General features: G+C 60.6%; 100 protein-coding genes and 1 tRNA gene (2 of these 101 cut by a window edge). 62 read left to right on the top strand and 39 right to left on the bottom strand.

Annotated elements, in window-relative coordinates; genetic code table 11:
- Positions 1-500: the 5' portion of a ribulose-phosphate 3-epimerase gene (gene rpe, locus BN1079_RS14415; RefSeq protein ID WP_037026991.1), read on the bottom strand. It extends 175 nt beyond the left edge of the window; the window shows 500 of its 675 coding nt (coding positions 1-500); it begins with the start codon at positions 498-500; the stop codon falls past the left edge of the window.
- Between the two features lie 107 nt (positions 501-607).
- Entirely contained in the window at positions 608-1,888 is a 1,281-nt protein-coding gene (gene gabT, locus BN1079_RS14410; protein WP_037025657.1) for a 4-aminobutyrate--2-oxoglutarate transaminase, read from the bottom strand.
- A gap of 170 nt (positions 1,889-2,058) precedes the next feature.
- On the opposite strand from gabT, the gene BN1079_RS14405 reads away from it, so the two are divergent.
- The gene (locus tag BN1079_RS14405; protein WP_331709047.1) at positions 2,059-3,084 is read left to right on the top strand and encodes an alpha/beta hydrolase family protein; all 1,026 of its coding nucleotides are present in this window, start codon (positions 2,059-2,061) and stop codon (positions 3,082-3,084) included.
- A 168-nt stretch (positions 3,085-3,252) separates the two neighbouring features.
- Here BN1079_RS14405 and BN1079_RS14400 read toward each other — a convergent pair whose 3' ends face one another.
- Genes BN1079_RS14400 through BN1079_RS14390 form a run of 3 tightly spaced genes read right to left on the bottom strand, consistent with a single transcriptional unit; the run spans position 3,253 to position 5,720 of the window.
- Positions 3,253-4,026: a DnaJ domain-containing protein gene (locus BN1079_RS14400; protein WP_037025653.1), complete on the bottom strand. Its 774-nt coding sequence runs from the start codon at positions 4,024-4,026 to the stop codon at positions 3,253-3,255.
- Entirely contained in the window at positions 4,027-4,701 is a 675-nt protein-coding gene (gene murU / locus BN1079_RS14395; protein ID WP_037025650.1) for an N-acetylmuramate alpha-1-phosphate uridylyltransferase MurU, read from the bottom strand. It lies immediately after the preceding gene.
- On the bottom strand, positions 4,698-5,720 hold the full coding sequence (locus BN1079_RS14390; RefSeq protein ID WP_037025640.1) for an aminoglycoside phosphotransferase family protein: 1,023 nt from the start codon (positions 5,718-5,720) through the stop codon (positions 4,698-4,700). Before BN1079_RS14390 ends, murU begins: the two co-directional genes overlap by 4 nt.
- Before the next feature lie 130 nt (positions 5,721-5,850).
- On the opposite strand from BN1079_RS14390, the gene BN1079_RS14385 reads away from it, so the two are divergent.
- The 11 genes from BN1079_RS14385 (at position 5,851) to BN1079_RS14335 (ending at position 20,098) form a co-directional block, all read left to right on the top strand.
- Positions 5,851-8,655 (top strand): LPS-assembly protein LptD, encoded by a 2,805-nt coding sequence (locus BN1079_RS14385; protein ID WP_037026990.1) that lies wholly within the window; start codon positions 5,851-5,853, stop codon positions 8,653-8,655.
- On the top strand, positions 8,636-9,943 hold the full coding sequence (locus tag BN1079_RS14380) for a peptidylprolyl isomerase (RefSeq protein ID WP_037026989.1): 1,308 nt from the start codon (positions 8,636-8,638) through the stop codon (positions 9,941-9,943). The genes BN1079_RS14385 and BN1079_RS14380 overlap by 20 nt, the downstream gene beginning before the upstream one ends.
- A 147-nt stretch (positions 9,944-10,090) precedes the next feature.
- Positions 10,091-11,071: a 4-hydroxythreonine-4-phosphate dehydrogenase PdxA gene (gene pdxA / locus BN1079_RS14375; RefSeq protein ID WP_037025636.1), complete on the top strand. Its 981-nt coding sequence runs from the start codon at positions 10,091-10,093 to the stop codon at positions 11,069-11,071.
- 152 nt (positions 11,072-11,223) lie between these two features.
- Positions 11,224-12,045 (top strand): 16S rRNA (adenine(1518)-N(6)/adenine(1519)-N(6))-dimethyltransferase RsmA, encoded by an 822-nt coding sequence (gene rsmA, locus BN1079_RS14370; protein ID WP_037025633.1) that lies wholly within the window; start codon positions 11,224-11,226, stop codon positions 12,043-12,045.
- Entirely contained in the window at positions 12,038-12,421 is a 384-nt protein-coding gene (gene apaG / locus BN1079_RS14365; RefSeq protein WP_037025632.1) for a Co2+/Mg2+ efflux protein ApaG, read from the top strand. The genes rsmA and apaG overlap by 8 nt, the downstream gene beginning before the upstream one ends.
- On the top strand, positions 12,418-13,245 hold the full coding sequence (locus BN1079_RS14360) for a symmetrical bis(5'-nucleosyl)-tetraphosphatase (protein WP_037025630.1): 828 nt from the start codon (positions 12,418-12,420) through the stop codon (positions 13,243-13,245). The genes apaG and BN1079_RS14360 overlap by 4 nt, the downstream gene beginning before the upstream one ends.
- On the top strand, positions 13,242-13,571 hold the full coding sequence (gene glpE, locus BN1079_RS14355) for a thiosulfate sulfurtransferase GlpE (RefSeq protein ID WP_037025627.1): 330 nt from the start codon (positions 13,242-13,244) through the stop codon (positions 13,569-13,571). The genes BN1079_RS14360 and glpE overlap by 4 nt, the downstream gene beginning before the upstream one ends.
- A 275-nt stretch (positions 13,572-13,846) precedes the next feature.
- Positions 13,847-15,769: a PrkA family serine protein kinase gene (locus tag BN1079_RS14350; RefSeq protein WP_037025626.1), complete on the top strand. Its 1,923-nt coding sequence runs from the start codon at positions 13,847-13,849 to the stop codon at positions 15,767-15,769.
- Between the two features lie 90 nt (positions 15,770-15,859).
- Positions 15,860-17,131, top strand: a complete 1,272-nt coding sequence (locus tag BN1079_RS14345; protein ID WP_037025623.1) for a YeaH/YhbH family protein — start codon at positions 15,860-15,862, stop codon at positions 17,129-17,131.
- A 10-nt stretch (positions 17,132-17,141) separates the two neighbouring features.
- Positions 17,142-18,692, top strand: coding sequence for a SpoVR family protein (locus BN1079_RS14340; RefSeq protein ID WP_037025619.1), 1,551 nt, complete (start codon positions 17,142-17,144; stop codon positions 18,690-18,692).
- A 242-nt stretch (positions 18,693-18,934) separates the two neighbouring features.
- Positions 18,935-20,098: a multifunctional CCA addition/repair protein gene (locus BN1079_RS14335; protein WP_037025617.1), complete on the top strand. Its 1,164-nt coding sequence runs from the start codon at positions 18,935-18,937 to the stop codon at positions 20,096-20,098.
- A 304-nt stretch (positions 20,099-20,402) separates the two neighbouring features.
- Here BN1079_RS14335 and folK read toward each other — a convergent pair whose 3' ends face one another.
- Positions 20,403-20,942: a 2-amino-4-hydroxy-6-hydroxymethyldihydropteridine diphosphokinase gene (gene folK / locus BN1079_RS14330; RefSeq protein WP_037025613.1), complete on the bottom strand. Its 540-nt coding sequence runs from the start codon at positions 20,940-20,942 to the stop codon at positions 20,403-20,405.
- Positions 20,933-21,286 carry a dihydroneopterin aldolase gene (gene folB, locus BN1079_RS14325; protein ID WP_037025610.1) on the bottom strand — a complete coding sequence of 118 codons (354 nt, stop codon included), beginning with the start codon at positions 21,284-21,286 and terminating at the stop codon, positions 20,933-20,935. Before folB ends, folK begins: the two co-directional genes overlap by 10 nt.
- A 147-nt stretch (positions 21,287-21,433) precedes the next feature.
- Between folB and plsY the strand changes: the two genes are divergently transcribed.
- Positions 21,434-22,003 carry a glycerol-3-phosphate 1-O-acyltransferase PlsY gene (plsY, locus tag BN1079_RS14320; RefSeq protein WP_037025608.1) on the top strand — a complete coding sequence of 190 codons (570 nt, stop codon included), beginning with the start codon at positions 21,434-21,436 and terminating at the stop codon, positions 22,001-22,003.
- A 19-nt stretch (positions 22,004-22,022) separates the two neighbouring features.
- Here plsY and tsaD read toward each other — a convergent pair whose 3' ends face one another.
- Positions 22,023-23,054 carry a tRNA (adenosine(37)-N6)-threonylcarbamoyltransferase complex transferase subunit TsaD gene (tsaD, locus tag BN1079_RS14315; protein WP_037025605.1) on the bottom strand — a complete coding sequence of 344 codons (1,032 nt, stop codon included), beginning with the start codon at positions 23,052-23,054 and terminating at the stop codon, positions 22,023-22,025.
- 207 nt (positions 23,055-23,261) lie between these two features.
- Here tsaD and rpsU point away from each other — a divergent pair, with 207 nt between their 5' ends.
- The 3 genes from rpsU (at position 23,262) to rpoD (ending at position 27,661) form a co-directional block, all read left to right on the top strand.
- Entirely contained in the window at positions 23,262-23,477 is a 216-nt protein-coding gene (gene rpsU / locus BN1079_RS14310; RefSeq protein ID WP_003283508.1) for a 30S ribosomal protein S21, read from the top strand.
- A 143-nt stretch (positions 23,478-23,620) separates the two neighbouring features.
- Positions 23,621-25,543: a DNA primase gene (gene dnaG, locus BN1079_RS14305; RefSeq protein ID WP_037025601.1), complete on the top strand. Its 1,923-nt coding sequence runs from the start codon at positions 23,621-23,623 to the stop codon at positions 25,541-25,543.
- A gap of 261 nt (positions 25,544-25,804) precedes the next feature.
- A complete protein-coding gene (rpoD, locus tag BN1079_RS14300; RefSeq protein ID WP_037025593.1) occupies positions 25,805-27,661 on the top strand; it encodes an RNA polymerase sigma factor RpoD in 1,857 nt (618 codons plus the stop codon).
- A 76-nt stretch (positions 27,662-27,737) separates the two neighbouring features.
- Here rpoD and blaDIM read toward each other — a convergent pair whose 3' ends face one another.
- Positions 27,738-28,466 (bottom strand): DIM/SIM/IMP family subclass B1 metallo-beta-lactamase, encoded by a 729-nt coding sequence (gene blaDIM, locus BN1079_RS14295; RefSeq protein WP_037025591.1) that lies wholly within the window; start codon positions 28,464-28,466, stop codon positions 27,738-27,740.
- 180 nt (positions 28,467-28,646) lie between these two features.
- On the opposite strand from blaDIM, the gene BN1079_RS14290 reads away from it, so the two are divergent.
- The 16 genes from BN1079_RS14290 to BN1079_RS14220 all read left to right on the top strand — a co-directional run bounded on the left by BN1079_RS14290 (position 28,647) and on the right by BN1079_RS14220 (position 46,805).
- Positions 28,647-28,723 (top strand) — tRNA-Ile (locus BN1079_RS14290).
- Between the two features lie 127 nt (positions 28,724-28,850).
- Entirely contained in the window at positions 28,851-29,921 is a 1,071-nt protein-coding gene (locus tag BN1079_RS14285; protein WP_037025589.1) for a tyrosine-type recombinase/integrase, read from the top strand.
- Between the two features lie 386 nt (positions 29,922-30,307).
- Positions 30,308-30,532 (top strand): plasmid-related protein, encoded by a 225-nt coding sequence (locus tag BN1079_RS17455; RefSeq protein WP_074436846.1) that lies wholly within the window; start codon positions 30,308-30,310, stop codon positions 30,530-30,532.
- Positions 30,529-31,362, top strand: a complete 834-nt coding sequence (locus tag BN1079_RS14280) for a hypothetical protein (protein ID WP_052114490.1) — start codon at positions 30,529-30,531, stop codon at positions 31,360-31,362. Before BN1079_RS17455 ends, BN1079_RS14280 begins: the two co-directional genes overlap by 4 nt.
- A 569-nt stretch (positions 31,363-31,931) precedes the next feature.
- On the top strand, positions 31,932-32,270 hold the full coding sequence (locus BN1079_RS14275; RefSeq protein ID WP_037025588.1) for a hypothetical protein: 339 nt from the start codon (positions 31,932-31,934) through the stop codon (positions 32,268-32,270).
- 164 nt (positions 32,271-32,434) lie between these two features.
- The gene (gene hsdR, locus BN1079_RS14270; protein WP_037025586.1) at positions 32,435-35,911 is read left to right on the top strand and encodes a type I restriction-modification system endonuclease; all 3,477 of its coding nucleotides are present in this window, start codon (positions 32,435-32,437) and stop codon (positions 35,909-35,911) included.
- Positions 35,912-36,185: 274 nt separating this feature from the next.
- On the top strand, positions 36,186-37,184 hold the full coding sequence (locus BN1079_RS14265) for an Abi family protein (RefSeq protein WP_037025584.1): 999 nt from the start codon (positions 36,186-36,188) through the stop codon (positions 37,182-37,184).
- Between the two features lie 73 nt (positions 37,185-37,257).
- On the top strand, positions 37,258-38,799 hold the full coding sequence (locus BN1079_RS14260) for a class I SAM-dependent DNA methyltransferase (protein WP_037025583.1): 1,542 nt from the start codon (positions 37,258-37,260) through the stop codon (positions 38,797-38,799).
- Complete coding sequence (locus tag BN1079_RS17640) at positions 38,796-40,196, top strand: restriction endonuclease subunit S (protein WP_139053065.1); 1,401 nt, start codon at positions 38,796-38,798, stop codon at positions 40,194-40,196. The genes BN1079_RS14260 and BN1079_RS17640 overlap by 4 nt, the downstream gene beginning before the upstream one ends.
- Complete coding sequence (locus BN1079_RS17740; protein ID WP_231850788.1) at positions 40,193-40,567, top strand: hypothetical protein; 375 nt, start codon at positions 40,193-40,195, stop codon at positions 40,565-40,567. The genes BN1079_RS17640 and BN1079_RS17740 overlap by 4 nt, the downstream gene beginning before the upstream one ends.
- Before the next feature lie 35 nt (positions 40,568-40,602).
- The gene (locus BN1079_RS14245; RefSeq protein WP_037025582.1) at positions 40,603-41,469 is read left to right on the top strand and encodes a hypothetical protein; all 867 of its coding nucleotides are present in this window, start codon (positions 40,603-40,605) and stop codon (positions 41,467-41,469) included.
- Positions 41,470-41,558: 89 nt separating this feature from the next.
- On the top strand, positions 41,559-42,329 hold the full coding sequence (locus tag BN1079_RS14240; RefSeq protein ID WP_037025581.1) for a nuclease-related domain-containing protein: 771 nt from the start codon (positions 41,559-41,561) through the stop codon (positions 42,327-42,329).
- 106 nt (positions 42,330-42,435) lie between these two features.
- A complete protein-coding gene (locus tag BN1079_RS14235; protein WP_037025580.1) occupies positions 42,436-43,344 on the top strand; it encodes a hypothetical protein in 909 nt (302 codons plus the stop codon).
- Complete coding sequence (locus tag BN1079_RS14230; RefSeq protein WP_037025574.1) at positions 43,345-43,824, top strand: hypothetical protein; 480 nt, start codon at positions 43,345-43,347, stop codon at positions 43,822-43,824.
- Positions 43,811-45,862, top strand: a complete 2,052-nt coding sequence (locus BN1079_RS14225; RefSeq protein WP_037025554.1) for a coiled-coil domain-containing protein — start codon at positions 43,811-43,813, stop codon at positions 45,860-45,862. Before BN1079_RS14230 ends, BN1079_RS14225 begins: the two co-directional genes overlap by 14 nt.
- A gap of 541 nt (positions 45,863-46,403) precedes the next feature.
- Positions 46,404-46,805, top strand: a complete 402-nt coding sequence (locus BN1079_RS14220) for a lysozyme inhibitor LprI family protein (protein ID WP_037026986.1) — start codon at positions 46,404-46,406, stop codon at positions 46,803-46,805.
- A gap of 177 nt (positions 46,806-46,982) precedes the next feature.
- On the opposite strand, the gene BN1079_RS14215 is transcribed toward BN1079_RS14220, so the two are convergent.
- Complete coding sequence (locus BN1079_RS14215; RefSeq protein WP_037025552.1) at positions 46,983-47,843, bottom strand: phosphate/phosphite/phosphonate ABC transporter substrate-binding protein; 861 nt, start codon at positions 47,841-47,843, stop codon at positions 46,983-46,985.
- Positions 47,831-50,152 carry a putative bifunctional diguanylate cyclase/phosphodiesterase gene (locus BN1079_RS14210; protein WP_037025548.1) on the bottom strand — a complete coding sequence of 774 codons (2,322 nt, stop codon included), beginning with the start codon at positions 50,150-50,152 and terminating at the stop codon, positions 47,831-47,833. Before BN1079_RS14210 ends, BN1079_RS14215 begins: the two co-directional genes overlap by 13 nt.
- A 270-nt stretch (positions 50,153-50,422) precedes the next feature.
- On the opposite strand from BN1079_RS14210, the gene BN1079_RS14205 reads away from it, so the two are divergent.
- The 23 genes from BN1079_RS14205 (at position 50,423) to BN1079_RS14095 (ending at position 71,880) form a co-directional block, all read left to right on the top strand.
- Positions 50,423-52,213: an SLC13 family permease gene (locus tag BN1079_RS14205; RefSeq protein WP_037025546.1), complete on the top strand. Its 1,791-nt coding sequence runs from the start codon at positions 50,423-50,425 to the stop codon at positions 52,211-52,213.
- Between the two features lie 83 nt (positions 52,214-52,296).
- Complete coding sequence (locus BN1079_RS14200) at positions 52,297-53,574, top strand: bifunctional O-acetylhomoserine aminocarboxypropyltransferase/cysteine synthase (protein ID WP_037025543.1); 1,278 nt, start codon at positions 52,297-52,299, stop codon at positions 53,572-53,574.
- Positions 53,575-53,707: 133 nt separating this feature from the next.
- Positions 53,708-54,142, top strand: coding sequence for a thioredoxin TrxC (gene trxC / locus BN1079_RS14195; RefSeq protein WP_037025539.1), 435 nt, complete (start codon positions 53,708-53,710; stop codon positions 54,140-54,142).
- 254 nt (positions 54,143-54,396) lie between these two features.
- Positions 54,397-55,113 (top strand): beta-ketoacyl synthase chain length factor, encoded by a 717-nt coding sequence (locus tag BN1079_RS14190; RefSeq protein ID WP_037025537.1) that lies wholly within the window; start codon positions 54,397-54,399, stop codon positions 55,111-55,113.
- Entirely contained in the window at positions 55,089-55,898 is an 810-nt protein-coding gene (locus tag BN1079_RS14185; RefSeq protein WP_037025535.1) for a lysophospholipid acyltransferase family protein, read from the top strand. The genes BN1079_RS14190 and BN1079_RS14185 overlap by 25 nt, the downstream gene beginning before the upstream one ends.
- Complete coding sequence (locus BN1079_RS14180; RefSeq protein ID WP_037025533.1) at positions 55,879-56,142, top strand: phosphopantetheine-binding protein; 264 nt, start codon at positions 55,879-55,881, stop codon at positions 56,140-56,142. Before BN1079_RS14185 ends, BN1079_RS14180 begins: the two co-directional genes overlap by 20 nt.
- A gap of 12 nt (positions 56,143-56,154) precedes the next feature.
- Entirely contained in the window at positions 56,155-56,412 is a 258-nt protein-coding gene (locus tag BN1079_RS14175; protein ID WP_037025531.1) for an acyl carrier protein, read from the top strand.
- 35 nt (positions 56,413-56,447) lie between these two features.
- Positions 56,448-57,026 carry a COG4648 family protein gene (locus BN1079_RS14170; protein WP_037025529.1) on the top strand — a complete coding sequence of 193 codons (579 nt, stop codon included), beginning with the start codon at positions 56,448-56,450 and terminating at the stop codon, positions 57,024-57,026.
- Complete coding sequence (locus BN1079_RS14165; RefSeq protein WP_037025525.1) at positions 57,023-58,702, top strand: acyl-CoA synthetase family protein; 1,680 nt, start codon at positions 57,023-57,025, stop codon at positions 58,700-58,702. The genes BN1079_RS14170 and BN1079_RS14165 overlap by 4 nt, the downstream gene beginning before the upstream one ends.
- On the top strand, positions 58,699-59,502 hold the full coding sequence (locus BN1079_RS14160; protein WP_081950836.1) for a glycosyltransferase family 2 protein: 804 nt from the start codon (positions 58,699-58,701) through the stop codon (positions 59,500-59,502). The genes BN1079_RS14165 and BN1079_RS14160 overlap by 4 nt, the downstream gene beginning before the upstream one ends.
- Positions 59,499-60,452: an LpxL/LpxP family acyltransferase gene (locus BN1079_RS14155; RefSeq protein WP_037025524.1), complete on the top strand. Its 954-nt coding sequence runs from the start codon at positions 59,499-59,501 to the stop codon at positions 60,450-60,452. The genes BN1079_RS14160 and BN1079_RS14155 overlap by 4 nt, the downstream gene beginning before the upstream one ends.
- Positions 60,433-61,977, top strand: coding sequence for an HAL/PAL/TAL family ammonia-lyase (locus BN1079_RS14150; RefSeq protein ID WP_037025521.1), 1,545 nt, complete (start codon positions 60,433-60,435; stop codon positions 61,975-61,977). The genes BN1079_RS14155 and BN1079_RS14150 overlap by 20 nt, the downstream gene beginning before the upstream one ends.
- A gap of 86 nt (positions 61,978-62,063) precedes the next feature.
- Positions 62,064-62,489: an acyl-CoA thioesterase gene (locus BN1079_RS14145; RefSeq protein ID WP_037025518.1), complete on the top strand. Its 426-nt coding sequence runs from the start codon at positions 62,064-62,066 to the stop codon at positions 62,487-62,489.
- A complete protein-coding gene (locus BN1079_RS14140; protein ID WP_037025515.1) occupies positions 62,486-63,094 on the top strand; it encodes an outer membrane lipoprotein carrier protein LolA in 609 nt (202 codons plus the stop codon). The genes BN1079_RS14145 and BN1079_RS14140 overlap by 4 nt, the downstream gene beginning before the upstream one ends.
- On the top strand, positions 63,078-65,417 hold the full coding sequence (locus BN1079_RS14135) for an MMPL family transporter (RefSeq protein ID WP_037025512.1): 2,340 nt from the start codon (positions 63,078-63,080) through the stop codon (positions 65,415-65,417). Before BN1079_RS14140 ends, BN1079_RS14135 begins: the two co-directional genes overlap by 17 nt.
- A 135-nt stretch (positions 65,418-65,552) precedes the next feature.
- A complete protein-coding gene (locus BN1079_RS14130) occupies positions 65,553-66,797 on the top strand; it encodes an NAD(P)/FAD-dependent oxidoreductase (RefSeq protein WP_037025508.1) in 1,245 nt (414 codons plus the stop codon).
- Entirely contained in the window at positions 66,790-67,305 is a 516-nt protein-coding gene (locus tag BN1079_RS14125; RefSeq protein ID WP_037025506.1) for a hypothetical protein, read from the top strand. Before BN1079_RS14130 ends, BN1079_RS14125 begins: the two co-directional genes overlap by 8 nt.
- Positions 67,302-68,489, top strand: coding sequence for a beta-ketoacyl-[acyl-carrier-protein] synthase family protein (locus tag BN1079_RS14120; RefSeq protein ID WP_037025504.1), 1,188 nt, complete (start codon positions 67,302-67,304; stop codon positions 68,487-68,489). The genes BN1079_RS14125 and BN1079_RS14120 overlap by 4 nt, the downstream gene beginning before the upstream one ends.
- Positions 68,486-68,935 (top strand): hotdog family protein, encoded by a 450-nt coding sequence (locus BN1079_RS14115; protein ID WP_037025500.1) that lies wholly within the window; start codon positions 68,486-68,488, stop codon positions 68,933-68,935. The genes BN1079_RS14120 and BN1079_RS14115 overlap by 4 nt, the downstream gene beginning before the upstream one ends.
- Positions 68,932-69,660: a 3-oxoacyl-ACP reductase FabG gene (fabG, locus tag BN1079_RS14110; protein ID WP_037025497.1), complete on the top strand. Its 729-nt coding sequence runs from the start codon at positions 68,932-68,934 to the stop codon at positions 69,658-69,660. The genes BN1079_RS14115 and fabG overlap by 4 nt, the downstream gene beginning before the upstream one ends.
- A complete protein-coding gene (locus BN1079_RS14105) occupies positions 69,660-70,886 on the top strand; it encodes a beta-ketoacyl-ACP synthase (protein ID WP_037025495.1) in 1,227 nt (408 codons plus the stop codon). Before fabG ends, BN1079_RS14105 begins: the two co-directional genes overlap by 1 nt.
- A gap of 79 nt (positions 70,887-70,965) precedes the next feature.
- A complete protein-coding gene (locus BN1079_RS14100; protein WP_037025494.1) occupies positions 70,966-71,403 on the top strand; it encodes a hypothetical protein in 438 nt (145 codons plus the stop codon).
- 180 nt (positions 71,404-71,583) lie between these two features.
- Positions 71,584-71,880 carry a hypothetical protein gene (locus tag BN1079_RS14095; RefSeq protein ID WP_037025492.1) on the top strand — a complete coding sequence of 99 codons (297 nt, stop codon included), beginning with the start codon at positions 71,584-71,586 and terminating at the stop codon, positions 71,878-71,880.
- Positions 71,881-72,182: 302 nt separating this feature from the next.
- Here the strand turns inward: BN1079_RS14095 and hemE are convergent, their stop codons facing one another.
- The 11 genes from hemE to BN1079_RS14035 form a co-directional block, all read right to left on the bottom strand.
- Positions 72,183-73,250 (bottom strand): uroporphyrinogen decarboxylase, encoded by a 1,068-nt coding sequence (hemE, locus tag BN1079_RS14090; RefSeq protein WP_037025490.1) that lies wholly within the window; start codon positions 73,248-73,250, stop codon positions 72,183-72,185.
- Between the two features lie 209 nt (positions 73,251-73,459).
- Positions 73,460-74,878 (bottom strand): FAD-dependent oxidoreductase, encoded by a 1,419-nt coding sequence (locus BN1079_RS14080; RefSeq protein WP_037025486.1) that lies wholly within the window; start codon positions 74,876-74,878, stop codon positions 73,460-73,462.
- Between the two features lie 98 nt (positions 74,879-74,976).
- Entirely contained in the window at positions 74,977-79,425 is a 4,449-nt protein-coding gene (gltB, locus tag BN1079_RS14075) for a glutamate synthase large subunit (protein WP_037025484.1), read from the bottom strand.
- A gap of 170 nt (positions 79,426-79,595) precedes the next feature.
- Positions 79,596-81,173 (bottom strand): AAA family ATPase, encoded by a 1,578-nt coding sequence (locus tag BN1079_RS14070; RefSeq protein WP_037025482.1) that lies wholly within the window; start codon positions 81,171-81,173, stop codon positions 79,596-79,598.
- Positions 81,174-81,183: 10 nt separating this feature from the next.
- Complete coding sequence (gene aroB, locus BN1079_RS14065; protein ID WP_037025480.1) at positions 81,184-82,287, bottom strand: 3-dehydroquinate synthase; 1,104 nt, start codon at positions 82,285-82,287, stop codon at positions 81,184-81,186.
- Between the two features lie 26 nt (positions 82,288-82,313).
- Positions 82,314-82,859 carry a shikimate kinase AroK gene (gene aroK / locus BN1079_RS14060; protein ID WP_074436845.1) on the bottom strand — a complete coding sequence of 182 codons (546 nt, stop codon included), beginning with the start codon at positions 82,857-82,859 and terminating at the stop codon, positions 82,314-82,316.
- 5 nt (positions 82,860-82,864) lie between these two features.
- Positions 82,865-84,976, bottom strand: coding sequence for a type IV pilus secretin PilQ (gene pilQ / locus BN1079_RS14055; RefSeq protein ID WP_037025477.1), 2,112 nt, complete (start codon positions 84,974-84,976; stop codon positions 82,865-82,867).
- A gap of 53 nt (positions 84,977-85,029) precedes the next feature.
- Positions 85,030-85,557, bottom strand: coding sequence for a type 4a pilus biogenesis lipoprotein PilP (pilP, locus tag BN1079_RS14050; protein WP_037025474.1), 528 nt, complete (start codon positions 85,555-85,557; stop codon positions 85,030-85,032).
- On the bottom strand, positions 85,554-86,177 hold the full coding sequence (pilO, locus tag BN1079_RS14045) for a type 4a pilus biogenesis protein PilO (RefSeq protein ID WP_037025471.1): 624 nt from the start codon (positions 86,175-86,177) through the stop codon (positions 85,554-85,556). Before pilO ends, pilP begins: the two co-directional genes overlap by 4 nt.
- Entirely contained in the window at positions 86,174-86,746 is a 573-nt protein-coding gene (pilN, locus tag BN1079_RS14040; RefSeq protein WP_037025468.1) for a type 4a pilus biogenesis protein PilN, read from the bottom strand. The genes pilO and pilN overlap by 4 nt, the downstream gene beginning before the upstream one ends.
- Positions 86,746-87,810 carry a pilus assembly protein PilM gene (locus BN1079_RS14035; protein WP_037025465.1) on the bottom strand — a complete coding sequence of 355 codons (1,065 nt, stop codon included), beginning with the start codon at positions 87,808-87,810 and terminating at the stop codon, positions 86,746-86,748. Before BN1079_RS14035 ends, pilN begins: the two co-directional genes overlap by 1 nt.
- Before the next feature lie 183 nt (positions 87,811-87,993).
- Between BN1079_RS14035 and BN1079_RS14030 the strand changes: the two genes are divergently transcribed.
- On the top strand, positions 87,994-90,429 hold the full coding sequence (locus BN1079_RS14030) for a penicillin-binding protein 1A (protein ID WP_037025463.1): 2,436 nt from the start codon (positions 87,994-87,996) through the stop codon (positions 90,427-90,429).
- Positions 90,430-90,548: 119 nt separating this feature from the next.
- Here BN1079_RS14030 and BN1079_RS14025 read toward each other — a convergent pair whose 3' ends face one another.
- From BN1079_RS14025 to rpmE, 3 genes are all read right to left on the bottom strand, one after another.
- Entirely contained in the window at positions 90,549-91,817 is a 1,269-nt protein-coding gene (locus BN1079_RS14025) for a malic enzyme-like NAD(P)-binding protein (RefSeq protein ID WP_037025460.1), read from the bottom strand.
- Between the two features lie 162 nt (positions 91,818-91,979).
- Positions 91,980-92,777 carry a thermonuclease family protein gene (locus BN1079_RS14020; protein WP_037025457.1) on the bottom strand — a complete coding sequence of 266 codons (798 nt, stop codon included), beginning with the start codon at positions 92,775-92,777 and terminating at the stop codon, positions 91,980-91,982.
- 23 nt (positions 92,778-92,800) lie between these two features.
- Positions 92,801-93,013 (bottom strand): 50S ribosomal protein L31, encoded by a 213-nt coding sequence (rpmE, locus tag BN1079_RS14015; RefSeq protein ID WP_037025455.1) that lies wholly within the window; start codon positions 93,011-93,013, stop codon positions 92,801-92,803.
- 300 nt (positions 93,014-93,313) lie between these two features.
- On the opposite strand from rpmE, the gene BN1079_RS14010 reads away from it, so the two are divergent.
- From BN1079_RS14010 to BN1079_RS14000, 3 genes are all read left to right on the top strand, one after another.
- The gene (locus tag BN1079_RS14010; RefSeq protein ID WP_037025454.1) at positions 93,314-95,533 is read left to right on the top strand and encodes a primosomal protein N'; all 2,220 of its coding nucleotides are present in this window, start codon (positions 93,314-93,316) and stop codon (positions 95,531-95,533) included.
- Positions 95,534-95,625: 92 nt separating this feature from the next.
- Positions 95,626-97,365, top strand: a complete 1,740-nt coding sequence (argS, locus tag BN1079_RS14005; RefSeq protein WP_037025452.1) for an arginine--tRNA ligase — start codon at positions 95,626-95,628, stop codon at positions 97,363-97,365.
- Positions 97,366-98,031 carry an SPOR domain-containing protein gene (locus BN1079_RS14000; RefSeq protein ID WP_037025450.1) on the top strand — a complete coding sequence of 222 codons (666 nt, stop codon included), beginning with the start codon at positions 97,366-97,368 and terminating at the stop codon, positions 98,029-98,031.
- A 134-nt stretch (positions 98,032-98,165) separates the two neighbouring features.
- Here BN1079_RS14000 and BN1079_RS13995 read toward each other — a convergent pair whose 3' ends face one another.
- The 4 genes from BN1079_RS13995 to trxA form a co-directional block, all read right to left on the bottom strand.
- A complete protein-coding gene (locus tag BN1079_RS13995; RefSeq protein WP_037025448.1) occupies positions 98,166-99,137 on the bottom strand; it encodes a CDP-6-deoxy-delta-3,4-glucoseen reductase in 972 nt (323 codons plus the stop codon).
- A 117-nt stretch (positions 99,138-99,254) separates the two neighbouring features.
- Positions 99,255-100,721: a 4-hydroxy-3-polyprenylbenzoate decarboxylase gene (ubiD, locus tag BN1079_RS13990; protein WP_037025446.1), complete on the bottom strand. Its 1,467-nt coding sequence runs from the start codon at positions 100,719-100,721 to the stop codon at positions 99,255-99,257.
- A gap of 123 nt (positions 100,722-100,844) precedes the next feature.
- Entirely contained in the window at positions 100,845-102,104 is a 1,260-nt protein-coding gene (gene rho, locus BN1079_RS13985; RefSeq protein ID WP_037025445.1) for a transcription termination factor Rho, read from the bottom strand.
- A gap of 223 nt (positions 102,105-102,327) precedes the next feature.
- Positions 102,328-102,654 (bottom strand): thioredoxin TrxA, encoded by a 327-nt coding sequence (gene trxA / locus BN1079_RS13980; protein ID WP_037025444.1) that lies wholly within the window; start codon positions 102,652-102,654, stop codon positions 102,328-102,330.
- A gap of 211 nt (positions 102,655-102,865) precedes the next feature.
- Between trxA and ppx the strand changes: the two genes are divergently transcribed.
- Positions 102,866-104,365, top strand: coding sequence for an exopolyphosphatase (ppx, locus tag BN1079_RS13975; RefSeq protein WP_037025443.1), 1,500 nt, complete (start codon positions 102,866-102,868; stop codon positions 104,363-104,365).
- A 35-nt stretch (positions 104,366-104,400) separates the two neighbouring features.
- On the opposite strand, the gene ppk1 is transcribed toward ppx, so the two are convergent.
- Both ppk1 and hemB read right to left on the bottom strand, forming a co-directional pair.
- On the bottom strand, positions 104,401-106,611 hold the full coding sequence (ppk1, locus tag BN1079_RS13970) for a polyphosphate kinase 1 (RefSeq protein ID WP_037025440.1): 2,211 nt from the start codon (positions 106,609-106,611) through the stop codon (positions 104,401-104,403).
- Between the two features lie 18 nt (positions 106,612-106,629).
- The gene (gene hemB / locus BN1079_RS13965; protein ID WP_037025437.1) at positions 106,630-107,643 is read right to left on the bottom strand and encodes a porphobilinogen synthase; all 1,014 of its coding nucleotides are present in this window, start codon (positions 107,641-107,643) and stop codon (positions 106,630-106,632) included.
- Between the two features lie 311 nt (positions 107,644-107,954).
- Between hemB and elbB the strand changes: the two genes are divergently transcribed.
- Positions 107,955-108,620: an isoprenoid biosynthesis glyoxalase ElbB gene (gene elbB / locus BN1079_RS13960; RefSeq protein ID WP_037025435.1), complete on the top strand. Its 666-nt coding sequence runs from the start codon at positions 107,955-107,957 to the stop codon at positions 108,618-108,620.
- Between the two features lie 117 nt (positions 108,621-108,737).
- Here the strand turns inward: elbB and BN1079_RS13955 are convergent, their stop codons facing one another.
- Genes BN1079_RS13955 through BN1079_RS13940 form a run of 4 tightly spaced genes read right to left on the bottom strand, consistent with a single transcriptional unit; the run spans position 108,738 to position 112,644 of the window.
- Positions 108,738-109,370 (bottom strand): LysE family transporter, encoded by a 633-nt coding sequence (locus tag BN1079_RS13955; RefSeq protein ID WP_037025432.1) that lies wholly within the window; start codon positions 109,368-109,370, stop codon positions 108,738-108,740.
- An 8-nt stretch (positions 109,371-109,378) separates the two neighbouring features.
- On the bottom strand, positions 109,379-110,149 hold the full coding sequence (locus BN1079_RS13950; protein ID WP_037025431.1) for a TerC family protein: 771 nt from the start codon (positions 110,147-110,149) through the stop codon (positions 109,379-109,381).
- A 6-nt stretch (positions 110,150-110,155) separates the two neighbouring features.
- Positions 110,156-110,737, bottom strand: coding sequence for a mechanosensitive ion channel family protein (locus tag BN1079_RS13945; RefSeq protein WP_037025425.1), 582 nt, complete (start codon positions 110,735-110,737; stop codon positions 110,156-110,158).
- Entirely contained in the window at positions 110,734-112,644 is a 1,911-nt protein-coding gene (locus tag BN1079_RS13940; protein WP_037025422.1) for an ATP-binding cassette domain-containing protein, read from the bottom strand. The genes BN1079_RS13945 and BN1079_RS13940 overlap by 4 nt, the downstream gene beginning before the upstream one ends.
- Before the next feature lie 64 nt (positions 112,645-112,708).
- On the opposite strand from BN1079_RS13940, the gene BN1079_RS13935 reads away from it, so the two are divergent.
- On the top strand, positions 112,709-113,188 hold the full coding sequence (locus BN1079_RS13935; protein ID WP_037026983.1) for a TIGR02444 family protein: 480 nt from the start codon (positions 112,709-112,711) through the stop codon (positions 113,186-113,188).
- Positions 113,189-113,190: 2 nt separating this feature from the next.
- Here BN1079_RS13935 and BN1079_RS13930 read toward each other — a convergent pair whose 3' ends face one another.
- The 4 genes from BN1079_RS13930 to BN1079_RS13915 all read right to left on the bottom strand — a co-directional run.
- The gene (locus tag BN1079_RS13930; RefSeq protein ID WP_037025419.1) at positions 113,191-113,892 is read right to left on the bottom strand and encodes an AlgP family protein; all 702 of its coding nucleotides are present in this window, start codon (positions 113,890-113,892) and stop codon (positions 113,191-113,193) included.
- A 112-nt stretch (positions 113,893-114,004) separates the two neighbouring features.
- A complete protein-coding gene (locus tag BN1079_RS13925) occupies positions 114,005-114,469 on the bottom strand; it encodes an Rsd/AlgQ family anti-sigma factor (protein ID WP_037025414.1) in 465 nt (154 codons plus the stop codon).
- Between the two features lie 248 nt (positions 114,470-114,717).
- Entirely contained in the window at positions 114,718-115,209 is a 492-nt protein-coding gene (locus tag BN1079_RS13920) for a disulfide bond formation protein B (protein ID WP_037025412.1), read from the bottom strand.
- 104 nt (positions 115,210-115,313) lie between these two features.
- Positions 115,314-115,343: the 3' end of a heme biosynthesis HemY N-terminal domain-containing protein gene (locus BN1079_RS13915; RefSeq protein ID WP_037025410.1), read on the bottom strand. Its footprint extends 1,209 nt past the window's final position; the window shows 30 of its 1,239 coding nt (coding positions 1,210-1,239); its start codon lies off the right edge, out of view; the stop codon is at positions 115,314-115,316.

Here is a 115,343-nt window from a genome sequence, read left to right as displayed (position 1 = left end):
GCGTCGATCAATGCCCGCGCCTCTCGCAGCTTGTCGAGGGTGCCGGGAATGAATTTCTGCCCGCCGAAGCCCGGGTTGACGCTCATCAGCAGCACCATGTCGACCTTGTCCATCACGTACTTGAGCACGTCCAGCGGCGTGGCCGGGTTGAACACCAGGCCAGCCTTGGCGCCGCCGTCCTTGATCAGCTGCAGCGAGCGGTCGATGTGGTCGGAGGCTTCCGGGTGGAAGGTGATGTAACTGGCACCGGCTTCGAGGAAGTCGCCGATCATGCGGTCCACCGGACGAACCATCAGGTGCACGTCGATGGGTGCGGTAATGCCATGCTTGCGCAGCGCCGAGCAGACCATCGGGCCGATGGTCAGGTTGGGCACGTAGTGGTTGTCCATCACGTCGAAGTGGACGATGTCCGCACCGGCGGCGAGAACGTTGTCCACTTCCTCGCCCAGACGGGCGAAGTTTGCGGAAAGGATCGAAGGGGCGATGGCGAACGGCTGCATGACGACCTCGAGGTAGCGCGGGCGGAATGCCGCGTATTGTACCCGAGGGGCCAGCATTGCGGCGCGCCTGACGTCTACCTACTGCTCGTCCGGCGCGCCGACTCGGATCAGCTCAGCTCATCGAAACACTCATCGATGATCGCCAGGCCACGCTCAAGCACTTCATCCTCTACCGTCAGCGGCACCAGCACCCGCAGCACGTTGTAGTAGGTGCCGCATGAGAGCAGGATCAGCCCCTTTTCGCGGGCCAGCGCGACTATTTTACCGGTGAGCTCAGCCGCGGGGCGGGTACGCTCGGCGTCTTCAAACAGCTCTATGGCAACCATCGCGCCCGATCCACGCACCTCGGCGATTTGCCGATGGCGCGACTGGATGGCCTTGAGCCCGTCGACCAGCTTTTGCCCTACCACCTGACTGCGCTCCACCAGCCGCTCCTCTTCGAACACCTCCATTACTGCCAGCGCCGCCGCACACGACAGCGGGTTGCCCGCGTAGGTACCACCCAGACCACCCGGCGCAATGGCGTCCATGAGCTCGGCCCGGCCACACACACCGGCGATGGGGAAACCGCCGCCCACAGACTTGGCAAAGGTGGTGAGGTCGGCCACCACACCCATCTGCTCCATGGCAAAGAAGGTGCCGGTACGGCCAGCGCCGGTCTGCACTTCGTCGGCGATCAGGACGATGCCGTGCTGATCGCAAAGGGCACGCAAACGAGCCATGAAGTCCTTCGGCGCGACGTTGAAGCCACCCTCGCCCTGCACCGGCTCGATGATGATGGCGGCGATGTCACGCGGCTCGGCGTCGTTCTTGAAAATGCGCTCGATGCTCTCGATCGCGTCATCGACGCTGACGCCATGCAGCTCACAGGGATAAAGCGCACGGAAGATGCCACCCGGCATCAGGCCCATGCCCGCCGAGTAGGGTGCGACCTTGCCGGTCAGGCCGAGGGTCATCATGGTGCGGCCGTGATAGGCACCAGTGAAGGCAATTACTCCTGCACGGCCAGTAGCGGCACGAGCAATCTTCACAGCGTTTTCCACCGCCTCGGAGCCGGTGGTGACCAACAGGGTCTTCTTGGCGAAATCGCCGGGCACCCGCGCATTGATTTTCTCGCACAGTTCGACGTAGGGCTCGTAGGCCAGAACTTGAAAGCAGGTGTGCGTCAGCTTGTGCAGTTGTTCCTCAACCGCCTTGAGAATCTTCGGATGCAGGTGTCCGGTATTCAGCACAGCGATGCCACCGGCAAAGTCGATGAATTCGCGCCCTTCGACGTCCACTACCATGCTGTTACGGGCACGCTCGGCAAAGATCGGATGGATCTGCCCCACACCACGCGGAACGGCGGCGATACGGCGCTGCATCAGGGATTGGTTGGTCTGGCTCATGGGTTCCTCGGGTGGCCGCTAAACAGGGCCGGTGATCGATATGGGTGCAAGGGACAGGCGCAGCGCCACCGCCGCGAACCGTTCGGATTACTCTATGCTGCCGTTCGGGATATTGCACGCCTTGTCGAAGGTGGATTCCGTACAGCTCGGCTTGCCGTTAGGCTTACCCGATGACGCAGTTGCGCGCCTGGGGGAATTCGATGTTTTGCCTTTACCGTTTGAGAGTCGGTCTTTGTGCTCTTGCGCTGGCTACCAGTGCAGGCGCAAGCGCAAACGAGCCCGCGCCTGCGTCCGAAACGCCCGCCCCCATCGAGCGCCCAGCGCTTTCTTCTCGCAGCGCCAGCATGGCCGCCGACCTGGCGCGCCAGTTGCCGCCCGCCGAAGTACTGAGCCTCCAGGCCGGCGACGAGGCTTTTATGGCGCTCTGGCAACCGGCGAATGTCGCCGAACCCAAAGGACTGGTGATTCTGCTGCCCAGTACCGGCGAAAGCGCCGATTGGCCGCGTGGCATCGGCCCGCTACGACGCAGCCTGCCCGATCACGGCTGGCACACCCTGAGCCTCAGCCTGCCGGACTCTGCACATTACATTGCGCCAGCCGAGCCAGAACCACAGCCAGAACCGGAAGAACCCGCAAGCGAAGATAGCGAGCCACCAGCCGAACCCGAAGAAGCAGGCTACCTGCCCGAGGAAACCGCAGCATTGCCAGGAGAATTGTCTGGCGAGCAGGACGACGAGACCTTCGAAACAGCCGAACCGGCCAAGGCGGCTGCCGGGTTGCCCGAGCGCATCGACGAGCGAATTGCCGCCGCCCTGGATCACGCTCGCGGGCTGCAAGCAAAAACCATCATTCTGCTAGGCCAGGGCACTGGAGCCTACTGGGCCGCTCGCTATCTGCAGCAGTGGGCGCCAGATGATGTCGAGCGCCTGGCGCTGATTCACCCTCGCCAGCCCGACAGCCAGCAGGAGGCCCTGGCGCAGCTGGTCCCGTCACTTGGGCTGCCGACCGGCGACTTCTATTACCGCGAGAGCGACAGCGCGCGGAAACAGGCCCGTGAGCGCTTGAATGTCAGCCGCCGCATAGACCATCCCGCCTATCACCAGATCGGCCTGACCGAGCTGACGGGCGAACACAAGGTCAGGGACGAGCAGTTGATACGCCGGGTACGCGGCTGGCTGGACAGACCTACTGACTAATCATTCGGCAAAACCGCACGTTGCGCGCCGTTGCCTGTGCCGTCCTTCGTGCGCAAACCTTGGACCTTGCCGGCTGGCTGGCGCATTCGCCGCAAAGAGCGCAGCTCCCCCGTGCGGACTTTGCTTCGTGCAGCGCCGCCCCGGCACGAAGCTTTAGCTTTTCAACTCTCAGCGAAAGCCCCGTCGCTGCCGAACCAGCGCATAGGCATTCTGCAGCTCTCGGGTACGCTCGGTCGCCTCGCGAACCTGGGACGGCGTGGCGCCAGCGCCGGCCTGTTTATCGGGGTGATGCTTGCTGAGCAGGCGTCGGTAGGCGCGCTTGATCACCTGCGGATCGGTGTCGGCGCGTACGCCCAGTAGCCGCAACGCCTGCTCGTAAGCACCGCCGAGATTGCTTGGGCTACCCTGGCGCGAACCGCCGCCCTGATCCAGCGCAGCAACTGCGGCGGGCTCCCAGCCCATCCACTTTCCCCACAGCAGGACCAGTTCATGGGCACGGGGATCGACCCGTCCCGATGCTCGCGCCATGCGCCAGCAGGCCTGCAAGATAGCCCTCGCCTCGTCGCGACGCCCCTGCAGACGCTGCAATGGCTCGCGCAGCCCCTCGCCACTGGCCTTGCCACGGTAAAAGGCCTCAATGGCCATACGCTGCGCCATCTGGTTCATCTGCAGCCGGCGCATCTCTCCGCGCGCCGCCTGGATATGTTCCTCGCTGACCCGCCCGCCACTCTTGGCCAGTCGCCCGAGCAGGAAGAACAACAGCTCATTGCCTTCCATCAGCGGTTTGCCTTGGCCCTTAAAGCGCCGGCGCAGATCGGCCCAGGAATTCAATCCCAATCGCCGGTCGAGCATCTGGCCAATGAGCGCCCCAAGCAAAGCGCCTGGAATACTTGCCAGCAAGCCACCAACCAATGCCCCAAACAGCGTGATGGGCCAGAACATTCAGCAGCTCCCTCCCAGGATTCGTTCAACCTCGGCCAGCCGCTCATGGGTGCCGACGTCGATCCAGCGACCCTGATAATGCTCGCCGCTGACATCACCTGTCGCCATTGCCTGGCGCAGCAGCGGCGCAAGCTTGAAGGCACCAGCGCTACAGCTCTCGAACAGGCGTGGGCTGAGTACTGCGATGCCGCTGTAGGTCAACAAGCATTTACCCTGCAAGCCAGCCTCGCTTACCCGGCCCTGCGCAAGCGCGAAATCGCCGGCCGGGTGATGGGCAGGGTTATCCACAAGCACCAGATGCGCCAAGCCGTCCAAAGGCCTTTTCAAGGCGGCGAAATCATAGTCGGTCCAGATATCGCCATTGATCACGGCAAAGGGCTCTTCGCCCAGCAGCGGCACTGCGCGATGGATCCCCCCGCCGGTTTCCAGCGGCTCGCCCTCGGGCGAATAGCGGATGTGCACGCCAAACCTGTCGCCGCTCCCCAGGTGCGCCTCAATCTGCTCGCCAAGCCAGGCATGGTTGATCACCAGTTCGCTGAAGCCGGCCCTGGCCAGCGCACGGATGTGATACTCGATCAGCGGGACGCCGGCAGCTCTTACCAGCGGCTTGGGCGTATGCAGTGTCAGCGGTCGCAGACGCTCGCCCTTGCCTGCCGCCAGAATCATCGCCTTCATGGGGACACCTGCGGGCTCGGTAGTTCGCGCAGCAACTGCGCCAGTTCCGCCAACTCTGGACGACGTGCCAGCACCATCTCGATATAGGTAAAGAAGCGCGGCACGTCCGCCAGATAACGCGGCTTGCCGTCACGATGACAGATGCGGGCAAAGATACCGATGACTTTCAGGTGGCGCTGCAGTCCCATCAAATCGCTGGCGCGATGAAACTCGGCAAAGCTGCCCTGGACGGGAATACCCGCAGCCAGCGCTGCATCCCAGTAGCCTTGGAGCCAGCCCTGCACCCGCTGTTCCGGCCAGCTAAGGAAGGCATCCTTGAACAGCGAGGTGATGTCGTAGGTTACCGGGCCGATCACCGCATCCTGGAAGTCCAGCACGCCGGGATTGGGTTCGCTGATCATCAGATTGCGCGGCATGTAATCGCGATGCACCAACACTGTCGGCTGCGCCAAAGCAGCATCGACCAACAGCTGACAGCTGCGCTCCCAGAGCTGTTGCTGAGCCGGACTGAAGCTGCACCCAAGATGCCGCTGCACATACCACTCGGGGAACAGCTGCAATTCCCGCCGCAGCAGGGCCTCGTCATAACGCGGCAGCTGCGCCGAGACAGGCAGCGCCTGGAATGCCAGCAGCGCCTGGATAGCATCGGCATACAGCGCATCGGCGTTGTCTTCGTTGATGACGTCCAGATAGGTCTGCCGGCCTAGATCATCGAGCAGGAGAAACCCACGTTCCAGGTCCTGGGCCAGCACCTCCGGCACATGGATACCCGCCTGCGCCAGCAATGCCGCCACCTCGACGAATGGCCTGCAGTTTTCTTGCGGGGGCGGTGCATCCATCAGAATCAGGCTGCGATCTGCCGCCTGCCAGCGAAAATAGCGCCGAAAGCTCGCGTCGCTGCTGGCCGGAATCAGTGAAGCTTCAGGTACCGCCCCCCAGCCCCGGCGCGCAAAAACATCCTCCAGACGGGGTTCCAGCCAGGCGCATAGGGCGTGCAGACGTTGATCGTGTTGCGGCATATCAGCTCTCTCCACGGCGCTAGCCGATAGACGGGTCATGCTTTATTATCCCGGATCTTTCTCAGCCCATCGAGAGGCCTGCGGCCCAGCCCGGCCGATGGCTCGCCGCAAGCACGGACCAAAAAACAAGATGGCAGTCAAAATCCCCGCGTTTCGCAAAAAATTTCCTCTACTGGTTACTGGCAGTTTGCTAGCACTGCAACCTGTAGCGATGCCCGTGGCCATTGCAGCCGAACAGTTCGCCTGCCAGCCGGGTGCTGGCGGTGGCTGGGACTGCGCTAGCAGTGCCGCCAGCCCGACACTGCCTCCACGCCCGGCTAACCGCGGCACAGCGGCCGAAAGCAGCACAGGTGCCGTTGCCCAGGCCGGCACCAGCAAAGCCCAGCGCCAGGCAGCCACGACCACCGATGTCACCAAAAGCAAGGGCCGCGCCCTGGCTTCGCGTAGCGCCGACTACAGCCATCTGGACTGGGTTCCGCGCGAGCAGCTAACCAATGCGCAGCTGGCCGAAACCGGCCCCTATTGCGCCGGTGCCTATATCGAACCGAGCCGCCCCGGTCAGTTCGACGATACGCCCATGAGCGAAGCGCCGACCTATGTTTCGGCCAAGGCGACCCGCCACGAACAGGAGCAGGAAGTCTCCACCCTGGCCGGCGAGGTCGTATTACGCCAAGGCAGCATGCAGGCCGAGGCCGATGAGGCGAGCCTCTATCAGCTGGAGAATCGCGGCGAGCTGAAGGGCAATGTCCGTCTGCGTGACCGCAACGCGCTGTTGGTGGGCGACCGCGCCGAGATTTTCCTCGACACGGGTGAAGCCAAGGTAGAGAACGCGGAATACGTCATCCATGACAGTCGCACGCGCGGCAGCGCCCAGTACGCCAAGCGCGAGGAAACTGCCATCATCCGTCTCAAGGACGGCACCTACACCAGCTGCGCACCGAGCGAAAACACCTGGCATCTGAGAGGCAACAACGTCACGCTGAACCCGGCCACCGGTTTCGGCTCGGCCACCAACGTCACGCTGCGGGTCAAGGATATTCCGGTGTTCTACACCCCCTATATCCACTTCCCCATCGATGACCGCCGCCAGTCCGGCTTCCTGATGCCGACCATCGGCAGCTCCAGCGACACCGGCCTGGCGCTGTTGACGCCCTACTACTTCAACCTGGCGCCGAACTTCGACGCCACCTTGTACCCCCACTTCATGAGCGACCGCGGCCTGCTGATGGAAGGCGAGTTCCGCTATCTGACCCGCAGCAGCGAAGGCCAATTCGGCGCCGCCTGGCTGGACGACGACAACGACGACCGCAAGCTGCAATCCGAATACGAAGACCAGCGCTGGATGTACAGCTGGCAGAACCGCAGCGGCCTGGATTCGCGCCTGCTGGCTGAGATCGATTACACCGATATCAGCGACCCCTACTATTTTCAGGATCTGGATACCCAGCTGGGCATCAGCCAGCCGGATTTCCTCGACCAGCGCGGCACTTTGACTTGGCGTGGCGATAGCTACACAGCCCGGCTCAATGTGCATGCCTATGAACGCGCTACTGTCACCGACATCACCCCCTATGAGCGGCTTCCGCAATTAACGCTAGATGGACGCCTGCCATACCAGCCAGGCGGCCTATCATTTACGTACAAGACTGAGTTCGTCTCCTTCCAACGCAGCTTGCGCGACGGAAACTTCTTTAACGAGGACGGTAATCCGGAGCGTTGGTATGACGATCGCCTTCGCGGCCTCAGTCGGGCCGAGGGCGAGCGTGTTCATGTTGAACCAGGCGTAAGCTTGCCACTTAACTGGAGTTGGGGTTTCGTTAAACCCTCGCTCAAATTCCTGTACACCCACTACGACCTAGATATCGATCAGCGCGGCGAGGACTCGCTGTTTATGGAACAGCAGTTCAAGAGTTCTCAAGATCGTCAGGTACCGGTATTCAGCGTAGACAGCGGCCTATACTTCGATCGCGACACCCAGTTGTTCGGCAGCGACTATCGGCAAACACTTGAACCACGTCTGTTTTACTTATATGTCCCTGAAGAAGATCAAACGGACATCCCGATCTTCGACTCTGGCGAGAGCTCCTTTAGCTACTCGTCGCTTTGGCGAGAAAATCGCTTTTCGGGCAAAGACCGTATCGGAGACGCCAATCAGGTATCTCTCGGCGTAACCAGCCGCTGGGTGGAGCCCAACGGGCTTGAGCGTCAGCGTTTCAGTATTGGTCAGGCCTTCTATTTTGAAGACCGCAAGGTGACGATGCCGGACAGCTACAACGGTCAGCCAGACAGAACGCCGTTGGACAAACGAAGTGACTACACCTCAGACGTGTCGCCCTACGCCCTTGAGTATATGTATCGCTACAATCGCGATTGGCATTTCACCTCTACTTTCAACTGGGATCCGGACAGCCACAGAACCCGCTCAGGCAGCGCGATGTGGCATTACCAGCCGGCCGACAACCCAGGCAAGATCGTCAATATCGGCTATCGCTACCGCAATGACACCATGCGTTTCAATCAAGTAACAGGCGAGTGGCAGTATGGCGGTGACTATGGAAACTGCGACACCAATCCAGACGAGTGCATCAAGGACTACTACAAAATCGACCAGCATGACTTCTCGTTCATCTGGCCGGTGGTCCCGCAATGGAGCGTGATCGGGCGCTGGCAGCATGACTACAGCCGCAGTCGCACCCTGGAAGCCTTCGGCGGCTTCGAGTACGACAGCTGCTGCTGGAAAATGCGTTTGATCAGCCGCTACTGGATCGACTACGACGAAACCAGCCTCAACCCCGACCGCAACGACGAGCCGGATACCGGCCTCTTCCTGCAAATCGTGTTCAAAGGCCTCGGCAACGTTATCGGCGGCGCTACTGAGACATTCCTCGACGAAGGCATACAAGGTTATCGTGAACGTGAAAATCAAGCTTTCTGACACCCTGCGCCCACTGACGCTGGGCGCCTTGCTGCTGGGCAGCGCGCTCATTGCCACTTCCGTCTCGGCCCAGGTGCGTCCGCTGGACCGCATCGTTGCCATCGTCGATAACGACGTAGTCATGCAGAGCCAGCTGGATCAGCGCCTGCGCGAAGTGCAGCAGACCATCGAAAAGCGCGGCGCAGAAATGCCACCGCTCGACGTCATGCAGCAACAGGTACTGGAGCGCCTGATCACCGAGAACCTGCAATTGCAGATCGGCGAACGCTCGGGCATCCGCATTGCCGACGAAGAGCTCAACCAGGCCCTGGCCACTATTGCCCAACGCAACAACATGACGCTGGAGCAGTTCCGCGACGCGCTGGAGCGTGACGGCCTGAGCCTGGAAACCGCTCGCGAGCAGATTCGCCGCGAAATGGTCATCAACCGTGTGCGCCAACGGCGCATTGCCGAGCGCATTCAGATATCCAATCAGGAAGTGGAGAATTTCCTCGCCTCGGATCTGGGCAAGCTGCAGCTTGCCGAGGAATACCGCCTGGCCAATATCCTGATTCCGATACCCGAATCCTCCGACTCAGCTGCCATTCAGGCTGCCGAGAAAGTTGCAGCGGATACCTACCAACAGTTGCAACAAGGGACGGATTTCGCGCGCTTGGCGGTCTCGCGCTCGGCCAGCGAAAACGCACTGGAAGGCGGCGACATGGGCTGGCGCAAGGCGGCGCAGCTACCGCCGCCGTTCGATACACAGGTGCGTGAGCTCTCGGTAGGTGAAGTCACTCAGCCGGTACGCACGCCTCCAGGCTTTATCATCCTCAAGCTTTTGGATAAGCGTGGTGGCGATACCCAGGTGCGTGACGAAGTGCATGTTCGTCATATCCTGATCAAGCCAAGCCAGATTCGCAGCGAAGCTGAAAGCCGTCGCCTCATCGAGCGTCTGCGTAGCCGCATTGAGGCGGGCGAGGACTTCGCCGAGCTGGCACGCAACTTCTCCGAAGACCCAGGCTCCGCCCTCAACGGTGGCGACCTGAACTGGATCGACCCCAACTCGCTGGTGCCGGAGTTCCGCGAAGTCATGGCCAACAGCGCCACCGGCCAGCTGTCCGAACCCTTCCAGTCCCAGTTTGGCTGGCACATCCTGGAAGTACTCGGACGCCGCGCCACGGACGCCAGCGCAGAGTTTCGTGAACAACAGGCCATGAACCTGCTGCGCAATCGCAAATACGACGAAGAGCTGCAAGCCTGGCTACGTCAGATTCGCGACGAAGCCTACGTAGAAGTGAAGCTGTAAGGCGAATCACACTTATCGCTCCACCGAGCCGAGCCTTGGTGGAGCGATGAAACCATATCCGCCTCCTTCCAGATCGAATCAGCCGAAGACGTAATCAACGATCAGAAGGCCTAAGCCGATGATCAGAGGCCACAGATCGGAGCCCACATGTCCCTTCCCTTCGTTGTTACATCCGGCGAACCGGCTGGCATCGGCCCCGATCTTTGCCTGCTAATGGCTCGCGAGGCCCAACCTCACACGCTAATCGCCATCGCCAGCCTTGAGCTGCTCAAATCGCGCGCAGAACTGCTCGGGCTGGATATCCAGCTGTTACCGGTTCAGCCGGACGCTTGGCCGCAAACACCGGCCCCGGCAGGCAGCCTTTACGTCTGGGACACAGCATTGAAAGCGCCGGCCGAGGCCGGCCGGCTTGATCCCGACAATGGACCATACGTGCTGGAGACCCTGACCCGCGCCGGTCAGGGCTGCCTGAACGGTACCTTCGCCGGGATGATCACCGCGCCGGTGCACAAGGGCGTAATCAACGAGGCCGGCATCCCCTTCTCCGGCCACACCGAATTTCTCGCCGAGCTGACTCACACCGAGCAAGTGGTGATGATGCTCGCGACCCATGGCCTTCGCGTAGCGCTGGTCACCACCCACCTACCGCTCAAGGATGTCGCCTCGGCTATTACGGCAGAGCGGCTGGAGCGGGTCACGCGCATCCTTCACGCCGACCTGGTTGGCAAGTTCGGCATCGCCCGACCGCGCATTCTGGTCTGCGGCCTCAACCCTCACGCGGGCGAAGGCGGCCACCTTGGGCGTGAAGAAATCGAGATCATCGAGCCCGCACTGGCCCGCCTTCGCGACGAAGGCATCGAGCTGATCGGCCCGCTCCCAGCCGACACACTGTTCACACCGAAGAACCTCGAGCACTGCGACGCAGTGCTGGCCATGTATCACGACCAGGGCCTGCCGGTGCTCAAGTACAAGGGCTTTGGCGCGGCGGTCAACGTCACCCTGGGACTGCCCATCGTGCGCACCTCGGTTGACCATGGCACTGCGCTGGATCTGGCCGGCTCCGGACGGATCGATACCGGCAGCCTGCAGGTCGCACTTGAAACGGCTTATCAGATGAGCGGCGCATAACTGCCTGAGCCGCACCTGCGCCCCAGCTACCGCTTCCGTTCAGTCCAGCCCCCGGCGCTTTTTTCGTCTCTATTCCCTCACCCTGTTAAAATGCGCCTCTTAACCGCTTTCAGCTTCAAGCTTCAGGCTTCAAGCTGCTCCCTGGAGCCTGCATGTCCGACTACCAACACCGCGCACGTAAGCGCTTTGGCCAGAACTTTCTGCATGATGCCGGAGTGATTCACCGCATTCTGCGGGCGATACACGCCAGGCCTGGCGAGCGACTGGTCGAGATCGGCCCGGGCCAGGGTGCGTTGACCGAAGGCCTGCTGGACAGCGGCGCGCATCTGGATGTGGTGGAGCTGGATCTGGACCTGATCCCCATTCTTCAGGGCCAGTTCGCCGAGCGCGACAACTTCACCCTGCACCAGGGCGATGCACTCAAATTCGACTTTAGCCGGCTGAGCGAAGCGCCCAGCAGCCTGCGTATCGTCGGCAACCTGCCCTACAACATCTCCACGCCGCTGATCTTCCACCTGCTCGATCACGCCCACCTGATCCGCGACATGCACTTCATGCTGCAGAAGGAGGTGGTCGAACGCCTAGCCGCGCAACCCGGCGGCGGCGACTGGGGCCGGTTGTCGATCATGGTGCAGTACCATTGCCGCGTGGAGCATCTGTTCAATGTCGGGCCGGGCGCCTTCAACCCCGCCCCCAAGGTCGATTCGGCCATCGTCCGGCTGGTGCCACACGCAGAGTTGCCGCACCCCGCACGTGATCATCGCCAACTCGAAGCCGTCGTTCGCCAGGCCTTCAACCAGCGTCGCAAGACCCTGCGCAATACGCTCAAGGGCCTGCTCGATGCAGATGCCATCGCCGCGGCAGATGTTGACGGCGGCCTGCGCCCCGAGCAGCTGGACCTGGCCGCATTCGTCCGCCTGTCCGACCAGTTACCGCCCTTGCATAACGGCACACCGAGCGAAAACCATGTCTGAAGATCTTCGTTACCAGATCGACGTCAGCGTCACGCCGCAGTACCTGCCCGAGCAATCGCAGCCGGAACAAAACCGCTACGCCTTTGCCTACAAGGTGGTGATCGAAAATAACGGCCAGCTGCCAGCCCAGCTGCTATCGCGCCACTGGATCATCACCGATGGCGACGGCCAGGTGCAGGAAGTGCGTGGCGCCGGCGTGGTCGGCGAGCAGCCGCTGATCGCCCCGGGTCAAAAGCATGTCTACACCAGCGGCACGCTGATGAGTTCAAGCGTCGGGATCATGCAGGGCAGCTACCAGATGCTCGCTGCAGATGGCCATACATTCGATGCAATCATTGCCCCCTTTCGCTTGGCTGTTCCCGGAGTATTGCATTGACCACTTATGCCGTTGGCGATCTGCAAGGCTGCCTGGAACCCCTCCAATGCCTGCTGCAGCAGGTCGATTTTAGCCCGTCTCGCGACTGTCTATGGCTGGCTGGCGATCTGGTCAACCGTGGCCCGCAATCGCTGGAAGCATTGCGTTTTGTGCGCGACCTGGGCAGCTCCGGCGTAGCCGTGCTGGGCAATCATGATCTGCACCTGGTCGCGACGGCGTACAACATTGACCGGCTGAAGCGTTCCGATACGCTCAGGCCCGTTCTCGACGCCCCGGACCGTACCGACCTGATCGACTGGCTCCGCCAGCAGAAGCTGGTACACCATGACAGCGAACGGGAAACCACCATGGTTCACGCCGGCATCCCGCCGCAGTGGACGGTGGAAAAAGCCCTCAGGCGCGCCGCGGAAGTGGAGGAAGTGCTGCGCGACGATGCCCGCCTCCTGCCGTTTCTCGACGGCATGTACGGCAACCAGCCGGCCAAGTGGGACAAAAAGCTGCACGGCGTGCCACGGCTGCGCCTGATCACCAACTATTTCACCCGCATGCGTTTCTGCAAGGCGGACGGCACGCTGAATCTGGAAGCCAAGGAAGGGGCCGATCACGCACCTACCGGCTACGCGCCCTGGTTCAGCCATCCCAATCGCAAGACCCGTGGCTGCAAGATCATCTTCGGTCACTGGGCTGCGCTGGAAGGTCACTGCGAAGAGCCCAACGTATTCGCCTTGGACACCGGCTGCGTTTGGGGCAATGTCATGACCTTGATGAACCTCGACAGCGGCGAAATGCTTCGCTGCGATTGCGACCACAAGGACCCAGCATGACCGACTTCAAGCGCATCTCCCCCCAACAGGCCCAGGCTCTGCGCGAACAGGGCGGCGTTGTGGTAGATATCCGCGACGCGCACAGCTACGCCAACGGGCATATTCGCGGCTCGACTCACCTGGACAATCACTCGCTGCCGGACTTCATCGCCGCAGCCGACCTTGATAAGCCCCTGATCGTTACCTGCTACCACGGCCACTCCAGCCAGAGCGCCGCAGCCTACTTGATCAATCAGGGCTTTTCCGACGTCTACAGCCTCGACGGCGGTTTTGAAATCTGGCGGCACACCTATCCGCAAGAAGTCGAGCAGGGCGAGCCGACATAAAAAGTTATGCACCCAGAGGCCGCATATGACGCGGTCTTGAGCCTCTCGGCCGATAAAATACAGCGCCGAACCCCTCTCTCCCCCTTGAGTTCGCCGAATCCGAACTATCCTTGAGTTAAGGCCATCCAATCAGGTGAAAGTCGGCAAAACGACTACTGGGCCTAAGACCAACCATCGGCTGTTCGGGGGGACGCCAACACCAGGTCGCTGCACAACAGCTGGCCGCCCCTGAATGCCTGATGACAACACCGGCTCCGAGCATCGAGGTGAAGTCAATGAGCATATTCAGCCATTACCAACAACGATTCGAGACGACCCGCCAGGAGGAGTATTCACTTCAGGAATACCTGGATCTGTGCAAGGAAGACCCCACCACTTACGCCACCGCCGCCGAACGCCTGCTGATGGCCATCGGCGAGCCCGAGCTGATCGACACGTCGACCGACTCGCGTCTGTCGCGAATCTTCTCCAACAAGGTGATCCGCCGCTATCCGGCGTTCAGTGACTTCCATGGAATGGAGGAGTGCATCGATCAGATCGTCTCCTACTTCCGCCACGCCGCGCAGGGGTTGGAGGAGAAGAAACAGATCCTCTACCTGCTTGGCCCGGTGGGTGGCGGCAAGTCCTCCCTGGCCGAGAAACTGAAGCACCTGATGGAGAAGGTGCCCTTTTACGCCATCAAGGGCTCGCCGGTATTCGAGTCGCCGCTGGGGCTGTTCAACCCTGCCGAAGATGCGCAGATCCTCGAAGAGGACTATGGCATTCCGCCGCGCTACCTCACCTCGATCATGTCGCCCTGGGCCACCAAGCGTTTGCAGGAATTCGGCGGCGACATCAGCCAGTTCCGCGTGGTCAAACTCTACCCATCCATCCTTAACCAGATTGCCGTGGCCAAGACCGAGCCGGGTGACGAGAACAACCAGGACATCTCTGCCCTGGTGGGCAAGGTGGATATCCGCAAACTCGAGGAGTTTCCCCAAAACGACGCCGACGCTTACAGCTACTCGGGCGCGCTGTGCCGGGCCAACCAGGGCCTGATGGAATTCGTCGAGATGTTCAAGGCGCCGATCAAGGTGCTGCACCCGTTGCTGACCGCCACCCAGGAAGGCAACTACAACAGCACCGAAGGCCTCGGCGCCATTCCTTACAGCGGCATTCTGCTGGCCCACTCCAACGAATCGGAATGGCACAGCTTTCGCAACAACAAGAACAACGAGGCCTTCATCGACCGTATCTACATCGTCAAGGTGCCCTACTGCCTACGCGTCACGGACGAAATCAAGATCTACGACAAGCTGCTGTACAACAGCTCGCTGTCCAAGGCCCACTGCGCACCGGACACGCTGAAGATGTTGGCACAGTTCAGCGTATTGAGCCGCCTGAAGGAGCCGGAAAACTCCAACATCTACTCCAAAATGCGTGTCTACGATGGCGAAAACCTCAAGGACACCGACCCCAAGGCCAAGTCGATCCAGGAATACCGTGACGCCGCCGGCGTCGATGAAGGCATGAACGGCCTCTCGACCCGCTTTGCCTTCAAGATCCTGTCCAAGGTATTCAACTTCGACCCGCACGAGATCGCCGCCAACCCGGTGCACCTGCTCTACGTGCTGGAACAGCAGATCGAGCAGGAGCAGTTTCCGGCTGAAGTCAGGGAAAAGTACCTGCGCTTCATCAAGGAATACCTGGCGCCGCGCTATGTGGAGTTCATCGGCAAGGAAATCCAGACCGCCTACCTGGAAAGCTACAGCGAGTACGGCCAGAACATTTTCGACCGCTACGTGCTCTATGCCGACTTCTGGATTCAGGATCAGGAATACCGCGACCCCGAGACCGGCGAAATCCTAAACCGCATGGCGCTCAACGAGGAACTGGAGAAGATCGAGAAACCTGCCGGCATCAGCAACCCGAAGGATTTCCGCAACGAAATCGTCAACTTCGTGCTGCGCGCACGGGCCAACAACAACGGCAAGAACCCGTCCTGGCTCAGCTATGAAAAGCTGCGCGTGGTGATCGAGAAGAAAATGTTCTCCAACACCGAGGACCTGCTGCCGGTCATCAGTTTCAACGCCAAGGCCAGCAAGGAAGACCAGAAGAAGCACAGCGACTTCGTGGTGCGCATGGTCGAACGCGGCTACACGGAGAAACAGGTTCGCCTGCTCTCGGAATGGTATCTGCGGGTACGTAAATCGCAGTAGAGAGCAGCTTGAAGCTGGAAGCCTGATATTTGAAGGCAAGCACAAGCTTCGAATATCTCGCTTCCAGCTTCCGGCTGCCCCGGAGGGGCTATGAGCTATGTGATCGACCGCCGCCTGAACGGCAAGAACAAGAGCACGGTGAACCGTCAGCGGTTCCTGCAGCGTTATCGTGGGCATATCAAGAAGGCGGTGGAGGAAGCCGTCGGACGCCGCTCCATCACCGATATGGAGCATGGCGAGCAGATCAGCATTCCCGGACGCGATATCGACGAGCCGGTGCTTCACCACGGCCGCGGCGGGAGGCAGACCATCGTTCATCCCGGCAACAAGGAGTTCGTTGCCGGTGAGCGCATACCCCGACCCCAGGGAGGCGGCGGCGGAGGTGGTGCCGGGCAGGCCAGCAACACTGGCGAAGGCATGGACGACTTCGTCTTCCAGATCACCCAGGAGGAATTCCTCGATTTCATGTTCGAGGATCTGGAACTGCCGAACCTGGTCAAGCGTCACCTCACCGGCAGCGACACCTTCAAGACGGTACGCGCCGGCATCAGCAACGAAGGCAATCCATCGCGGATCAACATCGTGCGCACCCTGCGTTCGGCCCACGCGCGGCGTATCGCCCTGTCGGGCAGCAGCCGCAGCAAGTTGCGCGAGGCCAAGGCCGAGCTGGCACGACTGCGCCTGGAGGAGCCGGACAATTTCGGCGACATCCAGGCCATCGAGGAAGAAATCGAGCGCCTCAGCGCACGGATCAACCGCGTGCCCTTCCTCGACACCTTCGACCTCAAATACAACCTGCTGGTCAAGCACCCCAACCCCAGCTCAAAGGCGGTGATGTTCTGCCTGATGGACGTTTCCGGCTCCATGACCCAGTCCACCAAAGACATCGCCAAGCGCTTCTTCATCCTGTTGTACCTGTTTCTCAAGCGCAGCTACGACAAGATCGAGGTGGTCTTCATCCGCCACCATACGAGTGCAAAAGAGGTGGACGAGGAGGAGTTCTTCTACTCGCGCGAAACCGGCGGCACCATCGTCTCCAGCGCCCTGAAGCTGATGCAGGAAATCATGGCCGAGCGTTATCCCGTCAACGAGTGGAACATCTACGCGGCCCAGGCCTCGGACGGCGACAACTGGAACGACGACTCACCGGTCTGCCGCGACATTCTGATCAACCAGATCATGCCGTTCGTCCAATACTTCTCCTACGTCGAGATTACCCCGCGCGAACATCAGGCTCTGTGGTACGAATACAACCAGGTGGCCGAAGCCTTTGCCGACTCTTTCGCCCAGCAGCAATTGGTGAGTGCCGGGGATATCTATCCGGTGTTCCGCGAGCTCTTTCAGCGACGCATGGCCAGCTGAGGAACGCAGTATGAAACGACATCCCATCTCCACCGGTTCGGAATGGACCTTCGAGCTGATCCGTGCCTACGACCGCGAAATCGGGCGGATCGCCGAAGGCTATGCGCTCGACACCTACCCCAACCAGATCGAGGTGATCACCGCCGAGCAGATGATGGACGCCTACGCCTCGGTGGGCATGCCGCTGGGTTATCACCACTGGTCCTACGGCAAGCATTTTCTCAGCACGGAAAAGTCCTACAGCCGTGGCCAAATGGGCCTGGCCTACGAAATCGTGATCAATTCCGACCCCTGCATCGCCTACCTGATGGAAGAGAACACCATCACCATGCAGGCCTTGGTCATCGCCCACGCCTGCTACGGCCACAACAGCTTTTTCAAGGGCAACTACCTGTTCCGCACCTGGACCGACGCCGGTTCGATCATCGACTACCTGGTCTTTGCCCGGCAGTACATCACCCAGTGCGAGGAGCGCCACGGCATCAATGCCGTGGAAGACCTGCTCGACTCCTGCCATGCGCTGATGAACTACGGCGTGGATCGCTATAAGCGCCCCTACCCCATTTCCGCCGAGGAAGAACGCCGCCGCCAGAAGGAGCGTGAAGAGCACCTGCAAAAGCAGATCAACGACCTCTGGCGCACCATTCCCCGCGCGCCCGGCAAGGATGATGACGGGAGCGACGACCAGCGCTTCCCTGCCGAGCCGCAGGAAAACATTCTCTACTTCATCGAAAAACACGCACCGCTGCTCGAACCCTGGCAGCGCGAGATCGTGCGCATCGTGCGCAAGATTGCGCAGTACTTCTACCCCCAGCGCCAAACTCAGGTGATGAACGAAGGCTGGGCCACCTTCTGGCACTACACCCTGCTTAACGACCTCTACGACGAGGGGCTGGTCACCGACGGCTTCATGTTCGAGTTCCTTCAGTCGCACACCAGCGTGATCTTCCAGCCGGGCTTCGACAGCCCGTACTACAGCGGCATCAACCCATACACCCTGGGCTTTGCCATGTACCAGGACATCCGCCGCATCTGCGAGAACCCCACCGAGGAAGATCGCCGCTGGTTCCCGGACATCGCCGGCAGCGACTGGCTGACCACGGTCAAATTCGCCATGCAGAACTTCAAGGACGAGAGCTTCATCCTGCAATTTCTTTCGCCCAAGGTGATCCGCGACCTCAAGCTGTTCAGCATTCTTGACGACGACCACAAGGAAGAACTGCTGGTGCCGGCGATCCATGACGAAAGCGGCTACCACACCATCCGCGAACTGCTGGCCGCGCAATACAACCTCGGCAATCGCGAACCCAACATTCAGGTCTGGAGCGTGGACCGCCGCGGCGATCGTTCGCTGACCCTGCGCCACCAGCAACACGACCGCAAACCCCTCGGCGGGTCTACCGAGGAAGTGCTCAAGCACCTGCATCGTCTCTGGGGCTTCGATGTCCACCTGCACTCCATGCAGGACGACATCCGGGTAGCGACCCACCATATGCCGCCGAGAACCGAAGCAGAGCCGGAGGCCAAGTTTCCCGGGGTAAATCTGGCGGGCAGGCATTGAGGCTAGAGTTAAGCGGGGCGGCAGGCTTTGCAGGAGTGGATTTATCCGCGGATGGTCTTCAGTTTCGCAAATCACTTCGCTCCCGCAGGAACAGAGCTAACGCATAGCGCTGAAAATTTGGCCCTACGGCGAAGCCACAGGTGTACTACCCGGAGCTCCGATTAGCCGGAGCCCAAAGCAGATAATGTCGGGTCGGTTTCCCTGCGGTAATCCTTTATCCTCCGCTCCGAACGGAGGGTGGCATGCAAATCTATAAAGTCGGCGGAGCGGTGCGGGATCGTTTGCTGGGTCGTCCCGTAACCGAGGTGGATTGGGTAGTGGTCGGCGCCAGCGCCGAGCAGATGCAGGCGCTAGGCTATCGCCCGGTGGGCGCGGACTTCCCGGTTTTCCTGCATCCCAAGACTGGCGAGGAGTATGCACTGGCCCGTACCGAGCGCAAAAGCGGGCGCGGCTACGGCGGCTTCACCTTCTATGCCAGTCCCGACGTCACCCTCGAAGACGACCTAATCCGCCGCGACCTGACCATCAATGCCATGGCCGAGGATGAACAGGGCCGCCTGGTCGACCCCTACAACGGCCAGGCCGACCTCGCCGCTCGCACGCTCAGACACGTCTCCCCCGCCTTCGCCGAAGACCCGCTGCGGGTACTGCGCGTGGCGCGTTTCGCGGCACGTTATGCCCATCTGGGGTTCAGCGTGGCAGACGAAACCCTGGTACTGATGCGCCAGCTGGCCGAGTCTGGCGAGCTGCAAGCACTCACCCCGGAACGCTGCTGGAAGGAAATCTCCCGCGCACTGATGGAGCCGCGGCCCGACGTTTTTATCCAGGTTCTGCGCGACTGCGGCGCGCTCGCCGTGCTGCTTCCCGAAGTCGATACCCTGTTCGTCAGCAGCCAGCATGAGCGACTGTTCAGGGTGCTGCGCCACTGCGCCGAGCAGGCCCAGCCGCTGCCTATTCGCTGGGCCTGCCTGCTGCATGTCTCGGCCCACGGCGCTGTGCCAAGCGAAACCGGCGATCGCCTGCGTCTGATCGAAGCCGTGAATGCACGTTATAAGGTGCCTCGCGAATGCCAGGAGCTGGCGCTGCTGGTCGGCGAATTCCAGGACCAGGCACAACGGGCACAGGAGCTGAATGCGGCAGCGTTGTTCGAGCTGTTGCAACACTTCGATATCCATCGCCGCCCCGAGCGCTTCGAGCAATTTATCGCTGCATGCGAAATGATCACTCTTCACGAAGGCCCCGCGCTTTCGGCTCAAAGCGCCCACCTGCGCGAGGCCGCAGATGCCGTCCGCGCGGTGGAAGTGAAAACGCTGATCGCGCAAGGCTACCAGGGCGCCGAGCTTGGCGAAGCCCTGAAACGCGAACGCCGCAAGGCCGTCGAGCACTTTGCGGCCAGCCGGCGCTAGGCTCTGTACGAAAAGTGCCTGCGCTCGGTGATGCTTCGTTAAAAACGGGTTCGGAATGCTCATTTACAGCTCGTAAACTCCGCTTCCTCACCCGTTTTTGCCTCGCCTGACCTTCGCTCGACGACTTTTCGTACACATCCTAAGGCCAGTCGATCGAATTCATCGGCATCCCGGCAGAGGCAGAGGCAGAGGCAGAGGCAGAGTCACGTAGGGTGGATCACCCTTACCGATCCACCGGGTGGCGGACCACCGGGTGGCGATCCACCGATCAGAGTTTGCGGCGGATGTAAAAGCGACACTGACCCTACGATCTGCCCGGATACTCGCGCAGCAATTGCGATGGCGTCAGCTCGGTCTCTCTCCAGCGAAAACTGGTAGGCCAAAGTTTCTGGTCGATCTGCGCCGCCTGCCACAGCTCAGCGAACCTTCGGCCATCCAGCGGGTGGCGAACATCGGGCGCTAGCAACGAAAGCGGCCAGAGAACGAAGGCGTTTTTCAGCACCTCCGGACGAGGCAGCTCCAGGCCGTGGAAGTTGCCGACCCTATCGCCATACATCAGCACGTCGATATCCAGGGGCAGGCCCTTGCGATCTGGCGCGTAGCGACCATTGTCCGCTTCGATGAACTTGAGCCGGCGATCCAGCTCCATCAGGGACAATGAGGTGTCGCCGGCCACCACCAGGTTGAAGAAGTTGTCGCCCTTGTAGCCCACGGCATGGCTTTCGAATACCGGCGAGCAACGCATGTCCCGCAGCATTAGGCTCAGTGCGTCGAGCCCGGCATTGAGGTTGCGCTCGCGCCCGACATTGCTGCCAAGCCCAAGCAAGACGGGTTTTAGCGACATCCGCGCTCGATCTCCACGCCCAGCGCCGAAGCGCGGGCGTTGACGCCCGGTTTGGTTACCCGCAGGCGCAGCCAGGGAATGCCGAAGCGCTCCATCAGGCAGGCCGCGAGGCGCTCGGCAAAGGTTTCCACCAGCTCGAAGCGAGCTGTCTGTGCGAACTGCTCGATCACCTTGCCAACCTCGGCGTAATCCAACGCCTTGTCCAGCTGGTCATTCTGCGCGGCCGGACGAATGTCCCAGCCCAGGGTCAGATCCAGCCGCAGACACTGACGAATACCGCGCTCCCAGTCATAGGCGCCAATCAATGTATCTACTTCCAGCCCTTCGATGAAAACTTTGTCCACGCCATACGCTCCCACGTCAGGCTCACATGCGCTGCCAATAAAATCATCGAAAAACAGGCGAGGCCGTTTTTTAACGAAGTATTGCCAAGGCAGGTAGTTTTATAGCGTCCTGTTAGACTCAGGAATCACTGCCCCGGATGTCATTTCATGTTCTGGCAACTGACACTGCTCGCTTATCTGATCGGATCACTGTCATTCGCCATTCTACTCAGTCGCCTGGCCGGGGCGCCTGACCCACGTGCAGGCGGATCGGGCAATCCTGGGGCGACCAATATGCTGCGTGTGGCTGGCAAACGCCTGGCGATTGCCACGCTGTGCGGCGACCTGCTCAAGGGCTTGCTACCCGTCATGCTCGCCGGTTTCCTCGGTCTTTCGGTTGAGCAACAAAGCTGGATTGCCGTGGCCGCGGTGCTCGGTCATCTATACCCACTGTATTTTCGTTTCCGCGGCGGCAAGGGCGTCGCTACTGCGGCCGGCGCTCTGCTCGGACTTTACCCGCCTGCAGCAATACTGGCGTTGACCGGCTGGCTGGTGGTGTTCAAACTCTCCCGCACCAGCTCCCTCGCTGCGCTGGCAGCTCTGCCGCTATGCCTGCCGCTACTCGCCTGGCAGCAACCCGACAGCCTGTTACCAATGAGCTTGCTGGCCTGCCTGATCTTCTGGAGACATCGCGATAACCTGCGCGATCTGGCTGCCGGCCGCGAGCGACACTTTTAACGCTACGGCCGACAAACTGCTACGCCCCACAGTCAGGCAGGCTTTCCATCGGCCAACGCGCCTGCACCTTGATCGCCAGATCCTCACGCTGCCCGGCCAGCAGTCGCTGGCATCCGGCATAGGCGATCATTGCGCCATTGTCGGTACAGAACCGCGGCCGCGCATAAAACACCTGGCCTTTCAGCTCGGCGAGCATGCTTTCCAGACTATGGCGCAGGGCCTGATTGGCGCTGACCCCACCGGCAATCACCAGCGTATTGAGGCCCGTCTGCTGCAAGGCACGACGGCATTTGATCGTCAGCGTATCGACCACTGCCTGCTGAAACGCCAAGGCGATGTCACAGCGAGTCTGCTCGCTATCATCACCGGCCTCGCGGCAGCGCTGCCAGGCAGTGAGGGTGGAAGTCTTGAGGCCGCTGAAGCTGAAATCCAGCCCTGGGCGATCAGTCATCGGACGTGGAAAGACGAAACGCCCAGGAGTACCGCGCTCGGCCAGCGCCGCGATTTCAGGGCCACCGGGGTAGCGCAGACCCATCAGTTTGGCAGTCTTGTCGAAGGCTTCACCGGCGGCATCGTCCACCGACTCACCCAACAGCTCGTAACGGCCAATGCCGTCTACGCGCACCAGTTGCGTATGCCCACCAGAAACCAGCAAGGCGACGAACGGGAACGCTGGCGGCTGTTCTTCGAGCATGGGCGCCAGCAGATGGCCTTCCATATGATGCACGCCGATGGCCGGTACGCCCCAGGCAAAAGCCATCGCCTGCGCACAGGACGCTCCCACCAGCAGGGCGCCAACCAGGCCCGGCCCGGCCGTATAAGCCACCGCATCGATCTGGCTCGAATCACGCCCGGCCTCATCCAGCACCTGGCGAATCAGCGGCAGCATGCGCTTGACATGGTCGCGCGATGCCAGCTCCGGCACTACTCCGCCGTAAACGCGATGCAGATCGATCTGACTGAACAACGCATCGGCCAGCAGGCCTTGTTCGCTGTCATACAGCGCGACACCGGTTTCGTCGCATGAAGTTTCCAGCCCCAGCACCAGCATGGGTGTGTAACCTTTAGAGAAGCGAATGAAGCCGCGCATGATAATCGCCGCAGCCGCGAAACGGGAACAACCGCTTAAGCTTTTCGCTTAACGGCCCTTTGCATTCCGCGCAGCAAGGCGGTAACATCCGCAACCCTTAAAACCAGCGTGCTCGCTCTCTTTGCCGAAGCGCGTTGTAACCGGTAAACAAGTGAAGGTACGTCCTGGATGCCCAACGTTAAAGTTAAAGAGAACGAACCATTCGACGTAGCTCTGCGTCGCTTCAAGCGTTCTTGCGAAAAAGCTGGTGTGCTGGCAGAAGTCCGCAGCCGCGAGTTCTACGAGAAGCCCACTGCCGAGCGCAAGCGTAAAGCTGCTGCCGCAGTAAAGCGCCACGCCAAGAAAGTGCAGCGCGAACAGCGCCGCAGCGTTCGTCTGTACTGATCCACGTACGACGAAGCCGCATAAAGCCCGGTTAATACCGGGCTTTGCATTTGCGCCGAAGAAAGACTCCGCTTCGCCAGCTGGCGAATGGGCGGAGTTTTTTCATTTCCGCGCTATTCATCGCGAGCGTAATCTAAGTCCTTATGGCCGGCCTGATCCCGCAGTCTTTCATTGATGACCTGCTCAACCGCTCCGACATTGTCGAAGTGGTGAGTTCGCGCATTCAACTGAAAAAAGCCGGAAAGAACTACACCGCCTGCTGCCCCTTCCATAAGGAAAAGACCCCCTCATTCAGCGTCAGCCCCGACAAGCAGTTCTATTACTGCTTCGGCTGTGGCGCAGGCGGCAACGCCCTTGGCTTCATCATGGATCATGACAGCCTGGACTTTCCCCAGGCGGTCGAAGATCTGGCCAAGCGCGCCGGCATGGAAGTGCCTCGCGAAGAAGGCGGGCCCGGCCGCAAGCCCCGACAACCGGTCGACTCACCGCTGTACCCACTGCTGGAAGCTGCCGCCGAGTACTACCGCCAGGCACTGAAGAGCCACCCGGCACGCAAGGCGGCCGTGGAATACCTCAAGAGCCGCGGCCTTTCAGGGGTAATCGCTCGCGACTTCAGCCTCGGCTTCGCACCGCCCGGCTGGGACAATCTGATCAAGCATCTGGGCGGCGACAGCCTGCAGCACAAGGCCATGCTCGACGCCGGCCTATTGATCGAGAACAGCGAAACCGGGCGCAGTTACGACCGCTTCCGTGACCGCGTGATGTTTCCGATTCGCGACAGCCGCGGACGCATCATCGCCTTCGGCGGAAGGGTACTGGGCGACGACAAGCCCAAGTACCTCAACTCGCCGGAGACGCCGGTATTTCACAAGGGTCAGGAACTCTACGGCCTTTACGAGGCACGCAAGGCCAACCGCGACCTCGATGAGATCATGGTGGTGGAAGGCTACATGGACGTCATCGCACTGGCCCAGCAAGGCCTGCGCAATGCCGTCGCCACCCTCGGCACCGCCACCAGCGACGAGCACCTCAAGCGCCTGTTTCGGGTTGTCCCAAGCGTGCTGTTCTGCTTTGACGGCGATGCCGCCGGACGCAAGGCCGCCTGGCGCGCCCTCGAGTCGACCCTGCCCAACCTGCAGGACGGCAAGCGCGCGCGCTTCCTGTTCCTGCCCGAAGGCGAAGATCCGGACAGTCTGGTTCGCCGCGAAGGCACCGACGCCTTCCTGGCCCGCATCCAGCAGCAGGCACAGCCGTTGGCGGACTACTTCTTCCAGCAGCTCAGTGAAGAAGCCGATCCCCGCTCACTGGAAGGCAAAGCCCATCTGGCCACGCTGGCGGCACCGCTCATCGAAAAGATTCCCGGCGCCAACCTGCGCGCCCTGATGCGCCAGCGCCTGAGCGAAATCACCGGCCTGCAGGGCGATGCTCTGCAGCAAATGAGCGTTGCCGCACCAGCTGCGGCGCCTCACTTCGATGACAACGCCTACTACGACACCAGCACGGGCCAGGAAGAAGACGCCTGGTACGCACCGCCCGAAGCCCCCCAGCCCAAGCGCAGCGGCCAGAAAGAGTGGAAAAAGGACTGGAAAAAACCCGGCCAGCGACCAGACTTCAAGGCGCGGGCGCCACGCACGCCTACTAGCGTCGAACCACCAGCGCTGACCACTCTGCGCACGCTCCTGCATCACCCGGAGCTGGCGCAAAAAGTTGAAGATGCCAGCAACTTCGCCGCTGAAGATGATACTTACGCGCAACTGCTGGTTGCCCTGCTTGGCACCCTGCAGAAAAACCCCAAGCTGCGCAGCCTGCAATTGATCGCACGCTGGCACGGAACCGACCAAGGGCGCCTTTTACGCGCCCTGGCGGAGAAAGAATGGCTGATCTCGGCCGATAACCTTGAACAACAGTTTTTCGACACCATATCTACCCTGGCAACCAGGCAGCGCGAACGCAGCCTGGAAAAATTGCTCCGCAAGGCCCGCCAGGGCGAACTCAGCGCAGAGGAAAAAGACCAGCTGCGCAATCTCTTGAACCGCAACGCAACACCCGCTACAGGGTCCACCTAAAAACGCAGGCGAGGCAGGCAGACAAATCGCGACGACCAACGGGTATCAACCTGACGAACGAGCGCGACGAGTCGAAAACAGGCGAAGACGCAGAGTTTGGCGGTCCAAGTGACCAGTTTCAGTCTGTTTCAACGCGGTTTTGCCAACGCAAACAGTTTTTAGAAGGGCCTAAATTGACCTCAACTGGCGTGTGAGGTCCCTGCTCGGCTATAATGCTCAGCTTGTTTTCAGCCCGCCAGAACAGTCAGTGGATAGGGTTATATGTCCGGAAAAGCGCAACAGCAGTCTCGTCTCAAAGAATTGATCCAGCGTGGACGTGAGCAGGGTTACCTGACTTACGCCGAGGTCAACGACCACCTGCCGGAGGATATTTCCGATCCGGAACAGGTGGAAGATATCATCCGCATGATCAACGACATGGGTATCAATGTATTCGAGGTCGCCCCGGATGCCGATGCCCTGTTGCTGGCCGAAGCTGATACCGATGAAGCCGCCGCCGAAGAGGCCGCTGCGGCTCTCGCTGCCGTGGAAACGGATATTGGCCGCACCACCGACCCAGTGCGCATGTACATGCGTGAAATGGGCACGGTCGAGTTGCTGACCCGCGAAGGCGAGATCGAAATCGCCAAACGCATCGAGGAAGGCATCCGTGAAGTCATGAGCGCCATCGCTCATTTCCCCGGAACTGTCGACAGCATTCTCGCCGACTACAATCGCGTCACCACCGAAGGCGGTCGCCTGACCGAAATCTTCAACGGCTATATCGACCCTGACGACGACGGTGCCGCTGCACCTCAGGAAGCCGAGCCTGTCGTACCGAAGCCGGCTGCCAAGCCCGCAGACGACAGCAAGGACGAAGAGGAAGAAGAGGCCGAGACCGAGGCTGAAGAGGAAGAAGGCGATGGTGGTCCGGACCCTGAAGTCGCCCGCGTGCGCTTCGGCGCCGTTGCCGACCAGCTGGAAGTCGCCAAGAAAGCACTGAAGAAGCATGGCCGTGGCAGCAAGCAGGCAACCGAAGCCCTGCAGGAGCTGGCCACCCTGTTCATGCCCATCAAGCTCATCCCCAAGCAATACGATGCGCTGGTGCTGCAAGTACGCGAGTCGCTGAGCCAGGTTCGTGCCCAGGAACGCGCCATCATGCAGCTGTGCGTCCGTGACGCCCGCATGCCACGCGCCGACTTTCTGCGCCAGTTCCCCGGCAACGAGACCGATCTCGAGTGGGCCGACAAACTGGCCAGCGGCAAGAGCAAGTACGCCGAAGCCATCGGCGCTCGCAAGGAAGACATCCAGCGCTGCCAGCAGAAGCTGATCGCGCTGCAGGAAGAATGCGAACTGGACATCGCCGACATCAAGGACATCAACCGTCGCATGTCCATCGGTGAAGCCAAGGCTCGCCGGGCGAAGAAAGAGATGGTCGAGGCCAACCTGCGCCTGGTTATCTCCATCGCCAAGAAGTACACCAACCGCGGCCTGCAGTTCCTCGACCTGATCCAGGAAGGCAACATTGGCCTGATGAAGGCGGTGGACAAGTTCGAATACCGTCGCGGCTACAAGTTCTCGACCTACGCCACCTGGTGGATTCGCCAGGCGATCACTCGCTCCATTGCCGACCAGGCGCGAACCATCCGTATCCCGGTGCACATGATCGAGACGATCAACAAGCTCAACCGCATCTCCCGTCAGATGCTACAGGAAATGGGGCGCGAGCCCACGCCCGAAGAGCTTGGCGAGCGCATGGAAATGCCCGAGGACAAGATCCGCAAGGTGCTGAAGATCGCCAAAGAGCCGATCTCCATGGAAACCCCCATCGGTGACGACGAAGATTCGCATCTGGGCGACTTCATTGAAGACTCCGCCATGCAATCGCCAATCGACGTGGCGACTGTAGAGAGCCTCAAGGAAGCCACTCGCGACGTGCTCTCCGGCCTCACTGCACGGGAAGCCAAGGTCCTGCGCATGCGCTTCGGTATCGACATGAACACTGACCACACCCTTGAAGAGGTGGGTAAGCAGTTCGATGTAACCCGCGAGCGTATCCGTCAGATTGAGGCCAAGGCGCTGCGCAAGCTGCGCCACCCGACGCGAAGCGAGCATCTGCGTTCCTTCCTCGACGAGTGACCCTTAAAACCCCGGCCCTGCCGGGGTTTTTCTTACCCCCCTTCTCGCACCTGCTGCGTCTCCGACCGGCTGCCGGTCACTCGGCCTTGGTCGCCGCCTCGGCCAGCTTGCGCGTGTGCTCAAGCAGCGACCTATCGCCCATGGCGCCATGCCCAGGGATCACCACCTGCGCATCAGGATAACGGCGCTGCAGCCGTTCCGCGGAAGCCGCCCAATCGGCGATAACCGCATCGCTGGTATTGCCCAGCGTGCTGGTCTCGCCCGCCCGAACCAGGCACCCGCCATTCAAAATCCTTTGCTCCGGCAACCACACCACCAGGTTGTCGACGCTGTGTCCGGCGCCGGGGTAGAAGACCTCGATCTTGCTCTCCACCAGCCATAAGGACTCATTGCCGAAGGTCTTCGTCGCCAGCGCCTTGTCATGCTGCTTCAGCAAGGCATTGGTCTGCTCGGAGGCATAGGTCGGCACTGAAATCGAGTTCAGGTAGCCGATCCCGGCAGTGCGGTCGTCGTGAAAGTGAGTGGAAACACTCGCCTTGACCTCGTAGTTGCGCTCCTGCAGCCAGGCCACCAGCGCCGCCGTATCCTGCCGCGACCAGGGCGTATCGATGATGTAGGCGTCCTGCCCATCCAGCACCACCAGACCATTCGCATCGACCAGGCCGTGGCCGTCCACATGCTGGTAGGAGGTATGCAGATAAACATCTTCGGCAATCTTCTCGATCCGCAGCTCCGGCAACGGATCGTCTGCCCAGGCGAGCCCACAGAACACCAGGGTAAACAGTAGCGCACACAGGAATCTCATCACCCATCCTCATGCTGGAACACAAAACACCCGTTCAACCCTAGCAGAGCAGGCCTCAACGCACCTGACGATGCACCAGCAGTAAAAGGCAAGCCAGCTGCGCCTTGCGCATCAACTATGCTTCGGCCAGCCTTCAGTTGCGCTCCATCAGGGCACCGGTATAATCCGCCTTCCTTCTGAGGGCCTATAGCTCAGTTGGTTAGAGCAGAGGACTCATAATCCTTTGGTCCACGGTTCGAGTCCGTGTGGGCCCACCACCTTCAAAGCCGCGCAATGCGCGGCTTTGTGCTTTCTGCAGCGCAACGCTGCGAAACAGTCCTATAGTCCAAAGGTACAAATTCGGTACAGTACCGGTACAGCCGCACGCCTTTGGAGCTCAAAAACTTGGCCACGATTGTCAAAACCGAAGCCGGTACCTGGAAAGCCTTGGTGCGCAAAACTGGCTGGCCGACCAACACTAAAACCTTCCGAACCAAACGTGATGCCGAAGACTGGGCGCGCCGCACCGAAGATGAAATGGTCAGGGGCGTGTACATCCAGCGCAGCGGCTCCGAGCGCATGACCTTGGAAATGGCGCTGAAACGCTACCTCAGCGAAATCAGCCCGACCAAGAAGCCGACCACCCAGCGCGCCGAGGCCACCAAAGCCCAGCAGCTGATCAGCCACCTGGGCAAATACTCCATGGCCGCCCTCTCCGCTGATATCATCGCCGGCTACCGCGACACGCGCCTGGCCTCGATCACTAATCGCGGCAAGCCCACCAGCAACAACACCGTGCGCTTGGAGCTGGCCCTGCTCAGCCACCTGTTCACCGTGGCGATTCAGGAGTGGGGCCTGGGCCTCAGCTTCAATCCGGTGCTGAACATTCGCAAACCCAGCCCCGGCGAAGGCCGTGACCGGCGCCTGTCTGCAGAAGAAGAACGCCGCCTGCTGACCGCCGTGAACAATCACAGCAACCCCATGCTTGGCTGGATCGTCCGCATCGCCCTGGAAACCGGCATGCGCTCGTCTGAGATCACATCCCTGCGCAGGCATCAGGTCGATATGAAAAAGCGCGTGGTGCGGCTCTCCGACACCAAAAACGACACTGCACGCACTGTCCCGCTCAGCAAATGGGCCACAGAGACCTTCCAGGCGGCGCTGAACAACCCTATACGCCCGATTGACTGCGACCTGGTGTTCTTTGGCGAACCAGGCAAAAACGGCAAGCGCGGCCCCTACGCCTTCACGAAGACCTGGGGTTTGCTGAAGACCAAGCTTGGGATGCCCGATCTGCGCTTCCACGATCTGCGCCATGAAGCAGTCAGCCGGCTGGTTGAGGGCGGCCTATCCGACCAGGAGGTTTCCGCCATCAGCGGCCACAAGTCGATGCAGATGCTGAAGCGCTACACACACCTACGGGCCGAAGACCTTGTAGGCAAGCTGGACAGAATGGCTGAGCAAACCAAACCGTAGACTGCAAGAGACCCAAGCAAAGAAATTCCTCCATTTTTTGCGTAGACAAGTCCACGCAAGAAATGGAGGCCGACCTAGTACACAACCAAGCTTTAGCCTCAAAACCCAACCGCCAGGCGACCAAAAGTAGAAAATAAAAAATCAAATAGTAACAAAATGTAACCAGAACAAAATATTAAAATTCAATTAAAACAACAAGATAGCCAGAAAGCCGCAACAGAAAACTGCAGAATCACACCGATTTTTGTCAACACTTGTAAATACTATTTGACTTTTCTGATTTGACCAAAAATTACGTCACGAAGTAACCTGAAGCCATCTTCATCTAGCGAACATAACCGCTAGATAACGAAATTATTCTAAGCAATGCTTCAGGAGAATATAAATTGAGCACTGAACAACTACTACTTGATAAGTTTCAAGGTTCACCACTCCTTTCAATTGAACAAGTCGCAGATATTCTTCATCGAAGCAAAGATGGATTACGCATAACTCTATCTGGAAACTCTGAGCTCGCCCAAAAACTGCGGGATACCCGGCTTAAAATCGGTCGCCGTGTTTACTTCAAAACTCAAGGCATTGCGCGGCTGATTGATGAGGCCAGCGCATGAGCAGGCAACGCACTATCAATGATTCTGCATTCTGGCGGTCGCCCAAAATGGCTGGCAGGACTCAGGAAGACAGGTCGACGCTCACCTATCTGCTGACATGCCCCTTCAGCAACATCATTGGCGCCTACCAGATTGTTCCGCGCATTGCTGCGTCTGAAATGGGCTGGGATGCCGAATCCCAATTCATGCCGATTTTGCGCCGGCTACAAGATGCAGGCTTCATCGAATACGAACCAGAGCAGAGCTACGTGTGGGTTCACATCTGGTGGGATCACAACTCCCCGCGCATGGCCCTAGGACCAACGCTTCGGCAGAAGACATTCAACCAGATTCGGGAGCTACCCGAGCAATGGCGCACGCTTTACACCGATGACTTGATCCAACGGCTCCCCGAGAACGGAGAGCTCCGAGGGCTCGTCTCCAACGCTTTTAGCCCTTCATCGGCAGTCGATGAAGGCTCCCCAGATAGGGTATCGATACCCTATCCATACCCTATCGATAGGGGGCGGGTTAACTATAACTATAACTATAACTATAACCCTACTACACCGGAGCCCGAGCCACTTGGGCAGTTATCCACAGGCGAGCGGGAGCAAATTACCGTTTTGCTACGCAACACACCGGATCAGGAAGCAAGATTTCTACTGGCCGAGCTGTCCAAAGCGATGGCGCGTCCTGGGCACATAACGCAGTCGCCCATTCAGTATTTTCATGGACTCCTTCAGCGCCATCGTAGCGGCGACTTTGTCCCGACTACCCAAGGAGCAAAAACAGCAGCCACGCTCGCAAGAAGCCAGCTCAAGGCAATGGTAGTTAGTGGCAGGAGGTAGGCTTTGTATTCAACGCAGCACCAGACTGTTGCTTTCTTGTTGTCTCCCAGTTGTCTTTCAGTTGCCTACTGTTGCTTTTCTGTCTTCTAAGTGTTCTCTAACTGTTGTCTTTCTGTCTTCAGAATGTATTCATCTTCGACCGGAGTGCTTTGCATCAAAGTTGAGTGATTTCTGCATCATTCCTGGATGATTTTTGCATCATCCCTGCCTGATAAATGCGTGATCTGCTTCTTTCTTGCTATCTAACTGCTACTTAACTGCTATTTAGCTGCTACCTGATTGCTACTTTTGAGCTACCTCTGCCAACGGACAAGCCGTTGGGGATTACACAGACCCTCTTGATAGCAGTTTCCCTTAAAAACCGAGGTGTTCTGGGGATGTTGGCTGCCCTGAAAACACAGCTTTTTTGCTATACACCATACGCACCTTGCAGGCGCACTCAAGGCATTGATTTTAATAGAGTTTTCGACAAATAAGCCATTTAAGCTGTATTGCGAGGCGACTACACACCAAGCTGAAACCCCCATTCTACAAGGGGCAGCTGTATACGGAGGCGACTACGGAGCGATATGAGACTAGCGGACGCAATACCACTCCGCCTGACGGTGGAAAAACGAGAGCTGTACGAGGCCCAGGCGATGGCAGCAGAGCTACCGCTGAGCACCTACCTACGCAACCGGCTGGAACGCGAAGATGCCGTCATGGATGAGTTGCAGATGCTCAGGCGAGCAGTCGAGCGGATGACAGATCTGGCACCTGGAGAGCCCCAAGGCAGTAACGGCCTGCAAGGCATGGATGGCGTACTGCTGGAAATGTTGCTGACCTTGCGACAACTGGGCGGCGCTAAAAACGACCTAGCGCAGAAGGAAATTGCGCGTCAGGGCTATGAGGCATGGAGCGCAAAGTGAAACGCGGCTGAGGAAGGCCCGTGGCCTGCCGCGCACGGGCAAAGCTGAATACTGAGCAACTCAGTGCCATGGCCAAACTCGGCTCACCTTCGTTAAGCTGCAGCCGGTTACGCGCGATAGACCCCGTTTGGCGTAATGAGTGGAACGCAACCGAAGGATCGACCATGGCAGCCAGCAGTAATTTCGCCTTTCTCCAGGAGCACGACCCGGTTTTCCTGCAGCTTGCGAGCACAGCCGAGCAGGTCTTCGCCAGCGATCCCAACACCACCCTGATCAAGTTGCGTCAACTCGGCGAAGCCTTGGCCCAGGATTTGGCCAGCCGCGCCGGCATCGAGTTCGATGCCACCACCACGCAGTCCGACCTGCTCTACAAGCTCAGCCGCGAGATCCAGTTGGATCAGAACATCCGTAGCCTGTTCCATACCCTGCGCGTCGAGGGCAACAAGGCCACCCACGAGTTCCGCACCCAGCACCGTGAGGCCATGGATGGGCTGAAGGTCGCCCGTGCTCTGGCCATCTGGTATCACCAGTCGTTCGGCAAGAATGCTCATGCGTTCAAACCTGGCCCCTTCGTCACCCCCGAAGATCCCAGCGCTCCGCTGCGCGATCTGCAAAGTCAGATCGAACAGCTCAAGACGCAGCTCAGCGAGTCCAGCCAGCAACTGGAGAGCAACCAGAAGTTGGCTGACCTGCTCAAGCAGGAAGCCGAAGAATACGCCGTGCTTGCCGAGCAGATGGATGCCGAATCGCGCAGCCATAAGCAGCTAGCCGCCGAACACGAAGCTGCGTTGCAAAAGCTGCGCAGTGAGCACGAAAAAAGCCTCAAAGCCCTGCAGCAGCAACTGGCGGCCCAGCCACAAGCCAGCCAACAGGTCGCCAAGCTGACTCAGCAGGCCAGCAGCAGCTTCGACCTATCCGAAGACCTCACCCGCATCTTGATCGACCAGCAGTTGATCGACGCCGGCTGGGAAGCCGACTCCCTCGACCTCACCTACGGCAAGGGAGCGCGCCCGGAGAAGGGCAAGAACAAGGCCATCGCCGAATGGCCCACCAGCAGCCCCAAAGCCTGCGCCGACTACGTACTGTTCGCTGGTCTTACGCCCATCGCCATCGTTGAAGCCAAGCGTAAGCGCATCAATATCGCCGACCGCATTCCCCAGGCCGAGCGCTATGCCCGTGAGTTCAACTTGGCGACCGAACATCAGCAGCCCTGGCTGCTGGCTGGCCAAGCTCAGCCCTGGAATGATGGCCAGGGTGGTCACTTCCGCGTGCCCTTTGCCTTCGCCTGCAACGGCCGGCCCTTTATCAAGCAGCTCGCCGAACAGTCCGGCACCTGGTTCCGTGACCTGCGCAGCCCAGCCAACACACGCCGCCCGCTGCAAGACTTCCACAAACCGGATGACCTGCTCGACCTGCTCAAACGCAGCCAGGCAGATGCCGAGGCCAAGCTCAAGACCGAAGGCTTCGCCTACCTCAAGCTGCGCGACTACCAGGAAAAAGCCATCCAGGCCGTGGAGCAGGCCCTGGCCAACAATCAGCGTGACTGCCTACTGGCCATGGCCACCGGCACCGGAAAAACCCGCACCATCATTGGCCTGATGTACCGCCTTCTGAAGGCCGAACGCTTCAAGCGCATTCTGTTTCTGGTTGACCGCAGCGCCCTGGGCCAGCAAGCCATCGACGCGTTCAACGACACCACGCTTGAGCAGAATCACACCCTGGCGCAGATCTACGACATCAAAGAGCTAGGCGACATGGCTGCCGAAGCGGAAACCCGCATTCAGGTGGCCACCGTGCAGGCTATGGTCAGCCGCATTTTCCGCTCGGATAACCCGCCGCCCGTAGGCGAATTCGACTGCATCATCGTCGACGAAGCCCACCGGGGCTACACCCTCGACCAGGAAATGACCGAAGGTGAGTTGGCCGTGCGCGATCACAGCCAGTACCTCTCACAATACCGCCGCGTGCTCGACCACTTCGACGCCTGCCGCATCGGCCTCACCGCCACCCCGGCCAAGCACACCAGTGAAATCTTCGGCAAACCGGTATTCACCTACAGCTACCGCGAAGCCGTGGCCGACGACTGGCTGGTGGATCACGAACCACCGATTCGCTACGAGACCCAACTCAGCAAGCATGGTATTCGCTTCGAGAAAGGCGAGTCGGTCAGCGTTATCAACACCCAAACCGGCGAAGTCGACGTAGCCGAGCTGGAAGATGAACTCAGCTTCAACATCGAGTCGTTCAACCGCCGCGTGATCACCCCGGCCTTTGACAAGGTCATCTGTTATGAACTGGCCAAGGAGCTGGACCCGTTTGGCGAAGAGAAGACCATGATCTTCTGCGTCAATCAGGCCCATGCCGAGCGAGTCAAAAACCTGCTCGACGAAGCATTCAAAGAAGCCTACGGCGAGCAGTACAACCAGGCCGCCGTGGAAATCATCACCGGCCAGAGCGACAAGGTTGAAACGCTGATTCGCCGCTACAAGAACGAGCCCACCCCCAATATCGCCATTACCGTCGACCTGCTCACCACCGGCATCGACGTACCGAAAATCTGCAACCTGGTATTTATGCGCCGGGTGCGCTCGCGCATCCTCTACGAGCAGATGAAAGGCCGCGCCACTCGCCGCTGCGACGACATCGGCAAAACCGTTTTCCGCATCTACGACCCCGTCGACCTCTACACCAGCCTGGAAGCGGTCGACACCATGAAGCCCCTGGTGAAGAACCCCAACATCAGCCTGGAGCAACTGGTCAGCGAACTCACCAGCGGTGCCAGCCATGACGCACCCGGCAGTCAGGACGACAACAGCCACGCCCATGACGTACTCGACCAACTGAGCCAGCGCGTCATGCGTATCCTGCGCAAGGCCCAGCACAAGGCCGAGGACAAACCCTCGCTGAAGAAAAAGCTCGATGAGCTGCAAGAAGTGTGGGGCGTTGAGCCGGCTCAGTTACATAAACACCTGCACGACCTTGGCCCGCAGCAAGCGGCCAACTTCGTCCGCCAGCACAGCCAGCTGATCAACCAGCTCGCCGCCGTCAGTGCCCTGCTCGGCTCGGAGAACTACCCGGTTATTTCCACCCACAGCGATGAACTGCTGGTGCGTGAGCAGAACTACGGGCAAAACCAGAAACCAGCCGACTACCTGGAAAGCTTCAACGACTTTATTCGCAACCAACTCAATCAGTCCGCCGCCCTTGGCGTGGTGGTCAACCGCCCCAAGGATCTGACCCGCGAGCAACTGCGAGAAGTCCGCCTGCTGCTCGACCAGCACGGTTTCAGCGAAGCCAGCCTGAAAAGCGCTTGGCGCAACCAGACCAACCAGGAAATCGCCGCCAGCATCATTGGCTACATTCGCCAGGCTGCCATCGGCGAAGCCCTACTGCCCTTCGACCAACGCGTGGCCAAGGCCATGCAAACCATCTACACCCAGCAACCTTGGACGCCCGTACAACGCAAATGGCTGGATCGTCTGGCCAAGCAACTGGTGCATGAGGTGGTCATCGATCCGCAGCAGGTCAACGATGCGTTCCGCAACGATGGCGGCCTCAAAGCGCTGGATCGCAACTTGGGCGGCAACCTGGAACGGGTATTGGAAGCGTTGAATGACAACCTTTGGTCGGCAGTTGGATGAGCATTGACTCACCGTTAATTTCCCGACAGAAGGTGTCCTCGGTCCCAGGACAGAGGACACCTTCGCTCGAAGCCAGTCACTCGCTGTATATGGGCAACCAGCCTCACCCACAGACAACCAAGCACGCCAATCCGCTCATCATTACAGTGCCAAACCCCTTGCAAAACACTGCCATGGTGCATAACCTCTCAAACAACACACCCGCCATGCCTATGGTTGCTTCGGCAGCTACGCACAAATTGAGCGGGTTTTTTATGCCCGGTAGTTTTTCCGCATGAAGCCCTTCAGCAAGCCAGCCATTGATATTCCTGCGCAGCTGGCCCTGCTCAAACAGCGTGGGCTTACCATCCAAGACGAAGCCAAGGCGCACTGCTTTCTGGAAGCGGTCAGCTTCTTCCGCCTCACGCCCTACATGCGCCCCTTCCAGCTCTCGGAAGATGCTGACCACGGTTTCAAGCCCGGCACGCGCCTGCAGGCACTCACCCGTCTGTATGACTTCGACCGTCGCCTACGCCTGCTGGTCATGGATGCCATCGAGCGCATAGAAGTCGCGGCCAGGGCCGTTATTAGCAACCACATGGGGCCGCAATATGGCTCGCACTGGTATCTGGAGCCAAAGTTCTTCCAGCGCAGCTACCGGCACCAGGCGCTCCTCGATAGCATCCGCAGCAAGCAGGACAAGGCATTCCAGGATCATCTGCGCGAATGCCAGCGCATCGACGCCTCCCAAGCGTCTGAGGCCCGCAAAGAGCAGCTCAAGAGCATGCGCGCTAAGGAAAGCTACGCACGTCATTACGCCCTGACATACAACAGCCCCGAGCTAATGCCCGCCTGGGCGGCCATGGAAGAAATCACCCTGGGCGATCTCTCGCACCTGTTCAAAGGCCTGGCCCGCGATGCCGACAAAAAGGCCATCGCCAAACGCCTGAAACTGCCCGCCCCGCTGCTGCAATCCTGGCTGCACACCCTGACCACCATCCGCAATATTTGCGCGCATCACGCACGCCTATGGAACCGCGAGCTGGGCATTCGTCCCGAACTACCCAGGACGGTCAATTTCCCCTGGCCGCAACACCTGCAACAACCCGGACAACATGCCCGCCTATTCACCGTGCTGTGCATCCTCAACCTGCTGATGCGCCAGGTTAGCCCGCATACCAGTTGGGACAGGCGTCTGCACGACTTACTGGCAGAGTTTCCAGAGACCAACCTACGGGCCATGGGCTTTCCGCCCGACTGGCAGAACGATCCTTTCTGGCAAACACCCGGCTAAACCACCCTATTTCCCCGTGAGCCGAATAGCCAATTTATTCGGCTCACGTCATGAGCCAATTAGAGATCACCCCATGACCAACTCCGACATCGTCCAGAAGCTCTGGAACCTCTGCGACATCCTCAAGGATGACGGCATCAACTACAGCGACTACGTCACCGAGCTGGTCTTGCTGCTCTTCAGCAAAATGGAATACGAGCAGGTGCAGAACAACGCCAGCTTCGCCCACAAGCTGCCCGAAGGTGCGCGCTGGTCAGACCTGGCGGGTAAATCCGGCCTGACCCTGCTCAACCACTACCGGCAAATGCTGCTGGATCTGGGCAAAAGCAGCGACCCCTTGATTGCCGCCATCTATGCCGATGCGCAAACCAGCATCCGCGAGCCACGTCACCTCGAACAGCTGATCAAAAGCCTCGACTCCATCGACTGGTTCAGCGCGCAAAAAGATGGCCTGGGCGACCTCTACGAAGGCCTGCTGGAAAAGAACGCCACTGAAACCAAATCCGGTGCCGGTCAGTACTTCACCCCGCGTCCGTTGATCGACAGCATCATCAACTGCCTCAAGCCGCAGCCCGGTGAGACAATCCAAGACCCGGCCGCCGGCACCGCAGGCTTCCTGATTGCCGCCGACGCCTATATCAAGCGCCACACCGACGACCACTACGACCTCGACGCCAAGGCCCAGGCCTTCCAGCGCAACCGCGCCTTTGTCGGCATCGAACTGGTGCCCGGCACCCGCCGCCTGGCCCTGATGAACACCCTGCTGCACGGCATGGAAGGCGATGAGGAAGGCGTGGTGCACCTGGGCAACGCCCTTGGCCAAAGCGGCGCCAATCTGCCCAAGGTGGACGTGATCCTCTCCAACCCACCCTTCGGCACTGCCAAAGGTGGCGGTGGCCCGACTCGCGACGACCTCACCTACAAAACCAGCAACAAGCAGCTGGCCTTCCTCCAGCATATCTACCGTGGCCTCAAACCCGGTGGCCGCGCTGCCGTGGTGCTGCCGGACAACGTGCTGTTCGAGGCCGGCGTCGGCACCGAAGTGCGCCGCGACCTGATGGAAAAATGCAACCTGCACACGATCCTGCGCCTGCCCACCGGCATCTTCTACGCCCAGGGCGTAAAGACCAACGTGCTGTTCTTCCAGAAAGGCACGCAGGCCAACCCGCGTCAGGAACAGGGCTGCACCCAGCGCGTATGGGTCTATGACCTGCGCAGCAACATGCCCAGCTTCGGCAAACGCACGCCCTTTGGCGCGCAGCACCTAAAACCCTTCGAGGACGCCTACGGTGACGACCCCAACGGCCACAGCCCGCGCGCCGAAAACGTCGAAGGGATTGGCGAGCTGAGCCGCTTCCGCGTTTTCACCCGCGAGCAGATCCGCGAACGCGGCGACTCGCTGGACATCAGCTGGCTCAAGGATGCCGACAGCCTGGATGCGGCCGACCTGCCCGCCCCGGAAGTGCTGGCCGGCGAGGCCATGGCCGAACTGACCGAGGCCCTGCATGAGCTGGAAGAATTGATGAAGGCGCTGGGTGCTGGCGATGAAGTGGCGGCGCAGAAGCAGCTGCTCGCTGAAGTGATGGGGCTCGCCGTCAGCGAGGAGGAGGTATGAGCATGGAGGCTCCCGCCAACTGGCTGCCTGCGAGTTTCGATGATGTATTCGCGCAAATCTCGACTTCTGGAAAGAAGGTAAAGACCGCAGATGTTTTAGTCAAAGGCAAGTTCCCCGTAGTTGATCAAGGGCGAAAATTCATTACTGGCTATCTGGATGATGCTCACTTAGTGGTTGCTGACGATAAGCCGCTGATAATTTTTGGCGATCACACTCGCGAGGTTAAATGGATAAATTTCTCATTTATCCCAGGTGCCGACGGCGTACAAGTCCTCAAGCCGCACCCAGAAATGGATGGACGTTTCCTATATTTCTTTCTGCGCAACCTTCCGATTGAAAGCAAGGGGTACGCAAGGCATTTCAAGATCGTCAAGGATGCAACGTATCTGGTTCCTCCACTCGCCGAACAAACCCGCATCGCCGCCAAGCTCGACGAACTGCTGGCCCAGGTCGACACCCTCAAAGCCCGCATCGACGGCATCCCCGCGCTGCTCAAACGCTTCCGCCAATCCGTCCTCGCCGCCGCCGTTTCCGGGCGGTTGACGGAGGAGTGGCGGGCGCAGCATCCGGGGGAGATCGATCAAGAAGAGCTCATACAGGCTCGTCGTCTTACGCTTGGCAGTAAAGAATCAAGCTGTACTGCCCCAGGAGGTATTTGTGATGGACCTGCAGAAATCCCTGGCGGGTGGATTGGATGTGAATTTGATCTGCTATGTGAAATTAAGCATGGCTACGCCTTTGAATCAGAGTTTTTTTCTGACTCTGGCCCGATAGTTCTGACTCCGGGAAATTTTACTGAGAGCGGCCTGCTTGATTTCAAGAAGAAAAGAGTTGTCAGGCTAGAGGGGGAGTTTGAACAAAAGTGGGTTTTGAATAATGGCGACATCCTCGTCGTAATGACTGACCTATCCCCCAAGAAGCTGATCCTTGGAAAAGCCGTATGCCTTACTAGCAATGACGTCGTTCTGCACAATCAACGTATTGGGAAAGTTGTGCCTTTTTCCAAGCAAGTATCTAAGGATTTTCTGCGGCTAGCATTGCTTGCCCCCAAAACGAAGCAGATAGTCGATGAAACTGCTACCGGGACTGTTGTGCAGCACACGTCTCCCAAGAAGATATTGGCAATACCAACGCTACTGCCCCCCCTAGCAGAGCAAACCGAAATCGTCCGCCGCGTCGAGCAACTCTTCTCCTTCGCTGACCAGCTTGAAAACAAAGTCAACTCGGCCAAAATCCGCATCGACCATCTGACCCAAAGTATTTTGGCTAAAGCCTTTAGAGGCGAGTTGGTGCCTCAAGACCCGAACGACGAACACGCCAGCCTGCTGCTGGAGCGCATCAAAGCCCAACGCGCCGCGGCGCCCAAGGCCAAGCGCGGCAGAAAGGCATCGGCGTGAGCCGCGTCGAACAACGCTTCGCCTTGGCGAATCACATCCCTGTGATTCGCCCTTCGGGCCAGCCTGCGGCTGTCCAAAATCGCTCCCGGCGATTTTGTGCCGACCAACTGGAAGCCAAGGTCGCCTCGGCCAAAAGCCGTATCGACCACCTGACCCAAAGCATGGACTCGCGCGTCCCTGCGCTCGGGCCTTCGGCCCAGCCTGCAGCTGCCCAATATCGCTCCCGGCGATATTGTCTGGCCAAAGCCTTCAGAGGCGAACTGGTACCCCAAGACCCCAACGACGAGCCGGCCAGCGTGCTGCTGGAGCGCATCAAAACCCAACGCGCCGCAGCGCCCAAGGCCAAGCGCGGTAGAAAAGCCTCGGCATAAACACGCCATTCATCCGCTAACGCAGGAGCTGCCGCATGAACCCCAAGGACTGGATTGATTTGCTGCAGCGCCTGTTTGCCTGGCTCAGTGAGCGGCGCAACCCGGTACGCCAGCAGGCAGCACGCGTACTGGCGACCTTCGAAGCCCATGGCGTGGCCCGCACTGAGATCAATGCCCTGCTGCCGGAAGCGCTACAGCTAAGTGCCTACCAATGGTCGAATGCCGATCAGCTCAAGCTGGTCTTGCGGCAGACACATCTCGATTGGCTCAACCAGCATTTCGCGCTGGAAGAAGGCTGGCTGAACGGACAAAGCGATTCAGCCCACCAGCACCTCTTCAGCTACAAAGCGCCGGAACGGCTACATCAATGGTTTCAGGAGCACCGTACACCCGAGGCCTGCTTAGAATTCAAGTTGCATCTGCTTACACCAAACATCCACGAAATCGGGCCGGACTCAGCAGGCTATTACGCCCTGATTTTGGAGCAAAGGGATGAGGACTATTCAACGTACGGGCGCTTTTACCATCTGATCGAAGGCGGCCACTTTGAGCATCGGCCATGCTTGATCCATCTCCAACAGGTATTGGCAATCGCCTATTACCATGGCGCCATCATGCGACGCTCACAGCTGGAGGCGGCCTCCCTGTATCAGCTGAGCCACCATAAAGGGTTTATCCCCAACTGGCTGGACAGATGCCGCCCTCACCCGCTAGAAGCCGACCATGAGCTCTGGCCACACTTCTCCGGGCACTCCCCATGGCTGGATGAATTGCGCACAGATGCCGAACAGGGCCTACGCCGCGCCGGGCTAGCCGAGGTGATTGAAAAACTGCACCAGGATACCCAACGCTTCTCACTGCAGCCCAGCAGCCTCCTGTTGGCAACACCTCTGCCCCGCTGATTGCAGGACGATTTATCCGCCAGATTTCTTTCTCCAGTTACGCCTACTTTCGGTACTATCCGGTAACTTAGGATTACTTAGGGTTAGAAATGGACTTCTCCCCCATCATCGCGCAGGTCTGGGGAATGCTGGTCTGGTTTACACCAGCAGTGTTTCTGATCACCCTTCTCAAGTCGCCTTGGGCCAAGGGTCATATCGGCGAACTCCTGGTGCGGCTGTTTGCCCATTGGCAGCTGGATAAGCAAACCTACCGTCGCCTGCACAACGTCACGCTGAACACGCCAGACGGCACCACGCAGATCGACCACGTATTCCTATCGCCTTACGGCATCTTCGTGCTGGAAACGAAGAACATGAGCGGCTGGATCTTCGGCAGCGAGAAGCAAGCGCAGTGGACGCAGAAGCTCTACAAGCGCACCTTCAAATTCCAGAACCCACTACGGCAGAACTACAAGCACCTCAAAGCCCTGGAAGCCACCCTTGGCGTAAACCCGGAGCACCTGCACTCGGTGATCACCTTTGTCGGCGGCAGCACCTTCAAAACCGAGGTGCCGGCTAACGTGACTCAAGGCATCGGCTTTATCCGCTATATCAAATCATTCCGGCAGCCTGTACTCAGCGAGGCTGAAGTCGACGCCATGCTGCACGCCCTGCAAACCGGTCGCCGCGCGCCGACCCTCGCCACCCACCGCGAGCATGTGCAAAACCTCAAACGCCGAAGCGACCCGACAGCTGAGCGACAGTGCCCGAAATGTGGCAGTGCGCTGCTAATCCGTACGGTGAAATCAGGGGCAAACGCGGGGCAGCAGTTTTGGGGATGCTCGGCGTTTCCTAAGTGCCGAACGATGCAGAATTTATAGATACAAAAGGAGTGTAAAAATTGTGGTCTGCCCCAAATACTTAAAATCTAGCATTATCACGCTTTGTACATTGGCATGACGCGCATTAGCCTCGTACGGGAAATCTATGGAAATCAGCCCAAATAAAGTATGGGAAAGAAAGGAATGGGAAGAGCATGTAAATGATCTTCTCAGAATAAAACATGGACAAGAAAACTATGTCCCCATACCCGACAGGCATAATGGAGATGCCGGAATTGAAGGATTTTCCTTCTGCGGCAATGCCTATCAAGCTTTCTGCCCTGAAGAGCTTTGCACTATGGCGCAGCTCTATGAAAAGCAGCGCGACAAAATGACAACTGACATCAACAAATTCATAGAAAACAAAGACAACGTTCTGTCATCAATCCTCGGCCCAACCAAGATCAGGCGATGGATACTTGTCGTACCAAACCACCTATCAAAACATCTGAACGCTCACGCCTCGACAAAAACAGCAGAAGTAATTGCCGCCCAGCTACCTTACGTTGACAGTACAGATTTCCACGTTCTTGTATGGGACAGAAGCACATTTAAGACAGAAGAGTCGGAGCTATTAGAGCAAGGCATCAGAGTGCTCCGACTGGAAAGGAAAACAATATCAGATAATGACATAAGTGCTTACCAAGCCGACAAGTCAGAATTTGCAAGCAACATAGAAACGAAGCTATCAAAGCTTAAACCAGCATCCCAACATCAAATCGAGAAGGCTAGGGATGCAATGTTTAAGCAGGCAATCTACGCCCAGAACATGCTTGAGGATCTAAAACAGGAGTATCCTGAATACCACTCTCAAATCACTTCTGGAGTGATGGAAAGGGAGGAAAAACTACACGTTGAGTACTTCGAAGCACAACAAAAAAGTCCAACTCAACATGCAACCGCTCTTAAAGAAGCCCTTGCCAAGAAAAGCAAGCTCCACGAGGACAATCTGGACTGCATTGCAACCGGAACCGTTGCCGATTGGCTTATGCGCTGCAATTTGGATTTTGAATAAATGGATATCTTAGACACCATCCCAAATAGAGTAGTCTTTCGACAAACCGGCACCCCAGTAGAGCCAGAACTCAGACCGCTCTGGAGAATATCTCTAATTGCTCTTGTCCTGCTCAAACTTAGCTCTGGGAATAAAGCAGGAGTAAAAAAAATACAAGTGCTTAGCTCTTTGGTTTCATCCCACGAAAAGAGGAAGAATTATTTTTCTGAGATCCAAGATCTCTTTTCCGCTGTAAATGTCAGATTTGACCCTCTAGTGGATAGAGCTATCAACATAGGACTAGGCGAGGGAATTTTCGAACTAGAGCCATCCAAAAGCATTAAGCTGTCGACTAGAGGCCTAACATTCGCCAAATCAATTGACGCCGACGAAGAAGTATTTGCGGAAGAAAAAGAATTCATGCAGAACTTTAGCAAGTCCTTTTTCACCGACACCATTATTGACAAACTAATTTCCGGTGACCTTCGTGAGCAGGCTTAAGATAAACAGACTAAAAATAATATCCAAGACAAACGAAGGAAACTTTGGAGTAGACATACCCTTTACTCATGGACTGAATATTATTCGAGCTGACAACACACTAGGCAAGTCAACCTGCGTGCAAAGTATTGTATACGCATTAGGCCTAGAGGGAACCTTAGGGCCCAGCAGGAAAAACCCATTAAAGTCTGCACTAACCAGCAAACTTAAAAAAATCGATGGCAGGTATGCGCTCGTCACAGAGTCCAGAGTCAGCCTAGAGATATCCAACAGCACAGGCGAGACAATCACAATATCAAGAAGCGGCATAGAAGACAAAAGCCGAGTAATATCAGTTTATCCCAAAAAAATTGATAGTATCGATTTTTCTTCCGACACCTCCTTTACAGACTACTTTGTTCGAGATCCTGGCGCAGCGGTTAGAGAACGAGGCTTCCATAATTTCTTAGAGAACTTTCTTGGAATAGAAGACCCACAAGTTGTCAAATATGATGGAAGTACTTGCCCCCTCTACTTAGAGTCAATTTTTTCAGTAAATTATGTTGAACAAACTAGAGGCTGGGGCGGAATTCTGAACATACTCCCTACTTACCTCGGAATCAAAGATCTCGCCAACAGAGTTCTTGAATACAACCTAGATCTAGACATCCAAGAGAACAACAAAAAGAGACAACAGTTGCTTGTCAAAAGAAATGATCTTGAGTCTACCTGGACTGTAACAATTGAAAAACTTATTTCAACCGCACGACAGATTTACGCATTTGTTGAGCCTACCGTCAGCGATGACATCGGCAAGCAAGGAGCCATAAACAACTCAACTGATCTTTACGTCTTAGACAGTGAGTCCCGCAAAACAAATCTGTCCGGCTACTTAGAAAAACTTAAGACCGAACTAGCAACATCAAAATCAACTTTCACCTCCACTTCTGAAAATGAGTCAAAAGCCCTCGCCCAAGAGCTAGAACTCAACCTCTTAATGAAAAAACTTTCAGAAGAGGAGTCGGCTATTTCAATTATTTTGTCGGATATAGACGTCAGCGAAGACTACGTCAGATCTATTGACAAGCGAATCCAAGCAGTAAAGGAAGGATTACGCAAATATCGAGACATAAAAAAAATTCATGATTACGGCTCCACTGAAGAATTTAAATTCTTAAATGGTCGCTGCCCAACCTGCAATCAGCCAATAGAAGATTCGTTGCTCCCCCACATGCACAACCAGTCTGCGCTAGGGATTGACGACAATATCAAGTATCTAGAGAAACAGCTTTCAGTTTTTGACTCCCTAAGAGCAGGAGAAGAAAGCAAGGCGCTAACCAAAAGGACACTGATCCTTCAGGCCCAAGACAAAGTAAATCTGACAAGAGCTGAAATTCGCTCACTAAAAGAAAGTCTTCTTGACGTTAAAGGAGCCCCATCTAGAGCTCAACTTAGGAAAGAAATTCTGCTTGAGGAAAAAATCGAAGCGATCGAAAGAACTCTTACACTTGAGATCGAAATTAAAGAGAAACTATCAGCCGTAAAATTAGAGTGGTCTAGAGTAGTAGGCGCAATTTCAAAGCTCCCGTGGGATGGCTTTAGCCGCAACGACTACATTAAGCTCGCAAAGCTAACTGAACAGTTTAAGAAAAACTTGAGTGACTTTGAATACAAAAGCACTCCCATTGAAGATTTTGAAATTTCAAAACGCACATACAAGCCCTCAATTGACGATGTTGACTTAGGCTCCGAGGCCTCTGCCAGTGACAACATAAGGGTTATCTGGGCCTACCTATATTCCCTTCTAACTTTAGACAACTATCTGGAAGGACTAAATACCAATCACCTCGGCTTGCTTATTCTAGATGAACCACGCCAACAAGAAACTAAAGAAGTCAACTTCAAGACATTCATTGAAAGAGCATCTGAAACTCGCAGCATGGAGCGACAAGTCATAATAGCCACCAGCGAGAAGCACGCAGACTTAACAAGAATGATTGAGGGACTTCCTGTAAACGTAATCAATTTTGAAACACCCTTGATTTCTAAGATGGCCTAGCTCACTTTGCATGCGTAAGAAATAAAGCCGGGGGCAGTGGATGCTACGGCCCAAATTGAAACGAGCGCTGGCTTAGCCTGAGAAAAAGCTAGGAGCTTCGGATCTAAGGCCTTCCGGGTACAGAAAATCAGTACACTGACGGTACAGTGCCAAGCTTTTACAGATTACGCTCAATTACGCTTAACCCGCTCTACGACGCTACTTTCAGCTAACTGTACCTACCCTAAGCTACGCCCGATTTCTCTAGGCTTGCAGCGTTTCTAGGCAACTCATAATCCTTTGGTCCACAGTTCGAATCCGTGTGGGCCCACCACCTTCAAAGCCGCGCATTGCGCGGCTTTTCTGTACCTTTCTGCCGTCCCCTAGCAGCTCCCTAACAAATCGCTTCAGGTTTCCTTAGCCCAACGCACTCCTGCCCGCTCTACATTAGAAATACCGTTTACTGTCCTAAACTAACCAAGCAGAAAACATTCCTTCGTCAGGTAGCGCTTTAGCCCCGCCAAGCTAGCCTCCAATCTCCAGGGATCGCAGGGTGCTTATCATGCAATCAATCAAAAGCTGGCTTCTGGCATCCGCCATTACGTTGTTCAGCCTGGGCGCAGGCGCGACGGAGAACAGCTACAGCGAAGCCTATGGCGAGTGTATGGATGCCTCCAATGGTCTGACGCTGAATATGCTCGACTGCATCGACAGTGAGCTAAAAAGGCAGGACGCGCGCCTAAATCAGAGCTACAAGGCGGCCATGCAGGGACTGACGACGGAGCAGCAAAGGCAGCTGCGTGATGCACAGCGTTTATGGATCAAGTTCAGGGATACCGATTGCGCTCTGCTCAGCGACCTCACGGGCGGCACCATTGATAGTCTCAACAGTGCCTCGTGCCTGCTGGACAGGACCGGCAGGCGTGCCGACGACCTCGCCTGGCTGGCCGCGCCAGGCTTGTAAGCTGCATTGCCCTACAACCGAGGCATTAGGATGTGTACGAAAAGTCGTCGAGCGAAGGTCAGGCGAGGCAAAAACGGGTGAGGAAGCGGAGTTTACGAGCTGTAAATGAGCATTCCGAACCCGTTTTTAACGAAGCATCACCGAGCGCAGGCACTTTTCGTACAGAGCCTAGTGACTTCACTTATTGATCAGCTTTAATAACGGCAGATATTCAGCATGGCCAACCGGAGCAACGCCGGAGGCGTGCTGCATGTTGAGGAAGTCGGCAAGGCTCTGCGGATGACTGAGCATGACCTGGCGCACCCGTTCCTTCAGTTCCGGGCAGATGCGGGCGCTAAAGACGTAGGGGTCGTAATAGATGGGGGCAGACTGCCACAGCAATCGGAGCGTATCGCGCTCCATACGGCCGTCACTTAGGTAGGCATCGGCCCGCACACTGGCAACAAAGGCTGCATCCACCCTGCCTTCCAACAGGGCATCCAGAGAGTTGTCGTGGGAGCCGCTGTAGCTTACGGCACTGAAGAATCTTTCCAGCGGCAAATTCGTCTGAGCCGAGAATTCGGTTTTTGGCACCAGGCTGCCTGAGGTGCTGGCCGGGTCGCTCAAGGCAACGCTTGCGCCGCGCAATTCATCCAGATCGCTGGCGCCGTCACGGCGCACCATCAACAGCGCACGGTAATGGTGGCCAGCCGGGGTGAAGTGCCCTTCGCTGAGGGTGAGGCTCGCGAAGGGCTCGATGCCGGGCTCTCGCAGATAGGCCTGTATATAGGAGGCCGGTCCCAGCCAGGCGATATCCACCCCGCCGGAAACGATCGCATCGATCACGCTCTCGTAGGATGAAACCGCAACCATATCCACTGGCATCTTGAGTTCGTCGCTCAGTAGATTCAGGAGTGGCCGATATTCACGCATCGTCACTTGCATGCTTTTTTTCGGGATCACCGCCAGGCGCAAGCTGGGCTGGGTGCATTCCGCCATTGCCGCCAGCGGCAGTAGCAGCGTGCAGATCAGGCCTGCCGCGGCGCTTATGAAACGCATGCTTTTTCCACCGCGCCGGTATATGGGGAATATGGGCCAAGCTGTTCTGCGGGCAGCGGCCGGCTGAAGTGATAGCCCTGAGCGATGTCACAGCCGGACAGCTTGAGATAGACCAGCTGCTCGCGCGTTTCCACACCTTCGGCGATCACTTCCAGACCCAGGCGCTTGGCCAGAATGATGGTGGAGGTGACGATGGGGTTGTCGTCGTAGCTGTTGGACAGTGGCGCGATCAGTGCCCGATCGATCTTCAATTGGCTGAGCGGCAGCGCGTGCAGATGGGCAAATCCCGCATAGCCCTGGCCGAAATCATCGAGGCTGATGTACATGCCGGCGCTGCGCAAACGCTGCAGATGCTCAATGGCCAGGCCCTCGGCATCCACCGCAAAGGTTTCGGTGATTTCCAGTTCCAGGCAGTGAAACTCGAGATCACGCTGCCCCATCTCGCTCAACAGGCGCTCGCTGAAATCGGCCTGACGCAATTGCAAAGCCGAGATGTTAACCGCCATCCGCGCCGAGCAGCCTTGCGCCTGCCAGCGCTGCAGTTCATCAAGGGCGAGATACAGCACTTCCCAGCCGAGTTCGACGATAAAGCCGCAGCGCTCAGCCAGGGCTATGAAACGATCCGGGTAGAGCAAGCCGAACTGCGGATGCTGCCAGCGCACCAGCGCCTCATAGCCGACGACCTGCATCGTCTCCAGGCGAATCTGCGGCTGGTAGTGCAGCACGAACTGGTGCTCGTTCAAGGCCGCCCCCAGCGACTGCTCCAGCGCGAACTCCTCGACGTCCGACAGGTTCAGCGAAGGGTCGAAGAACCGGTACTGACCACGCCCCGACTGCTTGGCCGAGTACATCGCGGCATCGGCATAACGGATCAGATCGTCAATTTCCTGCCCGTCCCGCGGGCAGATGCTGACGCCGATGCTCGGACTGGTATGGACCTCATGCTCGTCGAGTGAATACACCGTCGAGAGCTTCGCGACCAACGCGCGCACCCAGCTGTCGATCTGCTCCTCCGTGCGGTCCCCGGCCAGCAGCACCACGAATTCATCACCGCCGAAGCGTGCCGCCTGGTCCTCTGGCTCCAGCGCCCGGCTGATGCGCCCGGCCACCGCCTGTAGCAGCAAGTCGCCGACCTTGTGCCCGAGGGAGTCGTTGATCGACTTGAAGCGGTCCATGTCGATAAACAGGATGGCCATCAAGCGCCGCAAGTTGCGCTGCCGCACCAGGGCTGCCGTGGCGTTTTCCATGAACTGGCGGCGGTTATGCAGGCCGCTCAAATGATCCGTCGCGGCGGCATGGCTACTACGACGATGCTCGTCCTCCAGCTTGTCGATCAGCTCCTGATTGACGCGGTGCGCCTGCTCCAGCGCGAGAAAGGCCTCCTGTCGCCGGCGCAGCACACGCAGCACCCAGAACATGCAACCAAGGATAAGCACGGACATGCCCAGGTTCATCCAGAACTGCCGGACATAGGTAAGCCGCTGGGATCTGAGGATTTCCTCGTAGCGCTGACTGACTACCACACTGAAACCGCGTTCACGGACGCGGCTATAGAGGCTCTGGTATGCCTGACCGGCGCCGTAGTGCGTGGTTTTCCCGCTGGTCTGCTCACCGTGCGGCAAACCATGGCTCAGGCGCGTGCCCATCACCATCACGCCACGGTCGCTGATGTGCAGGCGCTCATGATCGCCGCTGTCCAGCAAGCGCACCAGGCCGCTGCCGCCCAGATCGGTGTTCTGAAACAGAATTGCCAGATAGCCGATATCCAGCTGGACCTGAAGAATGCGCTCCAAGGCTCCGGTAGCCGGGTTGTTCAGCGGCAGGAGAAAAGGCAGACGCCAGCTGGGTGACGATGCCTCCTCTACCAACAACCGTGGCAAGTAGGGTTTGGACCCATAAAGCGCCCGGTGCTCCTGAAACTCCAGCAGCCACTGCTCGGGCAATTGCTGGAGTTCATCCGCGTGGCTGGACGACAGCAGCAAACCGCTCGCGTCGTGCAGGCTCATGCGTTTTAGAACCGGATCTTCGGCCAGCATCCGTACCATGCTGCGGCCATCGAGGCTCAGGCTGCCCTCCTCGACCTGCGTGATCCGCCCAATCACCTGGGCACGATCAACCAGTTGCCGGAGGTTTTCCGCAGTGATACTTGCCAGATTGAGATGCTCGGCCGCCTTTGCCTCCAGGGCCTCCTTGCGTGATGTCGCTTCCTGCTGCGCATGCAGTCCCCACATAAAGACCAGCGTCGCGGTGCAGAGCGATAGCAGCGAGATCTGGGGAAGCCTGGGTGAGGACAAAAACCGCTGCTTCACTTGATGCCCTTCCACTCTTCAAATGGTGGCAAATTAATGCCACGGCATGACAAAGCGATGACAAGCCAAGCCGGCACCTTCCTATCACAACGCATGGCCCTTGCGCGTGCACCGGTTGCTCTCAACGGTCAGAAACGAAAGCCAACGCTAATAACCAAATAGCATATAAACATCATTAAACGTTTCTAGACACTCTAAGCCCCACCCTCTATCGTGCGCCGCGGGCCGGTTGGCTGGTCCGCTTCTGTTGTAGGCACGCAAAGGAAACCCATGCTCCCTGAATCGCTGCAGCTTTATTTCGTCTGCGCCGTGCTGGTGTGGGTACTGGTGTCTTTCGTACGTGAGAGCTGGAGCCCGGATATCGTGGTGGCGATTGCCGTGGCGGTATTGTTGGGCACGCAGCTGCTGGCGCCGGCCGAAGTGCTTGGCGTGCTGTCCAACTCGGCGCCGGTGACCATCGCCTGCATGTTCGTGATTTCCGCGGCACTGGAACGAACCGGCTGCATCGATGCGCTGGGCAACTGGCTGGGCGATCTGGTGGGCACCAGTCCAACCCGGGTACTGGCCGGCCTGACCATTACCGCGCTGGTCATTTCCGCTTTCCTCAATAACACCCCGGTGGTGGCGATTCTCACGCCGGTGGCCATTTCCCTGGCCCGGCGTGCCGGCACCACGCCTTCCAAACTGCTGATTCCGCTGTCCTACGCGACCATCCTCGGCGGCACGCTGACCATGATCGGCACCTCCACCAATATTCTGGTCGATGGCGTGGCGCGCAAGGCCGGTCTTGAGCCCTTCGGCATGTTCGAGATTACCGGCGCGGGGCTGATTCTTGCGGCGGTGGGCATGCTCTACATGCTGACTCTGGGCAAGCGCCTGCTGCCCGAACGCGACACGCTCTCCAAGCTGATCGGCCCGCGCCTGGACCGTACCTTTATGACCGAGCTGCGCGTCCCCTTCGGCTCATCGGTGATCGGCAAGAGCATCAGCGAGGCAAATCTCAATGGCGGCAGCGGCCTGCAGGTTTTGCAGATCAACCGCGGCACCAACCTGTTCAGCCGCCCGGAGCATGATTTCATCCTGCAGGCGGGAGATCTGCTGATCATCCACGGCCAGGTCAAGGATGTGGTGGACCTGCGCGGCAGTGGCCATTTGGCCTTCAGTCGCAGTGATGCCTTCGAAACCATCAGCAGCGATGACGTGACGCTGGTAGAGGCCATCGTCGGCCGGGATTCGCGCTTCAGCCACCGCCCCATGCGCGACTTGGACCTGTCGGCGCGCTACGGCATCAACGTCCTGGCAGTGCATCGCCAGGACGAGAATATCCAAGGCAATTTCGACGACTTCGAGCTGCAGTTCGGCGATGTGATGCTGGTGGAAGGCTCGGCCACGCAGATCAAGCGTTTCGCCGACAACGGCGGGCTGATCAGCCTCAACACCGTGCAGGAGCGCGCCTACCGCCGCGACAAGGCGCCCATCGCGATCATCATCACCCTGGCGGTAATGCTGCTGGCCGCGGTGGGCGTAATGCCTATCGAGGGGCTGGCGATCATGGGCGCGGCGGTGGTGCTGGCGACGCGCTGTCTGGATGTCGAGGATGCCTACAAGGCGGTGGACTGGAAGATTCTCGGTCTGATTTTCGGCATGCTGGCGCTCAGCGTGGCCATGGACAAGGTCGGGCTCGTGGAGCTGATCGTCACCAATGTGGTCACCCTGACGCCCTGGGCCGGCCCGCTGTTTATGCTGTCGTTCATCTACTTCTTTACCTCGACGCTTACCGAGTTGCTGTCGAACAACGCCGTCGCGGTGCTCGTCACCCCCATCGCCATCGGCCTGGCGCAGCAGTTCGGTATCGACCCGCGGGCGTTCGTGGTGGCGGTGATGTTTGCCGCCAGCGCCAGCTTCGCCACACCCATCGGCTACCAGACCAACACCTTCGTCTACACCGCCGGCGGTTACCGTTTCAGCGACTTCGTCAAGGTCGGGATGCCGCTGAACATTCTGCTCTGGGGCGCGGCAACAGTGGTAATTCCGTGGTTCTGGCCGCTGGTACCGGTGTAAGCGGAAGGCTTGCCGCAGATCATTGACCGACCCGTGGATTGATCTCATGCTCGCGTTCTTTCAGACAAGAACAAGGAACGCACATGAAACTGGAAACTCTGGCGATCCACGCCGGCTACAGCCCCGACCCGACCACCAAGGCCGTCGCGGTGCCCATCTACCAGACCACTTCCTATGCCTTCGACAGCACCCAGCATGGTGCCGACCTGTTCGATCTGAAGGTGCCGGGCAACATCTATACGCGCATCATGAACCCCACCAACGACGTGCTGGAGCAGCGAGTCGCGGCCCTGGAGGGCGGCGTTGCGGCGCTGGCGGTGGCCTCGGGCATGGCGGCCATCACCTATGCGATTCAGACCGTCGCCGAAGCCGGGGACAATATCGTCTCGGTGGCCAAGCTCTACGGCGGCACCTACAACCTGTTTGCCCACACCCTGCCGCGTCAGGGCATCGAGGTGCGTTTCGCCCCTCATGACGACATCGCGGCGCTGGAAGCACTGATCGACGACCGTACCAAGGCGGTGTTCTGCGAATCCATCGGCAACCCGGCGGGCAACATCATCGACATCCAGGCCCTGGCCGATGCCGCCCATCGCCATGGCGTACCGCTGATCGTCGACAACACCGTCGCCACGCCGATCCTCTGCCGTCCGTTCGAGCATGGTGCCGATATCGTCGTGCATTCGCTGACCAAGTACATGGGCGGCCACGGCACCAGCATCGGCGGCATCGTGGTGGATTCCGGCAAGTTTCCCTGGGCCGAGAACAAGGCGCGTTTTCCGCTGCTCAACACCCCGGACGCCTCCTACCACGGCGTCACCTACACCGAGGCCTTTGGCCCCGCCGCCTTCATTGGCCGCTGCCGCGTGGTGCCGCTGCGCAACATGGGCGCTGCGCTGTCGCCGTTCAACGCCTTCCTGATTCTGCAGGGGCTGGAAACCCTGGCGCTGCGCATGGAACGCCACTGCGAGAACGCGCTGAAGGTCGCCGAGTACCTGCAGCAACATTCGCAGGTGGAATGGGTTAACTACGCTGGCCTGCCCGATCATCCCGAGCATGCTCTGGCACAGCGCTATACCGACGGCAAGCCCGCGGCAATCCTGTCCTTCGGCATCAAGGGCGGCTTCGATGCCGGTGCACGCTTTATCGATGCACTCAACCTGGTGGTGCGGCTGGTCAACATCGGCGATGCCAAGTCCCTGGCCTGCCACCCGGCCTCGACAACCCACCGCCAGCTCAACGATGAAGAACTGCAAAAGGCCGGCGTGCCCCGGGACATGGTGCGGCTGTCCATTGGTATCGAGCATATCGACGACATCCTCGCCGACCTGGAGCAGGCGCTGGAAGCTTCCAAGGGCTGACCGACGCCTGGAAGAACTCCGCCGCGCAGGCGGTCGGAGTTCTTCCTTGGCAACCTCCAGTTCAGGGCGGCACGGCCTTGAGTTTCACTCGCCTGCCGCCATCTACAGCAGACGCCTTACTGGAGCACCCGCCATGACCGATTCACTCGTCGTTCCCTGCGCGCACTGCGCCGGGCTCAACCGCATCCCCTCCGACCGCATTGGCCAGCAGCCGCGCTGCGGGCGCTGCAAGGCCGACGTTCTGCTGGCAAAACCCTTCGACGTTAACCAGAGCAGCTTCGCCCAGCAGATAAAGGGCGACCTGCCGCTGTTGCTGGACGTCTGGGCCAGTTGGTGCGGCCCGTGCCGCAGCTTCGCGCCGATCTTCGAACAGGCTGCCGCTCAACTTAATGGACGCTGCCGGTTGGCCAAGCTGGACAGCGAATCCAACCAGCAACTGTCCGGCCAACTGGGCATTCGCTCCATCCCCAGCCTAATCCTGTTCAGAAATGGCCAAGAGGTGGCCCGGCAGAACGGCGCGGTGCCGCTGCCACAACTACTGGCCTGGCTCGCGCAGCAGGGTATTTGAGGCCTTCCGCAGGCAAGCATTTTCAGCGATACCCAAAACCCGATAAAAAGTTCCGCTCAGAAGCCCACCTCCCGTCCGCAGCGTTTGCCTCGCGAGGATGGCGAACGGATAATGCCCGCACTTTTTTGCTGCATTTACCGACAGTCGCCATTCATGGACCGATACGCCAATAACAAGAACCGCCAAAGCGCGAGGGTCTGCTGTCGCTTCCGCGCAAGCCGCGATGAAACGGCAACGGACCCTAGGTATCTACCGTGATTCAATTCGACATTGATCAGTGGCATGCCTGGGCTCCAGGCCTGACAAGTGCCAGCGATTGGACGGCCTGGGCGCGCGATCCCCATTGCCTCGTAGATGACAGCGAGCCAGACGTCAGCTTTCTTCCGGCCTTGCAGCGCCGCCGCCTGAGCCGTCTGGCCCGCATGGCATTTGCCGTGGCCACGCCGCTGGCCGAAGGCCAACCGCCGATGCCGCTGGTATACGCCTCGCGCCACGGTGAAACCCCACGCACCTTCGCCATCCTCAGCGACATGGCACGTGAAGAGGCCCTGTCACCCACGCAGTTCAGCCTCTCGGTGCACAACGCGATCATCGGTCTGTGGTCGATCCAGCAGAACGACCACAGCGAAATGACCGCACTGGCCGCCGAAGGCGACGGGCTGGAACACGCCCTGCTCGAAGCCGCCATGCTGCTGGCCGAAGGCGCACCCTCGGTGCTGGTGGTAGTCACTGAAGACCGGCCGCCGGCCGCCTACCAACCCTGGATCGACGATGTCCCCTTCCCTTATGCCGTCGCTCTGCGCGTCACCGCCGGTCAAGGCTGGACGCTGAGTCTTGAGGCGAGTGACGACCCGCACTCGCCAGGGCCGTGGCCCCATGCACTGGAACTGGTTCGCCTGCTAAGCGGTACGCAGACATTACGCATACATCAATGGAATAAGCGTCGATGGACCTGGCGGAAAGCACAGTGAACAACCACATCAACCCGCCGTGGCTGTGGCGCCTGATCGCCACCGGCCTGTCCTTTCTGCTGTTCGGCGTGGGTGGGTTGATCCTGCGCCTGGTGGTGTTCCCGCTGCAGTCCCTGCTGCCCGGTGACGCCCTGCGCCAGCGTCTGCGTGCGCGCAAAACCGTCAACCGGATGTTCTGGCTGTTCGTGCAGTTCATGTACCGCAGCGGCGTGCTGACCTATCAGGTCGAGGGTGTCGAGCGCCTGGGCCGTCCCGGCCAGCTGATCATCGCCAACCACCCTTCGCTGATCGATGTGGTGGTGTTGATCGCGCTGATCCGCGACGCCAACTGCGTGGTCAAGCAGAGCCTCTGGGACAACCCCTTCACCCGCGGCCCGATCCGCGCGGCGCAGTACATCAGCAACAACGGCAGCGCGGAAATGCTCGACGAAGCTGCCGGGGCGCTGCAGCAAGGCCAGACTCTGATCATTTTCCCCGAAGGCACCCGCACCACACCGGGCCAGGCGCCGCAGTTCCACCGCGGAGCTGCAGCCATCGCCCTGCGCGGTGCGCAACTGGTCACGCCGGTGGTCATCAGCGTGACGCCCACGACCCTGACCAAGGCTGAGCCCTGGTACCGCATTCCGTCACGACGATTTCATTTTCACTTGCGGGTCGGCGATGATATCGACCCGCAGACATTCGCCGACCGAGGCTCTCTGCCAATCGCCTCGCGGCAGCTCAACGACCATCTGCACCGACACTACATAAAGGAGCTCGCAATCGATGAGCCAACTGCAGCTTGAGATCAAGCACCTGATCATTGATGCACTGGGTCTGGAAGACCTCACGCCGGATGACATCGCCGCCGACCAGCCGCTGTTCGGCGAAGGCCTGGGTCTGGATTCCGTGGATGCCCTGGAGCTGGGCCTCGCCATCCAGAAGCGCTTCGGCATCAAGATCGACGCCGACGCCAAGGACACCCGCAAGCACTTCGCCAGCGTCGATAGCCTGGCTGCCTACATCAGCGCCAACCGCGCGGTCGCCTGAGGAGGTCAGCACGTGAATACTCGCGACGAGATTTACCAAACTCTGCACGAGGCGCTGGTCGAACTGTTTGAGCTGGAGCCTGAGCGCATCAGCTTGGAAGCCAACCTTTATCAGGATCTGGAGATCGACAGCATCGATGCCGTCGACCTGATCGACCATATCAAGCGCCAAACCGGCAAGAAGATTGCCGCCGAGGAATTCAAGTCGGTGCGCACCGTGGGCGATGTGGTCGAGGCGGTCTATCGGCTGCTCAACCCGCAAACCGCCTGAGTGGGGACCTGCAACTGAAGGTTGCTCGACCACCCATGCCAACAGCCAGCGCTACAGGCAAGGCCACTGTCCATCGGCTGATAGGCCTTGGCCTGTTGCTGGTCGGCCTGACCTATCCCTTTATCGTTTATCTGGGCATGGGGCACCTCTCGCCACGGCTGTTCGCCCTGATGCTGGGTACGCTCTGGCTGGCCCGTGCGCTGAGCCCACGGCAGACGCCGCTGAGCCGCACCCTGAGCATAGCGGCGCTGTCGTTCTGCCTGGTCCTGGCACTGGCCGACAGCAGTATCCTGCTGCTGGGCTACCCGGTGCTGATCAACCTGGCATTGCTCGCGCTGTTCGCCGGCAGCCTTTGCTCCGGCATGCCGATCATCGAACGCCTGGCGCGGTTGCAGGAGCCTGAGCTGCCACCCGCTGCGGTGCGTTACACCCGCAAGGTGACCTGGGTATGGGCGGGCTTCTTCTCAGTCAACGCAGCCATCGCTACGGGGCTTGCACTCTGGGCACCGCTGACCTGGTGGACCTTGTATACCGGGCTGATCGCCTATCTGTTGATGGGGCTGCTGTTTGCCGGAGAGTGGCTGGTGCGCCAGCGCGTAAGGAAAGCGACATGAATTGGATTGCCCTGGAACACCTGCTCGACCAAAGCCTGCAAGCGCGCCCGGTCACGCTTAGCCCGGCACTCGATCACGCCGAGCTGCGCCTGCAAGCCCTGCGCCTGGCCAGCGGCCTGCAGGCCCGTGGCGTGCGCCGCGTCGCCGTGCATCTCGAAGACGCCGCCGAACTGGCTGTCGCCCTGCTGGGCGCCTGGCGTGCCGGGGTTAGCGTACTGCTGCCTGCCGACCTGCAACCGGCCAGTCGCGCCCGCCTGCAGGATCAGGCCGAGCTCTGGCTGACCGACCACGAAGGCGACACGCGCCTGGAGCAACTCTTCGGCGAGCCCCTGGATGGCGCCGAACTGGATCTGGACCAATGCCACCTGGTGCTCTGCACCAGCGGCTCCAGCGGCGAGCCCAAGCTGATCGACAAGCGTCTGCGCCAGCTGGCCAACGAGACGCAGATCCTCGAAGCCCAATGGGGCGCCGAGCTGGGCGATGCCTGCATCATCGGCAGCGTGGTCGCGCAGCATATTTACGGTCTGCTATTCCGGGTGCTCTGGCCGCTGTGCGCCGGGCGCGTGTTCCTGCGCCGGGCGCTGCCGTTTCCCGAAGATATCCAGCAGGCCAGCCGCGACCATCAACATTACTGCTGGGTCGCCAGCCCGGCGCTGCTCAAGCGCATGGGCGACAATCTCGACTGGCCGGCGCTGCAAAGCGTACGTCGGGTGTTCTCTTCCGGTGGCCCTCTCCCGGCCGAGGCGGCGAGCCGTTTGCGACAGCACCTCGGCCAGGCACCGACGGAAATTTACGGCAGCTCGGAAACCGGCGGCATCGCCTGGCGCCAGGGTGGCCACCTCTGGCAGCCCTTCGAGGCCGTCGAGCTGGACCAGGATGAAACAGGCGCCTTGCGTATCGCCTCACCCTGCCTGCCTCCCAACCATATCGAACAGACAGCTGACGCCGCTCAGATCCACAGCGACGGTCGCTTCGAACTGCTGGGCCGACTGGACCGCATCGTCAAGCTGGAAGAAAAGCGCATCTCCCTACCCATGCTGGAAAAAGCGCTGGCCGAACATCCCTTCGTCAGCGAAGCGCGCCTGGGCGTGGTCGAAGAAGGCCGCGCCTCGCTGGCGGCGCTGGTCGCACTCAGCGAAGACGGCCTGCATGCCCTGCGCAACGGCGGTCGGCGCGCACTGACCGACAGCCTGCGCAAGCACCTGGCGGCGCATTGCGAGGCGCTGGCGCTGCCGCGGCGCTGGCGGCTGGTGCGACAACTGCCATGCAATGCCCAGGGCAAGCTGCCCCAGGCCCAGCTGGACGCCCTGTTGCGAGCGCCGCGCACGCTGCAGCCGGAACGCCTGCGCACCCACCAGAACGGTGACGAGTGGCAACTTGAGCTGGAAATCCCGGTGGATCTCGCGCATTTCAGTGGTCATTTCCCGCAAACGCCGGTGCTTCCCGGCGTGGTGCAGATCGACTGGGCGATAAGCCTGGCAGGCGAACTCATCGCCGATTTGCCACCCAGTTTCCAGGGCATGGAGGTGCTCAAGTTTCAGCAGCTCGCCCGTCCCGGCGACCGCCTGCAGCTGACCCTGCGCTTCGATGCCGAACGCAGCAAGCTGCACTTTGCCTACCGCAACGGTGAAGATGCCTGCTCCTCGGGGCGTATTCTGCTGGACCAACCGGCATGAGCAGTATCGCCCCGTCGGCCCCTCAGCCTGTTGTCCCGCAGCAGCTGGCGCTGGAAATCGAGGACGATTTTCGCCCCTGTGCGGTGGTGCCGGTCTACAACCATGAACGCACCCTGCCGGCGGTGGTTGCCGCACTGCTTGCCGAGGATCTGCCGTGCGTCCTTGTCGATGATGCTTCGCGGCCCGAGGCGGCGCAGGCCATCGACGAGCTGGCCAAGCATCCCGACGTGCATCTGGTGCGTCATACGTATAACCAAGGCAAGGGCGGCGCAGTGACCAGCGGCCTGCGTGAAGCGGCTCGACTGGGCTTTACCCACGCGTTGCAGGTGGATGCCGACGGCCAGCACGACCTCAGCTGCGTGGGGCTATTTCTCGACCGCGCCTGTCAAGCACCCGAAGCGCTGATCTGCGGCTATCCGCTCTACGATGCCAGCGTGCCCAAGGGTCGCCTCTACGCGCGCTACCTCACCCACGTCTGGGTCTGGATCAACACCCTGTCATTGTCGATCCGCGATTCCATGTGCGGTTTTCGGGTCTATCCGCTGGCACCGACGCTGGTGCTGCTCGACTCGGTGGAGCTGGGCAAGCGCATGGACTTCGACACCGAAATCCTGGTGCGCATGCACTGGCGCGAGCAGCCCATGGTCTGGCTGCCGACTCGCGTGCACTACCCCAAGGACGGCATCTCGCACTTTCGTCTGTGGCTCGACAACCTGCTGATCTCGCGCATGCATGCACGGCTGTTCGGCGGCATGCTACTGCGCGCGCCCCGGCTGCTCTGGCGGCGGTTCCTCCGATGAGCCGCGCTTCGCCACGCGGCAACCACTGGGCCAACCAGCGCGAGCGCGGCAGCTTCGCCCTGATGAAGCTCACCGTCGGCGTGGTGCGGCTGCTGGGCCGCCGCGCCATGACGCCCCTGCTGTACCTGATCGTGCTGTATTTCTACCTGTTCGGTCGTAACGCCCGCGACAGCGCCTGGAATTACCAGCGCAACCTGGCCAGCTGGAGCGGGCGCGCGGACCTGACACCGAGCAGCGGCTCGGTCTACCGGCAGTTCATGGCCTTTGCCGACGCCTTGCTGGACAAGGTCGATGTCTGGGGCGGCCGTATCCGTTTCGACCAGCTTGAAGTGGACGACCCCCACGGCATCCGCCCACTGATCTGGAACGGCGGGCAGCGCGGGCAGATGCTGGTCGGCGCGCACCTGGGCAACCTTGAAGTATGCCGCGCCATGGCCGAGATCGGCGGCAAGGTGAAGATGAACATTCTCGTCCACACCCGCCATGCGGAACGCTTCAATCGCCTGCTGGAAGAATCGGGCGCGAACAACCTGCGCCTGTTCCAGGTCAGCGAACTGGATACTGGCGTCATGCTTGAATTGTCGCGTCGGCTGGATGCCGGGGAATGGCTGGCGATTGCCGGCGACCGCGTGCCGCTGCATGGCGCGCGTACCGCCAACGCAGACTTTCTCGGCCAGCCAGCAGCCTTCCCGCAAGGCCCGTGGCTGCTAGCCGGGTTGCTGGAGTGTCCGGTGAACCTGCTGTTCTGTCTCAAGCATGGTCCGCGCTACCGCATCCATCTGATGCCCTTTGCCGAGCGCATCGCCTGGCGACGCCGCGAACGCGATGCGGTGGTGGCGCAATGGGTCCAGCGCTATGCCGATGCGCTGGCCGCTCGTTGCCTGGAGGCACCCTTGCAATGGTTCAATTTCTACCCTTTCTGGAATACCCATGACCGACGCGACACTTGAACCCATCATCTTCGGCGAGAACCACCTGAGCATCGAGGACGTGCTGGCCGTGGCCGAGCGCCGTGCACCCGCGCGGCTGCAGGCTGACGAGCCTTTCCGGCGGCATATCGCCCGCGGCGCCCAGTTTCTCGACACCCTGCTCGACCGCGAAGGCGTGATCTATGGCGTCACCACCGGCTACGGGGATTCCTGCGTGGTGGCGGTGCCGCTGTCCCAGGTCGAGGCTCTGCCGCAGCACCTGTTCACCTTCCACGGTTGCGGCCTGGGCAAACTGCTGGACGCCGAAGCCACCCGCGCCGTGCTGGCCGCTCGCCTGCGCTCGCTGACCCACGGCATGTCCGGGGTGCGCATCGAGCTGCTGGATCGCCTGCAGGCGTTCCTTGAGCACGACATCCTGCCGTTGATTCCCGAGGAGGGTTCGGTGGGTGCCAGCGGCGACCTGACACCGCTGTCCTACGTGGCCGCAACCCTGGCCGGCGAGCGTGAGGTGATGTACCAAGGCCAGCGCCGCAGCGCCGCCGAGGTCCATCGCGAACTGGGCTGGACGCCATTGACCCTGCGCCCCAAGGAAGCCCTGGCGCTGATGAACGGCACCGCCGTGATGACCGGCCTCGCGTGCCTCGCCTATGCCCGCGCCAACTACCTGCTCAAGCTGGCCACGCGCATCACTGCCCTCAACGTGGTGGCGCTGGAAGGCAACCCCGAGCACTTCGACGAGCGCCTGTTCGCGGCCAAGCCCCACGCCGGGCAGAACCAGGTGGCGGCCTGGATTCGTCAGGATCTGGCCATCGATGCGCCTGCCCAGCCATTGCATCGCCTGCAGGACCGCTACTCCATCCGCTGCGCGCCCCACGTGCTCGGCGTGCTGGCCGACAGCCTGGGCCTGCTGCGCCAGTTCATCGAGACCGAGCTCAACAGCGCCAACGACAACCCCATCATCGATGCGGAAAACGAGCGTGTGCTGCACGGCGGGCATTTCTACGGCGGTCATATCGCCTTTGCCATGGACAGTCTGAAGAACCTGGTAGGCAACGTCGCCGACCTGCTCGACCGTCAGCTGGCACTGCTGGTCGATACCCGCTACAACCACGGCCTGCCAAGCAACCTCTCCGGCTCGCCGGCGGCCACGGCGATGATCAACCACGGCTTCAAGGCGGTGCAGATCGGCGCCAGCGCCTGGACTGCCGAGGCCCTGAAAAACACCATGCCGGCCAGCGTCTTCTCGCGCTCCACCGAATGCCACAACCAGGACAAGGTCAGCATGGGCACCATCGCCGCGCGTGACGCTCTGCGCAGCCTGGAGCTGACCGAGCAGGTCGCAGCGGCCACGCTGATCGCTGCCAACCAGGGTGTCTGGCTGCGTCAGCGCGAAGCCGCCGCCCGCCCGCTGCCGGCACCTCTGGCGGACATGCGGTCTCAGCTGGGTGAGGATTTCCCACCACTGATTGAGGATCGCGCGCTGGAAGCCGAGCTGCGCCTGTGCCTGCAGCGCATTCGCACCCGCTACTGGAGGCTCTATGACTGACTTGCTGGGTGGGAGCGGGCCATGCCCGCGATGCCTTTTCCAGATGCCATTCGCGGGCGCGGCCCGCTCCGACGAGGGAATGCGCCATGCGTAAAACGGGCGTTCTGCAGGCCGAGGTGGAAATCCTCGTGCCCTTCTTCGATGTCGATTCGATGGATGTGGTCTGGCACGGTCACTACATCAAGTATTTCGAGGTCGCCCGCTGTGCCTTGCTCGAACGCATCGGCCACAACTATCTGCAAATGCGCGAGGCCGGCTATGCCTGGCCGGTGATCGATGTGCAGCTGCGCTACATGCGCGGCGCCCGCTTCAACCAGCGCATTATCGTGCGCGCCGACCTTATCGAGTGGGAAAACCGCCTGAAGATCAACTACCTGATCAGCGATGCCGAAACCGGCGAGCGCATGACCCGCGGCAGCTCGGTGCAGGTGGCAGTGGAAATCGCCAGCCGTGAAATGCTGCTGGCCTCGCCGAAGGTCTTTGTCCAGGCCGTCGAGAAGGCGCTGGCATGATCCGCGCCCTGGCCACTCGTCTGATCCTCGCACTCGGGCTGCTGTGGTTCAGTGCGAGCGCCTGCGCCTTCGACCTGAAGCAACTGAGCCAACAGCTACGCGAGCCGGCCGTGGTGCGTGGTCAGTTCACTCAGGAAAAGCACCTGCGCGCCCTGCCCATGCCTCTGATCAGCCGTGGCAAGTTCGTGCTGGCGCGTGACCATGGCCTGCTCTGGCTGCTGCGCCAACCCCTGCAGCAGGATTACCGCATCAGCGCTTCGGGCATCGCTCAACGCACCGAAAGCGGCTGGCAGGCTGCCGGCCAGCAAGGCGCAACGAAACGCCAGAACGAGCTGTTCCTGGCCGTGCTCGGCGGCGACGCCGAGGCCCTGCAGCGCGACTTTGAGCTGGACCTGCAGGGCTCTGCCGAGGCCTGGTCGCTGAGCCTTATCCCCCGAGCCCGGCTGTTGCAGCAGATCTTCGACGCCATCCATATCCAGGGCGGCGCCAGCGTTGAGCGCATCGAACTGCTGGAAACCCAGGGCGACAGTACGCTGCTGCTGCTGGAAAGCACTCGGATAGACGATCAGCTGAGCCCCGAAGAGCAGCATGACTTCACCTACTGATCATGCACTCAGGCTGCCACGCCTGATCCCCATCCTGTTTTCCATCGCTCTGCTTGGGCTGGTCGGCCTGGCCGCCTGGCAATGGCGTGACGGCCCGCCAGTCAGCGCCAACCTGATGCAACTGCTGCCCAGCGGCACTCATGGGGAGCTGGAGCAGCTGGCCGAAGCGCGCATGCAGGAACCGCTAAGCCGCGATCTGATGCTGCTGCTGCACCATGCCGACGACACAACGGCCAGCACCCTGACCAGCGAACTGGCTGCCCGCCTGCAGGCCAGCGGCCTGTTTGCCCAGGTGCGGCGCTCGGTAAACACCGACCTCTCGGCCATTCGCCAGCAACTGCTGGACCAACGCCTGGTGCTGCTCGACACCAACAATCGCGAAACACTGGGTGCCGACCCCGAGGTCTTCATTCAGCAGCGCCTGCAACGCCTGTATAACCCCTTCGAAGGCAGCGGATTGCTACCCATCGAGCAGGACTGGTTCGGCATTGCCGAGCTGGCGCAGCAGCAGTTGCCGCAGCCGGGCAACGTCCGCACCGATCCGGACGGGCAGCTGCTGGCCGAACACCAAGGCCAGCGTTGGCGGGTGATCCATGCACAGACCCACGGCGATGCCTTCGACAAAAGCTTGCCGCTGCAGGTGGAGAAGCTGCTGGCCGATGCCCGCCTGCGCATAGAAAGCGCCGAGGGCGAACTGCTCGCCGCCAGCGGACTGCTGTATGCCGCTCATGGCCAACGCCAGGCACGCGAGGAAGCCAGCCTGATCGGCAGCCTATCCTTACTGGCCGCGGTCGGCTTGTTGCTGGTGCTGTTCCGCACCCCACGCGTGCTGCTGGTCGTCCTGCCGGTGGCGGTGGGCGCACTCAGCGGCGCAGCAGCCTGTATCGCGCTATTCGGCCAAGTCCACGTACTGACCCTGGTGCTGGGTGCCAGCCTGGTCGGCGTGAGCATCGACTTCCCGCTGCACTACCTGTCCAAGAGCTGGACCCTGCAACCCTGGAACAGCCATCTGGCGCTGCGCCTGACATTGCCAGGGCTGGTGCTGGCGCTGCTGACCAACGTCATCGGCTACCTGGCGATGGCATTCACGCCCTTCCCCGCACTGAGCCAGGTGGCGGTGTTTTCCGCCGCCGGGCTGACCGGCGCCTTCGCCTGCGCCGTCTGCCTGCTGCCCTGGCTGCTACGCGCGCCGCTACAGCCCTGGCCGAAGCCGCTGGACTGGGCCGAGCGCGCCCTGCGCCTGCGCCAGGCACTGCTCAAGCGCATCGCCAGCCCCTGGCTGCTGGCGGCGTTCGTTGTGTATTGCCTCATCGGGGTGCCGCAGGTTTCCTTTACCGATGACCTGCGCCAGTGGGTCAGCCGCGCTCCGGTACTACAGGAGCAGGCCCTGCGCATCGGCGAAATCAGCGGTTTTCAGCCCACCAGCCAGTATTTTCTCCTGCGTGCGGCAAGCACCGATGAGCTGCTGGCCAACCAGCAGATTCTGAGCAGCGAACTCGACACCCTGGTCGCCGAAGGCCGCCTCGGCGGCTACCTGGCACTGAGCCAGATCGCCGCGCCGGTTACCGCGCAAAAGAATCTGCAACTGGCCCTGCCGCATCTGCTGGAAACCGCCCAGCCACTGCTGGCGCTGGGCGTCACGAGCCAACAACTGGAGGCCGAACTGGCCACCTTGCGAGCGCAGCCGGCAGTGGAGTTGGAGCAGGTACTTGCCGGCCCGCTGGGCGAACCCTGGCGACCGCTCTGGCTGGGACGCCAGGCTGATGGCTCCGTCGCCGGGATGGTCAGCCTGCAAGGCTTGCAGGACAGCGAAGCGCTGTCGGGTGTCGGCCGAAGTATCGAAGGTCTGAGCCTGATCGACCGGCCTGCCGAGCTGAATCAGCTGTTCGCCGAAACCAAGACCCAGGCCGCCACACTCAAGCTGGCCGCCGCAGGTCTGATCTTCGTCCTGCTCTGCCTGCCCTTCGGCTGGCGTGGCTCCGTTCGGTGCCTGGCCGTGCCGCTATTGGCAGCCCTCGGCAGCCTGGCCAGCCTCGGCTGGCTGGGACAGTCGCTGACGCTGTTCGGGCTGTTCGGCCTGCTGCTGGTCACCGCCATCGGCGTCGACTACGCGATTCTGATGCGCGAGCGGGTCGGTGGCCCAGCGGTGAGCCTGGTGGGTACCCTGCTGGCCGCCATCACCACCTGGCTATCGTTCGGCCTGCTGGCGCTGTCGAGTACCCCCGCGGTGAGCAATTTCGGCCTGGCAGTGAGCCTCGGCCTGCTGTTCAGCTTCCTTTTGGCCCCCTGGGCGACTGCCGATACGCCGGAGCCGCATGCATGAATGCCCCGACGCTAGCGCTACAGCTCATCAGCGCACCGGCGCATTTCGCCCAGCGACCTCAGATTTCCACTCTGCTGCCGGCCCGTCCCGGCATCGTCCCCCCCTGCATTAGACAACCTCAGGCAAGGAGCCCCTATGGCACAGCATGATCTGCAACAACGTGAAGTCGTGATTATCGGTGCCGGCCCTTCCGGCTCAATCGCCGGTGCGCTGCTCAAGCGCAAGGGACATGAGGTGCTGATCCTGGAGCGCCAGCGCTTCCCGCGCTTCTCCATTGGCGAAAGTCTGCTGTCGCACTGCCTGGACTTCATCGAGGAAGCCGGCATGCTCGAAGCCGTGCAAGCCCACGGTTTCCAGACCAAGCACGGCGCCGCCTTCGGCTGGGGTGAGCGCTACACCGAGTTCGACTTCCGCGACAAGTTTACCGAGGGCCACGGCAGCACCTACCAGGTACAGCGCGCCGACTTCGACAAGCTGCTGGCCGACCAGGCTGCGCTGCAGGGTGTGGAAATCCGTTATGAGGAAGAGATCATCGCCGCGGACTTTTCCGGCAGCAGCCCGCGACTGCAGGTGCGCCGCAGCGACGGCAGCGAATACTCCGTCGAATGCGCCTTCGTCCTCGACGCCAGCGGCTACGGCCGCGTACTGCCGCGCCTGCTGGATCTGGAAGCGCCATCGAGCTTCCCGGTGCGCCGCGCGGTATTCACCCATATTCAGGACAACATCGACGACCCGCAATTCGACCGCAACAAGATCCTCATCACCACCCATCCCGAGATGCGGGATGTCTGGTACTGGACCATCCCCTTCAGCAATGGCCGCTGCTCCCTGGGCGTGGTGGCCCGCGCCGAGCGCTACGAGGACCGCCCGCTCGATCTGGATACCTGCCTGAAGGAGTTCGTCAGCGAGGCGCCGAACCTGCGCCGCATCCTGAAGAATGCTGAATGGGACACCCCGGCACGGCTGATCGGCGGCTACTCGGCCAACGTCAAGTCACTGCACGGCCCCGGTTTCGCCCTGCTGGGCAACGCCGCGGAATTCCTCGATCCGGTGTTTTCCTCCGGCGTGACCATCGCCATGCGCTCATCGAGCATGGCCGCGGCCACACTGCACCGTCAGCTGTCGGGGGAAACGGTGGACTGGGAGACCGAGTTCGCCATCCCGCTCAAGCGCGGCGTGGATACCTTCCGGACCTATGTGGAGGGTTGGTACGATTGCAGCTTCCAGGATGTCATCTACTACGAACACGCCCAGCCGGAGATCCGCCGGATGATCAGCTCGATTCTCGCCGGCTATGCCTGGGACGAAAACAACCCCTATGTCGCTGAATCCCGACGCCGCCTGCGAGTGCTGGCCGAGCTGTGCCGCAGCAATGGCTGAGAGCAGACCGCACTTCGTCTGGCTGCTGCTGGGCCTGTTGCTGCTAAGCGGCTGCGCCAGCCAGCCGCCGCTGCCCAGCGAGCAGCCACGCCTGCAATTGCCGCTGCAGCTGCATCTACAGCAGCACAGCGCCGCCGGCAGCCAGGACCAATTGCTGGTGATCCAGCAGGACCAGCAGGCGCTGCGCTGGACCTTGCTGTCCCCCTTGGGCACGCCCCTGGCGCGGCAGCTGCTGGTGGACGGCCGCTGGCAGGCCGACGGCCTGCTGCCGCCCAACCCCGAAGCACGCGAACTGTTTGCCGCGCTGCTGTTTGCGCTGACTCCCGATGATCAGCTCGAGCGCCTGTACGCCGGGCGAGACTGGACACGCCCGACCGGCGCACGTCGCCTTAACGGCGCGCCGCACTGGCACGTCCGCTATCAGCACAACGGCCGCTTCCAGCTCGACGTGGGCAACGGGCTGTCCTATGGTGTCGCCCCTCTCGACGACGGAGCCAGACGGCAATGAGTGCCTATCTGAACGCCCTTGGCGTGGTTTGCGCACTGGGTCGCGGCAAGGCCGAAGTGATGCGCCGTCTGCTGGACGGCGATAGTTCGGGCATGCGCCCCTGGCCGGCACCCGTAGCCGGGCGCAGCCTGCCGGTCGGTGCGGTGACCGCTGAACTGCCGTCCCTGGCCGACGCAGCCTTGCGCGATGCCACCCGCAACAATCGCTTGCTGCTGGCCGCCGCCGAGGAAATCGAAAGCGAGATCGCCGAAGCCGTCGACCATTACGGTCCGGCGCGCATCGGCGTAGTGCTCGGCACCAGCACCACCGGCATCCAGGAAGCCAGCCAGGGCATCGCCGGGCTGGTGCGTGACGGCCAGCTGCCGCCGAGCTATCACTATGGCCACCAGGAGCTTTCCGCTCCGGCGAGCTTTCTCAGCGAGCGTTTCGGCCTCGCCGGGCCGAGCTATTGCATCTCAACCGCATGCACCTCCGGCGCGCGTGCACTGCAGAGCGCCAAGCGACTGCTGGATGCGGGAGTCTGCGATGCGGTGCTGTGCGGCGGCGTCGACAGCCTATGCGACCTGACTCTCCAAGGCTTTAGTGCGCTGGAGGCGACCAGCACGCAGATCTGCAAGCCGTTCTCGGTCAACCGTGACGGCATCAATATCGGCGAAGCCGCGGCGCTGTTCCTGATGACGCGCGAGCCTGCATCCATCGCCCTGCTTGGCGCGGGCGCCAGTTCCGACGCTCACCATATTTCTGCACCCGATCCCGAGGGCCGCGGTGCCATCGAGGCGATGCGCCAGGCGCTGACCCATGCCACCTGCTCACCAGAGCAGATCGTCTACCTCAACCTGCACGGCACTGCCACCGAGCACAACGACGCCATGGAAAGCCGCGCCGTCGCTGCGGTTTTCCCAGACGGCGTGCCCTGCTCGTCGAGCAAGCCGCTCACCGGCCATACTCTGGGTGCGGCCGGTGCACTGGAGGCGGCGTTCTGCTGGCTGGCGCTGTCCGAACTCAACACTGCGCAACAGTTGCCGCCGCACCTCTGGGACGCGCAGCAGGACCCCGAGTTACCAAAGCTGGATCTGGTCGCAGCCGGCGCCTCGATGAGCACTGCAGGCCCACGTCGGATGATGAGCAACTCCTTCGCCTTCGGCGGCAACAACATCAGCCTGATCCTGGGAGACGCCTCTTGAGTATCTGGCCGATTGCCCAGCTGCTGCCCCACGCCGGCGACATGATCCTGCTGGACGCCGTGGAAGCCTTCGATGCCGACAGCGTGACCACCCGCCTCAGGGTTCGTCCCGGCCTTCTCAGCCAGGCCGACGGCAGCCTGCCGGCCTGGGTCGGCGTCGAGATCATGGCGCAAAGCGTGGCCGCCTTCGCCGGTTGTCATGCACGCCAGGCCGGCCTGCCGGTCGAGTTGGGCTTTCTGCTTGGCACCCGCCGCTATCAGTGCAACGTCGAATCCTTTGCTCTTGGTAGCGAGCTGTGCATCGTTGCCACTCGCTCACTGCAGGATGACAGCGGCATGGGCGTGTTCGAATGCCATCTCGACGGCCCCGGCATCCATGCCGAAGCCCGTCTCAATGTATTTCGCCCGCCCGAAGTGGCGCGCTATCTGGAAGAAACCCGTTCATGAGTGAAAGCATCCTGGTCACCGGCTCCAGCCGCGGCATCGGTCGCGCCATCGCCGTGCGCCTGGCCCGCAGCGGCTACGATATCGTCCTGCATTGCCGCGCTCGTCGCGATGAAGCCGAAGCCGTACAGGCGGAGATCCAGGCGCTGGGTCGCCAGGCGCGCATCCTGCAATTCGACGTCGCCGACCGCGCTGCCTGCCGCGAGCAGCTGGAAGCCGATATCGAGCAGCACGGCGCCTACTATGGCGTGGTCTGTAATGCCGGCCTGACTCGCGACGGCGCCTTTCCTGCGCTTACCGACGAAGATTGGGACCAGGTGCTGCGCACCAATCTCGACGGCTTCTACAATGTCCTGCAACCGCTGACCATGCCGATGATCCGCCGTCGCCAGCCAGGACGCATCGTCTGCATCACCTCGGTATCGGGGATGATCGGCAACCGCGGCCAGGTCAACTACAGTGCTTCGAAGGCCGGCGTGATCGGCGCGGCCAAGGCGCTGGCGGTAGAACTGGGCAAGCGTCGCATCACCGTCAACTGCGTCGCTCCGGGCCTGATCGACACTGACATGCTGGACGAAAACCTGCCGATCGAAGAGATGCTCAAGATGATTCCCGCGCAACGTATGGGTACGCCCGATGAAGTGGCCGCAGCGGTCAACTTCCTCATGTCGGCGGAGGCCGGCTACATCACTCGCCAGGTGCTGGCGGTCAACGGCGGGCTGTGCTGATGAAGCGTGTAGTAGTAACCGGCATGGCCGGCATCACCTCACTGGGTAGCGACTGGGCTGGTATCGAGGCCAACTTCAGCGCCAACCGCAGCGGCATTCGACATATGGACGAATGGGCTCGTTTCACCGAGCTGAACACCCGCCTGGGCGGACCGGTGGACGACTTCGTCGTACCCGCGCACTGGACGCGCAAGCAGCTGCGCAGCATGGGCCGTGTTTCGCGCCTGTCCGTGGGCGCCGCCGAACAGGCCCTGGCCCACGCAGGCTTGCTGGATGACGGCAGCATTCGCGACGGCCGCATGGGTGTCGCCTGCGGCTCCTCCACCGGCAGCACCGAGGAGGTCAAGGCCTTCGGAAATATGCTGCTCAATTCGGTAGCCGATGGCCTCAACGCCAACTCCTATATCCGCATGATGCCGCACACCACGGCGGCCAATATCAGCATCTTCTTCGGCCTCAAGGGCCGGGTAATCCCTACCTCCAGTGCTTGCACCAGTGGCAGCCAGGGTATCGGTTACGCCTACGAGGCGATCAAGTACGGGCGTCTGAAAATGATGTTGGCCGGCGGTGCCGAAGAGCTCTGCGCCACCGAAGCCATGGTCTTCGACGCACTCTATGCCACCAGCCTGAAGAACGACGCACCGCACAGTTCACCGCGCCCCTACGACAGCGGCCGTGACGGGCTGGTGATCGGCGAAGGCGCCGGCATGCTGGTGCTCGAAGAGCTGGAGCACGCCCTGGCAAGGGGCGCCACCATCCATGCCGAGCTGGTGGGCTTCGGCAGCAACGCCGATGGCCAGCATGCGACCAAGCCGGAGCAGGAAACCATGCGCCGTGCCATGGAGCTGGCACTGGAAGATGCCAATCTGTCGCCGGACGCCATCGGTTACGTCAACGGCCACGGCACCGCCACCGACCAGGGCGATATCGCCGAGACCCAGGCGACCCAGGCGCTGTTCGGCTCACGCATGCCGATCAGCTCGCAGAAGAGCTACCTCGGTCACACCCTCGGCGCCTGCGGGGCTCTGGAGTCCTGGTTCAGCATCGAGATGATGAATGCCGACCGCTATATCCACACGCTCAACCTGGATCAGATCGACCCACGCTGCGGCGAGCTGGACTACATCGTCGGAGCGCCGCGCGCCATGCAGCATGAATACGTGATGAACAACAATTTTGCCTTCGGCGGGATCAATACGTCGCTGATCTTCCGCCGCTGGTCATAAAGGACAACGCAGGCGAGGCCGTTTTTAGCAGTTGCCCAGCAGCTAGCTTTACCCCCAAAACACCGTAAGGAGATGGACCATGAAAAAAACCACATGGATCGGCGCGGCGCTCGTGCTTTGCAGCCTGCCCGGTATCAGCCAGGCCCGCGACACCACCCACTACCTGCCCTTCGATGAGGCGGTGGCCGAAGCCACCGCGGCCGGTCGCCTGGATGGCAGCGTGAAGTTCTACCTGGCCAAACGCCCGGCGGGTGCGCAGATCCTGCGCAGCGGCGTGACCACCAGCAAGAAGACCAACGCCTTCAACAAGACCGACGAAGCCGCCTGCAGCTGGGCGCTGCAGTCCGCATTGATCGGCCTGGAGAAATCCGCCAAGGCGGCCGGCGCCAACGCCGTGGTGGATATCGTCAGCAACTACAAGCACGTCGAGTACAAGGACAGCAGCAAGTACGAGTGCCACGCCGGCGCGGTGATGGCAGGCGTTGCCCTCAAGGCGAACTTCGCCAAGGTGAAATAAGCAGCCGAGCTCCTGCATGGTGGATCGCCCGTTGTCGATCCACCTGCTGGTGACAGGCTGGCGGGCGCCGAACCCCGGCGCTTTCGCAAATCCTCTTCCAGGGTCACTCGACCAACGTGGCGAACGAATAACTGGACCGGTGAGTCAACTGGGCAGCCCCATCCTTAGAGGAGAACTGCCATGCTCGGAAACCGATCGACCAACAAGTTCGAAGTCAACTATATCTTTCAGAACGACCCACGCGCGCAGATCATCGAGTCTGATGTGGAAAGCCTGACCCAAGGCGAGGCAGCCCGGCGCCTGATCGAACATCACAATGCCGACGCCGAAAACAGCCTGGTGATGCCCGACGCCGAAGCTGACGAAGCCGAGCTATTGCGCCAGGCGGAGGTGGTGGGAATTACCGATATTCGCGTAACCCGACTGATTCACGAAGATGAATCAAGCGGCGCGCCAGGGCATTACCAGCAGCCCTGAGCCGGGCTGGAAAAAGGTGGTCCCGGTGATACGGGTCGCCACCCTCTTCTGGCCGATGCCGTAAGAGCTTTGCGCCGAGGGCTGCGCTCCCACAGGTCGCGGGTAATGCACTGCTTTGTGGACAGCGCGAGCCCGCGCCGAATGTGGCGAGGGTTTCATGAGTTTCTAGTGTTTGCAGCAGCCATTAGAGACGTAGCCTGAAGGAGGGGTGCCCGTTGGACGACCTGTGGCGGCACCCGGTGGGCCGCCACCCGGTGGATCGATAAAGCGTGATCCACCCTACGTCAGCTCCAGCTCTCAGCTTATTGATGGTATTGCGCAGACAGCTCGTGTACCGCGGCGAAGAAGGCCTTGGCGTTCTCTGGGTCGACTTCGGGGGTTATTCCGTGGCCGAGGTTGAACACGTGACCGCTGCCCTGACCGTAGGAAGCGAGAATCCGCGCCACTTCCGCACGGATCGACTCCGGGCTTGAGTAGAGAACGGCCGGGTCCATGTTGCCCTGCAGAGCCACCTTGTCACCGACCCGCGCGCGGGCACTGCCGATGTCGCAGGTCCAGTCCAGACCCAGCGCTTCGGCGCCGGCCTCGGCCATGCTTTCAAGCCACAGACCGCCGCCCTTGGTGAACAGAATCACCGGTACACGGCGCCCTTCATGCTCGCGAATCAGCCCCGAGACGATCTTGCGCATATAGGCCAGGGAGAATTCCTGATAAGCCGCCGAGGACAGCGCGCCACCCCAGGAATCGAAGATCTGCACCGCCTGCGCGCCCGCTTTGATCTGACCGTTGAGGTAGCTGGTAACCGACAGCGCGAGCTTGTCGAGCAGGGCGTGCATCGCCTCGGGCGAGTTGTAGAGCATGGCCTTGGTCTTGCGGAAGTCCTTGGACGAGCCGCCCTCGACCATGTAAGTGGCCAGCGTCCAGGGGCTGCCGGAGAATCCGATCAGTGGCACACGACCATTGAGTTCGCGACGGATGGTACGCACGGCGTCCATCACGTAGCCCAGATCCTTTTCCGGGTCCGGAACTGGCAGCGCCTCGATGTCGGCCATGCTGCTGACGTGCATCTTGAAACGCGGGCCTTCGCCGGTTTCGAAGTACAGCCCTTGGCCCATGGCGTCAGGGATGGTGAGGATGTCGGAGAAGAGGATCGCCGCGTCGATCTGTGGGTAGCGGTCCAGCGGCTGGATGGTGACCTCACAGGCCAGCTCCGGGTTCTTCATCAGGCTGACGAAATCACCAGCCCGGGCGCGGGTCGCGCGGTACTCGGGCAGGTAGCGCCCGGCCTGGCGCATCATCCACACCGGGGTGACGTCCACGGGCTGCTTGAGCAGGGCACGAAGGAAACGATCGTTCTTCAAGGCAGTCATGTCTGGCTTCCAGCAAAAAGAGTGCCGCGCATTGTCGCAAAGCCCATGGCAAAAGGCACGGCAGGGGCCGTGCCTTTTGTTATTCGCCTTGATTCATGTCAGGCAGGGCAAGCCGGGAGCGGGCAGCGCCGTAGGGTGGATGTCGCTTTTCACATCCACCACAGCTTCCTCGCAGCGGATCGTTATAGCCTGATCCGCCCTACCAATAATCAGACCTCCAGGTAATCCAGAATCCCTTCGGCTGCCTGCCGTCCTTCGTAGATCGCCGTCACCACCAGGTCCGAGCCGCGCACCATGTCGCCGCCAGCGAAGATCTTCGGGTTGCTGGTCTGGTGCTTGAACGTGCCCATTTCCGGCGCGATCACCCGGCCCTGCTTGTCCAGCTGGATCTCCTGAGCACCGAACCAGTCGGCCGGGCTCGGGCGGAAGCCGAAGGCAATCAGCACGGCATCCGCCGGGATGATCTCCTCGGAACCGGGGATCGGCTCAGGGCTGCGACGGCCCTTTTCATCCGCTGCGCCCAGGCGAGTTTCCACCACCTTGACGCCCTCTACCCGGCCTTCCCCGACGATGGCGATGGGCTGGCGGTTGAAGAGGAACTTCACCCCCTCTTCCTTGGCGTTCTTCACCTCGCGACGCGAACCCGGCATGTTGGCTGCGTCGCGACGATAGGCGCAGGTTACGCTTTTGGCGCCCTGGCGGATCGAGGTGCGATTGCAGTCCATCGCCGTATCGCCGCCGCCGAGGACCACCACCCGCTTGCCGCGCAGGTCGACGAAGTCTTCCGGCGATTTCTCGAAGCCCAGGTTGCGGTTGACGTTGGCGATGAGGAAATCCAGGGCGTCATGCACGCCCGGCAGATCTTCGCCGGGGAAGCCGCCCTTCATGTAGGTGTAGGTGCCCATTCCCATGAACACGGCGTCGTATTCGGCCAGCAGTTGCTCGATGCTGACGTCCCGGCCGATCTCGGTATTGAGACGGAACTCGATACCCATGCCGCTGAAGATTTCCCGGCGGCGGCTGAGCACGCTCTTTTCCAGCTTGAACTCGGGGATACCGAAGGTCAGCAGGCCGCCGATCTCCGGATTGCGGTCGAACACCACCGGGGTCACGCCATTGCGCACCAGTACGTCGGCACAACCGAGACCGGCCGGGCCGGCACCGATGATGGCGACGCGCTTGCCGGTGGGCTTGACCTGGGACATATCCGGACGCCAGCCCATGGCGAAGGCCGTATCGGCAATGTATTTCTCCACCGAGCCGATGGTCACCGCGCCGAAGCCGTCGTTCAGGGTGCAAGCACCCTCGCACAGACGATCCTGCGGACAGACACGTCCACAGACCTCGGGCAGCGTGTTGGTCTGGTGGGCCAGCTCGGCGGCGGCGAGGATATTGCCCTCGGAGACCAGCTTGAGCCAGTTGGGAATGTAGTTGTGCACCGGGCACTTCCACTCGCAGTACGGATTGCCGCACCCCAGACAGCGGTGGGCCTGCTCACAGGCCTGCTGCGGCTTGAAGGGTTCGTAGATCTCGATGAATTCCTTCTTGCGCTGGCGCAGCAGCTTTTTCTTGGGGTCCTTGCGCCCGACCTCGATGAACTGGAAGTCGTTGTTCAGACGTTCGCTCATTTCAAAAACCTCATCGGCGGGCTCGAAGCCGGAAAAACCTGGCTGGAAGCAGATGTGTTGCTTCCAGCGTTCAACCTCGAGCTCTCAGCTCAAATTCTTTATTGCGGGTTCGCGCGGGTGCTCGACAACAGGTTCGCCAGGTTCGCCGCCTTGGGCTTGACCAGCCAGAAGCGGCGCAGGTAGTCGTCCAGGTCTTCCAGCAGTTCGGCACCCCAAGCACTTCCGGTTTCAGCCACGTACTCGCACAGCACGCCGTGCAGATGGCTGCGATAGGCTTCCATCGCCTCGCCGGTGATGCGCTGCAGGTTGACCAGCTCGTTGTTCACCCGGTCGACAAAGCTGTTGTCCATGTCCAGCACATAGGCGAAACCGCCGGTCATGCCCGACCCGAAGTTGTGCCCGGTCTTGCCCAGCACGCAGACGAAACCGCCGGTCATGTATTCGCAGCAATGGTCACCCACGCCTTCCACCACGGTGTGGGCACCGGAGTTGCGCACCGCGAAGCGTTCACCCGCTGTACCTGCAGCGAACAGCTTGCCGCCGGTCGCGCCGTACAGGCAGGTGTTGCCGACGATGGCCGAGTCCTGTGTGCGGTAGGCGCCGCCCTTGGGTGGCGTGACCACCAGTTTGCCGCCCGTCATGCCCTTGCCCACGTAATCGTTGGCATCGCCTTCGAGGTACATGTGCAGGCCACCCGCGTTCCAGACGCCAAAGCTCTGCCCCGCCGTGCCTTTGAAACGGAAGGTGATGGGCGAAGCCTTCATGCCCTGGTTGCCGTGGATTCGGGCGATCTCGCCGGAGATGCGCGCACCGATTGAGCGGTCGCAGTTGCAGATATCCAGCTCGAACTCGCCGCCGCTGCCGGACTTGATGGCATCCAGCGCGAGGCTGACCATCTGCTCGGCCAGCAAACCCTGATCGAACGGCGGGTTTTTCTCGACCTGGCAGTATTGCGGTTTGTCCGCTGGGATATGGTCGCTGCCTAGAAGCGGCGTGAGATCCAGGTTGGCCTGCTTGGCGGACTCGCCCGGCAGGGTTTCCAGCAGATCAGTGCGCCCGATCAGATCCTGCAGGCTGCGTACACCGAGCCTGGCCAGCCATTCGCGCGTTTCCTCGGCAACGAAGGTGAAGAAATTCACCACCATGTCCGCAGTGCCGATGAAATGGTTCTTGCGCAGCTGATCATTCTGCGTGGCTACGCCGGTGGCGCAGTTGTTCAGATGGCAGATGCGCAGGTACTTGCAGCCCAGGGCGATCATCGGCGCGGTACCGAAGCCGAAGCTCTCGGCGCCCAGGATCGCCGCCTTGACCACATCCAGGCCGGTCTTCAGGCCACCGTCGGTCTGCACCCGGACCTTGCCACGCAAGTCGTTGCCGCGCAGGGTCTGGTGGGTTTCCGCCAGGCCCAGCTCCCAGGGCGAACCGGCATAACGGATCGAGCTCAGCGGTGATGCGCCGGTACCGCCGTCGTAACCGGAGATGGTGATCAGGTCCGCGTAGGCCTTGGCCACGCCGGCAGCAATGGTGCCAACACCGGGCTCGGCCACCAGCTTCACCGACACCAGCGCCTGGGGATTGACCTGCTTGAGGTCGAAGATCAGCTGCGCCAGGTCCTCGATGGAATAGATGTCATGGTGCGGCGGGGGCGAAATCAGGGTCACGCCCGGTACCGCATAACGCAGCCTGGCGATCAGGCCGTTGACCTTGCCGCCCGGCAGCTGACCGCCTTCGCCGGGCTTGGCGCCCTGGGCCACCTTGATCTGCAGGACCTCGGCATTGACCAGGTATTCCGGGGTCACCCCGAAGCGGCCGGTGGCCACCTGCTTGATCTTCGAGCTGCGGGCGGTGCCGTAGCGCGCCGGGTCCTCACCGCCTTCGCCGGAGTTGGAACGCCCGCCGATGCGGTTCATGGCTTCGGCGATGGCCTCATGGGCCTCGGGCGACAGGGCGCCGAGGGAAATGCCGGCGGCATCGAAGCGCTTGAGAATCGCATCCAGCGGCTCGACCTCATCCAGGGCCAGCGGACGCTCGGCCTCCTTGAGCTTAAGCAGGTCGCGAAGCATCGACACCGGCCGCTGATCGACCAGCGCGGTGTATTCCTTGAACAGCCCGTAGTTGCCGCTCTGTACCGCTTTCTGCAGCGCCCCGACCACGTCCGGGTTGTAGGCGTGGTATTCGCCGCCATGGACGAACTTGAGCAGGCCGCCCGGCTGGATCGGCTTGCGGTTGTTCCATGCTTCGGCGGCGAGCGCCTGCTGTTCGGCTTCGAGGTCGACGAAACGCGCGCCCTTGATGCGGCTGGCCACACCACGGAAGCTCAGGTCGACCACCTCGTCGGCCAGGCCCACCGCCTCGAACAGCTGCGCGCCGCGATAGGAGGTGATGGTCGAGATGCCCATCTTCGAGATGATCTTCAGCAGTCCCTTGGTGATGCCCTTGCGGTAATGCTTGAACACCTCGTAGAGATCGCCGAGCACTTCGCCGGTGCGGATCAGATCACTCAGCACCTCGTAGGCGAGGAACGGATAGACGGCCGTCGCGCCGAAGCCGATCAGCACCGCGAAATGATGCGGGTCGCGCGCCGTGGCGGTCTCGACAAGGATGTTGCAGTCGCAGCGCAGGCCGGTCTCGATCAGCCGGTGATGCACGGCGCCCACCGCCAGCGAGGCATGCACCGGCAATTTGCCGGGAGCGATGTTGCGATCGCTGAGGATCAGCAACACCTTGCCACCACGCACGGCCTCTTCAGCCTGGTCGGCGATATTGCGCACCGCAGCTTCAAGGCCGAGCGACTGCTCGTAGTTAAGGTCGATCAGCTGGCGATCGAAGCCCGGCCGATCGATCTCCATGATGGTCCGCCACTTCGCCGGCGAGATCACCGGAGTAGTCAGGATCGCGCGGTTGGCGTGATCGGCAGTTTCCTCGAAAACGTTACGCTCGGCGCCCAGGCAGGTTTCCAGGGACATCACGATGGCTTCGCGCAGCGGATCGATCGGCGGGTTGGTCACCTGAGCGAACTGCTGACGGAAGTAGTCATAGGGCGAACGCACCCGACGCGAAAGAACCGCCATGGGCGTATCGTCGCCCATGGAACCCACCGCTTCCTGGCCTTGCTCGGCCAGCGGGCGCAGCACCTGGTCACGCTCCTCGAAGGTGACCTGGAACATTTTCATGTACTGCCGAAGCTGGTCGGCGTCGTAGAAGGCCGAACCGTGATCGTTGTCGTCCAGGGTCGACTGGATGCGCAACGCATACTGACGCAGCCACTTCTTGTAGGGATGCTGCGACTTCAGGTGATTGTCGATGTCGTCGGTGTGCAGGATCTGTCCGGTATGGGTATCCACGGCCAGAATCTGGCCCGGTCCGACGCGACCCTTGGCGATAACGTCCTCTGGCTGGTAATCCCAGACGCCAACTTCAGATGCCAGGGTGATGTAGCCGTTCTTGGTGGTAATCCAGCGCGCCGGGCGCAGGCCGTTACGGTCGAGTAGGCAGATCGCGTGGCGACCATCGGTGAGCACCACACCCGCCGGGCCGTCCCAGGCCTCCATGTGCATGGAGTTGTATTCGTAGAAAGCGCGCAGGTCCGGATCCATGGTTTCCATGTTCTGCCAGGCCGGCGGGATGATCATGCGCAGGCTGCGGAACAGATCCATACCACCGGTAACCAGCAGCTCCAGCATGTTGTCCATGCTGGAGGAGTCGGAGCCGCTGCGATTGATCAGCGGGTCGAGGCTTTGCAGATCTGGCAGCAGCTCGTTGGCGAACTTCAGGCGGCGCGCCTGGGCCCAGTTGCGGTTGCCGGTGATGGTGTTGATCTCGCCGTTGTGGGCAAGAAAGCGGAACGGCTGCGCCAGCGGCCACTGCGGCATGGTGTTGGTGGAAAAGCGCTGGTGAAAGACGCAGATGGCGGTCGCCAGACGCTCGTCGCTCAGATCCGGATAGAACTGCGCCAGATCGGCCGGCATCATCAGACCTTTATAGATGATGTCCTTGTCGGAGAAACTGCAGACATAAAACTGCTTGTCGTCGGCCAGCGCCACTTCGGTGCGGCGGCGGCTCATAAACAGTTTGATACCGAACTCGCGCTCGGACAGGCCTTCGGCACAGACGAACAGCTGCTCGATGCGCGGCAACCGCTCCAGTGCCAAGCGCCCCAACACGCTGGTGTCCACCGGCACTTCGCGCCAGCCTACAAGGGTCAGGCCCTGGGCGAGGATCTGTTCATTGAAACAGGCGCGGGCGGCCTCGGCTTTGATGGGGTCCTGGTCGAGGAAGACCATGCCGACAGCGTAGAGATCCGGCAGCTCGGCATCGAAGTGCTGACGGGCCATGAGACGCATAAAGGCGTCCGGCTTCTGCATCAGCAGCCCGCAGCCATCGCCGGTCTTGCCATCAGCGTTGATGCCGCCGCGGTGGGTCATGCAGGTCAGTGACTGGATGGCTGTTTGCAGTAGGTGATGGCTCGCTTCGCCCTGCATATGGGCAATCAGCCCGAAGCCACAGTTATCCCTGAACTCTTCAGGACGAAACAGACCTGCTCTCATAGGCGCTCCAGCTAAATACGTTGTAAATCAACCCCTTACCGGCCATATAGAGCAACGCCCCAAAATGGACGCGAGCAACGGGGGAGCAGTTTACAAAGTGAGCTAGAACGACACAATTATTTTTTGCAAGCCCCAAAAAGGTGCATTGCGCACTTTTTTGGGGCATTTATTTAAGGTTTTTTGGCGATTTCCTGTTGCACGCCGGAGAAGTTTCGTATCCAGGGCTTTCCAGCCTGCAGGGCAGCCGGCAATGACTTGATCGCCTGGGTCGCCGCGTTGCGGTTGGGGAAACTGCCATAGGTGACCACATACAGCGGCTTGCCTTCATGAAGCTTGGTGAAGTAGCGATAGCCACTGCCGTGCTGCTTCACCAGCGCCTGGGCATTGCTTTCATTGCGGGTGCCTAGAATTTGAATCAGATAGTTGCCGGCAGGCTGGCTGCCATACCAGCCTGCCGCGGCAACGGGGGCCGGGGTTGCTGCCGGCGCAGGCTCCCGCGGAGCTGGAGCTGGAGCTGGAGCTGGAGCTGGAGCTGGAGCTGGAGCTGGAGCTGGAGCTGGAGCTGGAGCTGGAGCTGGAGCTGGAGCTGGAGCTGGAGCTGGAGCTGGAGCGACAGGCTGAGGCGCAGGCGCGCTTGGCGCAACCGGAGTTGTGCTGCCCGCAGGCTCGCTTGGCTGCTCAGGAGCGGGCACCGGAACGGCCGGCGCCGGATCCTGTGGCGGGAAGTCGTCGACGTCCGCACTACCGGTAGCAGCCAGCGGCTCCCGAACCAACGGCGGCTGGGAGGCCTGTGGGGACGCGTCGTCAGGCGCAGCAGGTTCCGCACCGCCTGGCTCCGCGGCCGAGCCTCCGAGCGGCAGGCTTGTGGTGACTGGCGCCACGGGCCGCTCGTCGGCCCCATCGCGCATAACGAACAACGCAATCGCAACAATGCAAAGCACGGCCAGCAACGCCAGCGAGTGCTTCATTGGAAGCGGAAAACCCCACCCTGCGGACTTCCTTTTTGCCCTGGAATGGTGCATCGCATCGACCAATTCTTCGCGCGCAACCTGATTTATTGCACCCGGCCAGCCACCCGATTGCTCGTGAATGCGCAAAATCTGCTCTTCATTGAAGCAATCCAGCCCCGCTCCAGCACCTTCCAGGCGCAACGACAGGTATTCCCTGGTTTCATCTTCTTCATAAGGCTGTAGCGAAATTGCGTGAAAGCGCTCCTCGCCATCTACCAGCGCCTCCAACCGAGCCAGCAGGGACTGCTCACCAAAGAGGAACACATGCGGCCGACCTTCCGGGCTTCCCGAGGCAAGGCGCAACAAGGTCTCCACGGCAGCGCCAGTCAGTAGCTCGGCATCGTCGACCAGCAGATAGATCTCCTGCCCGGTCAATGCCAGCTGGATGATCTGCGCCATGATCGAATCGAAGTCGGTACGCGGGCTGCCCAAGGCCTGGGCCACCTGCTGCAGGACGAGATTTGAATCCATCGTGGCCTGCGGGGTTATCACCACACTCTGCACCGACTGCTTGTTGCTACTCGCAACCAGCGCCTGGCGCACCAGCGTCTTGCCGCTTCCCTCTGGCCCCGTCACTACCAGCAACAGCTGGCTATAACGCGCGAGATGGTGCAACTGCCCCAGCACCGGCTTGCGCTGGGCAGGGAAGAATTTAAAACCGGGCACGCGCGGGGCAAAGGGATCATGACTGAACCCGTAATGGTTCAGGAGCGAATCATCGGCAGACAAACTGGTCATGAAAACTCTCTCAGGCTCTCGACTGTTGCATCAGGAGGTCATAGTCGACGCGCAAAGTGGCGTCCAGCACCTCGCGGGGGAAGTCGCCCGTTACCACGGCCTCGCCCAGCTGCTTGAGCAACACCAGACGCAGCTGACCGTCGAGGACCTTCTTATCGACCGCCATGTGCTGCATGAAATCCTCAGGCGTCATGTCGGTCGGCGGAACCACCGGCAATCCTGCGCGCGCCAGCAGACGCACACCACGGTCTCGCTCCGCGGCGGAAATCCAGCCAAGCCGTCGCGACATTTCCAGCGCCATCACGGTGCCCGCCGCGACCGCCTCGCCATGGAGCCAGACGCCGTAACCCTGATGGGTTTCGATGGCATGGCCGAAGGTATGCCCGAGATTCAGCGTGGCACGAACACCCGACTCACGTTCGTCCGCACCCACTACCGCCGCCTTGGCGGCACAGGAGCGCCGTATGGCCTCGGTCAGTGCGACCTGGTCCAGCTCCCGCAGCCTGTCGATATTGTCTTCAAGCCAGCCGAGGAAAGGCTCATCGCAAATCAGACCGTACTTGATGACTTCGGCCAGGCCCGCCGACAGCTCACGCGCCGGCAATGTCGCCAGCGTGGACGTATCGATCAGCACCAGTTGCGGCTGGTAGAAGGCACCAATCATGTTCTTGCCCAGGGGATGATTGATACCGGTCTTGCCGCCTACCGAAGAGTCAACCTGGGACAGCAGCGTCGTCGGGATCTGAATGAAGTCCACACCGCGCTGGTAGCTGGCTGCCGCGAATCCGGCCATGTCGCCGATGACGCCGCCACCCAGAGCGATGATCGTGGTCTTGCGGTCATGCCTGGCAGACAGCAGGCCATCGAAGATCAACTGGAGGGTTTCCCAGTTTTTCCAGGCCTCGCCATCCGGCAGAACCACGGGCGTGACGGAATAACCGCCCAGGCTCTGCATCAAGCGCTCAAGATAAAGTGGAGCGACAGTTTCGTTGGTGACAATGGCCACCTGCTTGCCGCGTATATGGGGAGCCAACAACTCACCGCGGTCGAGAAGCTGCTCGCCTATAAGAATAGGATAGCTGCGCTCGCCGAGATCAACATCCAGAATCTGCATATAGGCCCCCCGTGAATTAAAGGGGCTTAGGATAGCGCAGATTCGTCAGGGCGTTCACGAGGCGCCAGCGAGCGGAGCTGTTCGAGGATTCCGCCAACAACCATACGCGGCGGGCGCTCGTCAGTCTCAACGATGATATCGGCGATCTCCCTGTATAAAGGGTCTCGCACTGCCATCAACTCGGTCAGTACCTGCCGTGGATTGGGCGTTTGCAATAACGGGCGATTGCGGTCTCGTGAAGTGCGGTCGAGCTGTTGCTCAACCGAAGTACAAAGATAGATGACCTGCCCACCTTCACGCAGCGCCTGGCGGTTATCTTGCCGCAACACCGCACCGCCGCCCGTGGCCAGTACGATGCCCGGCTGCCGACACAGATCGACAATGACGCTGTGTTCTCGCTCGCGAAAGCCCTGCTCACCCTCTACATCGAATATCAGCGGAATACTGACGCCCGTGCGCTGTTCGATCTCCTTGTCGGAGTCACGAAATACCAGACGCAGCTCTTTGGCGAGCAAACGCCCGATGGTGCTTTTACCAGCTCCCATCGGGCCTACGAGGATGATATTGGGCACCGAAATCAGCGACTCACTGCTATTGCCTGATGATTGAGGATTTTCGGTGTAAGGAAGACCAGGAGTTCCGACTTCGCATCTTGCACCGAGTCTCGGCGGAAAAGGCGGCCAAGATACGGCAGATCTCCTAGGAAAGGAACCTTGTCTACGCTCTTGGTCTGCGAGTTCGAAAAGACGCCGCCGATGACAACGGTCTCACCATCGGCAACCAGAATCTTGGCGTTGACCTCATTCTTGTTGATTGGCGGCACACCATTGAGCACCCGGCCGAAGTCAGGAGCATCCTTGGTCACCTTCACTTCCATGATGATGCGGTTGTCAGGTGTGATCTGCGGGGTCACTTCCAGGGACAGCGCCGCCTCTTTGAACGAAGTGCTGGTTGCACCGCTGGAGCTGGCTTCCTGATAGGGGATCTCCGAGCCTTTCAGAATTTTGGCCGTCTCTTTATCAGCGGTCATGACCTTGGGCTGCGAAACGATTTCGCCGTTACCGGTTTTTTCCATGGCTGACAGTTGCAGGTCCAGGATTACGTTGTCAGTGATGAAACCGATACCGATACCCGAGGTGCTGTTGAGCACGCCCATATCCACAAAGGGCACCGGCGCTACACCGTCATCGGATGTGTAGTTGCCGAAGGTATCTGTTCCCGGAAGGTAACGACGGCCATCCTCATCAAAGGTCTGGGCTCCATCCTTGCCGTAGATGCTCCACTTCCCATCCGACCTTGCACCGCCCCAACGCACACCCAGGCTTTTGTCGTAGTCCACGTTGGCTTCGACGATACGCGCCTCGATCATCACCTGACGGACCGGGATATCCAGTTGCGCCACGATGCGGCGCAGCTCGTCCAGTCGCTCCTGGGTCTGGTAGGCAATGATGTTGTTGGTGCGATCGTCAACGGCAATGGAGCCGCGGTCCTCACTGGCGCCTTCCCGGTCGGTTACCGATTGGAACAGGCGGGCAATGTCGGCCGCTTTGGCATAGTTGACCTGAACCACCTCACGGCGCAGCGGCGCCAGTTCGGCGATCTGGCGCTGTGATTCCAGCTCCTGCCGTTCGCGTGCAGCGATCTCTTCAGCCGGCGCGACCAGCAAGACGTTACCAACCTGGCGCTTGTCGAGACCCTTGGTCTTGAGCACCAGATCCAGCGCCTGGTCCCATGGCACATTCTGCAGGCGCAGCGTGATGTTCCCGCTTACTGTGTCACTGGCTACCAGGTTGAGATCAGTGAAGTCGGCAATCAGCTGAAGCACCGAGCGCACATCGATATCCTGAAAATTCAATGACAGCTTTTCACCCGAATAGGCAAAGTGCTCGGCCTTACGCTGCTCGGCCTCGGACTCGGTCAGCGGTTTGACGCTGATGGTGAGCTTGTCGTCGGTCTGGTAGGCAAGGTAGTCGTAGCGGCCTGTTGGCTCGATGGAAATGGTTGCGCCATCAGCCCGACTGCTCGAGTCGACAAATTTTACCGGCGTGGCGAAGTCCTGCACGTCAAGACGCACACGCAGTGCCTCCGGCAGCTGTGTCTTGGCAAAGGAAACACGAATCTTGCCGCCCTGCTCTTCGATGTTCGGGCTGACCGAAGGATCCGACAGAGTGATGACCACATTACCGGCGCCATCTTCTCCACGCCGGAAATCGACATTGCTGATGGACTTGCCTGCAATCACACGCTCAACCGGCGCAGTACCAACCACTGGCTGTGCTGGCGCAGGCGCAGCCACCGGAGTGGGCGTGCCACCCTCACCCAGCAGGACGAACAGGTTATTGCCATCCACACGCGTGGAATAGGGCACCAGCGAAGTGAGGTTGACGATCAGCCGGGTACGCCCCTGCGCCTCGACAACAGTCACGCTGCGCGCATTGCCAACGCCCAGCTCGCGATTCCTGGCGCCAAGCTTGTTCGACACACCAGGCAGATCGAGCGCGATACGTGCTGGCTGATCGAGGGTGTAACCACGCGGAGCGGCCACAGGCTCGTCAAACCCAAGCTTGAGCTCGACCTTATCGCCCGGCAGGGAGGCCACATCGATGGTGTTGAGATTCGCTGCCAGCAACGCAGGCGAAATGAGCGCAGCCAGAAGGGACAAACCGAGACGAGAGAGGGAGGTATTCATAAAAGGCTTCCGTTGTGCAGACCGGTAAAGGTTTTCCATTTTTTGCCCCAAACTCAGGAGCGCTCTTTCAAGGTCAGGCTACGCGGGCGTTCCAGCCACCCGCCCTCTCCGTCAGGAACGATTTCAAGCACATTCACCTCGGCCTCGCTGACCTCGACGATACGGCCATGGTTGCGCCCCAGATAGTCACCGACCTTGACTCGGTGTACCCCTTCGCCGCCCCTTATCAAGGCGTATTTGCCAGCATCATTGGTCAGCGTGCCGACCATGATGAAGTTTTCGATATTGAAGCCTTCCAGAAACTGCTTGACGCGCGTCTCGTCCGGCTGAATGTCCTTCGAGCCTTTTTGCCGCTGCGCCAGATCAATCTTCATCGGCGGCTGGAAAGGATGGCGCAGAGACGCCGCACTATAGGTAAACGCCTCATAAGGCACGAATGCAGGCAGCGGTTCTATGGTTCCTTTGGGCTTGGCTCGAACCTCGTCCATATAGCGACGCAGGTCATCGAAATCGTTGCTGACTCCGCATCCGCTCAGCAACCCCAGGCTCAAGCCCAGCACAACAAGACGGGCTCCTTTCATTTCTGCAGCCCCTTGTCGTTATAGCGATAAGTCTTGGCCAGAATGCTCATGCGCAGTTTGGATGAGGACTCCTTGCTCTCGGGCTTGATCTCGAAATCATGCAGCGTGACGATCCGCGGCAGGCTCGATACGCCACTGACAAACGTCGCCAGGTCGTGATAGGAACCTACTACTTTGATCTGTATCGGCAGTTCGATATAGAACTGCTGGATAACTTCCGGCTGCAGCTTGATTTCCTCGAACTCCAGCCCACTGCCCAAGCCGGTACGGGTGATGTCCTCGAGCAGGCCCGGCACTTCGGTATCGCTTGGCAACTGACGAAGCAGGGCACCGAACGAGGCCTCCATCTCGACCATCTGTTCCTTGTAGGCCTCCAGGTTCGCCGCCTGAAACGCCTTGGTGGAAAATTGTTGCTTGAGCGTCTCTTCCTGCGCTTTTTGCTGCTCCAGGTTGGCCTGCATATCGCTGAGATAGAAGTAATAACCTCCTCCCAGCACCAGAGCCATCAGCAGGATTCCCGTAATGACCTTGACTGCCGCCGGCCAGGAGCCGAGGTTGTTCATGTCCAGTTCGGACAGGTCAACGCTACGCAGACTTTCCAGGGAGCTTGCCAAACTCATGGTCTGCCTCCTTCAGCGTCGACAGCCGGTTGAGTTTGCTGGACCGTAAGCTGGAAGACGTTTTCCTGATCCACGGCGCCAGCAGTGACGGCCTTTACCTCGTTCAGGTTCGGCGCCTCGAGCCAATCTGAGCCATCCAGATTACGCATCAGGTTGGAAACCCTGTTGTTGGATTCCGCTGCGCCGACAATGGCGATGTTCTTGCCTGTCATCTTCAAGTCCGTGAAATACACACCGTCGGGCAAGGTCCTTACCAGCTGGTCAAACACTCGACCGATGATGGGCCGGTTACCCTGCAGGTCCTGAATGATCTTCATACGCTCAAGCAATTGCTGCCGACGCTCTCGCAATTCCTTGATTTCAGAAATGCGTGCATCCAACACCGCAATTTCTTTGCGAACAAAGTCGTTGCGCGCATTCTGCTGTTCGATGGAGTTGGTCAGGTATTGACCGGCAAGGAATACCAGCCCCCCACCTACGATCAGCACGCCAAGCAGAGAGACCAGAAAGCGCTGCTTGCGCTCTTCACGCAGCTGTTCACGCCAGGGCAGAAGGTTGATCTGAGCCATCAGTCGAAACTCCTCATCGCCAGCCCACAGGCAATCATCAGGGACGGCGCATCACTGGCCAGCGCACCGGCGTTGACCTTGCTGCTCAAGGCCATGTCGGCAAAGGGGTTGGCAACCAGGGTTTGCGTTCCGATCTTTTGCTGAATCAACCGGTCGAGCCCGGGAATGGAGGCAGTGCCGCCTGCTAGCAGGATGTAATCGACATCATGGAACTGGCCCGCAGCAAAGAAAAACTGCAGCGAGCGCGATACCTGTTGCACGACCGCATCCTTGAACGGTTGCAACACCTCGCTGTCGTAGTCATCCGGAAGACCACCTTGTTTCTTCGCCAGCCCAGCTTCTTCCACGGACAGGCCATAGCGACGCTGGATCTCTTCGGTCAGCTGACGCCCTCCGAAAAGCTGCTCGCGGGTATAGATGGTGCGACCGTTGTGCAGGACGCTCAGCGTGGTCATGGTGGCGCCGATATCAACCAGCGCGACGGTGAGTTCATCGTGGCCACTGCCTAGCTGCGACGACAGCAGCCCATAGGCACGCTCGAGGGCGTAGGCCTCCACATCAACCACCTTCGCAGTCAGCCCTGCCAGCGCCAGCGCTGCCTCACGAATCTCTACGTTCTCCTTGCGGCATGCGGCCAGAAGCACCTCGACACGCCCCGGCGCGCGCGCAGCCGGCCCCTGGACCTCAAAGTCGATTGCGACTTCTTCCAGGGGATAGGGAATGTACTGGTCAGCCTCGATCTTTAGCTGGTTTTCCAACTCCTCGTCGTTCAGCCCAGCTTCCATTTCGATGGTCTTGGTGATGACAGCGGAACCGGATACCGCAACAGCGGCAGTCTTGCTCCCCGCCTTGGCTTTGGCCAGCAGACGGTTCAGTGCCTGCCCCACACCTTCCAGTTCCACGATGTTCTTTTCCACCACGGCATTTGGCGGCAGTGGCTCGACAGCATAGGACTCGACCCGGTAACGGGAGCCCGAACGGCTTAATTCTATGAGCTTTACCGACGTCGAACTGATGTCGATCCCAAGCAGCGTGTTCGCTTTCTTCGTGAAGAGCCCTAGCACGGCCGATTTCCTATCTTATCCGCTACTTACGGATTAATTATGTTCATCCACATTAGATAACAGCCTTGACAGGAGCGTAAATGGCTCCCCGGCAGAAAAAGCGCTTATAATGTGAACGGCTTTTCCTTTCAGCATCGTCTGCGGCTTTCACCCCATTCCCCATCCTGGATTCAACGAACCCCGATGCGTTTCCTGAAGTTTTTCCTCTGGTCGTGCCTGGCTATTTTCTGCGGACTTTTGCTGAGTCTCAGCGGCGCCTTTCTCTACCTCAGCCCCAACCTGCCTTCGGTCGATTCGCTACGCAGCATACAGTTGCAGATACCGCTGCGTATCTACAGCAGCGATGAAAAACTGATTGCCGAGTATGGCGAAATGCGCCGCTCACCCATTGCCTTCAATCAAATCCCCAGGGATTTCATTAATGCACTGCTGGCTGCCGAGGACGACAACTTCGCGAATCATTATGGCGTCGAAGTTTCCAGCCTGATGCGCGCTGCCACGCAATTATTGAAAACCGGCCAGATTCAAACTGGCGGCAGCACCATCACCATGCAGGTTGCAAAGAATTACTTCCTGACCAGCGAGCGCAGCTTCTCGCGCAAGATCAACGAGATTCTTCTCGCCCTGCAGATCGAGCGCGAGCTGAGCAAGGACGAAATCTTCGAGCTGTACGTCAACAAGATCTATCTGGGCCACCGGGCTTACGGCATCGAAGCGGCCGCCCAAGTCTACTATGGCAAGTCGATTAATGAATTGAACCTGGCGCAGCTGGCCATGATCGCCGGACTGCCAAAGGCTCCGTCAGCCTTCAACCCGCTGACCAATCCAGCGCGTGCCAAGGAACGACGCGACTGGATTCTGGGCCGCATGTACCGGCTCGGTACCATTGATGAAGCCCGCTTCCAGCAGGCCTTGGCCGAGGAAGTGGATGCGGCCTATCACGGTGCTTCGCCTGAGCTCGAGGCGCCCTATATTGCCGAGATGGCTCGAGCCGAAATGGTTGGCCGCTTCGGCAGCGATGCCTATACAGAAGGCTTTCGCGTCTACACCACCACCACCAGCGAGCGGCAGATTGCTGCCAACCAGGCCGTGACCCAGGGCCTGATCGAGTACGACCAGCGCCACGGCTATCGCGGGCCTGAAGCCAAGCTGGCCAATACTCCTCGGGAGAGCTGGCCACAGGAACTAAGCCGCTACCGCGGCCTGTCGGGAATCCTGCCCGCGGTTGTCACTCAGGTGGGTAAGGATTCCATCACCGCGCTCCTGCGTGACGGCAGCGAATACAGCATCGCCTGGGACAGCATCAAATGGGCGCGCCCGTTCATCAACACCAACAGTCTGGGGCCGCAACCCAAAAGCCCGGCCGATGTGGTTGCGCCCGGCGACGTTATTCGCGTCCGCTTCGTCGATGGCGTCGCACAGTTCAGTCAGATCCCTCAGGCCCAGGCAGCCCTGGTATCCCTGGACCCCATAGATGGCTCCATCGAGGCACTGGTTGGCGGCTTCTCCTTCGGACAAAGCAACTACAACCGCGCCGTCCAGGCTAAGCGCCAGCCAGGCTCCAGCTTCAAGCCCTTCATCTATAGTGCAGCGCTGGATGCGGGCTTTACCGCTGCCACACTGGTCAACGACTCACCTATCGTCTTCGTCGAAGAGGGTATGGACCGCGTCTGGCGCCCTAGAAACGACACCAACACCTTCCTCGGACCAATCCGCCTCCGTGAAGCCCTGTACAAATCACGCAACCTGGTCTCGATTCGGCTGCTGCAAACCCTCGGCATGGCCTACACCATCGATTACATAAAACGCTTCGGCTTCAAGCCTGAAGACCTGTCGCCGAACCTTTCGCTGGCGCTCGGTACAGCAACCCTGACCCCCATGGAGATCACCGTCGGCTGGACTGCCTTCGCCAACGGCGGTTACAAGGTTGAGCCCTACCTCATCGAGCGCATCGAAGACCGCGACGGCAAGGTGATATTCACCGCAAACCCACCGCGGGTTCCGAACAACGGACAGCCCTCACTGCCGAGCGACGAAGCCGTTGTCGAGACCTTCGCCCAGAACGACAAGCCCCTCGATAGCGATGCCGAGCCCGAACAACTGCCGCGCGACGCCGAACAGATCATCGACGAACGCACCGCCTACATCATGACCAGCATGCTGCAGGACGTTATCAAGCGCGGTACCGGCCGCAGAGCTCTGGCGATGGGTCGTGCCGATATTGCCGGCAAGACCGGCACCACCAACGAGTCCAAGGACAGCTGGTTCTCCGGCTACAACGCCGACATCGTGACATCCGTCTGGGCAGGCTTCGACCAGCCGCAAACTCTGGGACGGCGCGAATACGGCGGCACCGTGGCTTTGCCGATCTGGATGAAATACATGGGTGCGGTGCTCGAAGGCATGCCCGAGCACGCCCCCGCCGAGCCGGCCGGAATTCTCGCGCTGCGTATCGACCCAGCCAGCGGGCGCGCCGCCCCTCCCGGCACTCCGGACGCCTATTTCGAACTGTTCCGCAGCGAAGATTCACCGCCAGATATGGACGAACTGGATCCCTCAAGCCCGATCCCTGGCACCCCGCTGCCAGCTAGCGAAGCGGCTCCTCTGGATCTGTTCTGAGATTGCTCCACAGGGTTGAGCAGCAATCGCGGCCATAAAAAAACCCGAAACTCCTAGAGTTTCGGGTTTTTTCTTACTGCGGCTACAACGAACCTATTCGGTTCGCCGCATCACTTCCGTCAGTTGCCGAAGACGTCCGCGACGGATTTGAGCGGATAGTGCGCAGGGTATGGCAGAGTCGCCACGCCACTGTCGATCGCAGCCCTGGCTACGGCATCAGACACCAGGGTGATCAGTCGCGGGTCCATCGGCTTGGGAATGATGTACTCGCGACCAAACTCCAGGTTGCTAAGCCCATAGGCTGCGCAAACTTCTTCCGGAACCGGCAGTTTGGCCAAATCACGCAACGCGTGAGCGGCGGCGATCTTCATCTCTTCGTTGATACGGGTAGCACGCACGTCGAGCGCACCGCGGAAGATGAAGGGGAAGCCCAGCACGTTGTTGACCTGGTTCGGGTAGTCCGAACGCCCGGTGGCCATGATCACGTCGGAACGGGTCGCATGGGCCAGCTCCGGGCTGATTTCAGGATCGGGGTTGGAGCAGGCGAACACCACCGGATTGGCTGCCATGCGGTTGAGGCCTTCGGGGCTCAACAGGTTGGCGCCAGACAGGCCAACGAAAACATCCGCGCCGTCGAGGGCGTCTTCCAGAGTGCGCTTGTCGGTTTCGTGTGCGAACACAGCCTTGTACTGGTTCAGATCGTCACGCCCGGCATGCACCACGCCCTTGCGGTCGATCATGAAGATATTCTGGATCTGTGCACCCATGCTAACCAGCAGCTTCATGCAGGAAGTGGCCGCCGCACCGGCGCCCATGCAAACGATTTTTGCCTCTTCCAGAGACTTGCCGGCAATTTCCAGTGCGTTGAGCATGCCAGCCGCGGTCACGATCGCGGTGCCGTGCTGGTCATCATGGAATACCGGGATATTGCACTGCTCGATCAGCGCGCGCTCGATGTCGAAGCACTCGGGCGCCTTGATGTCCTCGAGGTTGATGCCGCCGAAGGTGATGGAGATGCGCTTGACCGTATCGATAAAGGCTTGAGGGCTCTCTGCGTCCACTTCGATGTCGAATACATCGACACCGGCGAAGCGCTTGAACAGTACGCCTTTACCTTCCATTACCGGCTTGGAGGCCAGCGGGCCGAGGTTGCCCAGGCCAAGAATGGCAGTACCGTCGGAAATCACGGCCACAAGGTTGCCTTTGCCGGTGTAGCGGTAAGCCAGTTCGGGGTCGCGGCCAATTTCGCGTACCGGCTCGGCAACGCCTGGGCTATAGGCCAGGGCCAGATCGCGAGCGGTGGCAGTTGGCTTGGTCAGCTCGACGCTCAGCTTTCCCGGACGGGGTTGCGAATGGTATTCGAGCGCGGCGGTTTTCAGGTCAGTCATGGGGCTTTTCCGCTTGTTTTACTAGGGACAGACAGGTCGCCGAGCATACGCCAAGACTGATCGCCGTCACAAGCCAATGGGAATGGAGCCTGTCAAGAGCACGCTCTACGACTTTAATCTGACAAATTCAAAGCCGCGTCGCCAAATCCCCGCTAAGCCGCGTCAGGGCAGCCGCTCGAGCATGGAGGGATGGGTGATTTTCATCAGCCAACGTGCCTGGCGCGACAGATCCGCGCGCCCCTTGCGATCGATCACCCAACCCCGCGCCTCGACCTCCTGCCCACGCAGTTGGTTCAGTGTTTTATGATCAAAATCAGATACTTGCTGCTGGGGGATGTGCAACACCAGAGGTCCTTCAAGCTCCAGCCAGAGGCCACCGCGGTTTTTCTCCAGCCGCTCGACTTTCGCACGAACTACGGCAAAGCCGGCACGTCGCAAATTCTCGGCAGCAGTGGTCGGTGAACGCCTCCAGAGCCCTCGACTGGCTTCCCTGGCCTGCTGCTCGGCGCGACGATGACAAGCGGCCAATGCTGTATTCGGTGCAATGGCCACGAAATAGCCCAGCCCCTCGGCTAGCAGTGCGGCTTCAAGGTTCGCCCCCTGAAGGTCGAATGCATGCGCCAGCACTCGTCCGTACTGGTCCCGGGCCTGCTGCCCTGGCAGGAGACCAATGCGGCCATCGCTGGCGTCGATCAGCGCTTGCAAGCGCCGCTTGGAAGCCTGCGCAAAAGGCTCGGCACTGCGCCCCTTGCCTCCCAGCTCGGGGGCGTTCACACCGATCAGGCGAACCCTTCGCCCATCACGCAGGCGCAGCGTGTCGCCATCAGTGACTGCCGCCACCTCCACACGGGATAGCGGACCCGTCGCAGGACACAGCGCCTGAGCCTGCAGGCTGAACAGGGCGAAAACGAAAAAGGCGCCCACGAGGGACGCCTTTTTCAGATGTTCCGAAAACCGCATTGGGCTTCCGTCTCGGCAACCGCTTACTTGGCGCCGAACACACCGAAACGCTGCTTGAAGCGATCGATACGACCACCGGTATCCAGCACTTTCTGCTTGCCGGTGTAGAACGGGTGGCACTCGGAGCAGACGTCGATGCTCAGGTCCTTGGCCAGCGTGGAGCGGGTCTTGATGACATTGCCGCAGCTGCAAGTGGCTTCGATTTCAACGTAGTTTGGATGGATATCGGCTTTCATGGAGAATCCTCGAGGACTTGTGCCGCCACCCGACCCTATGTCGAGTACCGCACGGAAGGGCGCGAATAATACCAGAGCGCAAAGCTGATGCAAGCGCAAGCCGTCGTATGGCAAGCATGTAACGACCAATTTGTCGAGTCAGCGCGCGAAGCGCCGTCTGCTTCTAATAGAAGCCGAATAGGTACGTTGCTGCCTGCGGCAGTTTCAAACCTATCTGGGGACAACCATCAGTTGCACGGTCAAGCGTCTTTCCAATTGCCGGATCGTTTACCATCAGCCTTCGCCGTCAAGGATTTCCGCGTGCCGCCCATACTTCGCCTTGCGCTACCCTCCCCGCTGCGCACCCTCTTCGACTATCGACCGCCCGCCGGCGTACCACACGCCGCGCTACAACCGGGCGTGCGGTTGCGCGTGCCCTTCGGCCGCCGCGAGGTAGTGGGCGTACTGGTTGAGGTCGTCACTCACAGTGAAGTCCCGGAAGCGAAGCTCAAGCCTGCGCTGGAACTACTGGACAGCGTGCCCCCATTGCCACCGGCCCTGTTCAAGCTGTGCCTCTGGACCGCCCAGTATTATCAGCACAGCCTCGGCGACACCTTCAGCTGGGCCTTGCCGGTGCTGCTGCGCCAGGGCGAGCCGGCCGAAGCCCGCCAAGAGCGCTTCTGGCATGCCGCAACCGGGGCCAGAGCGGACGACCCTCGCCTGAGCCGGGCACCACGTCAGCGGGACGCCCTGAAAACCATCGCCCAACATCCACAGGGTGTTGCTCACTCGCTGCTGGGTCAGTTGCAACTGAGCAGGGACAGCCTTGATCAGCTGCTGCGAAAGGGCCTGGTGCGCGTCGAGACACGCCGCACTCATCAGGTTCGCTCCCACCAAGGTAGCTGGCTGCTGCAGCCGGAACTGCCGCTCAATCAGGAGCAACGCGCCGCCTTCGAAGCGATTCGGGCCGGCATCGAGGGTTTTCAGGCCTTTCTGTTAGCGGGCGTTACCGGCAGCGGCAAGACCGAGGTCTACCTGCAACTGATTCATCAGATACTCCAGGCCGGGAAGCAGGCGCTGATCCTGATTCCGGAGATCAACCTCGGCCCGCAGACACTGGCGCGCTTCGAGCAGCGCTTCAACGCCCGCATCGCCCTATTGCACTCCAACATCAATGACCGTGAACGGCTGGATGCCTGGCTGGCGGCGCGCGACGGCGAAGCGGACATCATCATCGGCACGCGCTCCGCGCTTTTCACGCCGATGAAGAACCCGGGGCTGATCATCCTCGACGAAGAACACGACGCCTCCTATAAACAGCAGGAAGGCCTGCGCTACCACGCACGCGACCTGGCCATAGTCAGAGCTCGCCAGGAAAACCTGCCCATCGTACTGGGCTCGGCGACGCCCTCGCTGGAGAGCCTGCACAACGCCCATATCGGCCGCTATGCCCTGCTCAAACTGACCCAGCGTGCCGGCGGCGCACAAGCACCAAGATTTCTGCGCCTGGACGTGAAAAGCCGCCCGCTGGACTCAGGCATCTCCGGGCCGCTGCAACAGGCCATGACGCAGACCCTCGCCGCCGGTCAGCAGGTTCTGGTATTCCTCAATCGCCGCGGATTCGCTCCATCCCTGCTGTGCCACGACTGCGGCTGGCTCAGCCAGTGCCCGCGTTGCGATGCGCGCATGACCCTGCACCAGCGCCACAACGAGCTGCGCTGTCACCACTGCGGCCATGCCGAGCGACCGCCACTGAGCTGCCCCGAATGCAATCGGGTCGACCTGCGCCCGGTGGGGGCCGGTACCGAGAGAGCCGAAGAGCGTCTGGGCATTCTCTTTCCAGATTTCCCTGTCCTGCGCATCGATCGCGACAGCACTTCGCGCAAAGGCTCGATGGAGCAGCTCCTTGGGGTCATCAATCGTGGCGAACCCTGCCTGCTGGTGGGCACGCAAATGCTCGCCAAGGGGCATCACTTCCCACGCGTGACCCTGGTAGCCATCCTCGACGCCGATGGCGGGCTGTTCTCCGCGGATTTTCGCGCCAGCGAGCGCATGGCCCAGCTGATCGTGCAGGTCGCCGGTCGTGCGGGACGGGCCGAAGAGCCCGGCAAGGTGATCATCCAGACCCACCTGGCCGACCACCCTCTGCTGGTGCAACTGACCGAGCAGGGCTATTTCGCCTTCGCCGACCAGGCTCTGAGTGAGCGCCGCGCTGCCGGTCTGCCACCCTTCAGCCATCTGGCCCTGTTACGCGCCGAGGCACAGAAACCGGGCCAGGCCGAAGACTTTCTTGATCAAGCCTGCAGCGAAGCCGAACAACTATTGATGGAACTCGGCCTGAGCGGCATTGAACTGCTCGGTCCGGTTCCCGCGCCCATGGAACGCCGCGCCGGGCGCTTCCGCGCGCAGCTACTGCTGCAAGGCAGCGCCCGCGCCCCACTGCACCGCCTGATGCACGCCTGGTTGCCGCGGGTGGAACAGCTTCCCGGCAGTCGCTCGGTGCGCTGGTCGCTGGATATCGACCCGATCGACTTGTTCTAGCGGCACCACCGCCCCGAAACGTGACCCAACCTCCCCGCTGCTCCTATAATGCGCAGTTTTCGACCAATGCCTGCGGGCCGACCGAGCAGACGATGAAAGACAGCATTCGCCACCTCATTCAGCAAGCCCTGACCCGCCTCGTCGCCGAGGGCGTGTTGCCAGACGGGCTGACACCGGCAATTCAGGTGGAGAACACTCGCGACAAGAGTCACGGCGACTTCGCCAGCAACATTGCCATGATGCTGGCCAAACCAGCCGGCATGAAGCCGCGCGATCTGGCCCAGAAACTGATAGACGCCCTGCCCGCCGATAGCAGCATCAGCAAGGTGGAAATTGCCGGACCGGGCTTTCTCAACTTCTTTCAGAACAGTGCAGCGCTGGCCGAGCGCCTCGACGCGGCGCTGGCTTCGGCACAATTGGGTGTCAGCAAGACGAGCCCGGCGCAGCGCGTCGTCGTCGACCTGTCGTCGCCCAACCTGGCCAAGGAAATGCACGTCGGCCACCTGCGCTCGACCATCATTGGCGACGCCGTGGGCCGGGTACTGGAATTCCTCGGCGATACGGTGATCCGCCAAAACCACGTGGGCGACTGGGGCACCCAGTTCGGCATGCTGCTGGCCTATCTGGAAGAGAACCCCGCCAGCGCTGAAACCGAGCTGTCGGACCTCGAGCAGTTCTACCGCGCCGCCAAACAGCGCTTCGACGACTCCGAGGCCTTTGCCGACCGCGCCCGCGAGCTGGTGGTCAAGCTGCAGGCCGGCGACGCCGAGTGCCTGCGCCTGTGGTCGCGCTTCAACGAGATCTCGCTGTCCCATTGCCAGAAGCTCTACGAGCGTCTCAACGTCAAGCTGACTCCGGCCGACGTCAAGGGCGAGAGCGCCTACAACGCCGAGCTGCCAGGCATCGTCGATGCCCTGCGTGAAGGCGGCCTGCTCACCGAGGACAATGGCGCCCAGTGCGTTTTCCTCGACGAATTCAAGAATGCCGAAGGCAATCCGCTGCCGGTGATCGTGCAGAAGGCCGGCGGTGGTTATCTCTACGCCACTACCGACCTGGCCGCCATGCGCTATCGCAGCCAGCAATTGAAGGCCGACCGCGCGCTGTACTTCGTTGACCAGCGCCAGGCGCTGCACTTCCAAATGGCCTTCGCCGTGGCGCGCCGCGCCGGGTTTGTACACGAAGGCATGGAACTGGAGCACATGGGTTTCGGCACCATGAACGGCGCCGATGGCCGCCCGTTCAAAACCCGCGACGGCGGCACCGTGAAGCTGGTCGACCTGCTCGATGAAGCCGAACAGCGCGCTTACGCCCTGGTCAAGAGCAAGAACCCCGAACTGGACGAAGCCGAACTGCGCAGCATCGCCCGCGCGGTGGGCATTGGCGCGGTGAAGTACGCCGACCTGTCCAAGCATCGCACCAGCGACTACAGCTTCAACTTCGAGCTGATGCTCAGCTTCGAGGGCAACACCGCACCCTATCTGCTTTACGCCTACACCCGTGTGGCCAGCGTGTTCCGCAAGCTGGGCAGCTCGATGGGTGAGCTCGCCGGCAGCATCGTTCTGGAAGCCGAGCATGAGCAGGCCTTGGGCGCCAAACTGGCGCAGTTTGGCGAAGTACTCAATGGCGTGGGCGAGAAAGGCGTCCCGCACCTGCTGTGCAGCTACCTGTACGATCTGGCCGGGCTGTTTTCCAGCTTCTATGAACACTGCCCGATCCTCACTGCAGAGAACGAAGCGGTAAAAGTCAGCCGCCTGCGTCTGGCCGCCCTGACCGGAAAAACCCTCAAGCAGGGCCTGGAACTGCTTGGCCTGGAAACCTTGGAGCGCATGTAAGTGGCAGCCCGGAAAAAACCAGCGCCCAAACGCGGCGCCAGCCGCTATCAGCCCCCCGCAAAGAAGCCTGTACCCGGCTGGGTATGGCTGGTCTGTGGCCTGGTGATAGGCGGCTTCATCATGTTTTTGATGAACCTGGAACCGGGCGGCGAAGAGGTCAAGCGCAACAAGGAAACCCCCAAGCCGGCCCGCGAACAGCCCAAGCGCAGCAGCGCGACGGAGCAGCCGCCGAAGCCCAAATATGACTTCTATACGCTGCTGCCCGAGTCGGAGGTCATTCTGCCGCCCGAATCCAAGCAACCCGAGCCGCCGCCGAGCAAACCGGTGACCCCGGAGGAGGCAGCGAAGATCGACGAAGCCCGTGCCGTGGCAGCGCTCAATGGCCAGGTACCGCCGCCTCCGCCCACTGTAGCCAAGGCAGCCACAGTTCAGTTCTTCCTGCAGGCCGGCTCCTTCCGCCAGCAGGCTGAAGCCGACCGGGTACGCGCGCAGATCATCCTGCTCGGCCAGGATGTGCGCGTGGAAAGCGTACGGGTGCGCGACGAACCTTGGTTCCGCGTGCTGGTCGGGCCTTATAACAGTCGCGAACAGCTGAATGCAGCGCAGAAGACCCTGGCCGACAGCGGTTACAAGAACCTGCTGCTGCAACAACGGCAGGTACGCTGAAACGCAAACGCCGGGCTAGCCCGGCGTTTTGCTCTATGCAGTTCTGAACGGTGAAGGAGCGGCTTCAATCCACGAAATTCGCGGATAAATCCGCTCTCATCAGAACAGACGAGCCCCACCCATGGCGCTTCTATCTATTCTTCGCGCGGAGCATAGGCGAACACATCGGCGCGCATCTGGTGCGGGTCCATTCCCGCTGCCACCAACGCATCCAGCGTGCCATAAACCATGGCCGGAGAGCCGCTGGCATAGACATGCAGAGGCTTGAGATCGTCGAAGTCCTCGCAGACCGCCTGGTGCAACATGCCGCAACGCCCTTCCCACCCGCAGATATCGCTGACCACGCGATGCAGGTACAGGTTGGGCATATCTAGCCATTCGTCCCAGTGCGGCAGCTGATAAAAATCCTCGGGACGACGCACGCCCCAATACAGATGCACCGGATGAGTAAAGCCGGCCGCCCGGCAGTGCTCGATCAGGCTGTGCATCTGCGCCATGCCGGTACCGGCAGCGATCAGCACCAACGGCCCGTTCGGCAGCTCCGCAAGATGGGTATCGCCGAACGGCATCTGGATGCGGGCGAAGCCTTGCCTGCGGATGAATGCCAGCAGCTCAATGACCGACTCCTCACGCGCCAGCACGTGCAGCTCCAGTTCACGCCCGCTATCCGGTGCAGAAGCCAGGGAAAAAGCCGACCATTCGCCGTCTTCGCGCTGCAGTAACAGGTACTGGCCTGCGTAGTAGCGCGGTTGCCGCCCGGCAGGCAGCCTCAGCACCAGACGCACCACATCGCCGCCCAGCTCCTGGCAGTCGGCCAGCTGGCAGCTTAGCTCCCGCGCCGGCAGCACGCCAGGCGCCAACACGCCATCCCAGAGCACCACGCAGTCCTCCAGCGGCTCCGCCACACAGGCCAGCAGTTCGCCATGCTCGCGGATTTCGTCGCCCTGGCGCACACGCCCTTCTACCAGCAGCGAGGCACAGATATGGCAATTGCCGTTGCGACAGCTCTGCGGGCACTCGTAGCCCAGCCGCTTGGCGGCATCCAGAATGCGTTCACCCGGCCGGACATCAAGCACCGCACCGGTGGGTTGCAAGGTTACTTTCATATGCACGTCATCATTGAGCGGGACAAACCCGCCAAGGCTCCGGGCGGCTCAACGAATCATTGAAAACCCCGCTACACCAAGGTTTCCAACAATCCGTTACCGCCTCTGTTGGTTATGTCAGTCGATGCCCAGCTGCGACCAGAGTTCATCGACGCGCTTGGTCACCGCCTCGTCCTTGACGATGGCGCGACCCCACTCGCGACTGGTCTCCCCTGGCCACTTGTGAGTCGCATCCAGGCCCATCTTCGAGCCCAGGCCGGAAACCGGCGAGGCGAAGTCCAGATAGTCGATCGGCGTGTTGTCGATCAGCACCGTGTCGCGCTTTGGATCCATGCGCGTGGTGATGGCCCAGATCACGTCGTTCCAGTCGCGGGCGTTGATGTCATCGTCAGTGACGATGACAAACTTGGTGTACATGAACTGACGCAGGAAGCTCCATACGCCGAGCATCACCCGCTTGGCATGGCCGGGGTACTGCTTCTTCATGGTCACTACCGCCATGCGGTAGGAACAGCCCTCTGGAGGCAAGTAGAAGTCGACGATCTCCGGAAACTGCTTCTGCAGGATCGGCACGAAGACCTCGTTGAGCGCCACCCCAAGAATCGCCGGTTCATCCGGCGGCCGCCCGGTGTAGGTGCTGTGGTAGATGGCATCGCGCCGGCGGGTGATGCGCTCTACGGTGAACACCGGAAAGCTGTCCACTTCGTTGTAGTAACCGGTGTGATCGCCGTAGGGACCTTCATCAGCCATCTCGCCTGGATAGATGTGCCCTTCGAGCACGATCTCGGCGCCAGCGGGCACCTGCAGGTCGCTGCCGCGGCATTTCACCAACTCGGTGCGACTGCCGCGCAACAGGCCGGCAAAAGCGTATTCGGACAGCGAATCCGGCACAGGCGTGACCGCGCCGAGAATGGTCGCCGGGTCCGCGCCGAGCGCTACCGCCACCGGATAGGGCCGGTCTGGAAACTTCTCGCACCAATCGCGATAGTCCAGCGCCCCGCCGCGATGGCTGAGCCAGCGCATGATGACCTTGTTGCGGCCGATGACCTGCTGGCGATAGATGCCGAGGTTCTGTCGTTCCTTATTCGGCCCCTTGGTGATGGTCAGGCCCCAGGTAATCAGCGGCGCCGCATCGCCCGGCCAACAGGTCTGTACCGGCAGCTGCGACAGATCGACATCATCGCCTTCCAGGATCACTTCCTGACAGGGGGCGTCCTTGAGTACCTTGGGGGCCATGCTGATGACCTTGCGGAAGATCGGCAGCTTGTTCCAGGCGTCTTTCAGCCCCTTCGGCGGCTCCGGCTCCTTGAGATAGGCCAACAGTCTGCCGATCTCGCGCAATTCGCTTACCGATTCGGCCCCCATGCCCATGGCCACGCGCTCCGGCGTGCCGAACAGGTTGCCCAGCACCGGCATATCAAAGCCGGTCGGGTTCTCGAAGAGCAGCGCCGGCCCCTGCTTGCGCAAGGTCCGATCGCATACCTCGGTCATTTCCAGAACGGGAGAAACCGGCACAGCCACACGCTTGAGCTCGCCACGTTTTTCCAGGCCACTGATAAAGTCGCGCAGATCGCGATACTGCATGCTTGAGCCTCGTATGGGCCGGCAGGGTCGGGGCGCAAAGTTTAGCCCCTGCGCCTTATTTCCCAAAACCAGCAGACAGACGAAGGCCGGGTTTCCCCGGCCTTGTTGGCAACGACGAGTCGCTTACTTGCGCTTCATGGACATGAAGAATTCGTCGTTGGTCTTGGTGTCCTTGAGCTTGTCGAGGAGGAACTCGATGGCGGCGATCTCGTCCATCGGATGCAACAGCTTGCGCAGAATCCAAATGCGCTGCAGCTCTTCCTCGCCCGTCAGCAACTCTTCGCGGCGGGTACCGGACTTGTTGATGTTGATGGCCGGGAACACACGCTTCTCGGCGATGCGACGATCCAGCTGCAGCTCCAGGTTACCGGTGCCCTTGAATTCCTCGTAGATCACCTCGTCCATCTTCGAGCCGGTTTCCACCAGCGCGGTGGCGAGAATGGTCAGCGAACCGCCTTCCTCGATGTTGCGCGCAGCACCGAAGAAACGCTTGGGCTTCTCCAGGGCATGGGCGTCGACACCACCGGTCAGTACCTTGCCGGAGCTCGGGATCACGGTGTTATAGGCACGCGCCAGACGGGTAATGGAGTCGAGCAGGATGACCACATCCTTCTTGTGCTCGACCAGGCGCTTGGCCTTCTCAATCACCATCTCGGCGACCTGCACGTGGCGGGTCGGCGGCTCATCGAAGGTGGAAGCGACCACTTCGCCGCGCACGGTGCGCTGCATTTCGGTCACCTCTTCCGGACGCTCGTCGATCAGCAGGACGATCAGATGGCACTCGGGGTTGTTACGGGTAATGTTGCTGGCGATGTTCTGCAGCATGATGGTCTTGCCCGCTTTCGGCGGGGCGACGATCAGGCCACGCTGGCCCTTGCCAATCGGGGCACAGAGATCGATCACGCGGCCGGTGAGATCTTCGGTGGAGCCGTTTCCGGCCTCCATCTTCAGGCGCTCGTTGGCGAACAGCGGCGTGAGGTTCTCGAACAGGATCTTGTTCTTCGCATTTTCCGGGCGATCGAAGTTGATCGAGTCGACCTTGAGCAGAGCGAAGTAGCGCTCCCCTTCCTTCGGCGGACGAATTTTGCCGACGATGGTGTCGCCGGTGCGCAGGTTGAAGCGACGAATCTGGCTCGGCGAGACGTAGATATCGTCAGGCCCGGCCAGATATGAAGAATCCGCGGAGCGCAGGAAGCCAAAGCCATCCTGGAGAATCTCCAGCACGCCGTCACCGGAGATTTCCTCACCGCTTTTTGCGTGTTTCTTGAGCAGAGAAAAAATCACGTCCTGCTTGCGCGAACGGGCCATGTTGTCGATGCCCATCTGTTCGGCCATTTCCAGCAGATCGGTGATGGACTTTTGCTTGAGTTCGGTCAGATTCATAGGAAGAGATCAGGAAGGATGAAGAAAGCGATTAGCTTGAGAAGCCGCGCAGCAGAATACGAACTGGTCGTTGTGCGATAAGGGGCAGAAGTGCGTCGGCGACGAATGCAGAGGGCGACGAAAGAGTCGTCGCGAAGCCGAATTTAGCACCGCTCAGGCGAGGCGTCCACCCTGTAGCAGCAAAAAGCCCCCGCATTTGCAGGGGCCTTCGCCGGGGCAAGACTCAGATGTTGCTGTCGAGGAACGCAGCCAGCTGGGACTTGGAAAGCGCACCAACCTTGGTCGCTTCGACGTTGCCGTTCTTGAACAGCATCAGGGTCGGGATGCCGCGCACGCCGTACTTGGGTGGGGTTTCCTGGTTTTCGTCGATGTTCAGCTTGCAGACCTTGAGCTTGCCCTCGTACTCCTTGGCAATCTCGTCCAGAACCGGCGCGATCATCTTGCACGGCCCGCACCACTCGGCCCAGTAATCGACCAGAACAGGACCTTCCGCCTGGAGCACATCCTGCTCAAAGCTGCTGTCGCTGACGTTGTTGATGTGCTCGCTCATGGAATTTCTCCAGGGTGAAAACAGAAAGTGCCGCCATGATAGCCCGGCTTGATAAGGACCGAAAGTCGCAGCCCAACTCCAGAACGATCGCCGCGTAGCGGCCAGCCAGACAATCCGACCGGCTAAAACGGGGCAAGTTGCCGGGCGTTTCGCGTTGGCGGATGCTGACGTTCGTGTCAGGATGTCACGATTTCAAAGAGATTATCCGCTCATGCCTCCACCCGCTGCCGAACCCTTTCCGCTGATCGCCGGTCTCGATCTGGGATCGAACAGTTTCCACATGGTACTGGCGCGCGTCAGCAACGGTGAAGTACGCATCCTCGAACGACTTGGCGAAAAGGTGCAACTGGCCGCCGGCATCACCGAACAACGCACCCTCGACGAAAGCGCCATGGAACGCGGCCTCGATTGCCTGCGCCGCTTTGCGCAGATGGTCAATCACCTGCCCCAGGGCGCGGTCCGCGTGGTCGGCACCAACGCGCTGCGTGAAGCTCGCAACCGCGCCGTGTTCATTCGCCAGGCCGAAGCCATCATCAATCATCAGGTGGAAGTAATCTCCGGTCGCGAGGAGGCTCGCCTGATTTACCTGGGAGTCGCTCACACCTTCCCCAGCGCTACCGGCAAGCGGCTGGTAGTGGACATCGGCGGAGGCAGTACCGAATTCATCATCGGCGAAGGCTTCGATTCGCATCTGCGCGAGAGCCTGCAGATGGGTTGCGTGAGCTTCACCCAGCGCTTCTTCCGCGACGGCAAGATTACTCCCGCGCGTTATGCCCAGGCCTACACCGCCGCCCGCCTGGAACTGATGAGCATCGAACATGGCCTGCGTCGTCTTGGCTGGCAGGATGCGGTTGGCGCTTCCGGCACCATCCGCGCCGTTGGACTGGCCATCAAGGGCTTCGACATGGGCAATGGCGAAGTCACCCGCGAAGGCATCGGCCACATCAAGCGCAAGCTTTTCAAGCTGGGCGATGTGGAGAAAATCGATATCGAAGGGGTGAAACCGGATCGTCGTGGCGTCTTCCCCGCCGGCCTGGCGATTCTTGAAGCCATCTTCGATGCGCTGGAGCTGAACTGCATGGCCCACTCCGAAGGCGCCCTGCGCGAAGGTGTGCTCTACGACCTGCTTGGCCGCCATCACAACGAAGACATCCGCGACCGCACCCTGAGCTTCCTTATGGAGCGCTACCACGTGGACGTTGAACAGGCTGCGCGGGTCGAAAGCAAGGCGCTGGAAGCCTTCGACCAGGTCTCCGCCGACTGGGGTCTGACTGAGGACTGGCATCGCGAACTGCTGGCCTGGGCCGCACGGGTGCATGAAGTGGGCCTGGACATCGCCCACTACCACTATCACAAGCACGGCGCCTATTTGATCGAGCACTCCGACCTGCCGGGGTTTTCACGTCAGGATCAGCTCATGCTGGCGCTGCTGGTACGCGGCCACCGCCGCAACATCCCTCAGGACAAGTTCAGCGACATCGGCGCCGACGCCGATGCCCTGGTGCGCCTATGCATCCTTCTGCGCTTCGCCATTCTGTTCAACCATATCCGCTGCAACAGCGGGTCGAACGTGCAGCTGAAGCCGGCAGAACGCAGCCTGGAACTGATCTTCCCCGAAGGCTGGCTGGACGAAAATCCGCTCACCCGCGCCGACTTCGAGGCCGAGGCCGTCTGGCTGACGCGAGTCGGCTATGAGCTGCGGGTGAAATAACAAGCCGCCCCCACACAGAAGTGGGGGCAAAGCGGCTAGCGCGCGCTGTTCAGCTGCTGGAAGCCCAGCTTTTCCAGCAATGAAGCCTGAACGCTGCGGGCGAGCTGGTTGCCGCTCGGGCTGTTGCGTACATAGCTGCCATCCGGCTGCAGCAACCAGCTCTGGGTATTGTCGGTCAGGAAGGCTTCCAGCTCCTTCTTCACTCGCGTCACCAGCTTCTTGCCTTCGACGGGGAAGCAGGCTTCCACGCGGCGATCGAGGTTACGCTCCATCCAGTCCGCGCTGGAGAGATAGAGCTTTTCGTCGCCGCTATTGTGAAAGTAGTACACGCGACTGTGCTCAAGGAAGCGGCCAATGATTGAGCGCACATGGATATTGTGCGACACCCCTGCGATACCCGGGCGCAGACAGCACATGCCGCGCACCACTAGGTCGACGCGCACGCCCGTCTGACTGGCCTTGTACAGCGCCTTGATCATCTTCGGGTCGGTCAGCGAATTGACCTTGAGGATGATGTGCGCCGGCTTGCCTTCGGCAGCGTGCTGGGTTTCCTGGGCGATCAGGTCGAGCATGGTCTTCTTCAGGGTGAACGGCGCGTGGAGAAGCTTCTTCATGCGCATGGTCTTGCCCATGCCGATCAGCTGACTAAACAGTTTGGACACGTCTTCGCACAGGGCGGCGTCGGAAGTCAGCAGGCTGTAGTCGGTATACAGCCGGGCATTACCCGCGTGGTAGTTGCCGGTGCCCAGGTGGGCATAGCGCACCAGCTCGCCGTTCTCGCGGCGCAGAATCAGCATCATCTTGGCGTGAGTCTTGTAGCCCACCACACCGTAGATGACCACTGCACCGGCCTGCTGCAGGCGGCTGGCCAGCTGCAGGTTGGATTCTTCATCGAAGCGTGCGCGCAGCTCGATGACGGCGGTGACTTCCTTGCCGTTGCGTGCCGCCTCGACCAGGGCATCGACGATTTCCGAGTTGGCACCGGAGCGATACAGGGTCTGCTTGACCGCCAGAACGCTTGGATCCTTGGCCGCCTCGCGCAACAAATCCACCACCGGCGTGAAGGATTCGTAGGGATGCAGCAGCAGGATGTCCTGCTTGCCGACCACGTTGAAGATGTTTTCGCTGTTCTGCAGCAGCTTCGGAATGGCCGGCGTGAAAGGCGTGTACTGCAGCTCCGGATGGCTATCCAGGCCGGTGACGCTGAACAGCCGGGTCAGGTTGACCGGACCGTTGACGCGGTACAGCTCGCTGTCGCTCAGGCTGAACTGCTTGAGCAGAAAGTCGGTCAGGTGCGCCGGGCAGTTGTCCGCCACCTCCAGGCGCACGGCATCGCCATAGCGGCGCGACAGCAGCTCGCCGCGCAGGGCACGTGCCAGGTCCTCGACATCCTCGGTGTCCACCGAAAGGTCGGCGTTGCGGGTCAGGCGGAACTGATAGCAGCCCTTGACCTTCATGCCGTGGAACAGGTCATCGGCATGGGCGTGGATCATCGAGGAGAGGAACACGTGGTTCGCCCCCGCCCCACCCACTTCCTCCGGCACGCGAATAATGCGCGGCAGCAGGCGTGGTGCAGGAATGATCGCCAAACCCGAGTCACGACCGAAGGCATCGATGCCTTCCAGTTCGACGATAAAGTTCAGGCTCTTGTTGACCAGCAGCGGGAACGGGTGGGTTGGATCAAGCCCGATGGGGGTGACGATGGGCGCAATCTCCTCCCGGAAATAGCGCCGCACCCAGGTCTTGATCTTCGGCGTCCAATGACGGCGACGAATGAACCGCACCTGCTGCTTGGCCAGCTCGGGCAGCAGAACTTCGTTGAGGATCCGATACTGGCGATCGATCTGCTCGTGGGCCAGCTCGGAAATCCGCGCCAGCGCCTGATGCGGCTGCAGGCCGTCGGCACCGGCCTGCTCGCGGGCGTAAGTGACCTGCTTCTTCAGGCCCGCCACACGAATTTCGAAGAACTCATCCAGGTTGCTGGAGAAGATCAGCAGGAACTTCAGCCGCTCCAGCAGCGGATAGGATTCATCCAGCGCCTGCTCCAGCACGCGGATATTGAACTGCAGCTGCGAAAGCTCGCGATGAATGTACAGGCTGCTGTCGTCCAGGTTCGGCGCCGGCAGCAAGGCTACCGGCTCATCCTCGATCACCTCTTCAGCCGAGCGTTCGGGCAATACCTCCTCCAGCGCTTCGCTGGAGGCGCCTGCCTGCAATTCCTGTTCGCTGAGTCCCTGACTATTCATCGCTCTGCCTTGGAGGGCTTATTGCCCTCGTTTCAACTGTTGTGCCGCCTGTTTGGCGAAATAAGTGAGGATGCCATCAGCCCCGGCGCGCTTGAAGCCGACCAATGATTCAAGAATTACCGCCTCGCTGAGCCAGCCGTTCTGAATTGCGGCCATGTGCATCGCATATTCGCCGCTGACCTGGTAGGCGAAGGTCGGCACCCGGAAGGCATCCTTGACTCGCCAGACGATATCCAGATACGGCAGGCCCGGCTTGACCATCACCATATCGGCGCCTTCAGCGAGATCCGCGGCTACTTCGTGCAGCGCCTCATCACCATTGGCCGGGTCCATCTGGTAGGTGTTCTTGTTGCTCTTGCCGAGGTTCGCCGCCGAACCCACCGCATCGCGAAACGGGCCGTAATAGGCGCTGGCGTACTTGGCCGAGTAGGCCATGATGCGCACATTGTGATGCTCGGCCACTTCCAGCGCCTCGCGGATGGCCTGGATGCGGCCGTCCATCATGTCCGAGGGCGCAATAACCTGGGCACCGGCCTCGGCATGAGACAGAGCCTGGCGCACCAGCGCATCGACGGTGACGTCGTTCTGCACGTAACCATTTTCATCGAGGATGCCGTCCTGACCGTGAGTGGTGAACGGGTCGAGCGCCACGTCGGTGATGATGCCCAGCTCGGGGAAACGCTCGCGCAGTGCACGGGTAGCGCGCTGGGCGATACCGTCCGGGTTCCAGGCTTCGGCGGCGTCGAGGGATTTTTTTTCCAGCGGCGTTACCGGGAACAGCGCCAGCGCGGGGATGCCCAGCGCCACCAGCTCTTCGGCTTCCTTGAGCAGCAGGTCAATGGACAGTCGCTCCACGCCCGGCATCGACGGCACCTGCTCGCGACGATTTTCGCCGTCGAGCACGAACACTGGCAGGATCAGGTCATCGACCGTCAGCGCATTTTCTCGCACCAGGCGGCGGGAGAAATCGTCACGCCGGTTGCGGCGCAAACGAGTGGCGGGGAACAGCCGGCTGGCGGGAACGAAACTCACAACGAACTCCTGGCCCGCAGACGCGGGCAAACGTGACAGTTATAGACGACCCATATTTCGACAGCATGACAGCGCCGAGGGCACGACACCAAATCTCCACCATTGTCGCCAGCCGTGCCGACGACTGCCAGTGCTTTGAATCCTCTGGAGAGCAATGAACGCGCTCCGCCGCGGGGAATCCAAACCCATAGAGCGTTTACCTGGGTCAGGCCCAGGCAGTAGCATCGAACCGATTCCTTACCCCCTGCCAGGCATTAAAGAGTGCTTTTCTGCCTGGCACGGAGTTTTTGAACTTGAGCAGGAGCATCATCATGAACAAGAAAGTCGCTGTGATTCTGTCAGGCTGTGGCGTCTACGATGGCTCGGAAATCTACGAAAGCGTGATTACCCTGCTGCGCCTGGATCAACGCGGCGCCAAGGTTCAATGCTTCGCACCGAATATTCCCCAGATGCACGTGATCAACCACCTCACTGGCGAGGAAATGCCCGAGACACGCAATGTGCTGACAGAAGCGGCACGCCTGGCCCGCGGCGAGATCAAGGATTTGCGCGACCTGGACGCCGGGGAGTTCGACGCTCTGATCATGCCGGGCGGTTTTGGAGCGGCGAAGAACCTTTCTGACTTCGCCAGTCAGGGCGCCGAGTGCAAGGTGCTGCCGGATGTACTTTCCGCCGCCCAGGCCTTTGCCCAGGCCGGCAAGCCGGTTGGCATGATGTGCATCGCGCCGACCATGGCCACCCAGATCTTCGGTGCGGGCGTGGTCTGCACCCTGGGCAGCGATGACGATCCGGCTGCAGCAGCCGCACGCACCATGGGCGCTGAGCATCAGCCCTGCGAGGTCACCGAGATCATCGAGGATACCAAGCACAAACTGGTCACCACGCCCGCCTACATGTTGGCGCAATCGATCAGCGAAGCGGCCTCGGGCATTTACAAGTTGGTGGACCGGGTGCTGGAACTGACGGTCAGCAAGTAAAACTTAGCCGCTGACGGCTTCGTGGATGTCCCGTAGCTGTAGCTTCGAACGTGTTCGGCCCTGTCACAAGGCCGAACACGTTCGGGCCGGCTGACGCTTTCTGCGGGGCTGAACGAGCTACGCCGCCGCTTTCCGCACCGTCGCCAATAATGCTGCGGCTGCGGCAAACATGGTCGCGAAACTGCGGTTGACCAAGCGTTGCTGACGCGGGGTGCGCAGCAGCCGCAAAACCTTGGCCGCCAGGCCGGTATAACCCGCCATCACCACCAGATCGACCACCACCATGGTTGCGGCCATTTCCACGTACTGCAATATGAGCGGCTGTTTTGGATTGAGAAATTGCGGCAGCACCGCGAGGATAAAGACGATGGCCTTGGGGTTGCTGGCATTGATCAGAAACCCGCGGAACACCAGCGCCAGCGGCCGCCCGATGGGCCGCGGCATGGCCGAATCCTCCAGCGCCCCGGGGACCGCTTGCCACTGCTTGTAAGCGAGCCATAGCAAGTAGGCCACACCGAACCACTTGATCAGACTGAACGCCAGCGACGACGTCGCCAGCACGGCACCGATACCTGCGGCCACGACGGCAATCTGCAACACCAGCGCCAGTTGCAGGCCGATGGCATTCCAGTAACCGCGCCAGAAGCCATAGCGCAATCCGCAGGACATCGAGGCGATTGCCCCGGCGCCCGGCGACAGGCTTATCACCCAGCAGGCGACGAAGAAGGCAAGCCAGGTCTCAAGCGCCATGCCGCACCTCAGTCCTTCAGCTGGGGCATGTCCTTGCCCAGCTTTACCGGTTCCTTGAGCGGGCGCTTCATTGCCTTGCGCATACGGATGTTCAGCGCCTCGACGCCCAGCGAGAAGGCCATGGCGAAGTAGACGTAACCCTTCGGCACATGCACGTCGAACGATTCGGCAATCAGCAGGGTGCCGACCACGATCAGGAACGACAGCGCGAGGATCTTCAGAGTCGGATGCTTGTCGATGAAGTCGCTGATGGTACCGGCCGACAGCATCATCACCACAACCGCAATGACAATCGCCGCCACCATCACCGGCACGTTGTCCACCAGGCCAACAGCGGTAATCACCGAGTCCAGCGAGAAAACGATATCGATCACCGCGATCTGCAGGATGATGCCGACGAAGCCGGCCTTTACCGCCGCACTGCCGTCAGCCTGCTTTTCTTCTTCGCCTTCCACGCTGTGCCAGATTTCCATGGTGCTCTTGAACAGCAGGAACAGGCCACCGAAGAACAAGATCAGGTCGCGTCCGGAAACGCCCTCATCCAAGACGGTGAACAAGTCATTGGTCAGGCGCATGACCCAGGTGATCGACAGCAGCAGCAGGATACGCGTCCCCATCGCCAGCGCCAGGCCGAAGAAGCGCGCCTTGGGCTGCTGCTCTTTCGGCAACCGGCTGACCAGGATGGAGATGAAGATGATGTTGTCGATGCCCAGGACGATTTCCAGGGCAGTCAGGGTCAGAAACGCGACCCAGATTTCCGGGCTGCTAAGCCATTCCATGAAGGGTTACTCGTTGGATGTAGGATTGATTGACTGAATTTCGGCCCCGCGCCAGCGGCGCAAAACCTTTTGAAAAAACAGACTGTTGGGCACCTGGACGGTCGCCCCCAGCCCATCTTCGTTTACTTCCTGCAACGTAGTGTAGAGCAGGTTTATGTCCATCACGCGACCTTTGACAATGGGCTTGTCAAAGCTTTCCACCAGCTCCACCAGGTCGCCAAGGCGAAAGGGACCGACGGTCATGATCAGCACCGCGCAAAGGAGGTTGGACAGCACGCTCCAGATGGCGAAAAAGGCAATGGCCGCTACCGCGACAAAGCCGGAAAACGCTGTCCAGAGTACGGTTGCCGACACGCCGAAACGCTCCAGCACCATGATCAGCGCGCCGCCGATGATGAACCAGCGAATGCCGCCACGCAGCGGCAATAGCAGTTCGGGGGGCAGCGGATAGCGGCGACCCAGTCGTGCCAGCCCGCGCGCTACGAGACGCTGCAGAAGAAAGGCGATCAGCAGGATCATCACGATCTGCAGGCCCAGCAGCAACTGGTCGCCCCACTCCCGGATCAGATTCAGCAAAGCTTCGTTCATGCGCCATTCTCCAGCTGGCCCTGCAAGGCTTCCAGGGCTTCAAGCGCCTCCATCCAGGCCTCTTCCAATGTGCTTTCACTGACCTTCAGCTCGGCCTGCCTGGCCAGCAGCTCGCGCAACTCATCCTTACGCGCGGCTTCATAGATCGCAGGGTCGGCAAGACGCTCCTCGACCAGCGCGAGCTTTTCATGCACGCCGGCAAGGTCCTTCTCGTGCTTTTCGGCCTGACGTTTCAGGGGCGCCAGTTGCTGGCGCAACGCGGCCGCCGCCTGACGCAGCATGCGCTTATCGGTCTTCTCAGCTGCCGAATCGGCAGCCGTGACCGGCTGTTGGCGTACCCGGTAATCGGCGAGCCAGCGGGCGTAATCCTCAAGGTCGCCTTCGAACTCGACGACTCGCCCTTCCGCCACCAGGAGAAACTCATCCGTGGTGCTCTTGAGCAGATGCCGGTCGTGGGATACCACCAGCACGGCGCCCTCGAAATCCTGCAGCGCCAGGGTCAATGCCAGGCGCATTTCCAGATCCAGGTGGTTGGTAGGCTCGTCCAGCAGCAGCAGGTTGGGCTTGCCCCAGGCAATCAGAGCCAGCGCCAGACGCGCCTTCTCGCCACCGGAAAAATTCAGCACCGGCTCGTCACAGCGATTGCCGCGGAAATCGAACCCACCGAGAAAATCGCGCAGCACCTGCTCGCGCTCGCCCGGAGCAATACGCTGCAGGTGCAGCAGCGGGCTGGCCTTTGCATCCAGTGCATCGAGCTGGTGTTGGGCGAAATAGCCGATGACCAGGTTCTCACCACGCTGCAGCCGCCCGCCCAGGGGCTGCAGCTCATTGGCCAGCGTCTTGATCAGCGTTGATTTACCTGCGCCGTTGGGGCCAAGCAGGCCGATGCGTGCCCCGGGCACCAACTGCAGCTTCACTTTCTCCAGCACGCGCTTGTCGGGATAGCCCAACACGCCTTCGGCCAGGTCCAGCAATGGGCTGGAAACCTTGTCCGCTTCGCGGAATACAAAGTCGAACGGCGAATCGATATGCGCCGGCGCCAGCTCTTCGAGCTTCTCCAGTGCCTTGATGCGGCTCTGCGCCTGCCTTGCCTTGCTCGCCTTGGCCTTGAAGCGGCGAATGAAATCCTCCATGTGCTCGCGCTGCGCCTGCTGCTTTTCAAAGGCCTGCTGCTGTTGCGCCAGCCGTTCGGCACGGGCCTGTTCGAAGGCCGAATAGCCGCCACGATAGAGGGTCAGTTTGCGCTGTTCGACATGCACCACGTGACCAACCACCTCGTCGAGGAAGTCGCGGTCGTGGGAAATCAGCATCAGCGTACCGGGATAGCTTTTGAGCCAGGCTTCCAGCCAGAGGATCGCATCCAGATCCAGGTGGTTGGTCGGCTCGTCCAGCAACAGCAGATCCGAAGGGCACATCAGCGCCTGCGCCAGGTTCAGACGCATCCGCCAGCCACCGGAAAAGCTGCTCACCGGCAACAGCATCTGCTCGTTGGCAAAACCCAGGCCGGCGAGCAGTTTGCGCGCTCGGGCATCGGCGCTGTAGCCGTCGGCGTTGTCCAGTTCGGTATGCAGCCGCGCCAAAGCGGCGCCGTCATGCTCGGCTTCGGCGCTGGCCAGCTCCGCCTGGATCCGCCGCAACTGAACGTCGCCGTCGAGCACATAATCCACGGCCAGGCGGTCGAGGGTATCGACCTCCTGACGCATATGGGCGATGCGCCAGTCAGGAGGCAGCTGGCAGTCGCCACCGTCAGCAGTAAGTTCACCGCGCAGAAGGGCAAACAGGCTGGATTTCCCGGCGCCATTGGCGCCCACCAGCCCGACTTTCTGGCCGGGGTGCAGGGTCAGCTCGGCGCCGTCCAGCAGACGCTGGGGGCCACGCTGTAGAGTGAGGTTCTGGAGTCGGATCATAATGGCCGCGGAGTTTATCAGTTCGCCTGCAATCCAAGCGGGCCTCGTGGAAAAAATCACAGCAATGACTAATGATGATCTGCGCCAATTTGCCCTTGCTTGTTACGCCCAACCAGGCGTGGAAAGCGCTTGCCTGGAACTGCAGGCGGCCGGCGCGGATGTTTGCCTGTTGCTGGCAGGTGCCTGGCTGGAGCGCCGCGCCATCGCCTGCACCGTAGAACGCATGGCCCAGCTGAGAAAGGTCGCAGACGAGTGGCAAGCCGAGGTCACCACGCCGCTGCGCAGCCTGCGCCAAGCCTGGCGCGAATCGGCCAAGAGCGATGGTGCGCTCCGCGCCTTGCGCGAACGGGTAAAGCAGCTGGAGCTGGACGCTGAATACATTCAGCTCGACCGACTGCAGCAGGTCACAAGACCCTGGCCGGCGGAACAGAAGTCGGTCGATTGGCTGGCTGTGATATGTGCGCCACTCGGAGGGGATGCGCGCGCGCCGCTGGAAAAACTGCGGCGCGCGGCGCTGTCTTTGGAGCCGGGCCAAAACGGCTGAGGTCAGACCTCAGCGGTAGGTTTCGCAGCCGGCTTGCGAGGAGCCGGCTTTTTTACCGCGGCGGACGTTGCTGGAGTGGCCTTTGGCGCGGCAGGCGCCCTGCTGCGACTGGCGGCCGGTCGAGCAGCAGGCTTTTTACCGGCTGCGGGCTTGTCTGCCGCCGGCGCAACGGTAGCGGCCTGCGGGGCAGTGTCAGGTTTCACGGCACGAGTTGCGGCAGCTTGGGCCTTGTTTGCGGTAACTGGCTTGGCGGCGCGATTGGTGCGCCGTGCCGGTGCTTTGGCAGCCGGGGCAGTCGCCTTGCCGCGCGTGTTCACCGCCTGTGCTGCGGCCTGGCCGACCTTGGTAACACCCTCGGCAAGCGTCAGGCTTGTTTCGCTATCGCGCTTGAGTTCGGCCAGGTAGTTCAGGGTCTCGCTTTGCCGCGCTTGCAGCAGCTCGAGCATGTCCTCCAGCTCTGCCAGTTTCGCTCGAGCCTTGCCTTGAGCCTTGGCCTTGCCTGCATTACCCGCATCGTCAAGCTTGGCCCGCGCCTTGACCATTTTTTCCTGGATCTTGCCGCGTTGCTTTTCGAGCTTGGCAAGCAACAGCTCTGGCTCTTTCTGCGCGTCTTCACAGGCTTTCTGCAAATGCTCCACCAGACTACGGGAGAGCTGCTCAAGCAGGTGCAACGGGGTGGTAACCGACGTTTTCTTCGCGGCCATAAGGACGCCTCCTCGCGATGTGAGTGCTGCCATATTAGCAGCCCATCGAAGACTGTCCGCCAGACGGACTGCCGCACCTGGGCGATAGCGACCGCCTGAAACCGAGCCGTTATCAGGCGGTCGCAGCTGTCTGCTTGTGCGCCATATGCAGGACTTCGATCAGGCAGTCTTCGAGCTCAAACCGCTCATGTAGCAGCTGCCCCAGGCACTTCAGCTCGTCATGCAGGCCGGGACTGTCCAGGCAGTCGCCCTGATCGCAGCGGTCATTGAACGCTACGGCGACCTCGGTAATGGCCTGGATGCGGGGGTAGATCTGGCCCGCCAGATCAAGGCCGCGGGTGTTGCCGAACGCCTCGGCTTCCTGCAGCAGCTGCTCGTATATCTCGAAATGCCCCGCGGATACATAGTCCAGCAGCACCTGGCAAAAACGCTGCAAGGCCGGACGGCTCAGTGCAGTCTCTTCGCCCTTCAGTTCATCGAATACCTTTATCAGCTCATGGCGTTCCTGCAGCCAGCGGTCGATCAGCAGGTGCACACCTCCCCAGCGTTCCTGGGCGTTCCGACAGCTCTCGAGCATGATGACCTCACTTCCCTTATTGATGTTGTCTGTTGCGCCTTCCGGACATGCTGCCCGCGAAGATCGGCTTTGGGTGAGTGGCAGCACAGGACAAAAATCGATGCTGCCCACGCAGACTATGCCTCGACGCCCGAAGCTTCAAGCCGCGCTGATCAAATGCTCAGCGGCCGCCAATTCCGGGGAAACATGCCGATCCGGCATCTTGACCACCCGGCGCAACGATCATTCCATCACATGGGAAAATCGCCTCAGTCGCGGCGCAGCATCTGCCAGAAACAGAACAGCACCATGGCGATGAACGACAACAAGGTCCATTCGGGAATACTCATGCCGAACAGGGTCCAGCTGACTTCAGCGCACTCGGCCGTGCCATGCAGCACCAGGCGGGCGATCTCCTGGAACGGCAGCGCATCCATCATGTATTCGAGGCTGGGCAGACAGCTGGGCAGCTGGTCGGCCGGAATATTTTGCAACCAGATCTGGCGAATCGCCGTCGCACCACCGGCCAGCGCAGTCAACAGCGCCAGGACCGAATAGCCGCGTCGACCGGCCTTGCCCGGCCCGTGCAATGCAGCAACCAGACATACAAGGGCGAAGGCAATCACGCAGATTCTCTGCACGATGCACAGCGGGCACGGCGCCAGACCGACCACGTGTTCCAGATAGAGGGCAGCGAGCATCATCAGCACGCAGCCGATGAATGCCAGATAAAACATAGAACGAGGACTGGCCAGCTTCATGGCGGCTCCGCAGCAGGAAAGTCCGCTACGGTATTAGCCTGTGCGGCAAGCTGCAAGCATGGCCAGGATGAAAACAGGCGCCTCTCTGGGCGCCTGCTGCGTTACTAGCTATTACTGATTGCCGGCAGAGCCTT

It is taken from the genome of Pseudomonas saudiphocaensis, from assembly GCF_000756775.1.
GTDB lineage: Bacteria > Pseudomonadota > Gammaproteobacteria > Pseudomonadales > Pseudomonadaceae > Stutzerimonas > Stutzerimonas saudiphocaensis.
The sequence above is the reverse complement of the archived record's forward strand: the minus strand, read 5'-3'. Positions and strand labels throughout refer to the sequence as shown.

What these genes read in the sequence shown, in the direction of transcription:
- apaG (WP_037025632.1), top strand. Translation starts at nt 12,038, where the DNA reads ATGTCTGAAGATCTTCGTTACCAGATCGACGTCAGCGTCACGCCGCAG.
- dnaG (WP_037025601.1), top strand. Translation starts at nt 23,621, where the DNA reads ATGGCCGGCCTGATCCCGCAGTCTTTCATTGATGACCTGCTCAACCGC.
- aroB (WP_037025480.1), bottom strand. Translation starts at nt 82,287, where the DNA reads ATGCAGATTCTGGATGTTGATCTCGGCGAGCGCAGCTATCCTATTCTT.
- BN1079_RS14030 (WP_037025463.1), top strand. Translation starts at nt 87,994, where the DNA reads ATGCGTTTCCTGAAGTTTTTCCTCTGGTCGTGCCTGGCTATTTTCTGC.
- BN1079_RS14345 (WP_037025623.1), top strand. Translation starts at nt 15,860, where the DNA reads ATGAGCTATGTGATCGACCGCCGCCTGAACGGCAAGAACAAGAGCACG.
- BN1079_RS14170 (WP_037025529.1), top strand. Translation starts at nt 56,448, where the DNA reads ATGCCAACAGCCAGCGCTACAGGCAAGGCCACTGTCCATCGGCTGATA.
- BN1079_RS14350 (WP_037025626.1), top strand. Translation starts at nt 13,847, where the DNA reads ATGAGCATATTCAGCCATTACCAACAACGATTCGAGACGACCCGCCAG.
- argS (WP_037025452.1), top strand. Translation starts at nt 95,626, where the DNA reads ATGAAAGACAGCATTCGCCACCTCATTCAGCAAGCCCTGACCCGCCTC.
- pilQ (WP_037025477.1), bottom strand. Translation starts at nt 84,976, where the DNA reads ATGAATACCTCCCTCTCTCGTCTCGGTTTGTCCCTTCTGGCTGCGCTC.
- BN1079_RS14245 (WP_037025582.1), top strand. Translation starts at nt 40,603, where the DNA reads ATGAACCCCAAGGACTGGATTGATTTGCTGCAGCGCCTGTTTGCCTGG.
- BN1079_RS14145 (WP_037025518.1), top strand. Translation starts at nt 62,064, where the DNA reads ATGCGTAAAACGGGCGTTCTGCAGGCCGAGGTGGAAATCCTCGTGCCC.
- BN1079_RS14335 (WP_037025617.1), top strand. Translation starts at nt 18,935, where the DNA reads ATGCAAATCTATAAAGTCGGCGGAGCGGTGCGGGATCGTTTGCTGGGT.
- BN1079_RS14275 (WP_037025588.1), top strand. Translation starts at nt 31,932, where the DNA reads ATGAGACTAGCGGACGCAATACCACTCCGCCTGACGGTGGAAAAACGA.
- BN1079_RS14405 (WP_331709047.1), top strand. Translation starts at nt 2,059, where the DNA reads ATGACGCAGTTGCGCGCCTGGGGGAATTCGATGTTTTGCCTTTACCGT.
- BN1079_RS14105 (WP_037025495.1), top strand. Translation starts at nt 69,660, where the DNA reads ATGAAGCGTGTAGTAGTAACCGGCATGGCCGGCATCACCTCACTGGGT.
- rpsU (WP_003283508.1), top strand. Translation starts at nt 23,262, where the DNA reads ATGCCCAACGTTAAAGTTAAAGAGAACGAACCATTCGACGTAGCTCTG.
- pilO (WP_037025471.1), bottom strand. Translation starts at nt 86,177, where the DNA reads ATGAGTTTGGCAAGCTCCCTGGAAAGTCTGCGTAGCGTTGACCTGTCC.
- BN1079_RS14240 (WP_037025581.1), top strand. Translation starts at nt 41,559, where the DNA reads ATGGACTTCTCCCCCATCATCGCGCAGGTCTGGGGAATGCTGGTCTGG.
- ppk1 (WP_037025440.1), bottom strand. Translation starts at nt 106,611, where the DNA reads ATGAATAGTCAGGGACTCAGCGAACAGGAATTGCAGGCAGGCGCCTCC.
- BN1079_RS14025 (WP_037025460.1), bottom strand. Translation starts at nt 91,817, where the DNA reads ATGACTGACCTGAAAACCGCCGCGCTCGAATACCATTCGCAACCCCGT.
- tsaD (WP_037025605.1), bottom strand. Translation starts at nt 23,054, where the DNA reads ATGCTGGTGCTGGGGCTGGAAACTTCATGCGACGAAACCGGTGTCGCG.
- pilN (WP_037025468.1), bottom strand. Translation starts at nt 86,746, where the DNA reads ATGGCTCAGATCAACCTTCTGCCCTGGCGTGAACAGCTGCGTGAAGAG.
- BN1079_RS13955 (WP_037025432.1), bottom strand. Translation starts at nt 109,370, where the DNA reads ATGGCGCTTGAGACCTGGCTTGCCTTCTTCGTCGCCTGCTGGGTGATA.
- BN1079_RS14150 (WP_037025521.1), top strand. Translation starts at nt 60,433, where the DNA reads ATGACCGACGCGACACTTGAACCCATCATCTTCGGCGAGAACCACCTG.
- BN1079_RS14100 (WP_037025494.1), top strand. Translation starts at nt 70,966, where the DNA reads ATGAAAAAAACCACATGGATCGGCGCGGCGCTCGTGCTTTGCAGCCTG.
- BN1079_RS14340 (WP_037025619.1), top strand. Translation starts at nt 17,142, where the DNA reads ATGAAACGACATCCCATCTCCACCGGTTCGGAATGGACCTTCGAGCTG.
- ppx (WP_037025443.1), top strand. Translation starts at nt 102,866, where the DNA reads ATGCCTCCACCCGCTGCCGAACCCTTTCCGCTGATCGCCGGTCTCGAT.
- BN1079_RS14230 (WP_037025574.1), top strand. Translation starts at nt 43,345, where the DNA reads ATGGATATCTTAGACACCATCCCAAATAGAGTAGTCTTTCGACAAACC.
- folK (WP_037025613.1), bottom strand. Translation starts at nt 20,942, where the DNA reads ATGTCGCTAAAACCCGTCTTGCTTGGGCTTGGCAGCAATGTCGGGCGC.
- BN1079_RS14400 (WP_037025653.1), bottom strand. Translation starts at nt 4,026, where the DNA reads ATGTTCTGGCCCATCACGCTGTTTGGGGCATTGGTTGGTGGCTTGCTG.
- BN1079_RS14280 (WP_052114490.1), top strand. Translation starts at nt 30,529, where the DNA reads ATGAGCAGGCAACGCACTATCAATGATTCTGCATTCTGGCGGTCGCCC.
- trxA (WP_037025444.1), bottom strand. Translation starts at nt 102,654, where the DNA reads ATGAGCGAGCACATCAACAACGTCAGCGACAGCAGCTTTGAGCAGGAT.
- BN1079_RS14385 (WP_037026990.1), top strand. Translation starts at nt 5,851, where the DNA reads ATGGCAGTCAAAATCCCCGCGTTTCGCAAAAAATTTCCTCTACTGGTT.
- BN1079_RS14160 (WP_081950836.1), top strand. Translation starts at nt 58,699, where the DNA reads ATGAGCAGTATCGCCCCGTCGGCCCCTCAGCCTGTTGTCCCGCAGCAG.
- trxC (WP_037025539.1), top strand. Translation starts at nt 53,708, where the DNA reads ATGACCGATTCACTCGTCGTTCCCTGCGCGCACTGCGCCGGGCTCAAC.
- BN1079_RS14260 (WP_037025583.1), top strand. Translation starts at nt 37,258, where the DNA reads ATGACCAACTCCGACATCGTCCAGAAGCTCTGGAACCTCTGCGACATC.
- BN1079_RS14185 (WP_037025535.1), top strand. Translation starts at nt 55,089, where the DNA reads ATGGACCTGGCGGAAAGCACAGTGAACAACCACATCAACCCGCCGTGG.
- BN1079_RS14220 (WP_037026986.1), top strand. Translation starts at nt 46,404, where the DNA reads ATGCAATCAATCAAAAGCTGGCTTCTGGCATCCGCCATTACGTTGTTC.
- BN1079_RS13945 (WP_037025425.1), bottom strand. Translation starts at nt 110,737, where the DNA reads ATGAACGAAGCTTTGCTGAATCTGATCCGGGAGTGGGGCGACCAGTTG.
- BN1079_RS14200 (WP_037025543.1), top strand. Translation starts at nt 52,297, where the DNA reads ATGAAACTGGAAACTCTGGCGATCCACGCCGGCTACAGCCCCGACCCG.
- pilP (WP_037025474.1), bottom strand. Translation starts at nt 85,557, where the DNA reads ATGAAAGGAGCCCGTCTTGTTGTGCTGGGCTTGAGCCTGGGGTTGCTG.
- rpmE (WP_037025455.1), bottom strand. Translation starts at nt 93,013, where the DNA reads ATGAAAGCCGATATCCATCCAAACTACGTTGAAATCGAAGCCACTTGC.
- plsY (WP_037025608.1), top strand. Translation starts at nt 21,434, where the DNA reads ATGTTCTGGCAACTGACACTGCTCGCTTATCTGATCGGATCACTGTCA.
- BN1079_RS13925 (WP_037025414.1), bottom strand. Translation starts at nt 114,469, where the DNA reads ATGCTCGAGAGCTGTCGGAACGCCCAGGAACGCTGGGGAGGTGTGCAC.
- rpoD (WP_037025593.1), top strand. Translation starts at nt 25,805, where the DNA reads ATGTCCGGAAAAGCGCAACAGCAGTCTCGTCTCAAAGAATTGATCCAG.
- gltB (WP_037025484.1), bottom strand. Translation starts at nt 79,425, where the DNA reads ATGAGAGCAGGTCTGTTTCGTCCTGAAGAGTTCAGGGATAACTGTGGC.
- rho (WP_037025445.1), bottom strand. Translation starts at nt 102,104, where the DNA reads ATGAATCTGACCGAACTCAAGCAAAAGTCCATCACCGATCTGCTGGAA.
- BN1079_RS14020 (WP_037025457.1), bottom strand. Translation starts at nt 92,777, where the DNA reads ATGCGGTTTTCGGAACATCTGAAAAAGGCGTCCCTCGTGGGCGCCTTT.
- pdxA (WP_037025636.1), top strand. Translation starts at nt 10,091, where the DNA reads ATGTCCCTTCCCTTCGTTGTTACATCCGGCGAACCGGCTGGCATCGGC.
- glpE (WP_037025627.1), top strand. Translation starts at nt 13,242, where the DNA reads ATGACCGACTTCAAGCGCATCTCCCCCCAACAGGCCCAGGCTCTGCGC.
- elbB (WP_037025435.1), top strand. Translation starts at nt 107,955, where the DNA reads ATGAACAAGAAAGTCGCTGTGATTCTGTCAGGCTGTGGCGTCTACGAT.
- ubiD (WP_037025446.1), bottom strand. Translation starts at nt 100,721, where the DNA reads ATGCAGTATCGCGATCTGCGCGACTTTATCAGTGGCCTGGAAAAACGT.
- BN1079_RS13950 (WP_037025431.1), bottom strand. Translation starts at nt 110,149, where the DNA reads ATGGAATGGCTTAGCAGCCCGGAAATCTGGGTCGCGTTTCTGACCCTG.
- BN1079_RS17640 (WP_139053065.1), top strand. Translation starts at nt 38,796, where the DNA reads ATGAGCATGGAGGCTCCCGCCAACTGGCTGCCTGCGAGTTTCGATGAT.
- BN1079_RS13930 (WP_037025419.1), bottom strand. Translation starts at nt 113,892, where the DNA reads ATGGCCGCGAAGAAAACGTCGGTTACCACCCCGTTGCACCTGCTTGAG.
- BN1079_RS14140 (WP_037025515.1), top strand. Translation starts at nt 62,486, where the DNA reads ATGATCCGCGCCCTGGCCACTCGTCTGATCCTCGCACTCGGGCTGCTG.
- BN1079_RS14125 (WP_037025506.1), top strand. Translation starts at nt 66,790, where the DNA reads ATGGCTGAGAGCAGACCGCACTTCGTCTGGCTGCTGCTGGGCCTGTTG.
- BN1079_RS13935 (WP_037026983.1), top strand. Translation starts at nt 112,709, where the DNA reads ATGACTAATGATGATCTGCGCCAATTTGCCCTTGCTTGTTACGCCCAA.
- BN1079_RS14120 (WP_037025504.1), top strand. Translation starts at nt 67,302, where the DNA reads ATGAGTGCCTATCTGAACGCCCTTGGCGTGGTTTGCGCACTGGGTCGC.
- BN1079_RS14265 (WP_037025584.1), top strand. Translation starts at nt 36,186, where the DNA reads ATGAAGCCCTTCAGCAAGCCAGCCATTGATATTCCTGCGCAGCTGGCC.
- blaDIM (WP_037025591.1), bottom strand. Translation starts at nt 28,466, where the DNA reads ATGAGATTCCTGTGTGCGCTACTGTTTACCCTGGTGTTCTGTGGGCTC.
- BN1079_RS14080 (WP_037025486.1), bottom strand. Translation starts at nt 74,878, where the DNA reads ATGAGCGAACGTCTGAACAACGACTTCCAGTTCATCGAGGTCGGGCGC.
- BN1079_RS13920 (WP_037025412.1), bottom strand. Translation starts at nt 115,209, where the DNA reads ATGAAGCTGGCCAGTCCTCGTTCTATGTTTTATCTGGCATTCATCGGC.
- BN1079_RS14390 (WP_037025640.1), bottom strand. Translation starts at nt 5,720, where the DNA reads ATGCCGCAACACGATCAACGTCTGCACGCCCTATGCGCCTGGCTGGAA.
- BN1079_RS14205 (WP_037025546.1), top strand. Translation starts at nt 50,423, where the DNA reads ATGCTCCCTGAATCGCTGCAGCTTTATTTCGTCTGCGCCGTGCTGGTG.
- rsmA (WP_037025633.1), top strand. Translation starts at nt 11,224, where the DNA reads ATGTCCGACTACCAACACCGCGCACGTAAGCGCTTTGGCCAGAACTTT.
- BN1079_RS14165 (WP_037025525.1), top strand. Translation starts at nt 57,023, where the DNA reads ATGAATTGGATTGCCCTGGAACACCTGCTCGACCAAAGCCTGCAAGCG.
- murU (WP_037025650.1), bottom strand. Translation starts at nt 4,701, where the DNA reads ATGAAGGCGATGATTCTGGCGGCAGGCAAGGGCGAGCGTCTGCGACCG.
- BN1079_RS14215 (WP_037025552.1), bottom strand. Translation starts at nt 47,843, where the DNA reads ATGCGTTTCATAAGCGCCGCGGCAGGCCTGATCTGCACGCTGCTACTG.
- BN1079_RS13940 (WP_037025422.1), bottom strand. Translation starts at nt 112,644, where the DNA reads ATGATCCGACTCCAGAACCTCACTCTACAGCGTGGCCCCCAGCGTCTG.
- BN1079_RS14180 (WP_037025533.1), top strand. Translation starts at nt 55,879, where the DNA reads ATGAGCCAACTGCAGCTTGAGATCAAGCACCTGATCATTGATGCACTG.
- BN1079_RS14130 (WP_037025508.1), top strand. Translation starts at nt 65,553, where the DNA reads ATGGCACAGCATGATCTGCAACAACGTGAAGTCGTGATTATCGGTGCC.
- BN1079_RS14235 (WP_037025580.1), top strand. Translation starts at nt 42,436, where the DNA reads ATGGAAATCAGCCCAAATAAAGTATGGGAAAGAAAGGAATGGGAAGAG.
- BN1079_RS14070 (WP_037025482.1), bottom strand. Translation starts at nt 81,173, where the DNA reads ATGACCAGTTTGTCTGCCGATGATTCGCTCCTGAACCATTACGGGTTC.
- BN1079_RS13995 (WP_037025448.1), bottom strand. Translation starts at nt 99,137, where the DNA reads ATGAAAGTAACCTTGCAACCCACCGGTGCGGTGCTTGATGTCCGGCCG.
- BN1079_RS14155 (WP_037025524.1), top strand. Translation starts at nt 59,499, where the DNA reads ATGAGCCGCGCTTCGCCACGCGGCAACCACTGGGCCAACCAGCGCGAG.
- hemE (WP_037025490.1), bottom strand. Translation starts at nt 73,250, where the DNA reads ATGACTGCCTTGAAGAACGATCGTTTCCTTCGTGCCCTGCTCAAGCAG.
- BN1079_RS14095 (WP_037025492.1), top strand. Translation starts at nt 71,584, where the DNA reads ATGCTCGGAAACCGATCGACCAACAAGTTCGAAGTCAACTATATCTTT.
- hsdR (WP_037025586.1), top strand. Translation starts at nt 32,435, where the DNA reads ATGGCAGCCAGCAGTAATTTCGCCTTTCTCCAGGAGCACGACCCGGTT.
- BN1079_RS14135 (WP_037025512.1), top strand. Translation starts at nt 63,078, where the DNA reads ATGACTTCACCTACTGATCATGCACTCAGGCTGCCACGCCTGATCCCC.
- gabT (WP_037025657.1), bottom strand. Translation starts at nt 1,888, where the DNA reads ATGAGCCAGACCAACCAATCCCTGATGCAGCGCCGTATCGCCGCCGTT.
- fabG (WP_037025497.1), top strand. Translation starts at nt 68,932, where the DNA reads ATGAGTGAAAGCATCCTGGTCACCGGCTCCAGCCGCGGCATCGGTCGC.